The 86,598-nt window shown below is 71.7% G+C and carries 74 protein-coding genes (1 of these 74 cut by a window edge); 37 read left to right on the top strand and 37 right to left on the bottom strand.

Annotated elements, in window-relative coordinates; all coding sequences use genetic code 11:
* Positions 1 to 204: 204 nt before the first annotated feature.
* Positions 205 to 1,095, top strand: a complete 891-nt coding sequence (locus tag ACLQ3B_RS03930; RefSeq protein ID WP_425777380.1) for a hypothetical protein — start codon at positions 205 to 207, stop codon at positions 1,093 to 1,095.
* Between the two features lie 219 nt (positions 1,096 to 1,314).
* On the opposite strand, the gene ACLQ3B_RS03925 is transcribed toward ACLQ3B_RS03930, so the two are convergent.
* Complete coding sequence (locus tag ACLQ3B_RS03925; RefSeq protein ID WP_425777378.1) at positions 1,315 to 4,023, bottom strand: MGH1-like glycoside hydrolase domain-containing protein; 2,709 nt, start codon at positions 4,021 to 4,023, stop codon at positions 1,315 to 1,317.
* Between the two features lie 42 nt (positions 4,024 to 4,065).
* Here ACLQ3B_RS03925 and ACLQ3B_RS03920 point away from each other — a divergent pair, with 42 nt between their 5' ends.
* From ACLQ3B_RS03920 to ACLQ3B_RS03855, 14 genes are all read left to right on the top strand, one after another.
* A complete protein-coding gene (locus ACLQ3B_RS03920) occupies positions 4,066 to 6,009 on the top strand; it encodes an amylo-alpha-1,6-glucosidase (protein WP_425777376.1) in 1,944 nt (647 codons plus the stop codon).
* A gap of 137 nt (positions 6,010 to 6,146) precedes the next feature.
* Positions 6,147 to 7,484: a glycosyltransferase family 4 protein gene (locus tag ACLQ3B_RS03915; RefSeq protein WP_425777375.1), complete on the top strand. Its 1,338-nt coding sequence runs from the start codon at positions 6,147 to 6,149 to the stop codon at positions 7,482 to 7,484.
* A gap of 83 nt (positions 7,485 to 7,567) precedes the next feature.
* The gene (locus ACLQ3B_RS03910; RefSeq protein ID WP_425777373.1) at positions 7,568 to 9,265 is read left to right on the top strand and encodes a serine/threonine-protein kinase; all 1,698 of its coding nucleotides are present in this window, start codon (positions 7,568 to 7,570) and stop codon (positions 9,263 to 9,265) included.
* 119 nt (positions 9,266 to 9,384) lie between these two features.
* Positions 9,385 to 11,010 (top strand): protein kinase domain-containing protein, encoded by a 1,626-nt coding sequence (locus tag ACLQ3B_RS03905; protein WP_425777371.1) that lies wholly within the window; start codon positions 9,385 to 9,387, stop codon positions 11,008 to 11,010.
* Between the two features lie 103 nt (positions 11,011 to 11,113).
* A complete protein-coding gene (locus ACLQ3B_RS03900) occupies positions 11,114 to 11,923 on the top strand; it encodes a metal-dependent hydrolase (RefSeq protein ID WP_425777369.1) in 810 nt (269 codons plus the stop codon).
* The gene (locus ACLQ3B_RS03895; protein WP_425777368.1) at positions 11,920 to 12,828 is read left to right on the top strand and encodes an amidohydrolase family protein; all 909 of its coding nucleotides are present in this window, start codon (positions 11,920 to 11,922) and stop codon (positions 12,826 to 12,828) included. Before ACLQ3B_RS03900 ends, ACLQ3B_RS03895 begins: the two co-directional genes overlap by 4 nt.
* Positions 12,829 to 13,309: 481 nt before the next feature.
* The gene (locus ACLQ3B_RS03890) at positions 13,310 to 14,359 is read left to right on the top strand and encodes a LacI family DNA-binding transcriptional regulator (protein ID WP_425778043.1); all 1,050 of its coding nucleotides are present in this window, start codon (positions 13,310 to 13,312) and stop codon (positions 14,357 to 14,359) included.
* An 84-nt stretch (positions 14,360 to 14,443) separates the two neighbouring features.
* Positions 14,444 to 15,748: an ABC transporter substrate-binding protein gene (locus ACLQ3B_RS03885; RefSeq protein WP_425777366.1), complete on the top strand. Its 1,305-nt coding sequence runs from the start codon at positions 14,444 to 14,446 to the stop codon at positions 15,746 to 15,748.
* A 64-nt stretch (positions 15,749 to 15,812) separates the two neighbouring features.
* Positions 15,813 to 16,781, top strand: a complete 969-nt coding sequence (locus ACLQ3B_RS03880; protein ID WP_425777364.1) for a carbohydrate ABC transporter permease — start codon at positions 15,813 to 15,815, stop codon at positions 16,779 to 16,781.
* Between the two features lies 1 nt (position 16,782).
* Positions 16,783 to 17,655 carry a carbohydrate ABC transporter permease gene (locus ACLQ3B_RS03875; RefSeq protein WP_425777362.1) on the top strand — a complete coding sequence of 291 codons (873 nt, stop codon included), beginning with the start codon at positions 16,783 to 16,785 and terminating at the stop codon, positions 17,653 to 17,655.
* Positions 17,652 to 19,883: an alpha-xylosidase gene (yicI, locus tag ACLQ3B_RS03870; RefSeq protein WP_425777360.1), complete on the top strand. Its 2,232-nt coding sequence runs from the start codon at positions 17,652 to 17,654 to the stop codon at positions 19,881 to 19,883. Before ACLQ3B_RS03875 ends, yicI begins: the two co-directional genes overlap by 4 nt.
* Positions 19,880 to 21,289: a GH1 family beta-glucosidase gene (locus ACLQ3B_RS03865; RefSeq protein ID WP_425777358.1), complete on the top strand. Its 1,410-nt coding sequence runs from the start codon at positions 19,880 to 19,882 to the stop codon at positions 21,287 to 21,289. The genes yicI and ACLQ3B_RS03865 overlap by 4 nt, the downstream gene beginning before the upstream one ends.
* A 156-nt stretch (positions 21,290 to 21,445) precedes the next feature.
* Entirely contained in the window at positions 21,446 to 22,402 is a 957-nt protein-coding gene (locus tag ACLQ3B_RS03860; protein ID WP_425777356.1) for a GlxA family transcriptional regulator, read from the top strand.
* Between the two features lie 32 nt (positions 22,403 to 22,434).
* Positions 22,435 to 23,082 carry a DJ-1/PfpI family protein gene (locus tag ACLQ3B_RS03855; protein WP_425777354.1) on the top strand — a complete coding sequence of 216 codons (648 nt, stop codon included), beginning with the start codon at positions 22,435 to 22,437 and terminating at the stop codon, positions 23,080 to 23,082.
* A gap of 129 nt (positions 23,083 to 23,211) precedes the next feature.
* Here ACLQ3B_RS03855 and ACLQ3B_RS03850 read toward each other — a convergent pair whose 3' ends face one another.
* On the bottom strand, positions 23,212 to 23,805 hold the full coding sequence (locus ACLQ3B_RS03850; RefSeq protein ID WP_425778041.1) for a nucleotidyltransferase family protein: 594 nt from the start codon (positions 23,803 to 23,805) through the stop codon (positions 23,212 to 23,214).
* Between the two features lie 171 nt (positions 23,806 to 23,976).
* Positions 23,977 to 25,686: a bifunctional 3'-5' exonuclease/DNA polymerase gene (locus ACLQ3B_RS03845; protein WP_425778039.1), complete on the bottom strand. Its 1,710-nt coding sequence runs from the start codon at positions 25,684 to 25,686 to the stop codon at positions 23,977 to 23,979.
* 120 nt (positions 25,687 to 25,806) lie between these two features.
* Here ACLQ3B_RS03845 and ACLQ3B_RS03840 point away from each other — a divergent pair, with 120 nt between their 5' ends.
* Both ACLQ3B_RS03840 and ACLQ3B_RS03835 read left to right on the top strand, forming a co-directional pair.
* Positions 25,807 to 27,600 (top strand): ABC transporter ATP-binding protein, encoded by a 1,794-nt coding sequence (locus ACLQ3B_RS03840; RefSeq protein ID WP_425778037.1) that lies wholly within the window; start codon positions 25,807 to 25,809, stop codon positions 27,598 to 27,600.
* Positions 27,601 to 27,650: 50 nt separating this feature from the next.
* Positions 27,651 to 29,345, top strand: coding sequence for an ABC transporter ATP-binding protein (locus tag ACLQ3B_RS03835; RefSeq protein ID WP_425778035.1), 1,695 nt, complete (start codon positions 27,651 to 27,653; stop codon positions 29,343 to 29,345).
* A 6-nt stretch (positions 29,346 to 29,351) separates the two neighbouring features.
* On the opposite strand, the gene ACLQ3B_RS03830 is transcribed toward ACLQ3B_RS03835, so the two are convergent.
* From ACLQ3B_RS03830 to ACLQ3B_RS03810, 5 genes are read right to left on the bottom strand one after another with little or no spacing between them, the layout of a single operon-like run.
* Positions 29,352 to 30,281 carry a carbohydrate ABC transporter permease gene (locus ACLQ3B_RS03830; RefSeq protein WP_425777352.1) on the bottom strand — a complete coding sequence of 310 codons (930 nt, stop codon included), beginning with the start codon at positions 30,279 to 30,281 and terminating at the stop codon, positions 29,352 to 29,354.
* Positions 30,281 to 31,189, bottom strand: a complete 909-nt coding sequence (locus ACLQ3B_RS03825; protein WP_124821807.1) for a carbohydrate ABC transporter permease — start codon at positions 31,187 to 31,189, stop codon at positions 30,281 to 30,283. Before ACLQ3B_RS03825 ends, ACLQ3B_RS03830 begins: the two co-directional genes overlap by 1 nt.
* Before the next feature lie 18 nt (positions 31,190 to 31,207).
* Complete coding sequence (ngcE, locus tag ACLQ3B_RS03820; protein ID WP_425777350.1) at positions 31,208 to 32,644, bottom strand: N-acetylglucosamine/diacetylchitobiose ABC transporter substrate-binding protein; 1,437 nt, start codon at positions 32,642 to 32,644, stop codon at positions 31,208 to 31,210.
* 26 nt (positions 32,645 to 32,670) lie between these two features.
* Positions 32,671 to 33,420: a sugar isomerase domain-containing protein gene (locus ACLQ3B_RS03815; protein ID WP_091403970.1), complete on the bottom strand. Its 750-nt coding sequence runs from the start codon at positions 33,418 to 33,420 to the stop codon at positions 32,671 to 32,673.
* A complete protein-coding gene (locus ACLQ3B_RS03810) occupies positions 33,417 to 34,367 on the bottom strand; it encodes a MurR/RpiR family transcriptional regulator (RefSeq protein ID WP_425777348.1) in 951 nt (316 codons plus the stop codon). The genes ACLQ3B_RS03815 and ACLQ3B_RS03810 overlap by 4 nt, the downstream gene beginning before the upstream one ends.
* Before the next feature lie 206 nt (positions 34,368 to 34,573).
* On the opposite strand from ACLQ3B_RS03810, the gene ACLQ3B_RS03805 reads away from it, so the two are divergent.
* Positions 34,574 to 35,560 carry an N-acetylglucosamine kinase gene (locus ACLQ3B_RS03805; RefSeq protein ID WP_425777346.1) on the top strand — a complete coding sequence of 329 codons (987 nt, stop codon included), beginning with the start codon at positions 34,574 to 34,576 and terminating at the stop codon, positions 35,558 to 35,560.
* A gap of 332 nt (positions 35,561 to 35,892) precedes the next feature.
* On the opposite strand, the gene ACLQ3B_RS03800 is transcribed toward ACLQ3B_RS03805, so the two are convergent.
* The 5 genes from ACLQ3B_RS03800 to ACLQ3B_RS03780 all read right to left on the bottom strand — a co-directional run bounded on the left by ACLQ3B_RS03800 (position 35,893) and on the right by ACLQ3B_RS03780 (position 42,149).
* Entirely contained in the window at positions 35,893 to 36,783 is an 891-nt protein-coding gene (locus tag ACLQ3B_RS03800) for a carbohydrate ABC transporter permease (RefSeq protein ID WP_425777344.1), read from the bottom strand.
* The gene (locus ACLQ3B_RS03795) at positions 36,780 to 37,688 is read right to left on the bottom strand and encodes a carbohydrate ABC transporter permease (RefSeq protein ID WP_425777342.1); all 909 of its coding nucleotides are present in this window, start codon (positions 37,686 to 37,688) and stop codon (positions 36,780 to 36,782) included. Before ACLQ3B_RS03795 ends, ACLQ3B_RS03800 begins: the two co-directional genes overlap by 4 nt.
* A gap of 65 nt (positions 37,689 to 37,753) precedes the next feature.
* Entirely contained in the window at positions 37,754 to 39,169 is a 1,416-nt protein-coding gene (gene ngcE / locus ACLQ3B_RS03790) for an N-acetylglucosamine/diacetylchitobiose ABC transporter substrate-binding protein (protein ID WP_425777340.1), read from the bottom strand.
* A 197-nt stretch (positions 39,170 to 39,366) separates the two neighbouring features.
* Positions 39,367 to 40,854 (bottom strand): CoA-acylating methylmalonate-semialdehyde dehydrogenase, encoded by a 1,488-nt coding sequence (locus tag ACLQ3B_RS03785; protein WP_425777338.1) that lies wholly within the window; start codon positions 40,852 to 40,854, stop codon positions 39,367 to 39,369.
* Entirely contained in the window at positions 40,851 to 42,149 is a 1,299-nt protein-coding gene (locus ACLQ3B_RS03780) for an aspartate aminotransferase family protein (RefSeq protein ID WP_425777336.1), read from the bottom strand. Before ACLQ3B_RS03780 ends, ACLQ3B_RS03785 begins: the two co-directional genes overlap by 4 nt.
* Before the next feature lie 205 nt (positions 42,150 to 42,354).
* Here ACLQ3B_RS03780 and ACLQ3B_RS03775 point away from each other — a divergent pair, with 205 nt between their 5' ends.
* Positions 42,355 to 42,834 carry a glutamate cyclase domain-containing protein gene (locus tag ACLQ3B_RS03775; protein ID WP_425778033.1) on the top strand — a complete coding sequence of 160 codons (480 nt, stop codon included), beginning with the start codon at positions 42,355 to 42,357 and terminating at the stop codon, positions 42,832 to 42,834.
* Here the strand turns inward: ACLQ3B_RS03775 and ACLQ3B_RS03770 are convergent.
* Together ACLQ3B_RS03770 and ACLQ3B_RS03765 are read right to left on the bottom strand one after the other, a co-directional pair.
* The gene (locus tag ACLQ3B_RS03770) at positions 42,818 to 43,654 is read right to left on the bottom strand and encodes a hypothetical protein (protein ID WP_425777334.1); all 837 of its coding nucleotides are present in this window, start codon (positions 43,652 to 43,654) and stop codon (positions 42,818 to 42,820) included. The genes ACLQ3B_RS03775 and ACLQ3B_RS03770 overlap by 17 nt on opposite strands.
* Before the next feature lie 32 nt (positions 43,655 to 43,686).
* Entirely contained in the window at positions 43,687 to 44,559 is an 873-nt protein-coding gene (locus tag ACLQ3B_RS03765; protein WP_425777332.1) for a hypothetical protein, read from the bottom strand.
* 87 nt (positions 44,560 to 44,646) lie between these two features.
* Between ACLQ3B_RS03765 and ACLQ3B_RS03760 the strand changes: the two genes are divergently transcribed.
* Positions 44,647 to 45,615: a hypothetical protein gene (locus ACLQ3B_RS03760; RefSeq protein ID WP_425777330.1), complete on the top strand. Its 969-nt coding sequence runs from the start codon at positions 44,647 to 44,649 to the stop codon at positions 45,613 to 45,615.
* A 61-nt stretch (positions 45,616 to 45,676) separates the two neighbouring features.
* On the opposite strand, the gene murD is transcribed toward ACLQ3B_RS03760, so the two are convergent.
* Complete coding sequence (gene murD, locus ACLQ3B_RS03755) at positions 45,677 to 47,023, bottom strand: UDP-N-acetylmuramoyl-L-alanine--D-glutamate ligase (RefSeq protein ID WP_425777328.1); 1,347 nt, start codon at positions 47,021 to 47,023, stop codon at positions 45,677 to 45,679.
* A gap of 82 nt (positions 47,024 to 47,105) precedes the next feature.
* Between murD and ACLQ3B_RS03750 the strand changes: the two genes are divergently transcribed.
* Positions 47,106 to 48,455, top strand: a complete 1,350-nt coding sequence (locus ACLQ3B_RS03750; protein ID WP_425777326.1) for a hypothetical protein — start codon at positions 47,106 to 47,108, stop codon at positions 48,453 to 48,455.
* Between the two features lie 132 nt (positions 48,456 to 48,587).
* Here the strand turns inward: ACLQ3B_RS03750 and ACLQ3B_RS03745 are convergent, their stop codons facing one another.
* The 3 genes from ACLQ3B_RS03745 to ACLQ3B_RS03735 form a co-directional block, all read right to left on the bottom strand.
* A complete protein-coding gene (locus ACLQ3B_RS03745) occupies positions 48,588 to 50,495 on the bottom strand; it encodes a PucR family transcriptional regulator (RefSeq protein ID WP_425777324.1) in 1,908 nt (635 codons plus the stop codon).
* Positions 50,496 to 50,586: 91 nt separating this feature from the next.
* Positions 50,587 to 52,038 (bottom strand): argininosuccinate synthase, encoded by a 1,452-nt coding sequence (gene argG, locus ACLQ3B_RS03740; RefSeq protein WP_425777323.1) that lies wholly within the window; start codon positions 52,036 to 52,038, stop codon positions 50,587 to 50,589.
* A 47-nt stretch (positions 52,039 to 52,085) separates the two neighbouring features.
* Positions 52,086 to 52,934, bottom strand: coding sequence for a TrmH family RNA methyltransferase (locus ACLQ3B_RS03735; RefSeq protein ID WP_425778031.1), 849 nt, complete (start codon positions 52,932 to 52,934; stop codon positions 52,086 to 52,088).
* Between the two features lie 91 nt (positions 52,935 to 53,025).
* On the opposite strand from ACLQ3B_RS03735, the gene ACLQ3B_RS03730 reads away from it, so the two are divergent.
* Positions 53,026 to 54,873: a thiamine pyrophosphate-requiring protein gene (locus tag ACLQ3B_RS03730; RefSeq protein WP_425777321.1), complete on the top strand. Its 1,848-nt coding sequence runs from the start codon at positions 53,026 to 53,028 to the stop codon at positions 54,871 to 54,873.
* Positions 54,874 to 55,446: 573 nt separating this feature from the next.
* On the opposite strand, the gene ACLQ3B_RS03725 is transcribed toward ACLQ3B_RS03730, so the two are convergent.
* Both ACLQ3B_RS03725 and ACLQ3B_RS03720 read right to left on the bottom strand, forming a co-directional pair.
* Positions 55,447 to 56,112, bottom strand: coding sequence for a response regulator (locus ACLQ3B_RS03725; protein WP_425777319.1), 666 nt, complete (start codon positions 56,110 to 56,112; stop codon positions 55,447 to 55,449).
* On the bottom strand, positions 56,109 to 57,407 hold the full coding sequence (locus tag ACLQ3B_RS03720; protein ID WP_425777317.1) for a sensor histidine kinase: 1,299 nt from the start codon (positions 57,405 to 57,407) through the stop codon (positions 56,109 to 56,111). Before ACLQ3B_RS03720 ends, ACLQ3B_RS03725 begins: the two co-directional genes overlap by 4 nt.
* A 142-nt stretch (positions 57,408 to 57,549) precedes the next feature.
* Here ACLQ3B_RS03720 and ACLQ3B_RS03715 point away from each other — a divergent pair, with 142 nt between their 5' ends.
* A complete protein-coding gene (locus tag ACLQ3B_RS03715) occupies positions 57,550 to 58,776 on the top strand; it encodes a serine hydrolase domain-containing protein (RefSeq protein ID WP_425777315.1) in 1,227 nt (408 codons plus the stop codon).
* 162 nt (positions 58,777 to 58,938) lie between these two features.
* Here ACLQ3B_RS03715 and ACLQ3B_RS03710 read toward each other — a convergent pair whose 3' ends face one another.
* Together ACLQ3B_RS03710 and ACLQ3B_RS03705 are read right to left on the bottom strand one after the other, a co-directional pair.
* On the bottom strand, positions 58,939 to 59,250 hold the full coding sequence (locus ACLQ3B_RS03710) for a hypothetical protein (protein ID WP_425777313.1): 312 nt from the start codon (positions 59,248 to 59,250) through the stop codon (positions 58,939 to 58,941).
* A gap of 67 nt (positions 59,251 to 59,317) precedes the next feature.
* Positions 59,318 to 59,725, bottom strand: a complete 408-nt coding sequence (locus tag ACLQ3B_RS03705) for a hypothetical protein (RefSeq protein WP_425777311.1) — start codon at positions 59,723 to 59,725, stop codon at positions 59,318 to 59,320.
* On the opposite strand from ACLQ3B_RS03705, the gene ACLQ3B_RS03700 reads away from it, so the two are divergent.
* Entirely contained in the window at positions 59,714 to 60,313 is a 600-nt protein-coding gene (locus ACLQ3B_RS03700; RefSeq protein ID WP_425777310.1) for a sensor histidine kinase, read from the top strand. The genes ACLQ3B_RS03705 and ACLQ3B_RS03700 overlap by 12 nt on opposite strands.
* A 125-nt stretch (positions 60,314 to 60,438) precedes the next feature.
* Here the strand turns inward: ACLQ3B_RS03700 and ACLQ3B_RS03695 are convergent, their stop codons facing one another.
* The 4 genes from ACLQ3B_RS03695 to ACLQ3B_RS03680 all read right to left on the bottom strand — a co-directional run bounded on the left by ACLQ3B_RS03695 (position 60,439) and on the right by ACLQ3B_RS03680 (position 65,291).
* Positions 60,439 to 62,643 carry a transglycosylase domain-containing protein gene (locus ACLQ3B_RS03695; RefSeq protein WP_425777308.1) on the bottom strand — a complete coding sequence of 735 codons (2,205 nt, stop codon included), beginning with the start codon at positions 62,641 to 62,643 and terminating at the stop codon, positions 60,439 to 60,441.
* A gap of 161 nt (positions 62,644 to 62,804) precedes the next feature.
* Complete coding sequence (locus tag ACLQ3B_RS03690) at positions 62,805 to 63,572, bottom strand: hypothetical protein (protein WP_425777306.1); 768 nt, start codon at positions 63,570 to 63,572, stop codon at positions 62,805 to 62,807.
* Between the two features lie 133 nt (positions 63,573 to 63,705).
* Positions 63,706 to 64,812 carry an SPFH domain-containing protein gene (locus tag ACLQ3B_RS03685; RefSeq protein WP_425777304.1) on the bottom strand — a complete coding sequence of 369 codons (1,107 nt, stop codon included), beginning with the start codon at positions 64,810 to 64,812 and terminating at the stop codon, positions 63,706 to 63,708.
* 5 nt (positions 64,813 to 64,817) lie between these two features.
* Positions 64,818 to 65,291 carry an NfeD family protein gene (locus tag ACLQ3B_RS03680; protein ID WP_425777302.1) on the bottom strand — a complete coding sequence of 158 codons (474 nt, stop codon included), beginning with the start codon at positions 65,289 to 65,291 and terminating at the stop codon, positions 64,818 to 64,820.
* A gap of 120 nt (positions 65,292 to 65,411) precedes the next feature.
* On the opposite strand from ACLQ3B_RS03680, the gene ACLQ3B_RS03675 reads away from it, so the two are divergent.
* Positions 65,412 to 66,713 carry a serine hydrolase domain-containing protein gene (locus ACLQ3B_RS03675; protein WP_425777300.1) on the top strand — a complete coding sequence of 434 codons (1,302 nt, stop codon included), beginning with the start codon at positions 65,412 to 65,414 and terminating at the stop codon, positions 66,711 to 66,713.
* Positions 66,714 to 66,737: 24 nt separating this feature from the next.
* Here ACLQ3B_RS03675 and ACLQ3B_RS03670 read toward each other — a convergent pair whose 3' ends face one another.
* Positions 66,738 to 67,550: a DUF3097 domain-containing protein gene (locus tag ACLQ3B_RS03670; RefSeq protein ID WP_425777298.1), complete on the bottom strand. Its 813-nt coding sequence runs from the start codon at positions 67,548 to 67,550 to the stop codon at positions 66,738 to 66,740.
* A gap of 173 nt (positions 67,551 to 67,723) precedes the next feature.
* Here ACLQ3B_RS03670 and ACLQ3B_RS03665 point away from each other — a divergent pair, with 173 nt between their 5' ends.
* Positions 67,724 to 68,518 carry a hypothetical protein gene (locus ACLQ3B_RS03665; RefSeq protein WP_425777297.1) on the top strand — a complete coding sequence of 265 codons (795 nt, stop codon included), beginning with the start codon at positions 67,724 to 67,726 and terminating at the stop codon, positions 68,516 to 68,518.
* Between the two features lie 48 nt (positions 68,519 to 68,566).
* Here the strand turns inward: ACLQ3B_RS03665 and ACLQ3B_RS03660 are convergent, their stop codons facing one another.
* From ACLQ3B_RS03660 to fabG, 4 genes are all read right to left on the bottom strand, one after another.
* Complete coding sequence (locus ACLQ3B_RS03660; RefSeq protein WP_425777295.1) at positions 68,567 to 69,346, bottom strand: HAD-IIA family hydrolase; 780 nt, start codon at positions 69,344 to 69,346, stop codon at positions 68,567 to 68,569.
* A gap of 15 nt (positions 69,347 to 69,361) precedes the next feature.
* Positions 69,362 to 70,390: a ferrochelatase gene (locus ACLQ3B_RS03655; RefSeq protein ID WP_425777294.1), complete on the bottom strand. Its 1,029-nt coding sequence runs from the start codon at positions 70,388 to 70,390 to the stop codon at positions 69,362 to 69,364.
* A gap of 100 nt (positions 70,391 to 70,490) precedes the next feature.
* On the bottom strand, positions 70,491 to 71,258 hold the full coding sequence (fabI, locus tag ACLQ3B_RS03650; RefSeq protein ID WP_425777292.1) for an enoyl-ACP reductase FabI: 768 nt from the start codon (positions 71,256 to 71,258) through the stop codon (positions 70,491 to 70,493).
* 27 nt (positions 71,259 to 71,285) lie between these two features.
* Positions 71,286 to 71,990, bottom strand: a complete 705-nt coding sequence (gene fabG / locus ACLQ3B_RS03645; protein ID WP_124823314.1) for a 3-oxoacyl-ACP reductase FabG — start codon at positions 71,988 to 71,990, stop codon at positions 71,286 to 71,288.
* 155 nt (positions 71,991 to 72,145) lie between these two features.
* Here fabG and ACLQ3B_RS03640 point away from each other — a divergent pair, with 155 nt between their 5' ends.
* From ACLQ3B_RS03640 to ACLQ3B_RS03625, 4 genes are all read left to right on the top strand, one after another.
* Positions 72,146 to 73,375: a sensor histidine kinase gene (locus ACLQ3B_RS03640; RefSeq protein WP_425777290.1), complete on the top strand. Its 1,230-nt coding sequence runs from the start codon at positions 72,146 to 72,148 to the stop codon at positions 73,373 to 73,375.
* Complete coding sequence (locus ACLQ3B_RS03635) at positions 73,372 to 74,034, top strand: response regulator (RefSeq protein ID WP_425777288.1); 663 nt, start codon at positions 73,372 to 73,374, stop codon at positions 74,032 to 74,034. The genes ACLQ3B_RS03640 and ACLQ3B_RS03635 overlap by 4 nt, the downstream gene beginning before the upstream one ends.
* Before the next feature lie 99 nt (positions 74,035 to 74,133).
* Complete coding sequence (locus ACLQ3B_RS03630) at positions 74,134 to 75,039, top strand: alpha/beta hydrolase (protein ID WP_425777286.1); 906 nt, start codon at positions 74,134 to 74,136, stop codon at positions 75,037 to 75,039.
* A complete protein-coding gene (locus tag ACLQ3B_RS03625) occupies positions 75,036 to 76,268 on the top strand; it encodes an acyltransferase family protein (RefSeq protein ID WP_425777285.1) in 1,233 nt (410 codons plus the stop codon). The genes ACLQ3B_RS03630 and ACLQ3B_RS03625 overlap by 4 nt, the downstream gene beginning before the upstream one ends.
* Before the next feature lie 298 nt (positions 76,269 to 76,566).
* Here ACLQ3B_RS03625 and ACLQ3B_RS03620 read toward each other — a convergent pair whose 3' ends face one another.
* From ACLQ3B_RS03620 to ACLQ3B_RS03610, 3 genes are read right to left on the bottom strand one after another with little or no spacing between them, the layout of a single operon-like run.
* A complete protein-coding gene (locus ACLQ3B_RS03620; RefSeq protein WP_210821612.1) occupies positions 76,567 to 77,517 on the bottom strand; it encodes a VWA domain-containing protein in 951 nt (316 codons plus the stop codon).
* Positions 77,514 to 78,515, bottom strand: a complete 1,002-nt coding sequence (locus ACLQ3B_RS03615) for a DUF58 domain-containing protein (protein ID WP_425778029.1) — start codon at positions 78,513 to 78,515, stop codon at positions 77,514 to 77,516. The genes ACLQ3B_RS03620 and ACLQ3B_RS03615 overlap by 4 nt, the downstream gene beginning before the upstream one ends.
* On the bottom strand, positions 78,494 to 79,591 hold the full coding sequence (locus ACLQ3B_RS03610; protein WP_425777282.1) for an AAA family ATPase: 1,098 nt from the start codon (positions 79,589 to 79,591) through the stop codon (positions 78,494 to 78,496). Before ACLQ3B_RS03610 ends, ACLQ3B_RS03615 begins: the two co-directional genes overlap by 22 nt.
* 241 nt (positions 79,592 to 79,832) lie before the next feature.
* Between ACLQ3B_RS03610 and ACLQ3B_RS03605 the strand changes: the two genes are divergently transcribed.
* The 5 genes from ACLQ3B_RS03605 (at position 79,833) to ACLQ3B_RS03585 (ending at position 83,988) form a co-directional block, all read left to right on the top strand.
* The gene (locus ACLQ3B_RS03605; RefSeq protein WP_238682140.1) at positions 79,833 to 80,063 is read left to right on the top strand and encodes a hypothetical protein; all 231 of its coding nucleotides are present in this window, start codon (positions 79,833 to 79,835) and stop codon (positions 80,061 to 80,063) included.
* 281 nt (positions 80,064 to 80,344) lie between these two features.
* Entirely contained in the window at positions 80,345 to 80,857 is a 513-nt protein-coding gene (locus ACLQ3B_RS03600) for a PH domain-containing protein (RefSeq protein ID WP_425778027.1), read from the top strand.
* Between the two features lie 223 nt (positions 80,858 to 81,080).
* Entirely contained in the window at positions 81,081 to 82,568 is a 1,488-nt protein-coding gene (locus ACLQ3B_RS03595) for a PH domain-containing protein (protein ID WP_425777280.1), read from the top strand.
* Positions 82,569 to 82,669: 101 nt separating this feature from the next.
* Positions 82,670 to 83,017, top strand: coding sequence for a PadR family transcriptional regulator (locus ACLQ3B_RS03590; RefSeq protein ID WP_425777278.1), 348 nt, complete (start codon positions 82,670 to 82,672; stop codon positions 83,015 to 83,017).
* 8 nt (positions 83,018 to 83,025) lie between these two features.
* On the top strand, positions 83,026 to 83,988 hold the full coding sequence (locus ACLQ3B_RS03585; protein WP_425777276.1) for a hypothetical protein: 963 nt from the start codon (positions 83,026 to 83,028) through the stop codon (positions 83,986 to 83,988).
* 51 nt (positions 83,989 to 84,039) lie between these two features.
* On the opposite strand, the gene ACLQ3B_RS03580 is transcribed toward ACLQ3B_RS03585, so the two are convergent.
* A complete protein-coding gene (locus tag ACLQ3B_RS03580) occupies positions 84,040 to 85,119 on the bottom strand; it encodes a phosphatase PAP2 family protein (RefSeq protein ID WP_425777274.1) in 1,080 nt (359 codons plus the stop codon).
* 127 nt (positions 85,120 to 85,246) lie between these two features.
* On the opposite strand from ACLQ3B_RS03580, the gene ACLQ3B_RS03575 reads away from it, so the two are divergent.
* Positions 85,247 to 85,651: a thioesterase family protein gene (locus ACLQ3B_RS03575; RefSeq protein ID WP_425777272.1), complete on the top strand. Its 405-nt coding sequence runs from the start codon at positions 85,247 to 85,249 to the stop codon at positions 85,649 to 85,651.
* Positions 85,648 to 86,478 carry an MBL fold metallo-hydrolase gene (locus tag ACLQ3B_RS03570; protein WP_425777270.1) on the top strand — a complete coding sequence of 277 codons (831 nt, stop codon included), beginning with the start codon at positions 85,648 to 85,650 and terminating at the stop codon, positions 86,476 to 86,478. Before ACLQ3B_RS03575 ends, ACLQ3B_RS03570 begins: the two co-directional genes overlap by 4 nt.
* 9 nt (positions 86,479 to 86,487) lie before the next feature.
* Here the strand turns inward: ACLQ3B_RS03570 and ACLQ3B_RS03565 are convergent, their stop codons facing one another.
* A protein-coding gene (locus tag ACLQ3B_RS03565) for an alpha-galactosidase (protein ID WP_425777269.1) crosses the window boundary here: on the bottom strand, positions 86,488 to 86,598 show its end. The gene runs 1,716 nt beyond the window's last position; 111 of the gene's 1,827 nt are visible here — the last part of the coding sequence; its start codon lies off the right edge, out of view — the gene reads right to left on this strand; the stop codon is at positions 86,488 to 86,490.

Below are 86,598 nucleotides of genomic sequence, written 5' to 3'. Positions count from 1 at the left end.
CCCCCGGCGGCCGGCGGGGCCGGCGCTGCGGGGGGGCCTCGCTGGGGGGGCGGCCCCCCCGGGGGGCCCCCCACCTCCGTCGGTCAGCAGGACCCGGCGACAGGCGCGCGAACCGCGGCCCGCTACCGCGACAAGGGCGACATAGACAGGTCGACATCGACTGATACCCTCCTCTCGCCTTACCCCCAGAGGAGAGACACCGAATTGAAGAAGCTATCGACCGTCGCGGCCATGCTCGCACTCTCAGTTGGAATCGCTATTGCCCCGGCGGCAGCTGCCTACGCCGCTACGGACAGGAGCGGGGCGGAACGGCTGAACATCCCGAACAGCAGCGCGTGCAAGGCGGGTCGCACCGTCATGCAAGGCATGGCGGCAGGGCCAGGCGGCCAGCTTTACATCATTTTCACCAAGGCGGCCGGCGCGGAGCCCGTCCTGTCCAGGTGGTTGCGCGACGGCTCAACCTGGGACGGCGCCAGTTGGGTCTGCGCCGGGGCACCAACGTCCATACCCACACTCGGCCACGGTAACGACCTCGCCTACAACGCGAACTATCTGGGTCAGGGCCCGGCCCTGATTGCCACCCAGGGGAGCCAATCCGCGTTTCTGAGCGACACGGTGACAGTCGTTCGCCTGAACGGCGACGGATCTGTCGGCACGACCGGGGAAGTGCGTCTACCGATAGGCAACATCAGCGGCCTCTGCTTCAGCGTGACCGCTGCCGGCGGAGCCGGCAAATATGCTGCCCGACGATTGGGTAGCCTCTGGACCCATCCCGGCGCCGGCGCTCTGACGAGTGGATGGACGCTGGTGAAGAGCAATCTGACGAGTCACGATAATCGTTCCGACCAAGGCATCGACTGCTCGGAGAACTATATCTGGAACACCAGGTCGATCAACACCTCCACGCCCGCCACCGGGTGGAACTGGGTGTACCAGTACAACTGGTCTGGCGGCGACGTGGAGAGTGACATCGGAATTCCGGGGAACAACTTGGTCGATGAGATCGAAGACGTCACCCATGTGGGGAGCGAATTCTTCGTCGGCATCAACCGGAACGACGGGCTGGCCGACACCGTGAAGGTGCTCACCGAGTAGTTCGAGCAGCGGTACAACTCCCCCACATCATCCCCGCATCAACCCAGCCCATCCGCTCGATCTCATCCCAGGCGTACGAACGCCGCAAGCCTCCGCGATGACCTGACCTGATCGAAGCCCGCAAGATCCGCGCACTTTCCCTGATGTTGCTGCCTCCGACGGCCCCGAAGCAGCAACATCAGGGACGTTGCCGGGCGAGCGTGGGCGGGGGGCAGGCGGTCAGCGGCGGAGGGTGAGGATCAGGTCGGCGACCAGGGCCGTCCAGCCGGTCTGGTGCCAGGCGCCCAGGCCGGCCCCGTTGTCGCCGTGGAAGTACTCGGGGAACGCGATCAGGTCCCGCCAGTCCGGATGGGTCTGGAACATCTGAGCGGCACCGTAGATCGGCCGGCGGCCCCAGTCGTCCTGGGTGAAGAGTGAGATCAGCCGAGCGGAGAGGTCGTCGGCGATCTCATCCAGCGAACGCTTCACCCCGGAGCGGGTCGGGTACTCCACCTGGAGGTCGTCGCCGAAGAACGCCGCGTAGTCACGCAACGCACTGATCAGCAGGAAGTTCGTCGGCATCCAGATCGGGCCCCGCCAGTTCGAGTTGCCCCCGAATAGTCCGCTTGTCGACTCGGCCGGCTCGTAGCCGACGGAGAACTCCTGCCCGCCGAGGGTGACCGAGAACGGCTTGTCCAGATGAGCGCGGGACAGCGTACGGAGACCGAAGTCGGAGAGGAACTCGTCGGGGTCGAGCATCCGGGCGAGCAGGCGGACGACCTGCTCCGGGCCGACCATGGACAGCAGTCGCTGCTGCCGACCGTCGGGGCCGAGCCGGCGGGTGCCGATCACCTGGGCGTACTCCGGGCGGTTGGTCAGGAACCAGCGCAGCCGGGCCCCCAACTCTGGTAGGTGGTGCAGGGTCCTGGCGGTGAGCCGGGTGGTGGCGGCCAACGGCAGCAGCCCGACGACGGAGCGGACCTTCAGCGGCACCTTCGTGCCGTCGGCGAGGCGCAGCACGTCGTAGAAGAAGGCGTCCTCCTCGTCCCACAACCCCTGCTCGTACGCGGCGGCGGCGATGTAGGCGAAGTGCTCGAAGAACTTGGTGGCGGTGTCCACCCAGGTCCGGTCGTGTTCGGCGAGCACGATCGCCATGTCCAGCAGGTTGAGCGCGTACATGCCCATCCAGCCGGTGCCGTCGGACTGCTCCAGCACACCGGCGACCGGCAGCGCCGCCGAGCGGTCGAACGGCCCGACGTTGTCCAGGCCCAGGAAGCCGCCCTCGAAGACGTTGTTGCCGCCGGTGTCCTTGCGGTTGACCCACCAGGTGAAGTTGAGCAGCAGCTTGTGCATCACCCGGGCCAGGAACTCGTAGTCCCGGCCGCCGTCGATCTCGAACACCTTCAGCGCCGCCCACGCGTGCACCGGCGGGTTCACGTCACCGAACGCCCACTCGTACGCCGGGATCTGCCCGTTGGGGTGCAGGTACCACTCGCGGAGCAGGAGCAGCAGTTGCTCCTTGGCGAAGCCCGGGTCGACCCGGGCGATGCTCACGCAGTGGAAGGCCAGGTCCCAGGCCGCGTACCAGGGGTATTCCCACGGGTCGGGCATGGAGATGACGTCGAAGCTGGTCATGTGCCACCAGGCGCTGTTGCGCCCGTGCCGACGCCCGGCCGGCGGCGACGTCGAACCCGGGTCGCCTTCGAGCCACCGTTTGACGTCGAAGTGGTAGAACTGCTTGCCCCACATCAGCCCGGCGATGGCCTGCCGGGCGACAAGCGCCTCGTCGGGTGTGGCGGCCGGCGGGATCACTCCGGCGAAGAACCGGTTCGCCTCGGCCCGACGCGCCCACACCACGGCCTCGAAGCCGTCGCTGAGGTCGGCCGGGGGCGGCGGCGCGGCGGCCGGCGGCGACGCGGTACGGGTGAGCCGCAGCCGGATCTGGCGCTGCCCGCCGGCCGGCACGTCGAGCACGTAGTGCAGCGCGCCCTTGGTGCCCTCCCGGGCCGGGTTGACAGTGGCCGCGCCGTTGACGACGTGGTCGTTGATGCCGTCCTTCGGGTACGGGGAGCGGCCGGGCAGGCCCCAGAGCCGTTCGGCGTTGGTGTCGTTGTCGCAGAGCAGCGGCACCGGGCCGCCGTCGCCCTCCAGCAGTAGTTGGCCGAGCACCCGGTGCTCGCCGACGAGCCGGGTGCCCTGGCCGGTCAGCCGGGGGATCCGGTCGCCGCCGGGCAGGCCCCAGGACCAGGTGTTACGGAACCACAGGGTGGGCAGGACGTGCAGGGTCGCCGCCCGGTCGCCCCGATTGGCGACGGTCACCACCATGCAGAGGTCGGTCGGGGACGCCTTGGCGTAGTCGACGGTCACCGCCCAGTACCTGTCGTCGTCGAAGATCCCGGTGTCCACCAACTCGTACTCGGTGTCGTCGCGGCCGCGCAACGCGTTCACCGCGACGAGTTCGTCGTACGGGAAGGCGGCCTGCGGGTAGTGGTAGCGCCAGCGCATCCAGGAGTGGGTGGGCGTGGAGTCCTCGTACCACCAGTACTCCTTGACGTCCTCGCCGTGGTTGCCGCCGTCGCCGCCGAGGCCGAACATCCGCTCCTTGAGGATCGGATCCTTGCCGTTCCAGAGGGCCAGGGCGAACGCGAAGGTCTGTCGTTCGTCGCAGACGCCGGCCATCCCGTCTTCATTCCACCGGTAGGCTCTGGACCGCGCGTGGTCATGCGGGAAGTAGTCCCAGGCCGTACCGTGCTCGCTGTAGTCCTCCCGTACCGTCCCCCACGCCCGTTCGGACAGATAGGGACCCCATGCACGCCAGTCCTGCTCCCCCGAGTCGGCCTGGGCGAGCCGGAGCCGCTCAGCGTCGGGTGGCGAGGCGTCGGAGGACGATCGGTCAGTGATCACGTGCACATCTTTGACGTCGCCGCGGTACTTGACCACAGCGGCCATTCTCGTCGTGGCGTGTTACACCCCGCCGCCGCTGGAGGAAAATTGATCGACATTCACTTCGGCCCGCAGATCTGCGGCGACCTGAGCAGCGCATCCAGCCGGGAGTGGCTGGTCCCCGACGGCCTCGGCGGCTATGCGATGGGCACGGTCGGCGGGCTGCGGACACGTCGCTACCACGGCCTGTTGGTGGTTCCCGGTGAAACGCCGGCGTCCCGCCAAGTGGGACTGGTCAGTCTCGATCCGGCGGTCACCCTGCCGTCCGGAGCGCGGGTGCGCCTCGGCGCGCACGAATGGGCCTCCGGCGACGTGGACCCGCGCGGCTTCGAGCTGTTGGAGCGTTTCGACCTGGTCGACGGGCTGCCCCGGTGGCGGTGGCGGATCGGCGCGGTGGTGATCGAACGGGAGTTGGCCATGCTGCCCGGGCGCTCCTGCGTCGCGGTGGTGCACCGGCTGGTCGCCGGTGGTCCCGTCCGGCTGGAGCTGTCGGCCGCCTGCACCTGGCGGGACGCGCACGGCGAACGGCGGGCCGACGGCCCGATCCCGCAGGTCGAGGCGGTGGCCGACGGCGCGGTCGTCGAGGGCGCGTACCGGCTCGCCGGGCCGGGCTGGGCGCCCGAGGGGCAGTGGTGGCTGGGCGTGCACCACCGCGAGGAGGCCAATCGTGGTCTCAACGCCGACGAGGACCTCTGGTACGCGGGCCGCTTCTCCGGCGAGTTGGAACGCCCCGGCGACACGGTGTCGGTGCGGGCCTGGGCCGGTCGACTCGACGAGGAGCCGCCGCCGGCAACGGAGATCGTGGCGGCGGCGCGACGGCGCAACCGGCGGGTGGTGGCGACGGCGAAGCCGGCCGACGACGTGGACGCCACCCTGGCGCTGGCCGCCGACGCGTTCGTGGTGCGCACCGGCCAGGCGGCGGTGGACGTGGTCGCCGGGTACCCGTGGTTCGGGGCCTGGTCGCGGGACACGATGATCTCGTACGAGGGGTTGTTCCTCTGCACGGGTCGCGCCGACGAGGGTCGGGAGCTGCTGCGGGCGTACGCGGCGACGCTGTCGGAGGGGATGCTCGCCAACACGGCCGACACCGGTCGGGTGGAGTACAACACCGTCGACGGAACGCTGTGGTTCCTGCACGCGGTGAGTCGGCACGTCACCGTCACCGGCGACACCGACCTCGGCGACGAGCTGCTGCCCGCGCTGCGCGCCGTGATCGACGCCCACCTGGCCGGCACCCGGTACGGGATCCGCGTCGACCCGGCCGACGGGCTGCTCACCCAGGGTGCCGCCGGCACGGCGCTGACCTGGATGGACGCCCGGGTGTACGGGGTGCCGGTCACCCCGCGTACCGGCAAGCCGGTCGAGGTCAACGCGTTGTGGATCAACGGGCTGGCCGGGGTCGCGGAGCTGGCCGAGTTGGCCGGGCAGGACGCGGACGAGCTGTGGCGACGTCACGCTCAGGCCACCGCCTCGTTCCGGGAGCGGTTCCCGGCCCCGACCGGCTGGCTGCACGATGTGCTGGACGCGCCGGCGCCGGCGTACCCGCTGGGTGGCGCCGCCCTGCACGACGACGACGCGTTGCGCCCCAACCAGCTGTTGGCCTGGTCGCTGCCGTACGCGCCGATGGAGCCGGACGAGGCGACGCTGCGGCGGATCGCGGACGGGCTGCTCACCCCGCTCGGGCCGCGCAGTCTCGCCCCGGACTCCACCGAGTTCGTGGGCCGGCACCGGGGTGGCCCGGCCGACCGGGACGGGGGCTATCACCAGGGCACGGTCTGGCCGTGGCTGCTCGGCCCGTACGTGGACGCCGCGCGTCGTGGAAAGATATCCGTCGATGACGCATTCATTGGCATTGAGTCCCATTTGATGGAGTTCGGGTTAGGCTCGGTGAGCGAGACGGCCGATGGCCTCGCGCCGCACACCGCTACCGGCTGCCCGTTCCAGGCATGGTCGGTGGCCGAGCTGCTGCGGGTGCGGCGAAAGAGCCAGTAGCGCTTTACACGACCGCAACGGTGGTGTTGCCGCTGGTTATCGCGATCCCGGCAGGATTGGCCTCGATCCAGACGCGACGGCGACATCGATTCCGGTGTCGGTCGGCGCGCGCCCGGGGACAACTCAAAGGGGGCCGCATGTCACTCGATGCCCACGTGATCGACATCAACCCCGCCCGACAGCTGCGGGTGCTGATGCTCTCCTGGGAGTACCCGCCGGTGCTCGTCGGCGGTCTCGGCCGACACGTGCACGCCCTCTCCGTCGCCCTCGCCGCCGCCGGCCACGAGGTCACCGTCGTCACCCGCCACTCCGACGGCGCACCCCTAGAGGAATACGCCGACGGCGTCCGCATCCTGCGCGCCCCCGAAGACCCGGTCACCTTCCCCCTCGCCACCGGCTCACTGCTGGCCTGGACCATGGCCTTCAACCACACCCTCACCCGCACCGCCCTACGCGCCACCCAGGCCGGCTCCTACGACGTCATCCACGCCCACGACTGGCTCGTCGCCCACACGGCCGTCACGCTCGCCGAGCACCTGGACCTCCCCCTGGTCACCACCATGCACGCCACCGAGGCCGGCCGGCACCAGGGCTGGCTGCCGGAGGAGATGAACCGCACCATCCACGGCGTCGAACACTGGCTCAGCAGTTCCTCCATTCGGGTGATCGCCTGCTCCGGGTACATGCGCGACCAGGTGACCGCGCTGTTCGACACACCGGCCGCCCAGGTCGACGTGGTGCCCAACGGGGTCGACGACCGAGCCTGGCGGGCCCGTCCCCGAGCGGTCGCGTCAGCCCGGGCACGGTTCGCCGGGGACGGCCCGTTGGTCGGGTACGCCGGGCGGCTGGTCTACGAGAAGGGCGTCCAGCACCTGGTGCACGCCATACCCCGGCTCCGCGAACGGCACCCGGGGCTGCGCGTGGTGATCGCCGGCGACGGCCCGTACCGCACCGAGTTGGAGGCGGAGGCCCGCCGGCTGGCGCTCAGCTCGACCATCCGGTTCACCGGGTTCCTCGACTCCACCCAACTGCCGGCGATGCTCGGCGCCACCGACGCGACTGTGGTCCCCAGCCTCTACGAGCCGTTCGGCATGGTGGCGCTGGAGGCGGCGGCCGCCGGAGCACCCCTGGCGGTGGCCCGGACCGGCGGCCTCGCCGAGATCGTCGAACCCGGCGTGACCGGGGTGACGTTCCCGCACAGCGACCCGGACGCGCTCGCCGGCGCGGTCGGCCAACTGCTCGGCGACGAGGTCTTCGCCCGGCGGCTCGCTCGCCGGGCCCGCACGATGGTCGGCGAGCGGTACGGCTGGGCCACCATCGCGGCCCGTACCGCCGCCAGCTACGCCACCGCCCGACGCGAACACGGCCCGGTGCAGGCCCGCCGCGCCGCCGCCCGACTTGCCGGCGGGCGGACCAGGATCGCCATCCCGGAGGGGAACCTGTTCGCCGCCGCCGCCGAGCACGCCGCATGCTGAGCTGAGTCGGACGACCGATAGGTGACTTCCGATCCGCTGGTTAGGGTGTAGCCCGGACAGCGGCTGAGGAGGAGCGTGCACAGGTGCTGATCGCCGGTCGGTACCGGCTGCTCGACCTGGTGGGTCGCGGGGGCATGGGTCGGGTGTGGCGCGCCCGCGACGAGATGCTGCACCGCGAGGTAGCCGTCAAGGAGATCGTTCCACCGAGTTGGTTGGACGATCGCGAACGGGCCGAGGTGCGCTCGCGCACCTTGCGGGAGGCGCGCGCCGCGGCCCGACTCAACCACCCGGCGGTGGTCCGGCTCTACGACGTCGTCGCGGTCGACGGCAGCCCCTGGATCGTCATGGAGTACGTCCCGTCCCGCACCCTCCAGGACGTCGTGGACGCCGAGGGCCCCCTGGAGCCGGCCCGCGCGGCCCGGATCGGCCTGGCCGTCCTGGACGCGCTGCAGGCCGCGCACACCGCCGGGGTGCTGCACCGCGACATCAAACCGCAGAACGTGCTCGTGGCGCACGACGGGCGGGTGATGCTCACCGACTTCGGGCTGGCCACCTTCGACGGTGGCGACGGCGCGATGACCCGCCCCGGCATGGTCCTCGGCTCCCCGCAGTACGTGGCCCCGGAGCGGGCCGCCGAGGGGGTGTCCACGGTGGCCGCCGATCTGTGGTCGCTCGGTGCGACCCTGCACGCGGCCGTGGAGGGTCAGTCCCCGTACGCCCGCAGCACCGCGATGGCCACCCTGAGCGCGCTGGCCGCCGGCCCACCGGATCCGGCCCCGCACGCCGGGACGCTCGCGCCGGTGCTTGACGGGCTGCTGCGCCGCGACCCGCGCGACCGCCTCGATCACGACACGGCCCGTCGGTTGCTCACCACGGCCGCGACCGGTCGTGCCGACGGGCCGTCGGCGACCGACCGGTCCTCGGCCGACGCGCCAAGCCCAGGGCCGGTCGGCCAGCCCGCTACGGCCGACGACCCCGACGACCAGGACCCCACCCTTCCGCTGCCCGACCCCGACGCCCCGGCCGCAGCCGGCGCCTCCCCCACGCCGGCCCCGGATCCGGCCGCCGCCGGGCGTACCGCGCGTCGGGTGGCGATGGTCGCCGTGGCGCTGCTGGTCGCCGTCGTGGCCGGCGTCGGCACCGCGCTGACCGTCACCGGTGACAAGCCCGCCGACACCACCGGATGGTCCTCCCCGCCGCCGAACCGTCCGCCCAACGGCGGGCCGTTCGGGCCCGGCCCGCCACCCGGCCCGCCGCCGAATGGGCGCGACGTCCCCCCGCCCCCGTTCGCCTGTGTCCGTCCGGACATCGCCGGTACGGCCGTGCAGGCCAGCACGCCGGCCTCGGGCGAGGAGTTCCGGCCGCCGCCCGGCTGGGTCTGGCACGCCGACACCGCCGGCTTCCGGGTCTCGGTACCGGCGACGTGGCTGACCTCCCGCGACGGCACGGTGGCCTGCTTCCAGGACCCGGCTACCGGCCGGGCGTTCAGCGTCGCCGAGGGCGGCGCCGTCGATCCCCTGGAGCGGCTGCGGACCGCCCGCGAGGCGGCAGCCGGCGCCGGCTCCCTGCCGGGGTACGACGAGATCCGGCTCGCCGCGGGCGAGGGTGGCGCCGAGTGGGAACTTCGCTGGCAGACACCACACGGGCCATGGCTGCGCGCCCGGCAACAGATCCTCGGCGCCAACCGCTGGACGTTGGGTTGGATCACCCGGGACGAGGACTGGGCCGGCGCCGCGGCCGACTGGAATCTGGTGCGAGAGAGTTTCCGACCACCCCGCTGACCTGCACCGTATGGCCATGATCCGGACCACCGTCCGGCGTGGATCGAGGCCGCTCAGTGGATGGGAAAGCCGACATCGGTGGCTATCGTGGATCCCGGGGTGACCGAGGGGGAGCGACCGTGCATCAGTTGCTGATCGCGGGTCGGTACCGGCTGCTCGACCTGGTCGGCACCGGCGGAATGGGCCGGGTGTGGCTTGCACGCGACGAGATGTTGCATCGCGACGTGGCGGTGAAGGAAGTAGTGCCGCCGTCCTGGCTGGCCGAGACCGAGCGCGAGGAGTTGCGGCTACGAACCCTGCGCGAGGCACGCACCGCCGCCCGGCTCAACCATCCCAACGTGGTCCGCCTCTACGACGTGGTCCACGACCGGGACAGCCCCTGGATCGTGATGGAGTACGTGCCCTCGCGATCGGTGCAGCAGATCATCAGCGCCGAGGGGCCGCTGAGCCCGCAGCGCACCGCCCGGATCGGGCTGGCGGTGCTCGCCGCGTTGCGGGCCGCGCACGCCGCCGGAGTGCTGCATCGCGACGTGAAGCCGCACAACGTGCTGGTGGCCGACGACGGACGGGTGGTGCTCACCGACTTCGGGCTGGCCACCTTCGACGGCGGTGAGGGTGTGATGACCGGGCCTGGCACGGTGCTCGGCTCACCACAGTTCGTCGCCCCCGAGCGGGCCCGCGAAGGGGTGTCCGACGCGCGTACCGACATGTGGTCGCTGGGCGCGACGCTCTACGCGACGGTCGAGGGTCAGTCACCGTACGCACGGTCGAGCGCGATGGCGACGCTCAGCGCGCTGGCCACCGAACCACCGGATCCGATGCGTCGGGCCGGTCCGCTGCGTCCCGTCCTCACCGGCCTGTTGCAGCGCGACCCCTGGCGGCGGCTGACCGCCGTCGAGGCCGAGCCGCTGCTGCGCAGCGCCGCGGCGAGCCAGGACGAGCCCGCCGGGTCTGCCCGGTCCTCGGCGGTCGCGGCGGTCCGCAGCGCCGGCCGGGCCATCGCGCCCCACCCGGTCGAACCGGTGGCCCTGTCGGACGAGCCGGCGACGCCGAGCCGTCGCCCACCGCGCCGACCCGGCCGGCGACGACGCCTGATCGCCCTCGGTGGTGCGGCCACCGCCCTGCTCGTCGCGGGAGGCGTCACGCTGGCGTTGGTCAACCGACCCGACGACCGGACCCCACCGTCCGGCTCGGGCGGTGGCGCGCCGACCGCCCGGCCGGCGGCGTTCGCCTGCGCGTCGTCCCCGCCGCCGTCGGCGACCCCGGTGGTGGCGGTGTCACCGCCGGCCGACGTGAAGTACGGGCTGCGCGAGGGCTGGACCTGGTACGACGACCCGACCGGTTTCCGGATCGCCGCGCCGGTGGAATGGTCACGCTGGACCGAAGGCTCGGTGACCTGCTTCCGGAAAACCGGCGGGTCTCGGGTGCTCAGCGTCGAGGCCGGGCCGACCCGCCGGGATCCGGTGGCCTACTGGAAGGCCGAGGAGACTCGGCTGACCGTGGCCAAGGCGCTGCCGGACTATCGCAAGGTGGACATCTCCGCGATGGACATCTTCGAGGGTGGCGCGGTGTGGGAGTGCGGCTGGCGCAACGCCGTCGGCGTTCCGGTGCACAGCTTCCGGCTGCTGGTCAACACCTCCGCCGACCGCTCCTACACCGTCTCGTGGTTGACAGAAGAGTTCGACTGGCAGGTCAACGCGGCATACTTGCCGATGATCCGGCAGAGCTTCACCCCCAACCTGTGACACGGTCCGATGTGGATTCCCCGGGTGATGCCCCTGCGGCGCCGACGCTGACTACAGTGGCGTAGTTTTGGGCGCTCAAGATCCCTGGGGAGGGTGAGCCGAGATGATGGGACCGCAACACGCGCTGTCCGGCGCGGCGGTGTGGCTGGCTGGCTCCTGGGCGCTGGAGCAGTTCGCCGACTACCACCAGTCGCCGCTCGCGTTGGCGGTGGGCACCGCGGTGTGCGCCGGTGGCGCGCTCTTTCCCGACCTCGACATGTCGGGCAAGGTGACCAAGAACCAGGGCGGGGCCACAGTGGCCCGCACCTTCGGGGTCTTCTCGCTCTTCGCCGCCGAGGTGATGGAGAAGATCTCCCTCGGGGTCTACTACGCCACGAAGCTCAGCAGGGACCCGCGCCGCAACAACGGGCACCGGACGCTGACCCACACGCTGCCGTTCACCGTGCTCGTCGGTTGGGGCACCACCGCGCTCTGCGCCGCGTACGGCAAGTGGGCGGTCATCACCATCCTGTTCTTCATGTTCGGCCTGGCGCTGCGCGGGCTGTTCGACGAGTGGGCCGAGCGGGCCGGCTGGGTGATCATCACTCTCGCCTCGGCCGGTGCGGCCTGGTTCACCTTCGCGAACCTGCCGGGCGGACGCGGCTATCCGCTGATCGGCACCGCGTTGGGCGTCGGCTGCTTCGTGCACATCCTCGGCGACATGATCACCCGGGCCGGTGTGCCGATCCTCTGGCCGATCCCGATCAAGCGCCGCATGTGGATGATGATCGGCCTGCCGAACAAAATCGCCCTGCGCGTCGGCAGCAAGGCCGAAGTGGTCGGGATGCGCATCGCGCTGACCGTCGTCTCGGCGCTCGCGACCGTCGGCCTGATCGCGCCCTCGGTGCTGAGCCGATTCGACATCGACATATGACCGATCCGGCGCCGGCGGTCCCGCCGGTCGCGGACGAGCGCGTACCGGAGTTCATCCGCGCGCTGGGGCTACCCGGCCTCGCCGACGTACACGTGCACTTCCTGCCGCCGCGACTGCTGCGTCGGGTGTGGGCCTACTTCGACGCCGCCGGACCGCTGGTGGGCACCGAGTGGCCGATCCTCTACCGGTGGAGCGACGCCGACCGGGTCGCGCACCTGCGCCGGCTCGGAGTGCGGGCGTTCAGCGCGTTGGCGTACGCGCACCGGCCGGGCATGGCTGCGGAACTCAACCGCTGGACGCTGGACTTCGCCCGCGACACCCCGGGGTGCCTGGCCTCGGCCACGTTCTACCCCGAGCCGGACGCCCCCGGGTACGTCGAGTCGGCCCTCGCGCAGGGCGCCCGGCTGTTCAAGCTGCACCTGCAGGTCGGCGGGTTCGCGCCGACCGATCCGGCGCTGGACCAGGTATGGGGCATGTTGTCGGACGCGGGGACGCCGGTGGTGGTGCACGCCGGGCACGCGCCGGTGGGGACCGCCCACACCGGCCCGGACCCGTTCGCCGCCCTGCTCGCCCGCCACCCTCGGCTGACCGCCGTAGTGGCGCACATGGGCGCCCCGGACTACCGAGCCTTCCTGGACCTCGCCGAGACGTACGAGCGGGTCCGGCTGGACACCACCATGGCGTTCACACCCTTCTTCGATCGGTTCGTCCCCTTCCCCGCCGACGAGATGCCCCGGTTGCGCGAGTTGGGGCTGGCCGGCAAGGTGCTGCTGGGCAGCGACTTCCCGAACATTCCGTACCCGTACGCCGAGCAGGTGACCGGGCTGGCCCGGCTGGACCTGGGCGACGACTGGCTGCGCGCGATCTGCTGGACCAACGCCGCCACCCTGTTCAACCTGCCCTGACCCCCGCGCCCCGCGCCCCGCGCCCCGCGCCCCGCGCCCCGCGCCCCGCGCCCCGCGCCCCGCGCCCCGCGCCCCGCGCCAAGATCGTGCCCGATCCTTGATGTAGTGGCCTCCGCGACGTCCCGAGGGAACTACATCCAGGATCGAGCACGATCTTGCCGTCGCACCCGTTGACCGGCGGCAAAGATCCGCGCAACTTCCCGGATGTTGCTGCCTCTGGCGGGCGGAAGGGCGCAGGATCCCCGATGTTGCGCAGATCTTGGCCGCGACCGACCGACCGACCGACCGCGACCGACCGACCGACCGCGGACGGCGCGGGCTGGACGAGGCCCCCGCGCGCCCCCTGAATTCTTTTCGACATCGGCTATTGACGTCGCCGTAACAGGTGGCCTAGCGTCCTGTCGAACCGCTTCGTCGAAACGCTTCGACGAAGATCGGGAGCGGTCCCACCCCAGGCCAGAGGAGGTGCGCGGTGGCCACCATGCACGACGTCGCCCGCCTCGCACAGGTCTCGGTCAGCACCGTCTCGTACGTGCTCACCGGCACCCGGCCGATCTCGCAGGCGACCCGCAACAAGGTGCTCGCCGCGATGGCGCAGCTCGACTACCAGCCCAACGCGATGGCCCGAGGGCTGGCCAGTCGCCGCAGCCGGATCCTCGGCCTGCTGATGCCGATGGACGAACGCGGCCTCGGCGCCACCGAGACCGCCTTCGTCACCGGCGCCGCCGCCGCGGCCAGCGTCGCCGGCTACCACCTGGTGCTCTCGCCGGTCGGCGGGGGCAACCTCGACGACCTGCGTCGGCTGGCCAGCCAGCGGATGCTCGACGGGGTCGTGCTGATGGAGGTCCAACTCGCCGACGAGCGGGTCACCGTGCTCCAGGAGGCCGGGGTGCCGCTGGTGCTCATCGGCCGTACCGGCGACACGAGCACGCTCTCCTACGTCGACATCGACTTCGACCAGACCGTCCGGGAGGCCGTCGCGCACCTGGTCGGCCTCGGGCACCGGCGGATCGTCTACGTCAACCACTCGGCCGCCACGCTGGCCAGCGGTTACGGGCCCGCGCTGCGTACCCGTGACGCCTTCACCGCGGCGATGACCGGGCACGGCCTGGAGCCGGTGATGATCGCGGCCGAGGACAGCGCCGCGGGCGGGCGGGCCGCCCTGGCCGCCGCGTTCGTGCGGGCCCCGGAACTGACCGCGGTGTTGGCCATGAACGAGACGGCGATCTTCGGCATCCTCGGCGAGTTGACCGGCCGCGGCTTGTCGGTGCCCGACGACGTCTCCGTCGTCTCGATGGTCACCTCGCCGCAGGTCGCCGAGCTGGCCACCCCGGCGCTGACCGCGATGACGTCACCCGGCTCGGCGCTCGGCCGGATCGCGATCGAGGCGCTGACGCGCCACCTGGATGGCCCCGCCGACCTTCGTCACCAGCAACTGCTGCCGTGCGCGTTGGAGGTCCGCGGGTCGACCGCCGCACCCCGGCGGGTGGCATTGGCGACCTCTGGTCCACCGTCGAAGGACGGCGGCTGACCAGCGAAAACGGCCCGCCATCGCGCTGCAACGCGACGACGGGCCCCGTGAAGTACCGGCTAGTACTCAACGAGGAGGATAGTAATGCAGCGATTCCACCGGCTTGTCGCCGCGATCGCCCTGGCAGCGACCGCGACGACCACTGTGGCCGCCTGCGGCGGTGGTGACAACGGGGACAACAGCGACGCCAAGGTTCTGAAGCTCTGGCACTACGAGAGCGAGAACAGCGCCATGGGGATCGGCTGGAACCGGGCGATCGAGCTCTTCAAGTCCGAGCACCCGGGCGTCGAGGTGCGCTTCGAGCGCAAGGCGTTCGAGCAGATCCAGCAGAACGCCGGCATGATCATCAACTCGTCCGAGGGCCCGGACATCATGGAGTACAACAAGGGCAACGCGACCGCCGGGCTGCTCTCCTCCCAGGGCCTGCTGGCCGACCTGAGCAGCGAGGCCGACAAGCGCGGCTGGGCCGACAAGCTCAGCCCCAGCCTGCAGACCACCGCCCGGTACAGCGACAAGGGCGTGATGGGCTCCGGCAAGTGGTTCGGTGTGCCGAACTACGGCGAGTACGTCACTGTCTACTACAACAAGGACCTGTTCCAGCGGAACGGCGTCAAGGTCCCCACCACCATGGCCGAGATGACCGCCGCGATGGACACCTTCGTCGGCAAGGGCATCACCCCGCTGGGCATGGCCGGCGCCGAGTACCCGGCCGGGCAGCTCTTCTACCAGCTCGCCCTGTCCAAGGGCGACAGGCAGTTCGTCGACAACTACCAGCTCTACAAGAACCCTGTCGACTTCAAGGCCGACCCGCTCAAGTACGGCGCGGACACCTTCGCCCAGTGGGTCCAGAAGGGCTACGTCGCGAAGAACTCGGCAAGCCTCAAGGCCGAGGACATGGGCACCGCCTTCATCGGCGGCAAGGTTCCGATGATCGTCTCGGGTAGCTGGTGGTACGGCCGGTTCAAGACCGAGATGAAGGCCAACTGGGACACCTTCCTCTTCCCCGGCAACACCCTGCAGGCCGGCTCCTCCGGCAACCTCTGGGTGGTCCCGGAGAACAGCAAGGCCAAGAGCCTGGCGTACGACTTCATCGACATCACCCTTCGTCCGGAGATCCAGGACCTGATCGGCAACAACGGTGGCGTTCCGGTCGCCGCCGACGCGTCGAAGATCAGTGACCCGAAGGACCGCAAGCTGATCGAGGACTTCAACACGGTCAGCAAGTCCGACGGGCTCGCCTTCTACCCGGACTGGCCGGTCCCCGGCTACTACGACGTGCTGGTCTCCGGCTTCCAGGGCCTGATCAACGGCTCGAAGTCGCCCGACCAGGTCCTCGACACGATCGCCAAGCCGTACGCCGATGGCGTCAAGGAGATCACCGGCAAGTGACACGGCGAGCGGCGGGCGCGACCGGCACGACCGGCGCGCCCGCCCGCGCCGGGAAGGATCTTCCATGGCAGTCTCCGAGACGGTCGCCGCCACACCGCCGGCCGCGACCCCCACCCCGCCCGCGCCCAGCCGCAGACGCCGCGGCCGCAACGCGGCGTACTGGCTCTACCTGCTCCCCGGAGCGGTGCTCTTCCTCCTGGTCATCGGCGCACCCCTGCTCGGCACCCTCTACCTGTCGCTGACCAAGTGGTCCGGCGTCGGCGACCCCCGGTGGGTCGGCCTGGACAACTACCAGCAGTTGCTGCAGGACGACGTGTTCTGGGCGTCGTTCCGCAACACCATCTGGATGCTCGTCGCGATGGTGGTGGTGCCCACATTGCTCGGGCTGCTGCTCGCCGCGGTGCTCTTCGACGTCATCGGCCGCCGGTTCAAGCCCCGCACCGCCGCCGCGCTGCGGGCCGCGTTCTACCTCCCGCAGGTGCTGCCCGTCGTGGTGGCCGGCATCGTCTGGGGCTGGATCCTCCGCCCCGACGGCGCGTTCAACAGCCTCCTCGACGCGGTCGGTCTCGGCGCGCTCCGCCACGACTGGCTCGGCGACCCGGGCACCGCCCTGCCGGCCGTGATGGCCGTGATGATCTGGGTGCAGATCGGCTACCCGGTGGTCGTCTTCATGGCGGCGTTGCAGCGGGTCGACCCCGAGCTGTACGAGGCGGCCGAGGTCGACGGCGCGAACTGGCTGCACCGGTTCCGGGCGATCACCCTCCCGCAGATCCGGCCGGAGACCTTCGTGGTGGCCCTGACCTGCACCATCGCCGCGTTGAAGGTGTTCGGGCCGATCTTCGCCCTGACCCGGGGCGGCCCGGACAACGCCACAAACGTGCCGTCGTACTTCGCCTACTACACGTTCTTCAAGAAGCTGCAGGTCGGCTACGGCTCCGCGATCTCCACGGTGCTGACGCTGATCATCGTGGTGGTGGCCGGCGTCTTCATCTGGATGCAGGCCCGCAGCGAACGCCGGGACCGGGGGTTCTGAGATGGCAGTCATCACTCCGGCGCCGGTCCGCGCGCCCGTCCGCGATCGACACCACCGCGGCGTCAGCCGCTGGGTGGTGCTCGCCCTGGTCACCCTCGGCGCGCTCGTCATGCTTGTGCCGTTCGCGTTCATGCTGCTCAACGCGTTCAAGTCGCCCGGTGACTACTCGTCGGGCGGCCCGCTGAGCTGGCCGACCGAGTTCTACACCAAGGGTCTGCGCACGTACTGGACCACTGTGAACTTCCCGCTCAAGTTCTGGAACTCGGCGATCATCGCCGGCTCGGTGGCCGTGCTCGGCGTCGCCGTGTCACTGCTCAACGCGTACGCGCTGGGCATCGGCCGGGTCCGTGGCCGGCTGTGGATCGTCGGTCTCTTCCTGCTGGCCAACATGCTGCCGCAGGAGGCGCTGATCTACCCGCTGTACTACGTGGCGAAGCAGGTCGGCCTCTACAACACCCAACTCTCGGTGATCATCATCTTCACCGTGATCCAGAGCGCGTTCGGCACCTACCTGCTCGCCTCGGTGATGGGCACGTTCCCGCGCTCGCTGCTGGAGGCCGCCGCGCTGGACGGCGCCGGCAAGTGGACGGTGCTGTGGCGGGTGGTCTTCCCCAACCTGCGGCCCACCCTCGCGGTGCTGCTCATCTTCTTCTTCATCTGGACGTGGAACGAGTTCCTCATCCCGCTGGTCATGCTGATCGACAACCAGACGCAGACCATTCCGGTCGCGCTCGCGTCGTTGCAGGGCGACCGGCTGATGGACGCGCCGACCACAAACGCCGGCGCGCTGATCAGTCTGGTGCCGGCCATCCTCTTCTTCCTCATCTTCCAGCGCACCCTGGCGCGCGGCATCACGGCAGGAGCCGAGAAGTGAAGTTCACCGACGGGTACTGGCAGCTGCGCCCCGGCGTCAGCGTCCTGCGCCCTGGCACCGTGGAGTCGGTCGAGCCGGACGAGCGCGGCTTCACCGTCTTCGCCCCGACCGGTCAGATCACCGGACGCGGCGACACCCTCAACCGTCCCCTGGTCACCGTCCGGTTCTTCTCCCCCGCCCCCGGCGTCATCGGGGTGACCATCGCCCACCACACCGGAGGGCTGCCCCGCGAGCCGCACTTCGAGCTGAGCACCGACGAGACGCACCCGGTCACCGTCGACGTCACCGGGCTCAGCGCGACGCTGACCACCGGCGAGCTGACCGCGCGGGTCGCGCTCATCGACGGGTGGCGGGTCGACTTCCTGCACGGCGACCGGCTGGTCACCGCGTCCACCGCCCGCAGCATCGGCGTCGTCACCGACGCCGAGGGCCGCCGGCACGTGCACGAACGGCTCGCGCTGGGCGTCGGTGAGACGGTGTACGGGCTGGGTGAGCGCTTCGGCCCGTTCGTCAAGAACGGGCAGACCGTCGACATCTGGAACGCCGACGGCGGCACCGCCAGCGAGCAGGCGTACAAGAACGTGCCGTTCTACCTCAGCAGCGCCGGCTACGGGGTCTTCGTGGACCACCCGGAGCACGTGTCGTTCGAGGTCGGCTCCGAGGTCGTCACGCAGACCCAGTTCAGCGTCGAGGGCCAGTCGCTCACCTACTACGTCATCGACGGGCCGTACCCGAAGGACGTGCTGCGCCGGTACACCGCGCTCACCGGCCGGCCGGCCCGGATCCCCGCCTGGTCGTACGGCCTGTGGCTGTCCACGTCGTTCACCACCTCGTACGACGAGAAGACCGTGACCGAGTTCGTCGACGGGATGGCCGAGCGCGGGCTGCCGCTGTCGGTGTTCCACTTCGACTGCTTCTGGATGCGTCAGTTCCACTGGGTCGACTTCGTCTGGGACCCGGCGACCTTCCCCGACCCGGAGGGGATGCTGCGTCGGCTGCACGAGCGCGACCTGAAGGTGTGCGTCTGGATCAACCCGTACATCGCGCAGCGTTCGTACCTCTTCGAGGAGGGCCGCGAGGCCGGTTACCTGGTGCGCAACCCGGACGGCTCGGTCTGGCAGTGGGACAAGTGGCAGGCCGGCATGGCGCTTGTCGACTTCACCAACCCGGACGCGGTGCGCTGGTTCACCGGCAAACTCAAGGCGCTGCTGGACATGGGCGTCGACTGCTTCAAGACCGACTTCGGCGAGCGCATCCCGACCGACGTGGTGTGGCACGACGGCTCGGACCCGCAGCGGATGCACAACTACTACTCGTACCTCTACAACAAGGCGGTCTTCGAGCTGCTGGAGACCGAGCGCGGCGAGGGCGAGGCGGTGCTGTTCGCCCGCTCGGCCACCGCCGGCGGGCAGCAGTTCCCGGTGCACTGGGGCGGCGACTGCGAGTCGACGTTCGTCGCGATGGCCGAGTCGCTGCGCGGCGGGTTGTCCCTGGCGGCGTCCGGCTTCGGCTACTGGAGCCACGACATCGGCGGCTTCGAGGGCACTCCCGACCCGGCGGTGTTCAAGCGGTGGGTCGCCTTCGGGCTGCTCTCCTCGCACTCCCGGCTGCACGGGTCCGGCTCGTACCGGGTGCCGTGGGCGTACGACGAGGAGGCCGTGGACGTGCTGCGGCACTTCACCCACCTCAAGCTCGGCCTGATGCCGTACCTGGCGGCCGCCGCCCAGGAGGCACACCGCGACGGGACGCCTGTGATGCGGCCGATGTTCCTGGAGTTCCCGGACGACCCGGCGACGGCGCACCTGGACCGGCAGTACATGCTCGGCCCGGACGTGCTTGTCGCTCCGGTGCTCAGCGCCGACGGCGACGTCACGTACTACGTGCCCGCCGGCACCTGGACGCACCTGGTCACCGGCGCGCAGGTCACCGGCCCGGCCTGGCTGACCGAGAAGCACGACTTCGACAGCCTGCCGGTGCTGGCCCGACCGGGCGCGGTCATCCCGTTCGGCTCCCGCACCGACCGACCGGACTACGAGTGGGCCGACGACGTGCGGCTGCGGGTGTACGCACCGACCGAGGGGCAGCGCACCCGGGTACGGGTACCGTCACCCGGCAACGGGCCGGGTGCCGAGTTCGACGTGCGCTACGAGGGTGGGACGGCCAGCGCCGAACTGGTCGCCGGCACCTCGACGGGCTACATCTGCGAGATCCAGGGGACGGAACGATGACGCAACACCACTTCCCGGAGAGCTTCGTCTGGGGGTCGGCGACGGCCGCGTATCAGATCGAGGGCGCGGCGACCGAGGACGGACGCGGACCGTCCATCTGGGACACCTACAGCCACACCCCCGGTCGGACCCTCAACGGTGACACCGGTGACGTGGCCGCCGACCACTACCACAGGTGGGCCGACGACCTCGGGCACATCGCCGACCTCGGGCTCGGCGCGTACCGGTTCTCCATCTCCTGGCCCCGGGTGCAGCCGGGCGGCTCGGGCCGGTTCAACCAGGCGGGCATCGACTTCTACTCGCGGCTGGTGGACGGGCTGTTGGAGCGGGGCGTCCGCCCGGTGGCCACCATGTACCACTGGGACCTGCCGCAGGAGTTGGAGGACGCCGGCGGATGGGTTGCGCGGGAGACCGCGTTGCGCTTCCAGGAGTACGCGGCGGGCATCGTCGGCGCGCTGGGCGACCGGGTGCACACCTGGACGACGCTCAACGAGCCGTGGTGCTCCGCGTACCTGGGCTACGCCTCCGGGGTGCACGCACCGGGTCGGACCGAGCCGGCGGCGGCGCTGGCCGCGGTGCACCACCTCAACCTGGCGCACGGCCTGGCCGGTCGGGTGGTCCGGGAGCTGGCCCCGTCCGCCGAGCTGTCGGTGACGCTGAACCTGCACGTCGTCCGGGGCGCGTCCGACTCGGCCGCCGACCAGGACGCGGTCCGGCGGATCGACGCGTTGGCGAACCGGGCGTTCCTCGGCCCGATGCTGGACGGTGCGTACCCGGCCGACCTGCTGGCCGACACCGCCTCCGTCACCGACTGGTCGTTCGTCCGCGAGGGCGACGAGAAGCTGATCGCGGTGCCGCTGGACGTGCTCGGGGTCAACTACTACTCCAGCACCCTGGTCCGGGCCTGGGACGGGGTGTCGGCCCGCTCCGACGCCGACGGGCACGGCGCGTCGACCTCCACGCCGTGGGTCGCCGCGGACAACGTCGACTTCCTGCCGCAGCCCGGCCCGTACACGGCGATGGGTTGGAACATCGACCCGCCGGCGCTGACCGAGCTGCTGCTGCGCCTCCAGCGCGAGTACCCGAGCCAGCCCATGATGATCACCGAGAACGGCGCGGCGTTCGACGACGTGGTGTCGGCCGACGGTCGCATCCACGACGACCGGCGGATCGACTACCTGCGTCGGCACATCGGCGCGATGGCCGACGCCCGCGCGCAGGGCGCGGACGTGCGCGGCTACTTCGTCTGGTCGCTGCTGGACAACTTCGAGTGGGGCTACGGCTACGACCGTCGCTTCGGGATCATCCGGGTCGACTACGACACCCAGGTACGCACCTGGAAGGACAGCGCCCACTGGTACCAGCGCCTCGCCAGCACCGGCGAGTTGGACCAGGCACAGGACTGACCCCTGACCTGGCGATGGTGGGTCCGGGCCTTGCCCCGGACCCACCAACGCCGACGTGGGCGATCCGCTACGTCGCAGTCTTGAGCGGGCGCAGTGTCACTTTCCGTGGGTACGGCGTCATTGCGCCACGGCGACTCCGGCCGGCAGGCTCGGGGCATGGTCGAGCCCGTCACCGTCGTCGCCTTCGCGGGCATGCAGTCCCTCGACGTGACCGGTCCGTGGGAGGTCCTGGCGGGAGCGAACCGGTACCGGGCGGCCCGTGGTGAGCGCCCCGCGTACGACCTGAGGCTGGCGGGCGCGGAGGCCGGGGTGGTGTCCGAGAGCGGCCTGGCCATGGTGGCCGCCGCGCTCGGAGAACCGGTCCGGGCCGGCACCCTCGTCGTCCCCGGCGGCCGTGCGGCGACGGCCGAGGATGGGCACGCCGACCTCGTCGCCTGGTTGCGGGAGTGCCGCCCCACGCGGTTGTTGTCGATCTGTTCCGGCGCGTTCCTCTGCGCACGCGCTGGGTTGCTCAGCGGTCGCCGGGTCGCCACCCACTGGTCCGTGTCCAGGGACCTCGGTCGGCGATTCTCCGATCTCACAGTCGACCACGACGCCCTCTACGTGCACGACGGTCCGGTCTGGACATCCGGTGGGGTGACGGCAGGAATCGACCTGGCACTGGCTGTCGTGGCGGCCGACCACGGCGCACGAGTCGCCCAGGAGATCGCCCGCTGGCTCGTGATGTTCCTGCATCGGCCGGGACAGCAGGCCCAGTTCTCCGGCCCGGTGTGGTTGGAACGCGCCAGGGAGAAGCGGGTGGCCGCCGTTCAGCGCGCCATCGAGGCCGACCCGACGGCACCACACCGTGTCGACGACCTTGCCGCGCAGCTCGCCATGTCGCCCCGGCACTTTCAACGTCTCTTCGCCCGTGAGACGGGGCTCACCGTCGGGCGCTACCTCACCGAACTTCGCCTGGAGAGCGCCAAACGCCTTCTGGTGCAGTCCGACCTCGGCCTCGACGCGGTGGCGGCCAGATCGGGCTTCGGGTCCGCCGAGTCGCTGCGACGTGTCTTCGGCGAACGGCTCGGCACCACCCCGGGCGCGTTTCGCGCACGCTTCTCGACCCTCTGACCGCAGCCCACGCCCGGCCGAAAGGACTCTTGGTGACCCACGTCGTCATCCCACTGTACGAGCGCTTCACCGCGCTGGACGTCATAGGCGTCTACCAGCCACTGGCCCTCACTCCGGGCATCGACGTGGTCCTGGTCGCCGAGCGCTCCGGGCCCGTCCGGGACGACTGCGCGATGGTCTCCTTCGTTGCCGAAACCGCGCTCGCCGACGTGGAATCGGCCGACGTTCTCGTCGTACCGGGAGGACCGGGGACGATTCAGGCTCTCAGCGGGCCGCTGCCGAACTGGATCAGGAGGATCCACGACACGACGACGCTCACGACCTCCGTGTGCTCCGGCTCGCTCCTGCTGGGAGCCGCCGGGCTGCTCCGGGGGCGGCGGGCCACCAGCCACTACCTAGCCGCGCAGGAGTTGGTCCGCTTCGGCGCCGAGCCGACGGACCAGCGAGTCGTCGAAGAACCGGACGCCCGCATCATCACGGCCGCCGGGGTGTCCAGCGGCATCGACATGGGACTGAGACTCGTCGAACTCCTCACCGACCGGACGACCGCCGAGGCCGTCCAGCTCTGGATGGAGTACGACCCACAACCGCCATTCGACAGCGGTCACCCCTCCCGTGCGACCCCCGAGGTGGTCGCCCGAGCGGCGGCGTACGACAGCGCGGCCAGAATGGCCGGGTGAGCTGTCGGGCGCGCGGGTCGTCGGCGCGGCCCATCGCTCAATACCGTGTCCGCCCCGCCGGAGGCGGCCGACGGTCACCGCCGACCGCCGGGCTGCGCCCACAGCCCCAGCCAGGCCAGGCCTACTCGTCTAGACCCCGACCCGCTGCGGCGGCACCGTGAGCCCGTAGAGCTCCATCAGCTCCGGCGTGTCGATCCGGCTGCCGTCGGCCACCGAGTCGCAGGCGATGTCGACGATCTGGTCCTTGTGCGCCAGCAGGTACGGCCGAGCGCCCACATCGGCGCTGGCCAGGGTGGCGATGCCGGGCCAGTGCCGGCGGCCGAACAGCATCGGGTAGCCGCGCAGCCCGTCGTACGTGGCGCAGACCAGCACGTCCGGGTACGGCAGCGCGGCCACCCGGCTGACCGCCGTGGCGCTCAGGCCCGGCATGTCGACCGGGACCACCACCACCGCCTCGATCCCCTCGTCGTCCATGGCGGCCAAGCCGGCCCGGATGGACGAGCCGACGCCGGTGCCCCACGCCTTGTTGATCACCACTATGGCCTTGCCCAGGTCGGCGGTCTCCTGGACCTGCTCGGCGGCGGCGCCCAGTACGACCACGATCTGCTCGCAGCCCGCCTCGGTCATCGTGTCGATCATCTGATTGACCAGGGGTCTGTCTCCCTGGTGCAGCAGCGCCTCGGGACCACCGATCCGTCGTCCCCCGCCTGCGGCGATGATCATTCCTGCGATCCGGTTCAGCTGCGCCCCCTCCAGCACGGGACGGACCGTGACCGATCCGTCCCCTCCTACGGACACTGCAACGAGGACGGCCAGCCGAGGGTGGCGGGGCGAAAAGGAGAAATAGCACAACCGTTACACGACCGGCATCGCCCGACCCGGCCACGCCATCGGTCAAGCCGCGTCGGCGTAGCAGTCGACGATGGACAGGTCCAGCGGAAACCGGACCGGCGTCGCACCGAAGAGCAGCGCGGAGGCTCGTTCGCCGGACCTGTTGACCGCCTCGGCGACCGCCTCCGCCTGACCCGCGGGCGCGTGCACGACCACCTCGTCGTGCTGGAAGAAGACCAGCTCGGCGTCCGTGCCGGACAACTCCGTCCGCAGCGTGGCCAGCAACGTGGACGCCCACTCCGCGGCGGTGGCCTGGATGACGAAGTTGCGGGTGAAACGCCCCCGGGACCGCGCGGCACGCGCCCGCGGACTGTGCGGATCGGCCGCCACCTCCGGGTCGGAGGGCTCGTCGTCCAGATCACCGAACCCGGCCGAGCCGGGCGGGCACGTCCGCCCCAACCACGACCGCACCAAGCCACCCGTCTCACCGGTACGCGCGGCCGCCTCGACGTAACCGAACGCCGTCGGGTAGCTGCGCTTCAGCACCGCCAACGCGGGCACCGCGGCCCCGCCGGTCTGCCCGTACATCGCGCCGAGCAGGGCCACCTTGGCCTTGGCCCGGTCGCCGCCGAACGAGTCCCGGGCCAGCGCGGCGTAGAGGTCGCCAGCACCGCCCGCCGCCGCCAGCCGCGCGTCGCCGGACACCGCGGCCAGCACCCGAGGCTCCAACTGGCCGGCGTCGGCGACCACCAACCGCCAGCCCGGATCGGCCACCACCGCCCGCCGGATCACCTTCGGGATCTGCAACGCGCCACCGCCCCGGGTGGCCCACCGGCCGGAGACGACACCACCCGGCACATACTCCGGTTGGAACCGGCCGCCCCGCACCCACTGATCGAGCCAGGCCCAGCCGTGCGCCGTCCAGATCCGGTAGAGCTCCTTGTATTCCAGCACCAGCGGCACCGCCGGATGGTCCACCCCGCGCAGCACCCAGGCCCTGGTGTTGGGCAGCTCCACCCCGACCCGGGCGAACGCCTTCAGCAGCTCGGCTGGGGAGTCGGTGTGCAGGCGGCGTACGCCGAGCGCGTCGGCGATCTGGGCCGCCAACTCGGCGAGTCGGCGTGGCGGCCCGCCGACCGGGGACACCTCACCGAGCAGCTCGTGCAGGATCTCGTCGTGCACGTCGGCACGCCAGGGCAGCCCGGCGACGCCCATCTCCACCGCGATCAGCGCGCCGGCCGACTCGGCGGCCACCAGCAACCGGAACCGGCCGGGGTGCTCGGTCGCGGCGACGCGGGTGAGCTGGTCGGCGTACACCCGGGTCAGTGTCTCGATGCCCGGGCCCGGCGGACCGGGCAGGGTGTCGAAGAGCGCGCCCTGGCCGTGGCCGGGCGGCGCGGCGGCACGCGGCGGCGGGTCGGGCGGCACCGCCGCGCCGGTCAGCCGGGCCCAGGCGGCGGCCAGCGAGCGGGGCTCGCCCCAGCGGCCCGCGTGCCCGAGCAGCAACGCCTCGGTCAACTCCACGTCGTGACAGCGATCGACCCGGACGCCGGCGCGCAGCAGCGTCGGATAGACCGCCGCGGCGGTCGACCAGACCCAGCGCGGGTGCCCGGCGGCCTCGCGCGCGGCGACCGCGGCGACCAGGTCGGTGACGACCTCGGGCGGGCCGGTCGGCCGGCCGGCGGCGTCCAGCGGGCACAGCACTCCCCCACCCCGCTCGTCGGACACCACCGCCACCAGCACGAACGTGATTCTGCCTCTCCCCTGCGACAGAAACGGAGGCGCACCTCACCATGATCGGGTCGGTGCGGTGTCGGAGCCGGTCGGTAGCGTGACCAGGTGCCTCCGCAGATCCCGCATTCCGATCCTGGCACCCCCGACAGCCGCGGTCCGATGCGCTACCTCTGGTGGCTGGTCCGCTGCCAACCGTGGCGGGTGCTGCGCGGCAGCCTGATCGGCACGGCCTGGATGATCGGGCTCTCGGCCCGGCCCTACCTGATCTACCGTGCCGTCGACGACGGGCTGCGCGCCGGCGACACCCGGGCCCTGGCGCTCTGGGTCGCGGCGATCGTCGTCGCGGGCGTGGCCCTGTCCTACCTGGGCATCATGCGGCACCGCACGATGACCTTCATCCGGGAGGACGCCAAGGCCCGCTCGGCGGAGGTCCTGCTGCGTCACCTGTCCCGGATCGGCGCGGTGCTGCCCCGCCGGGTCGGTGCGGGCGAGGTGTCCACCATCGGTGGCTCCGACATCGACTGGACGGCGCAGGTGTTGACGCTGACCGGGCCGGGCGTCGGCGCGATCATCGCGTACGGGGTGATCGCCGTGGTGCTCTGGTCGATCTCCCCGATGCTCGCGCTCTGCGTGCTGGTGGGGGTGCCGGTCGTCGGTCTGGTCGTGGGGCCGCTGCTGCGCCGCCTGGAGCGCGCCGAATCGGTCTACCGCCGGCAACAGGGCGCGCTCACGGCCCGATCCGGTGACATCGTGGCCGGGCTGCGGGTGCTCGCCGGGGTGGGCGGCCGGGACCTGTTCGCCCGGCGGTACGCCGCCCGGTCCCAGGAGCTGCGCGCCGAGGGTTACCGGGTCGGCGCGGTCAACAGCTGGATCGACGCCGCGACGGTCGCCATCCCCGGGTTGTTCCTGGCGGCGGTGGTGTGGTTGACGGCCCGGATGGCGGTGACCGGTGACGTCACGATCGGCGAGTTGGTCGCCGTCTACGGCTACGTGGCGACCCTGATCGTGCCGGTCTGGTTTCTGCTGGAGGGCAGCCACCAGCTCATCCGGGGTCGGGTCGCCGCCCGGCGGATCGCCGACCTGCTCACCGTGACACCTGACGACGTCGGTGGCCCGGGTCGCCGGTGGCCGGGCCCCGTGCCGGAGGCACACCAGCCGGGCCCAGTGCCGGAGGCACGCCGGCCGGGCCCAGTGCCGGAGGCACGCCGGCCGGATGCCCTGGCCGCGCCGGACGGCCCGGCCGACCTGCACGACCCGGTGACCGGCCTGACCGTGCGCGCCGGCCAGTTGACAGGCGTGGCGGCGGACGATCCGGCGGCGGCCGTGGCGTTGGCCGACCGGCTCGGCCGGTACGTCGTCAGCGGCGTCACCTGGGGCGGCGTGCCGCTGCACGAGGTCGCCCTGGACGAGGTCCGCGTGCGGATCCTCGTCGCCGACCACGACTCGTACCTCTTCGCCGGTACGCTGCGCGACATCCTGCGCGCCGGGGCCGACGACGGTGACGAGCGCATCGGCGCGGCCCTGCGGACCGCATCGGCGCAGGACGTCGTCGACGCCCTGCCGGCCGGGCTGGACACTCCGATCGATGCCCGGGCCCGGACGCTCTCCGGCGGTCAGCGCCAACGGGTCCGCCTGGCCCGGGCCCTGAGCGGCGAGCCGGAGGTGCTGATCCTCGTCGACCCGACGTCGGCGGTGGACGCGCACACCGAGGCGCGGATCGCCGAGCGGCTGCGGGCCGCGCGGGCCGGGCGGACCACAGTGGTGATCGCCACGTCACCGCTGCTGCTCGGGCGGGCCGACCTGGTCGCGCACCTGAGCGCCGGCCGGATCACCGCCATCGGCGACCACGCCGAACTGCTCGACCGCGACCCGGCCTACCGGCACCTGGTGGCCCGTGGCAGCGAAGACCGCGACCCGACGCAGCCCGCCGCCACCGAGGAGGCGTACCGGTGAGCCGGCTACCGGTGGCCGACCGCGGCACCGTACGCCGGGCCCTGCGCGACATGATCAGCCGGCACCGGCGCGCGGTCGGGGTCGTGCTGGCGTTGCACAGCGCCGCCGCGATCGCCGGGCTCGCCCCGCCGTGGCTGCTGGGCACCATCGTCGACCGGGTCACCGCGGGCGCGGGCGTGGCCACGGTGGACCGGCTGGCGCTGGCCATCGCCGGCTGCGTCCTGGTCAGTGCCCTGCTCTCCCGGTACGCCCAGTACGCGGGCCACCGCTTCGGCGAACGGGCCATCGCCGAGCTGCGCGAGGAGTTCGTCTCCCGGACCCTCGGGCTGCCCGTCTCGGTCGTCGAGCGGGCCGGCTCCGGTGACCTGGCCACCCGCAGCTCGGTCGACGTGTCGACGGTCGGCACCACCGTCCGGGACGTGGTGCCCACAATCGTCATCGCCACTGTGCAGTTGACGTTGCTGTTCGGGGCGGTCTTCCTGCTGCACCCGCTGCTCGGGCTGGCCGCGCTGGCCGGGCTCCCGTCGATCGTGGCGGTGACCCGCTGGTACCTGCGCCGGGCCAGCTCCGCGTACCTCACCGAGGGCGCAGCGGCGGCCGAGCTGACCGAGACGCTGACCACCACCGCCGAGGGCGCGCGCACGGTGGAGGCGCTGCGCCTGGCCGACGACCGGATCCGGTACGGCACCACTCGCATCACACTGGTGTGGCGGGCCCGGCGGGCGACCCTCGCGCTGCGTACCGTGTTCTTCTCGGTCGTCGAGGCCAGCTATCCGCTGCCGGTCGCCGTCGTCCTGCTCGTCGGTGGCTACCTGCTCTCCCGGGACCTGGTGTCACTCGGCGCGGTGGTCGCCGCCGCGCTCTACCTGCAACAGGCGATCGACCCGTTGGACCGGCTGTTGCTGTGGACGGAGCAGGCACAACGCGGCTTCGCGTCGTACGCCCGGGTGCTCGGCGTCGGCATGGTCCCGCCGGAACCCCCCGGGACGGCAGCCGCGTCGCGCGGTGAGCGGCTCGTCGTCCGAGGGGCGCGGTTCTCCTACTCCGACGACGGGCCGGACGTGCTGCACGGCATCGACCTGGAGGTGCAGCCCGGTGAGCGGCTGGCCGTCGTCGGCCCGTCCGGCGCCGGCAAGTCCACACTGGCCCGGCTGCTGGCCGGGATCGACGCGCCCCGGCACGGCGTGGTCAGCATCGGCGGCTGCCCGGTCACCGACCTCGACCCGGCCGAACGACGCCGCCGGATCGCCCTGGTCACCCAGGAGCACCACGTCTTCATCGGCTCGGTCCGCGACAACCTCTCCTTCGCCGCGCCCGACGCCTCCGACGAGCAGATGCGCGCCGCGCTGCTCACAGTGGGCGCCGAGTGGTTCGCCGAGCTGCCCGACGACCTGGACACCCAGCTCGGCGACGGTGCCCGTCAGCTCGGTGCGGCCGAGGCCCAGCAGCTGGCGTTGGCCCGGTTGGTGCTCGCCGACCCGCACACGTTGATCCTGGACGAGGCGACCGCCGCGCTCGATCCGTCCACCGCCCGACGGACCGAGCGCGCGTTGGCCGCCGTGCTGGTCGGGCGCACCGTCATCGCGATCGCGCACCGGCTCAACACCGCGCACGACGCCGACCGGGTCGCCGTGCTCGCGGACGGCCGGATCACCGAGATCGGCAGCCACGACGAGCTGGTCGCGGCCGGTGGCGCGTACGCCGCCCTGTGGCGCTCCTGGCACACCCGGGTCGACGAGCGGTGAGGCGTCCTACTTCACCGCTCCGGAGGTGAGGCCGGCCTGGATCTGACGCTGGAAGACCGCGTACACGATGATCATCGGGAGGATGGCGATGGTCAGCGCCGCGAACAACCCGGACCAGTCAGCCTCGTAGCCGGCGTTGACCGAGATGTCGGCGATGCCCTGGGTGAGCACCCACTTGTCCTTGGCGTTGGAGAGCAGCACCAACGGGAGCTGGTACTGCGCCCACTGACCGATGATGTTGAAGATCGCGACGCTGATCAGGCCCGGCTTCGCCATCGGCATCATCACCTGGAAGAACAGCCGGCTGTGCCCGCAGCCGTCGATCATCCCCGCCTCGGCCACCGACGACGGCAGCGTCTTGAAGAACGCGGCCAGGAAGAACACAGTGAACGGCAGGGAGTACGCGCTGTAGACCAGCACCACACCGGTGTGGGTGTCCAACAGACCCAGGTTCTTCACCACGAAGAAGAGCGGCACCAGCGCCAGGAAGACCGGGAAGGCCAACCCCGAGACGAAGAGGAAGTAGACCGCCCGGTTGCCCCAGAACTTGTAGCGGGCCAGCACGTACGCGGCCATCGAGCCGAGCAGCATGGTGAGGAACGTGCTGCACGACACCACGATCACGCTGTTGAGGAAGTACCGCCCGACGTGCGCCTTGGTCCAGGCCCGCCCGAAGTTCTCCCACCGCAGCTCGGCCGGGAGCGTCCACGGGCTGCTGAAGATCTCGCCGGTGTTCTTGAACGCGGCGAGGAAGGTCCAGAGGATCGGCACGATCACGATCACCGCCCACACGGCGAGCGCGACGTGCCCCAGGCTGGAGAAGAACCGTACCTCCGAGCGGGGGCCCTTGCCTCCCGGCCCGGCGGGGGCGGACGGGTCACCGGTCTTCGGCGGAAGCGCCGCCGGGGTCGGCGGCAGCGTCGACTGCGGATTCATCAGTACTCCACGCTTTCCCGCTTGGTGAGCCGCAGCGTCAGCGCCGCGAACGTGAGGGTGAGGAAGAACAGCGCCACGCCCATCGCCGAGGCGTAGCCGTACTTCGAGTAGACGAACGCGTTGCGGTAGATCTCCATGGCCAGCACTGTGGTGGCGCCGTCCGGGCCGCCACCGTCCACCGAGAGCACCGCCACGATGGCGAACGCGTCGAACGCCGCGATCCCGAGGTACACCCAGGCCACCTGGAGGGTGTCCCACAGCAGCGGCAGGGTGACCCGGAAGAACAGGGTCACCTTCGTCGCGCCGTCCATCTCGGCGGCCTCGTAGATCTCACCGGGGATGGAGGCCATCCCGGCCGAGAAGAGCACCACGTAGAAGCCGACCGCCTGCCAGACCAGCACCGCGATGATCGACCACAGGGCCAGGTTCGGCTTCACCAGGAAGAGGACCGGCTCCAGGCCGAACTTCATCAGCACGCCGTTGATCAGGCCGGACTCGTTCGGCCGGTACACCATCTGGAACAACACCGCGATGATGGCCACCGCCAGGACCTGGGGGAAGAAGAACACCACCCGGTAGAACTTCGCCCCCCAGACCCCCTGGCGTTGCCCGCCGCTGCTCTTGCCGCCCACGTTGAGCAGGAAGGCGAAGAACAGGGCGATGGCAATGGTGATCAGCGGCAGGGCAAGCAGCAGTACGCCGTGGTGCTGGACCGCCTTCCAGAAGGCGCCGTCGTCGAGCAGCCTCCGGTAGTTGTCGAAGCCCACCCACTGCGGGGCGGACAGCCCCCGCCAGTTGGTCATCGAGATCTGGAACGCCTGCGCATACGGCCAGATCACGAATGTCACGTACAGCGCGACCGGGGCGAACAGGAACCCGATCACGAATGGATACTTGCCGTGCCGCATGACCCTAGCTCCGATCGATCAGCGCTTGAACTTGGTGACGGAGCTGTCCTTCTTGATGGCGTCGGCGCGCTTCTGGATCCGCTCCACGAAGGCGTCCGCGTTGATCCGGCCGAACATCAGCTCGTTGGTGGCGGTACGCGCCTCCGTGTCGAGCTCCTTGTACCAGCCGTCGAAGTACAGGTTGAACACGTCCTGACCGGCCGCCTTGAGCGCGGCCTGCGAGCTGGCCACACCCGGCGGGAAGGCGAAGCCCTCCGAACCGGCGGTGACCACGGTCGGAGCCTTGACCACCTCGGTGAAGCCCTTCGCGCCCGCCGTCGACAACATCTGCCGCATGTATTCCAGCCCGCCCTTGGGGTTCTTGCTCTTCGCCGAGACAAAGTAGCCCTCACCGGCGGTGGCGCGCAGCGCGGTGGCCGGCAGCTTGTCCGAGGCGGTCAGGCCCGGCACCGGCATGAGCTGGTAGTCGAAGCCGGCCGGGGTGTCCTTCTTCTGCTCGCCCTCCAGCCAGTCACCGCTGGGGTACAGGGCCACCTTGTACTGGTTCTGCCGCAGCTGCACGTCGGTGTGCTTGAGGCCCTCGAAGCTCTTGTCGCTGAACTTCGCCCCGACCTCGGCCCACGCGGCAGCCGCCTGCTTCACGGCGTCCTGCTTCCAGGCGCCGTCCTCCAGGTTGTCGATGTTCTTCAGCACGTCCGTGCCGCCGATCTTGGCGGCCTGGGTGAGGATCACGTTCCACTGGTAGTAGGCCGCGTTCGCACCGGCGTAGCCGTACGGGGTGATGCCCTTGGCCTTGATGTTCGTGAGCAGGGTGATGAACTCGTCCCAGCTCTTCGCCGGCGCCCAGCCGTTGTCCTTGAACAGCTTGCCCGAGTACCAGATGCCGAAGACGGTCGAGACGTAGTACAGGACGAACGGCTTGCCGTTGAACGAACCTGCCTCGATGGTGCCGGGCACCACCGTGTCGCGGACCTTCTTGGCCGGGTCGTCGACCGACGGCGCGTCCCACAGCTCGGTGAGGTCCTGGAGCTGACCGTCGGCGACGAGCGCGCCGAAGTCCATCAGCTTCTCGCCCGAGTTGTTCACGAACTCCGGCGGGTTACCGGAGGCGAACCGCGGCTGGAGCACCGTGGAGACGGCCTGGGTGGCCTGGTGCTTGACCTCCGCCTTGGGGAACGCCTTCTTGTACAGCGGCTCGTGCACGTCGGTGGCGTACTTCTCGCCGTAGCCACCGTTGAAGATGACCACCTCGATCGCGGCGTCCTCCTTGACGCCCAGCGGGTTCTTCTCGCTCTTCGTGCCGCCGGCGACCTGCTCGTTGTCACCGTCGCTGCCGCTGGTGGCGCAGGCGCCGAGCAGGCCGATGGCCGGAGTGGCGAGCATGCCCACGGCGGCGGCGCGACGCAGCACCGTGCGACGGTCGAGTGCGGCCGGGTGTTCGGGGGTAATCGACATCGTCGTCTCTCCTTGTGGAATTCGGGTCATGCGGTACGCCGGAGACGTCCGGCGTACCGCGACTCGAGGGCGAGGTTGTGCTCGTCCCCGCCGGGGACGTTGGCGGAGAGGTAGATAGGGGGTACCTCCCCGGCCTGGTGGAACCGTCGTACGACCTCCGCGGTCAGCAGCTGCGCCAGCAGCGCCGTGGTGACCGAGGAGACCGCACAGACCGCGCCGCCGCCCTCGAGCGGCAGCAGTGCATCGCCGTACGGCGCGCCGTTGTCCAGCACGACGTCGGCGAGGTCGGCGAGCCGATGCCCGGACGGGTGCCGTGGCGCCACCCGTGCGGTGTGCTCGACCGAGGTGACCGCGATCAACGGGTGACCGCGCTCGGTGACCAGCGCCGCCAGCTCGACCACCGAGCCGTTGATGCCGGATTGGGACGCCACCACGAACACGTCGCGCGGCTGGGGCGCCGCGAGCGCGTAGATCTGGTGGGCGATGGAGGGATCACGTTCCAGCTTGGGGTCGGCGAGCACGTCGCGCGGGGCGTCACCGTGCATCACCAGGTCCCGTACCGAGAGCCGGTTGGTGGGAACCAACCCGCCGGCCCGGGCGACCAGCTCGGCGGCGAACGCCTCCGAGTGCCCGGCGCCGAACGCCTGGAGCACGCCGCCGTCGCGCAGGCTGTCGGCGATCAGGTCGGCGGCCCGGGTGATGCCGTCGGCCTCCGAGTCGAGCAGCCGGTCGAGCACCGGGCGGACGGCGTCCGCGTACCCCTGGGCGCTGATCATGAAGGGACCCCTTTCGCTGCCTTGTGCCCGTCGACGGCCTGCGCGGTCCGCCGGAAGGCCGCGTGCGCGCGGTCGTGCGTGCGTTGGGCGACGGCGATGTAGAGCAGGTCGAGCACCACCAGCTGGGGGTGCCGGGCGGAGAGGGCGTCCGGCCGGAAGGTGGTCGCCTGGCTGGCCGTGAGCAGCACGATGTCGGCCAGCTCGGCCAACGGTGAGCGGGGGAAGCCGGTGAGCGCGAGCGTGGTGGCGCCCCGGCTGCCCGCCTCGGCGAGCATCTCGATCGTCTCCCGGGTCTGGCCGGTGTGCGAGATGCCGAGCGCCACGTCCCCCGATCGCAGCAACGCGGCGCTGGCCAGCCCCTCGTGCACGTCGTTCCACGCCCATGCCGCCACACCGATGCGATGCAGGCTGAACTGCATCTCCTCGCCGACCAGGGCGCTGCCGCTGGCGCCGAAGATGTTGACCCGGTTGGCGCCGGCGATCGCCACCGCGGCCCGCTCCACCTCGGTGAGGTCGAGCAGGGTGGCGGTGTCGTGCATGGCCCGGGTGTCGGCGGCCATGATCTGGTCGAGCACCCGGGCGAGCGGGTCGCTCGGCTGGATCTCCCGGCCGATGTCGACGGTCCAACCGGCCGAGCGCGCCCGGCCGGTTTCGGAGGCGATGCCCAGCCGCAGGTCGGCGTACCCCTCGAAGCCCATCGCCCGGCAGAAGCGGGTGATGGTCGCCGGTGAGGTGCCGCTGCGCTCGGCCAGCTCGACGATTGTCGAGCGGGCGGCGGCCTCCGGGTCGCTGAGCACGTGCTCGGCGACCCGGCGCAGGGCGCCGGTCAACTCGCCGAGCCCGTTGCGGACCCGAGCCAGCACCCCGTCGGAGGCTGTCCGCCGGTCGGTCACGTCGGCGTCGACCACCGCGGTCCCCGCGGCGGTGTCCACCTCGTGATCAACCATGGGTCGCCTCAGCTTTCCGAAAAGACTGTTAACTGTTAGTGGTAAAAGTTCTTACTGAACGGCCCTCTGTGTCAAGACTGTGGGCGAAGTTTTCAAACTGTTACCTGGTGCACAGCCCCTCGCGCCCGCCCCAACTTGCCCCGCACGACGCCGCCGACCAGCATGAACACGCCAGATCGTCGTTTCACGCAAGGAGACCCGTGCCGATGTCCGACACCGTCGTGGTGGGTCTCGATGTCGGCGGTACGTCCACCCGGGCGACCGTCCTCACCCTCACCGGGCAACGCGTCGGCGCCGGCCGCGCCGGCGGCGGCAACCCCACAAGTCACGGCGCCGAACGGGCCGCCGCCGAACTGCTGACCGCGCTGCGCGAAGCGCTCGCCGACGTCGACCCGACACGGGTGGCCGCCGGCACCATCGGGCTCGCCGGAGCCGGCCGACTGCTCGCCGACCCGGCCGGGCGGGCCGCCTTCGACCAGGCCTGGCACGACGCCGGCCTGCGCTGCCCGTACGAGGTGCACGGCGACGCCCTGGTCGCCTACGCCTCCGGCACCGCCGCCCCGGACGGAACCATCCTCATCGCCGGCACCGGGGCGATCACCGCCCAGGTCCACGAGCTGCGACTCGACCGGATCGCCGATGGCCACGGCTGGCTCCTCGGCGACGCCGGCTCCGGCTTCTGGCTCGGTCGCGAAGCGGTGCGCCGACTGCTCGCCGACCTCGACGCCGGCCGCGGGCTTGGCGCGCTGACCACGACCGTGCTCACCGAACTCCTGGGCAGCGCCGACATCGCCCCCCGCCCCCGAGACACCGTCGACGCCACCATCCAGACGGTGACCCGACGACCCCCCATCGAACTGGCCCGGCTCGCACCGCTTGTCGTCGACGCCGCCACCCACGGCGACCCGGTCGCCACCGCGCTGATCACCGAAGCCGCCGAGCACCTCACCGAGAGCATGAGCCGCATCCGCACCCCCGGGGCGGTGACACCGATCGTGCTCGGCGGCGGCCTGCTCACCGCGGACACCCCGCTCGCCGCCGCCGTCCGGGCCGAGATCGGCCGGCACTGGCCGGACGCGCCACTGCGTACCGCAGGCGACGGGGCCGCCGCCGCAGCCTGGCTCGCCGCCCGCGGCCTACCCGAGGTGACCGACCCGGCCGCCCTGCACGCCCGCCTCTTCCCGACCCCCTGACCCACCACCAACCCACACCCGCCGCAGCACCCGCCGAGCCGCCGGGACAAGATCGTGCTCGAACCAGGATGTAGTGGCCTCACGCCGCGAGGAGGGGACTACATCCAGGATCGAGCACGATCAAGGCGCCGGCTCCCGTTCCACACCCGCTCCGACGCACCCCAGCGCGCCTCAACCGCCCCGCGCCGTCGCGGCATGGCCAAGATCCGCGCACTTGCGGTGAAACTGCTGCCTCACGACGCGCCCGAGACAGCAGTTTCACCGAAGTTGCGCGGATCTTGGGGCGGCCCGGGCGGGGGGCGGTGATCGGTATCGGTCAGGGACGGTTGGTGCTACTTGAGTTGGCCTGCGGTCAGGCCGGCCTGCACCTGGCGCTGGAACGCCACGTAGACGGCGAGCACCGGGAGCACCGCGATGCTCAGCCCGGCGAAGAGTCGGGCATAGTCACCGGCGTAGCCCTGGCTGACCGAGAGCGCGAACAGCCCCTGCGCCAGCATCCACTTGGACTCGTCGCCCTGCAACAGCACCTGGGGCAGCAGGAACTGGTTCCAGTGGCTGAGGAAATTGAAGATCGCGACGCTGATCAGTCCCGGACGCGCCATCGGCAGCATCACCCGGAAGAAGAGTCGGAAGTGACCGCAGCCGTCGACAAGTGCGGCCTCCGCCACCGAGGTCGGCAGGGTGCGGAAGAAGGCGGTCAGGAAGAACACCGTGAACGGCAGCGAGTAGGCCGCGTACACGAGGATCAGCCCGAGCCAGGTGTTGAAGAGGCCGGCGTTGCGGACCACGAAGAACAGCGGCACCAGGGCGAGGAACACCGGGAACATCAGGCCGCCGACGAACAGGTAGTAGACGACCTGGCGGCCCCGGAACTCGTACCTGGCGAAGACGTACGCGGCGGTGGCGCCCATCAGCATGGTGAGGCTGACCGAGCCGGTCACCACCACCAGGCTGTTGAGGAAGTACCTGCCGATGTGCGCGCCGGTCCAGGCCCGCGCCCAGTTGTCCAGGTGCAGCGCCCCGGGGAGCCCCCAGGGGTCGGCGAGGATCTCACCGTTGGTCTTGAACGAGCTGATGAACATCCACAGCAGTGGCAGTACGGTGAGCAGGCCCCAGAGCAGCAGGAAGCCGTGCGAGAGGGTGTTGGCGACGCCGAGTTCCCGGCGCACCGGGCGGTCCCGACTGGTAACCAGGGTCGCGGTGGGTTGGTCCAGAGTGGTCACGAGTATTCAATCCGTTCGCGCCGGCCGACCCGCAGCGACAGGACCGCCACCGAGAGGGTCAGGAAGAACATCACCACGCCGATCGCCGAGGCGTAGCCGAACTTGGTCTCGCTGCCGAAGGCGGTGTCGTACATGCGCACGCCGATCACGTCGGTGGAGAAGTTCGGCCCGCCGTTGGTCATCAACTGCACGAGGATGAACCCGTCCAGGGCGAAGATGGCCAGGTAGACCCAGGCGACCTGGACGGTGTCCCAGAGCAGCGGCAGGGTGACCCGGCGCAGGGTGGTGTACCGGGACGCGCCGTCGAGCAGCACCGCCTCGTAGATTTCCTTCGGCACGGCCGACATCGCCGCGCCGAACAGCACCACGTAGAAGCCGACGTTGCTCCAGACCATCACCGCCAGCACGCACCAGAAGGCGGTCGCCGGGTCGCCGAGCCAGGTCGGCGCGGGCAGGTCGACCGCGTGTGCGGCGCTGGTGAGCAGCCCCTGGTTGGGGTGGTACACCTCCTTCCAGAGCAGCGCGATGATCACCACGGAGAGCACCTGGGGGAAGAAGTAGACCGTGCGGTAGAGCGCGCCGCCGCGTACGCCGGTCACGCCGGCACTGCCCTTGCGCCCGCCCATGGCGAGCATGGTGGCGAAGAACAGCCCGAGCACGATGGTCAGCACCGGCACGAGAGCCAGCAGGATCACGTTGTTCTTCAGCGCGTTCCACACGTAGTCGTCGTGCCAGAGGGTCTTGAAGTTGGCCAGGCCGACCGGGTTGGCGTCCGCCGAGTAGCCGAGCCAGTCGGTGGTGGAGATCTGGAACGCCTGGAGGTACGGCGAGACGACGAAGAACACGTACAGCAGTACCGGCGGCACGAGGAACGTGACGATCAGCGGCCACTTGCCATGTTTCACGAGAAGGACCTCTCCGAGGGGGATCGGCCGGTGGGGGCGAGTGCTCTCCCCCACCGGCCGGGCGGTCAGGCCGCTCGCTTGTACTTTTTGATCGAGCTGTCCTGGGCGATCGAGTCGGCGCCCTTCTGGCACTGTTCGAGGAACTCCGCGGGGCCGATCCGGCCGCTGAAGAACTCGCCGCAGGCGGCGTCGACGAGGTTGCGCTCCAACTTGCGGTAGAAGTTGTTGTAGACCCAGTTGAAGCCGTTGGCGCCGGACGCGTCGAGGGCCTTGACCACGGTGCTCAGCCCGTACGGCAGCTCGACGCCCTCGGTGGAGCCGGCGACCACGGTGAGGCTGGCGACCTTCTTCGTGAAGTCCTGGGCGCCCTTCTTGGAGAGCATGGTCCGGAAGTACTCCAGGCCGCCGGCGACGTTGCGGGCCTTGGCCGGCACCATGAACGGCTCCCCGGCGGTGCCCCGGATCGCCTCGAACGGCAGTTTGTCGCCGCTGCCCAGGCTCGGCGTCGGCGCGATGGTCATGTTGAACCCGGCGGGGGTGACGTCCTTCTGCTCGCTCTCCAACCAGGAGCCGCAGGAGATGAAGGCGGCCTTGCCCTGGCACCAGGCGGTCTGCGACTGCTTGTGGTCCAGTCCGGGGGAGCCGTCCAGGATGTACTTGTCCTTGACGATCTGGTGCCAGGCGTCGGCGGCGGTCCGCATCGAGTCGGACTTCCAGGCGTTCGGCTCCAGGTTGTCGATGGCGGTTGCCACCGACGGGCCGCCGAGCTTGATCGCCGTGGAGATCAGGGGCCAGCTCATGTAGCGCGGGTGCAGGCCGGCGTACGTCCAGGGGGCGATGCCGGCGGCCTTGATCTGCTTGCAGAGCGCGATGTGCTCGTCCCAGGTCTTCGCGTACGACCAGCCGCGGTCGGCGAAGAGCTTGGCGGAGTGCCAGATGCCGTAGGCGGTGTAGGTGTAGTTGAGCACCAGGAACTTGCCGTCGTAGGAGCCGACCTCGACCGCGCCGGGCAGCAGGGTGTCCTTGACCGTCTTGCCGGGGATGTCGACGCTCGGGGCGGCGAGCAGTTCGTCGAGGCCGGCGAGGGCGTTCTGGCTGACCAGGCCGTTGAAGTCGATCTGACCGGAGCCGGAGTTGTTGACCACGTCCGGTGGGGTGCCGTCGACGAAGCGGGGCTGGAGGGTCTTGCTGATCTCCTGGGTGGAGGAGTGCTTGATCTTCGCCTTCGGGTACTTCTCGGTGTACATGGCCTCGTGGGCCTTCGCGTACTCCTCTCCGAACCCGCCGCCGAAGATCACCACCTCGAGTGGGGCGTCCTCCTGCACGCCGAGCGGGTTCTGTGCGCTCTTGGTGCCCTGGTAGGTCTTGGCATCGTTCTTGTCACCGCCACCGCCTGTGGCGCAGCCGGACAGCAGGCCGGCGGCGGGGGTGGCCAGGAGGCCGGCGGCGGCGCTGCGCCGCAGGATGTCACGCCTGTTCATGGGTTCTCCTCGGGTCGGGTCGGGCGGATCACCGGTAGGTGGGGGGAGGCGTCCGCCGCGCGAGGCGCGGTAGTTCTCTTCAGTTCATGCTCTGTTGCTGAAGAATTTCTACGACAGCCGGGCCCGGACTTCAAGTCCTGAGGGTCGAACCGTTATCACCACCAGCCGCCGCCGGGTGGCGGGCGTGCGGTGACTGCTCAGGTCTGGGTGGGGAACCCGAGGTTGACCCCGCCGTGCCGCGGATCCAACCAGCGGCTGGTGACGACCTTGCCCCGGGTGAAGAAGCGCACCCCGTCCTCGCCGTGGGCGTGCAGGTCACCGAAGAGGGACGACTTCCACCCACCGAACGAGTGGTACGCCATCGGCACCGGGATGGGCACGTTGATCCCGACCATGCCCACCTCCACCTCGTGCTGGTAGCGCCGGGCCGCACCCCCGTCGTTTGTGAAGATCGCCGTGCCGTTGCCGTACGGGCTGGCGTTGACCAGGTCCACCGCCTCGTCGTACGAGCCGACCCGGACCACGCTCAGCACCGGCCCGAAGATCTCGTCGGTGTAGATCGACATGTCCGGGGTCACCCGGTCGAACAGCGTCGGGCCGAGCCAGAAACCGTCCGGGTCGCCGTCCGGCGTCACGTCCCGCCCGTCCACCACCGGCACCGCGCCGTCGGCGACACCGGCATCCACGTAGGAGCGCACCTTCGCCGCGTGCGCGGCGGTGACCAGCGGGCCCATGTCGCAGCCCCGTCGGCCGTCGCCGGTGCGCAGACCGGTGACCCGCGCGGCGATCCGCTCGACAAGCGCGTCCGCCACCGGCTCCACCGCCACCAGCACCGAGATGGCCATGCACCGCTCCCCCGCCGAGCCGAACCCGGCGTTGACCGCAGCGTCGGCGGCCAGGTCCAGGTCGGCGTCCGGGAGCACCACCATGTGGTTCTTCGCCCCACCGAGCGCCTGCACCCGCTTACCGGCGGCCGTCGCGCGCTGGTAGACGTACCTGGCGATCGGGGTGGAGCCGACGAACGACACCGCCCGCACCTCCGGGTGCTCCAGCAACGCGTTGACGGCCTCGGAGTCGCCGTTGACCACGTTGAGCACCCCGTCGGGCAGGCCCGCCTCGGCGAACCACTCGGCCAGCAGCAGCGCCGCGCTCGGGTCCTTCTCGCTCGGCTTGAGCACCACCGCGTTGCCGCAGGCCACCGCCACCGGCACGAACCACAGCGGCACCATCACCGGGAAGTTGAACGGGGAGATCACCGCGACCACCCCGACCGGCTGCCGGATGGTGTACGAGTCGACCTCGGTGGACACGTTCTCGCTGAACGCGCCGCGCAGCGCCGACGGCAGCCCACACGCGTACTCGATGACCTCCAGGCCGCGCTGCACCTCGCCGGCGGCATCGGCGAGCACCTTGCCGTGCTCGGCGGTGATCACCTCGGCGAGCCGGTCCCGACGGGCGTGCACCAACTCCCGGAAGGCGAACAGCACCGCGGACCGCCGCGCCAGCGACGCGTCCCGCCAGGCCCGCACGGCCCGGGCGGCGGCCCGCACCGCGACGTCGACGTCCGCGGTCGAGGCCAGCTCGACCTCGGTGGTACGCCGACCGGTCGCCGGGTCGAACACGTCGCCGCGCCGCTGCGACGTGCCGCCGACCCGCTTGCCGTCGATGAAGTGACCGATGCTCATGCCGCCACTCCCGCAGCCGAACGGATCGCGTCGACGAGGATCGCCAGGCCCTCGCGGGCCTCCTCCTCGGTCAGCGTCAACGGTGGGCCCATCCGCAGCACGTTGCCGTAGAGCCCGCCCTTGCCGACCAGCACGCCACCGTCCCGAGCCGCTTCGAAGACCCGGTTGGTCAGCGCCGGGTCCGGCTCGCTGCTGCCCGGCCGGACGAACTCGACGCCGAGCATCAGCCCCTTTCCGCGTACCTCGGCGACGCAGTCGAGCCCGCCCACGGCGGACCGCAGGCCGTCGGCGAGGATCGCGCCGACGCGGGCCGCGTTCGCCTGTAGGTCGTGCTCCAGGAGGTAGTCGAGCACCGCGTTGCCGGCCGCCGTCGAGATGGGGTTGCCGCCGAAGGTGGAGAAGCTGACGGCCGGCACCGACTCCAGCACCTCGGCCCGGCCGACGACCCCGGCCAGGGCGAACCCGTTGCCGATGCCCTTGGCGAAGGTGAGCAGGTCCGGGGTGACGCCGTGCGCCTGGTAACCCCAGAAGTGCTCCCCGGTACGCCCCCAGCCGGTCTGCACCTCGTCGGCGATGAACAGGATGCCGTGCTCGTCGAGGACCTTCTTCCAGCCGGCGAAGAGCCCGTCCGGCGGGTGCACGAAACCGCCCACGCCCTGGATCGGCTCGGCGATCAGCGCGGCCACGTCACCGGCGGTCTGGGTGGCCAACACCTCGCGCAGGTCCTCCACGGCCGCGTCGACCTGCTCGTCGGCGCTGAGCCGGGCCAGCAGGCCGCGCACCCGGTCGCCGGAGTGCAGCCAGGCCACCTGGAGCGGGTTGAGGCCGCTGGCCGACCAGTTGCGGTTGCCGGTGACACCCATCGCCGCGTACGACCGGCCGTGGTAGCTGTTGCGCACGGCCAGGATCTGGTGCGAGCGGCGGTGGTTGGTGGCGACCAGCAGCGCGGCCTCGTTCGCCTCGGTGCCGGAGTTGGTGAAGAAGACCCGGGCGTCGGGGATGCCGGAGCGCTGGGCGATCTTCTCGGCCAGCTCCACCTGCTGGCGGATCAGGTAGAGCGTCGAGGTGTGCACGATGCCGGTGGCAAGCTGGCGCTCGACGGCCTCCCGGATGTCCGGGATGTCGTACCCGATCATGTTGGTCAGCACGCCGCCGAAGAAGTCCAGGTAGCTGCGCCCCTGCGCGTCGGTGACCCGGCGGCCCGAGCCGGACACCAACTCGATCGGCTCGGCGTAGTAGATCGGCATCCAGGACGGGAGCACGGCCCGGTGCCGGGCCAGCAGGTCGTCGGTCATCGTGGCAACCCTTCAGCGGCGTTCGCGGATACCGCACGCTCCCACCACCTGTCGATGCGAACAACTGTCAGCCTGTAGCGCAAGGACGTCCCGACCTGACAGCACGTCAACGGTTTCCAGGGTTGTGATCGCACTTGACTGCCGATTTCCGCAGCGTTCGTGAGCTGCCTCCACTGGATCCGCAGTTTGGTCGCCCACCGCTACCCTGGGTCGGTCCACTGTCGCCGGGGAGGCCACACGGTGCGCATCCACGAGAAGATCGCCGAGCTGGAGCGCGTCGCCGCGCGCGAGGTGGGCCGGGGCAGCGAGGCGCTCGCCGAACCCGCGGCGGGCGGACTGCTGGCCGCCGCCCGGTCGCTCGCCGCCGCCGGGGCGCCGGACGCCGCGGTGTTCACCGGGTTCTTCATCCCCGGCGCCGAGCCACCCGCCGCGGAGACCGACGGCCCGCTCGGCGCGGGCCGCCGCCGCCCTCGTCGGCGCGCTGGCGCTGCTCCGCCCCGAGGCGCCCGGGCTGCGTACGCTCCTGGAACCCGCCTGGTCGTACGACCTGCTGACCGCGATCGTGCGCGCGGGCGCGGTCGACGGCGTACGTCGCCGCCCCACGCTCAGCGTCGACGGCCTCGACTGGCCCGCGTACGCCGAACCGCTCACCCGGATCGCCGAGCTGGTCAGGGCAGGCCGGTAGGTGTCTGTGGCTCGGTCGCCGACCGCAACGCCCTCGACGGACGGCTCACCGCCCGCGCCTGCGCGACCCGGCGGGGGCGCAACGGCAGGTGCAGGACGACGGCGACCACCGCGAACGCCGCCCAGCCGGCGCCCAGCGCCACGCCCGACGAGACGTCCTGAAGGTAGTGGTACGCGGTCAGGAAGCCCACCAGCGCGAGGCTGTTGCGGGCGAAGTGCCCACTGAACTCGGCCAACTGCCGGCGGGCCTCGACAGCGACCAGCACCCCCGAGTACGGGAACGTCACCACCATGCCGCGCAGCACGGCGCCGAGCAGCGCGGTGAGGACCGCCCCAACGAAGATCACCACCAGTTTGAGCAACACCGGCAGCCCGTCCGGGCGAGCCTCCGCGACGGCGACCGCCTCCGCAGCGGGAGCGCCGCGCGGGCCGGCGCTGTGGCTGGCACCGCGGCGGGCGCGACGGCGCAACCACAGAACGGTCGCCAACCAGAGCGCGAGTGTGCCGGCGAGGGCCACCTCGAACGGGATGTCGACGGCCAACAGGCCGGCGCTCAGCGCCACGTACACGGCGATCCCCGCGACGTCGGCGAGCAGGATCGGCCAACGCCACAGCTGGTGGGTGACCGCCACGGTGACGAAGAAGAGGTTGAGCCCGACCACGCCGAGCACCTGCGCGCCGCCCACCGGGTAGTCGGTGCTGAGCAGGGCCAGCGTCATCGGCAGTGGCAGGCTGTAGACAAGCGCGCGGAGTCGGACGGAGCGGATCACGCTGACCGCCCAGACCACGGCCGTCACCAGCAGGACCGCGCTCCACGTCATGGCTCTCCCATTCCCGCCCCGGCCGGGGGCCGTCAGTCCTGGAAGGTCGCGGCGTTCGCGCAGGTGTCGAACACGCGGGTGAGCCGGGCGACGTCCGTGCGGTTGACCGAGAACTGATTCTCGCCGATCTCGCCGTGCGCGGTCATGTGGGCCTCCCAACAGCTCGACCCGTCCCACAGTGTCAGGTTGACGTGCAGGTTCGGACTGACCACACCGAGGGGCAGCAGACCCACCCGCGCCCCGGCCGCGCGCTGCCGTTGCACCAATGCGGACAGCTCGTCGGTCAGCGTGGCGTAGACGAAGACCCGGGTGATCTGGACGCCCCGTCGCAGGGCCTCCTCGTTGGCCTCCCAGTAGCGCCGGCCGATCTCGCTGCGCCACCAACTCAACTCCCCGCTCACCCGGGGCATCACATTGGTCAACGCGTCCAGCCGGCGCACACAGGTGCGGGTCGCGCCGACCAGGTCCTCGTCCTCGTCACCGCGCCGGATGATCCGACCGTCCGCGAGCTGCTCGGCCTCCAACCGGAACTGCTCGTAGCGCCGCTGCGCCTCCACCGCGACCCGGGTGCCCGCGTGCTGCTCGGCCGCCTCCCGCATGGCCCCGGCCAGCTCCGTGGTGGTGCGGACCAGCCAGGGCGGGCCGTCCAGCAGGGTGCGCAGGTGAAAGCGGCGCTCCGCGCGGGCCAGCGAGTCGACCAACAGCGAGATCGTGACGCCCATCAGGCCGGCCAACAGCGACTCCACCCCGGAAGCGGCGTTGGTGAGGTCGAGCGCGACACTCAGGGTGATCGACAGCGTGATGCCGACCAACGCCACCGGGTCGGTGTGCGCCACCAGCCGGACGAAGCCGGCGGTGGAGCTGCCGCCCTCCCGTAACCGCTGACGGGCCACGTCACGGGTCATCGAGATCCCCCAATCAGCCGTTCCCGCCAGCGTAGACAGCAACCACAACCGCCGGCCCCACCATGCCGGGCCGGTAACATCCGGCAGGTGCACAGAGCGGACGCGGGGCCGTCGACCGGAACCGACCACGAGCGGATCACGGCGGAGGTTCGGGCCTGGGTCTGCTCCGCCCCGCTCCGCGGCCTGGTCGCCCACTTCGGCGGCACCTGGCCCTCCGGCGACCTCACCGAGGTGCTCCGTTTCCTCGACGACTTCTCCGCCCACCACTGGGACTTCCGGGGCGGCCGGGAACGGCCCGACGCCCGGGAGCCCGACCTCGACCCGACCACCGGGCAACTGGTGCTCGACGCGGCTGCCGCGCTCGGGCTGATCCAACCGGTGCCACCGGCCCGGTCGGCGTACGCCCACCTGGTGGTGCTCGGCGGCCTGGCGCCCGCCTGCGTACGCCGCGTCGGCTACGCCGCGCACCTGCTCCGCGCCGGCCTACCGGTGAGCGGCGAGGTCGCCGTCCTGGGCAGCTTCCGGCCGCTGTCGGACTGGGAACGCCGCACGCTGGCCGACGCGGGCCTGCCGGCCGACGAGACCGAGGTGGATGTGTTGGACACGGCCGTCCGCCGGGTCTTCGAGGTGGCCGCCCCGGCCGAGCAGGACGGCGTCGACGCCGGCCACCCGCACCACTCCTGGTCGTCGCGGACCTACCGACCGGACGGGTTGCCGCCGATCCGGGTGCTGGCCGCGCCATCCAGCGAACCGGACCAACGGCGGGCGCACACCGCCGACACCCAGCGGTTCTGGGCCGGCCACGTCCGGCTCGCCCCGGGCGACGAGGTCCTGATGGTCACCGCGCCGATCTACGTGCCGTTCCAGCACTGCGACGCGCTGCGCACGCTGGCCCTGCCCTACGGGTGCGCCATCGACACGGTCGGGGTGGACCCGACGCTTGCCGACCTGGCGGTGCTCCCCGAGCAGACCCTCACGCCCGGGCGCTACCTCCAGGAGATCCGGTCGGCGATCCGCTCGATGCGCGCCCTGCACGCCGGGCTTCACCCGCGCTGACGTCAGCGGCCCGGACCCACTGCCGAGCCGGGCTCAGCCGGCGGTGTCGGCTGCACCCGGCTCAGCCGGCGGTGTCGGTGACGGCCTGGGCGAAGACCTCGGAGCGGTGCTCGAAGTTGCGGAACCGGCCGTAGCTGGGCGCGGCCGGGGACAACAGCACCACCCCGCCGGCCGGAGTCAGCTCACGGGACAGCCGGACCGCGTCCACCAGGTCGTCGACCAGTTCGGTACGCACCTTCGGCAGACCGGCGAGCACCTCGACGATGCGGGCGCCGCTGTCCGGGATCCCGATCACGGTCAGCTCACGCTCGGCCAGGTGCTCGGCCAACGGCGTGTAGTCCAGACCTCGGTCGTTACCCCCGACGATCACCGTCAGCGGCCGCCCGTCGTACGCGTCGATGGCGTGCATCGCCGCGTACGGGCTGGTGGCCAGGGTGTCGTCGACGAACGTCAGCCCGGACGGGTCGGTGATCTCGGTGAGTCGGTGGGCCAGCCCCTGGAACTCGGCGACCGCGACGGCGAGGTGGTCCTTGTCGGCCACCACGTCCACGCCGAGCGCGTCGAGGACGGCGAGCGCGACGCAGAGGTTGCCCTCGTTGTGCCGGCCGACCAGCGGCAGCACCGCGCGGGGGAAGAGCGGCTGGTCACCGACGTGGAACCACGGTGTGCCGTCGACGCCGGTGGCGACGTGTGTGGTGTCGGGGCGGCCGGCCCGGATCGCCGGCAGCTCACCCAGCTCCGCGGCGAGCCGGGGGTCGCCCCCGTTGACCACGATCGTCTGCGGGTCGTGGGCGAGCAGGTTGAGCTTGTCCCGGTAGTACTCGCGTTCCCCGCCGTGCGCGTCCAGGTGCTCGGGGAAGAGCGCGGTGACCACCGCCACCCGGGGCGAGTCGGCGAGGTCGCTGCACTGGTAGCTGGACAGCTCCAGCACGTACAGCTCCGCCTCCGGCAGGTCCAGCGTCGGCACCCCGATGTTGCCGCCGAAGACGTTCGGTCGGCCCATCGCGGTGAGCAGGTGACTGATCAGGCTGGAGGTGGTGCTCTTGCCCTTGCTGCCGGTGACCCCGACGGTGCGCGCGGCGTGGTCGGCCATCCACAACGCGGTGCCCTGGGTCACCATGATCCCGCGGCGGCGCAGCTCGACCAGCCACGGGTGGGTCTGCGGCACGCCCGGGGACCGGACCACCACGTCCGCGGCGGCCAGCCGCTCGAAGCCCGCCTCACCGGTGACCAGCGGCGCCGCCTCGGCCAGCGGGCCGTCCCAGGGCAGCGACAGGAAGTTCGCGCTGTCGTCGACGGCCACCAGCTCGGCCGGGCCGTGCGCGGCGATGGCGGTCACAGCGGCCCGGCCCTCCCGACCGGTGCCCCAGACGGCGACGGTACGTCCGCGCAGGTCAGAAAGGCGCACGGGGCTCTCCTCGTGGGTCACGGCGGCGGCAGGGCGGGCCCGGTCCGGACACGCCCGGACGAACCAGGGCCTAGTATGGCGTGTGCCCAACGAGCAGCTCCGGCGGATGGACGCCTTCACCTTCCCGTCCTACTCGATCGACTTCGCCACCGGCGAGGTGTTGTTCGACTACGCCCTGACCGGCCCGGCCGGTGAGCAGCGGTTCACCGAGGTGATCACACTTCCACTGCCGGCGGAGCCACCCTCCGACGAGACGGTGGCGACCCTCAACCGGGTGCTGGAGGTGCTGCACCTCGTCGCCGGGGTCAGCTACTACAAGGCCGCCGCGCCGCCCCGACTCGTGCTGCCGGCGCCGCTGGGCGCGGCCACCGTCGATTACGTGACGGCCGTCTACACCAAGGGCCTCGCGGAGTACGCGTACCGCAACCAGCTGCCGCACGTGCTCCAGCTGCGCCCGGAGGTGCCGGCCGGCTCACCGGAGCCCCCGCGCGTGTACGACGACTCCGACCGTCGCCCCCTCTCGGCGGTCGGCGGCGGCAAGGACTCGATCGTCAGCCTGGAGGCGCTGCGCCGCGCCGAGCTGGACCCGGTGCCGTTCTCGGTCAACCCGAACCACGTGATCGTCGCGGTCAACGAGGCGTCCGGGCTTGTCCCGCTGGCCGCCCGGCGGCGCATCGACCCGGTGCTGTTCGACCTGAACGCGGCCGGCGCGCTGAACGGGCACATCCCGGTCACCGCCATCAACTCCCTGATCGCGGTGGCCACCGCCGTCCTGCACGGGCTGGGGCCGGTGGTGATGTCCAACGAACGTTCGGCGTCCGACCCGAACCTGGTCTGGAACGGCCACGAGATCAACCACCAGTGGTCCAAGGGCGTCGAGGCGGAGGGGCTGCTGCGGGCGTCGCTGGGCGAGCACGCCGGCCTGACCGACCCGTACTTCTCCCTGCTGCGTTCGCTGTCCGAGCTGCACATCGCCCGGCTGTTCGCCGAGTTCACCCGGTACGACGACGTGGTGACCAGCTGCAACCAGGCGTTCAAACTGCGCGACGCGAGTGAGCGCTGGTGCCGTGACTGCCCGAAGTGCCGGTTCGTGTTCCTGGCCATGGCGCCGTTCATGCCCCGGGAGCGGGTGGTGGGCATCTTCGGCGGCGACCTGCTGGCCGACGAGTCGCAGATCCCCGGCTACCGGGAGCTGCTGGGTGTGGACGGCCACAAGCCGTTCGAGTGCGTGGGCGAGGTCGAGGAGTCGGTGGTGGCCCTCGGCCTGCTCGGCGAGCAGGACCAGTGGCGCGACGCCCCGGTGATCCAAGCCCTGGTCGACGCCGTCCCGGAGACGGCCTGGTCCGCAGTGGCCAACTCGGACGTCTTCACCCCCGGCGGCCCCAACCACATCCCCCCCACCTACGCCAAAGCCCTAACCACCCTCACCTAACCCAGCCCCCACCGCCCCCGGCCTCCCCGGCCCCCGGTTTCCTCGGTTGATCATGAAGTTATTGCCACTCTCACCGGCGTGTCATGGCAATAACTTCATGATCAACGCGGGAAAGGGTGGGGTGGGGTGGGGTTAGGGGGTTCGGACTGCTTCTAGGGCTAGTAGGGCTACGTGTAGGGACAGGCTGGCCTCTACCGAGTCCAGGTCCACGTCGAGGATGCGGGCGATGCGGGCCAGGCGTTCGTAGAAGGCCGGCCGGGACAGGTGGGCGGCGGCGGCGCCCGCGGACTTGTTGCGGCCCTGCTCCAGGTAGGCGCGCAGGGTGTCGAGCAGCCGTTCCCGGGGGTGCCGGGCGTCGTACTCCAGCAGTGCGCCGAGTTCGCGCTCCACGAACGTCTGCAGGCGGGGCTCGTCGCGCAGCAGGTGCAGCAGCCCGGCCAGGCCGACGTGTGGCAGCCGGAAGATCGGCAGGTCACGCCGGTCCCGCCGGGCCGCCTCGGCGATCTGCCGCGCCTCGACCAGGGACCGTCGAGCCTCCCGCAGGGTGCTCACCCCGGACCCGGCGGCAACGATCACGGCACCCGGGCCGGCACCCCGGAACGGATCGGCACCGACCCTCGACCGAGCGGCCTCGACTCCGATGCCCGCACGGGACGGATCCACGCCGAACGCCGCGCGGGACGGATCGACACCGAAGCCGTTGCGGGCCGGATCGGCGCCGACCGCCGCACGGGAAGCGTCGGAAGCGGGACGGGACCCGTCGACGGCGGAGGCGGCCCGAGCCGGTTCGACACCGGGCCCCGGCCGGCCCGCGCCGGCGTCGAGGCGTACCCGACGGAGTGCGCTGGCGAACGCGGACAGCGCGCGGTCCTCGGCGGCCGGGTCGGGTAGGGCCAGGAGCGCGCCCACCGAGTTGTCGTCGACGGCGCTGGTCAGCGCGGTCAGCTTCGCCTCCCGCAGGGCTTGGCCGACCGCCTCGGAGAGATCCCGCAGCCGGGCCTGGCTGACCTCGGGGCCGACCTCCCCGGCGGGGTCGTCGGCGCGGTGCCGGACCATCACGCCGACCAGGTGCCGCCGGTCGAGCACCACGCCGAGCGCCTTGGCCCGTAGTCCCACCTCGTCCACCGGGCGGGAGTGGTCGAGCAGCGCGGTGAGCAGGGTGCGGTGGATCTGCCGTTCCAGGCCCTCGGCGTCGCGGCGGATCAGCCGGCCCAGCGCGAGGGTGGACGCGGCCCGCTCGATCAGGATGGTGAGCCGGGTGGGCGAGGCGGCTGTCGGTTCGATGGCCCGGGCGCTGGGTACGTCCCCGCTGGCCGGCCAGCGCAGCAGCAGCCGACCCCAGTCCTGCCCCCGGGCGCCGACGGTGGTCACCAGCCAGCCGCTGTCCGCGTCGTACGCGGTCCGCCCGGCCGGACGGATCCGCCGGGAGTGCTGCTCCCAGCCGTCGAGCAGCAGCTCGGCACTCTCGCCCGCCGGGTCGTACCCGAGCACCTGCCGGGACAGGTTCTCCAGCACCACGGGGCAACCGGACAGCTCGGCAGCCTGTCGGATCACCTCGGCGGCGTCGGCGCCCTCCACGGAGAGGTCGTTGAACCGCTGGTGGATCTCCTCGGTGGCGCGCAGCTCGGTGAGCTGCGCGTCGACGATCAGCGCGTGCACCGCCTCGGTGATCCGGACGAACGGGGTGGCCCGGCGCAGCTCCACCAGGGGCAGCCCGCGCCGCTCGGCGGCGGCGGTCATCACCCGGGGCACCCCGCTGACGTACCGGCGGCCCAGCTCGACGACGAGTCCGGAGACTCCGACGTCGGCGAGGTCGCCGATGAACGCGCGCAATCCGGCGTCGTCCCCGGGCAGGCCGATGCCTGTGGTGAGCACCAGCTCGCCACCGCCGAGCAGGGTGGCGATGTCGGGCACCTCGGCGACGTGCACCCAGCGGACGGGTCGGTCCAGCCCTTCGTCGCCGGCGACGACGCGAGGCGCGCCGTGGCGGACCGGGTCCAGGGCGAGGACCTCACGGACGGTAGGGAACACGGCCGTCACGCTACCGTCCGTGACGCCGGAACTCGACTTGCCACCGCCTGCCGGCCAGCCGGCACCGATAGCTGGCACCGGCGGCCCGGGTCAGTGGGGCTCAGTCGACGCCGAACTCCATCGCGGCGCGGTCGAGTGCCGCGTCCTCCGCCGAGGCGACGCCCCGGGAGGCGATGGCTTCCGCGCCGCCCTCGGGCATCGCGCCGATCAGGCCGGTCGAGGCGGCCTGCGCGGCGCCGATCATCCGCTGCGGGTTTCCGCCGCCGACCAGGCCGAGGGAGGCGTACTGCTCCAGCTTCGACCGCGAGTCGGCGATGTCCAGGTTGCGCATGGTGAGCTGGCCGATCCGGTCCGACGGCCCGAACGCCGAGTCCTCGGTACGCTCCATCGACAGCTTGTCCGGGTGGTAGCTGAACGACGGGCCGGTGGTGTCCAGGATCGAGTAGTCCTCGCCCCGGCGCAGCCGCAACGTCACCTCACCGGTGACCGCCGTGCCGACCCACCGCTGCAACGACTCGCGCAGCATCAGCGCCTGCGGGTCCAGCCAGCGGCCCTCGTACATCAGCCGACCGAGGCGGCGGCCCTCGCTGTGGTAGTTGGCCAGGGTGTCCTCGTTGTGGATGGCGTTGACCAGCCGCTCGTACGCGGCGTGCAGCAGCGCCATCCCGGGCGCCTCGTAGATGCCGCGGCTCTTGGCCTCGATGATGCGGTTCTCGATCTGGTCCGACATGCCGAGGCCGTGCCGGCCGCCGATGGCGTTGGCCTCCAGCACCAGGTCGACGGCGCTGCCGAACTCCTTGCCGTTGATCGTGACCGGCCGGCCCTGGTCGAAGCCGATGGTGACGTCCTCGGTGGGGATCTCCACCGACGGGTCCCAGAACCGGACGCCCATGATCGGGTTGACCGTCTCGATGCCGGTGTCGAGGTGTTCCAGGGTCTTCGCCTCGTGCGTGGCGCCCCAGATGTTGGCGTCGGTCGAGTACGCCTTCTCGGTGCTGTCCCGGTAGGGCAGGCCGCGTTCGAGCAGCCACTCCGACATTTCCTTGCGCCCACCGAGCTCGGTGACGAAGGCGGTGTCGAGCCACGGCTTGTAGATCCGCAGCATCGGGTTGGCCAGCAGGCCGTACCTGTAGAACCGCTCGATGTCGTTGCCCTTGAAGGTCGAGCCGTCGCCCCAGATCTGGACGTCGTCGGCGACCATCGCCCGCACCAGCAGGGTGCCGGTCACGGCGCGGCCCAGCGGCGTGGTGTTGAAGTACGCCCGTCCGCCGGTGCGGATGTGGAAGGCGCCGCAGGTCAACGCGGCGAGGCCCTCCTCGACCAGGGCGGCGCGGCAGTCGACCAGGCGGGCGACCTCGGCGCCGTAGCTGAGCGCGCGACCGGGCACCGAGGCGATGTCGGGCTCGTCGTACTGGCCGATGTCGGCGGTGTAGGCGCAGGGAATCGCGCCCTTGTCGCGCATCCACGCGACCGCGACCGAGGTGTCGAGGCCGCCGGAGAAGGCGATGCCGACACGTTCGCCGGTGGGCAGGGAGGTGAGAACCTTGGACACGGGGAAAATTATGCAATAGAACGCATGGCCATGCAAGCCGAAGGGGTCTACTCGCCGCCGAACGGCGGATCCTCGCGGCTCAGCTCCCAGAACGCCACCGCCGCCGCGGCGGCGACGTTCAACGAGTCGACGCCACGCCGCATCGGAAGGACCACCCGCACGTCGCTGGCGGCCTGGGCCGCCGCGGTGAGGCCGGGCCCCTCGGCTCCGAGCAGCAGCGCCGCCCGCTCGCGCTGGGCCGGGGTCAACCGCTGGATCGGTACGGCGTCCGGCGCGGGCGTCATGGCGAGCACCGTGAAGCCGGCCTCCCGTACCTGGTCCAGGCCCTCGGGCCAGCGGTCGAGCTTCGCGTACGGCATCGCGAAGACCTCACCCATGCTGACCCGGACACTGCGCCGGTACAGCGGGTCGGCGCAGGACGGCGACAGCAGCACCGCGTCGATGCCGAGCGCGGCGGCGCCCCGGAAGATCGCACCGAGGTTTGTGTGGTTGTTCACGTCCTCCAGCAGCACGACCCGGCGCGCGGCGGCGAGCACCTCGGCCGCCGTCGGCAGCGGCCGGCGGTGGAACGACGCCAGCACCCCCCGGTGTACGTGGAAGCCGGTGGCCCGTTGCAGCACGTCAGGCGTCGCGGCGTAGACCGGCGCGTCGCCGGTGTCCAGGTCGGCGAGCTGGTCGACCCGCTTGGCGTCGACCAGGTACGACCGGGCCGGGTAGCCGGCGCGCAGCGCCCGGCGCAGCACCAGCTCCCCCTCGGCGATGAACAGGCCGTGCGGCGGCTCCCAGCGGGTGCGCAGCTCGACGTCGGTGAGCGCCCGATAGTCGGCGATCCGGTCGTCGTCGGGGTCGGTGATCTGGTGGACGGGCACCCGACGATTCTGCCGGACGCGGAGTATCGCGCCTCGACGCCCGTCCGGCGGGGTGTTTTGTCCGGAGAAGAACGGGAATGACCGGCGAGCATCGGACGCTACCGGAAGGACCAGCCAGGTGAGCGCAGACGACACCACGGCGGGCGAAGCGGGCACTCTGCCCCGGCGTCCGACCGTCGCGGACCACATCGTGTCGCGACTGTTCAGCTGGGGCGTACACCGCTACTTCGGCTATCCCGGCGACGGCATCAACGGCCTCACCTCAGCGCTGCAACGCACCAACGGGCGGGCCCAGTTCATTCAGGTCCGCCACGAGGAGACCGCCGGCTTCGCCGCCTCCGCACACGTCAAGTACGGCGGCGGCCCGCTGGGCTGCGCGCTGGTCACCAGCGGGCCGGGCGCCATCCACCTGCTCAACGGCCTGTACGACGCGAAGCTCGACCACCAACCGGTGATCGCCCTGGTCGGGCACACCGCGACCACCGCCGAGGGCGGCGGCTACTACCAGGAGGTCGACCTGCTCGCCCTCTACAAGGACGTGGCCGCGGCGTTCCTGGCCCAGCTCGACAACCCGGCGCAGGTACGCCACCTGGTCGACCGGGCGTGCCGGACGGCGCTGGCTCGGCGTACCGTCACCGCCCTGATCCTGCCCCTGGACATCCAGGACGAGCCGGCCGTGCCGAACCCGCCGCACGCGCACGGCTACTACCAGACCAGCAACGCGCCGAGCAGCACGCCGACGGTTCCGCCGGAGGCCGACGTACGCCGAGCGGCCGAGGTGCTGCGCGGCGGGCAGCGGGTGGCCATGCTTGTCGGCCAGGGCGCCCTCGGCGCGCGCGACGAGGTCCGCGAGATCGCCGATCGGCTCGGTGCCGGCGTGGCCACCGCGCTGCTCGGCTTCACCGCCGTCGACCACCGTGAACCGTGGGTGACCGGGGCGATCGGGCTGCTCGGCACCCGACCGAGCTGGCAGCTGATGAGCGGCTGCGACCGGCTGCTGATCGTGGGCAGCAACATGCCGTACTCGGAGTTCTACCCGCCGCCCGGGCAGGCCCGCGCGGTGCAGATCGACCTGGACGGCACCCAGCTCGGGCTGCGGTACCCGACCGAGGTGAACCTGACCGGCGACGCCCGCCCCACGTTGCGGGCACTGCTGAACGAGCTGGGCCCCGGTCCCGGGCCGACCGCCTGGCGGGCGGAGGTCACCGAGGCCACCTCGGCGTGGCGCCGCGTGCAACACGACCTGGCCGAGCAGACCGCCGACCCGGTCAACCCGCAGTTGCTCTTCCACACCCTGAACGAGCGGCTGCCCGACGACGTGCTGCTCGCTGTCGACTGCGGCACCACCACCGCCTGGTACGCCCGACACATCCAGGTACGCCCCGGGATGCTGGCCAGCCTCTCCGGCACGCTGCTGTCCATGGGCGGCGCCATGCCGTACGCGCTCAGTGCCAAGTTCGCCCACCCGGACCGTCCGCTGGTCGCGTTGATCGGCGACGGCGCCATGCAGATGAACGGCGTCAACGAGCTGATCACCGTGGCCAAGTACTGGCACAGCTGGGCGGACCCACGGTTCGTGGTGCTGGTGCTCAACAACCGGGATCTGGCGTTCGTCAGCTGGGAACAGCGTTCCAGCGAGGGAACGCCGATGTTCCCGGACAGCCAGCAGTTGCCGGACATCGCCTACCACAAGTGGGCGGAGGTGCTCGGGCTGCACGGCGAGTTGATCGACTCGCCGGATCAGGTGCGGGACGTCTGGGACCGGGCGCTCACCGCCGACCGGCCGGTGGTGATCAACGCCCTGGTCGACCCGGCCGAACTGATGCTGCCACCGCACTTCACCGCCGAGCAGGCCCGCAAGACCGCCGCGGCGGTGCTGCGCGGCGACACCGACTGGGCCGGAATCATCCGCCGCGGCCTACCGGCGACGCTTGCCAGCTACCGTCCCCGTCGCCGAGACCGCTAGGTTCTGTCTCGTAGATCTTGGTGGTCGGGGACGGCGCGTAGCCGGTCAAGGGTTTCGACCAGGTCAAGGGTGGCCTGGAAGTGAGAGCCGAGCTTGTCGTAACGGGTGGCGAGGTCGCGCCAGTGTTGCGTCGGTTGAAGCCGCGCTCGACCTGGTTGCGGCGCTTATCGGCGGCGGGATCGAAGGTCGGCGGTCGGCCGCTACGTCGTCCTCGCCGCTTCCCGTTGGCAATCTGATCGTTGGGCCCGGGGATGACGGCGGTGATGCAGCCGACTGGACCGCCTACCTCAACAGCCGCTTGATTCTGACGGCCATAGGCGGCCCCACCTCATGGTCACAATCTCAAGCGCGGCGTCACTCAGGGTAGCTGATAGACGCCGAGCGCCACCTCGGTCACCTGCCCGCTTCTGCCGAATACAGTGCACCTGATCTTGCGGGTGGCTGTCGCTTGCTGCTCGCGCGCGCGTTGTGAAAGTCCATCCGGCTGGAGCCCACGGGCCTGGGCTGGACGGCTATTCGGCGCGGATCGCCTCGGCGAGCTGGTCGAACGTGCGCTCCAGGACCGCTGGCCGCTCAATGGTCGGCGGCTCCCGCGCGGACGACGCCGGATTCGTACGCGTACACCACGGCCTGGACCCGGTCGCGCAGGTTGAGCTTGGCCAGCACGCGACTGACATGGGTCTTCACGGTGCCCTCGGACAGGTGGAGCCGGTCGGCGATCTCGACGTTGGACAGGCCCCGGGCGACGCGCGTGAGCACCTCGCGTTCCCGCTCGGTCAGCACACCGGGGTCGGTGACGGCGGCCTGCGGTGCTCCCGCCGGTACGTATCGTTCGAGCAGCCGGCGGGTCGCGCTGGGCGCCACTACCGCGTCGCCGGTGGCCACGACGCGGATCGCGGAGAGCAGGTCGGCGGCGAGGGTGTCCTTGAGGAGGAAGCCGCTGGCGCCGGCCCGCAGCGCGGCGTAGACGTACTCGTCGAGGTCGAAGGTGGTCAGGATCAGGACCCGGGTCGGGCCCGCCCCGCCGGCCCGGATCAGGCGGGTGGCCTCGACCCCGTCGACGGATGGCATCCGGACGTCCATCAGCACGACGTCCGGCCGCAACTCGCGAGTCATGGCGGCGGCCTGCTCCCCGTCGGCGGCCTCGCCGACCAGCGCCATGTCGGGCGCCTGCGTCAGGATCAGCCGGAATCCGGTACGGACCAGTGCCTGGTCGTCGGCGAGCAGCACTCGGATCATGCTCGCCTGTTTCCGATCGGCAGGTTGGCCCACACCTGGAACCCGCCGTCGGGCCGGGGGCCGGCGGTGAACCGTCCCCCCAAGAGGTGGACCCGTTCCCGCATGCCGGACAGGCCGTTGCCGTCGGCCACCACCACGCCACCTCCTTTGCCGCCGCCATCGGCCCCGCCTCCGACGGTACCGTTGCGGATCTCGATGTCGAGCTCGGTCTCCCGGTAGCACAGAACGATGTCAGCGGACGAACCCGCGCCGGCGTGCTTCATCACGTTGGTCAGCGCTTCCTGCACGATGCGGTACGCCGACAGGTCCAGCGGCGCGGGCAGCGGCGCGGCCACGCCATCGATGCGCAGCCGTACCCCGGTGCCGGCACGGCGTACCTGGTCGACCAGGGTAGGCAGCTGCGCCAGTCCGGGTGGCGGGTGCCACGCGTCCTCGCCCTCGCCCAGTGCGTCGAGGACCCGGCGCATGTCGGTGAGGGACGCGCGGCCGGTGCGCACGATCGCATCGAGCGCGACCCGGGTCTCAGCCGGCTGGTCGTCCAGGGCCGCCGCGCCGCCCTGCGCCTGGATCACGATGAGGGACAGGCCGTGCGCGACGACGTCGTGCAGCTCCCGGCTGATCCGGTCGCGCTCGGCGGCCATGGCGAGGGCGGCCCGCTGGTCCTGTTCGCGCTGCAGGTCCCGTGCCCGGGCGGCGAGCTGGTCGAGGTAGGCGCGGCGGCTGCGGCTGCCGGAGCCGATCGCCCACGCCGCGACCAGCGCGCCGCCCAGCACGGCCGGGCCACTCCACCGGGCCGCCCCGCCGGTGTTGTCGCCGGCGATCAACTCGGTACGTTCGAACGCCGGGCCCGCGCCCTGTTCGACGTTGTTGACCTGGAAGGCCATCGATGGAATGCCCGGTGCCGACCGTCCGCGCAGGGCGAAGTATCCGTTCCAGCAGAGCAGGACCAGCAGGACGCCGGCGAGCGTGGCCAGGGACGTCGCCGGCGATCGGCGGGCGGCGACCGTGTACACGAGGATCAGCACGGCGGCGTCGGACCCGCCGATGAGCGAGCCCTGCGCCACGTGTGCCGCGACGCATACCGTGCTGACCACCAGCATCGCGAGCGGCCAGCGGTTGCGCAGCCCCACCGCGATCACGGCGACGCCGGTCGCGATCCACCAGAGCACCACGGCGCGCTGGTGCGGGGGGCCCAGCAGCGCGACCGCGGCGAGCAGGCCGGCCGCGAGCGAGGCGTCGCGTAGCGCCGCCCGACCGGCCAACCGGCGTGCCGCGGTGAGGACCTGTCCTGCCACCGGGCAAGCCTACGGTCCGCCGCCGGGCCGCCGCGTCTGTCGTACGACGGACCCCGGCGTGGCGCACATCCCTCGCGCGACAGAACGCGATGACGACTCCGGCCGGATGCGGGTAGCGCAGCCGGGACCGGAGGCTGGTGGCATGACCACACTGCGACCCTCTCGACGCTCCGTGCTGGGCCTGCTCGGAGCAGTGCCGCTGGCCACCGGCGGGCTGCTGGCGGTACCCGCCTCCGCCCACGCCGGTGCCGAGTCCGACCACCGCGGGTCCGATCCCGTCCCGGCGGACCTGCGGCCCGGCGGAGCGCTGGATCAGCTCATCGCCCAGTCCGCCGCCACCGACCGGTACTCCGGCACGTTGTTGTTGCTGCACAACGGTCGCCCGGTGCTGTCGCGCACGTACGGCATGGCCGACAAGGAGCAGTCCATCCCCAACCGGCCGGACACCATCTTCGCGCTCGGCTCGATCACCAAGATCTTCACCGGTATCGCGATCGGCCAGCTCGTACAGCAGGGCAAGGTCGCCTACCACGAGAAGCTGAGCGCCTACCTGACCGGCTTCCCTGCGGCAATCGGCGAAACGGTGACCGTGCATCAACTGCTGACGCACACCTCGGGCCTGGCGGACGTGGCACGCGATAGCGGCGACGTCCTCAGGTCCTGGACCAGCGAGGCAGAGGTGACCCGCGAGCTGTTGAAGCTCGTCCAGGCGGCACCGTTGCTGTTTCCGCCCGGCACCGGCTACACATACAGCAACGACGGCTACATCACCCTGGCCTACATCGTCGCCGCCGTCTCCGGCCAGAGCTTCTACGACTACGTCCGCAAGCACATCTTCCGGCCGGCCGGGATGATCAGCTCCGACTTCTACAACCGCGATCAGTGGGACACCAACCGCCGCATCGCCCACCCGTACGCCCCGCCGCCGTCCGGCGGCGCGCGCGTCGACAACCACCTGCTCGACACGTACATCGGCCACGGGGCCAGCGGCGCCTTCTCCACAACCCCCGACCTGACCGCGTTCGTCACCGCGCTGACCGGCGGCAAGTTGCTCGACACCGCGTACACCTGGCTGGCGACCACCCCCAAGTTCCCGGCGCCGCCGCTGCCGCCCAAGCCCGGCCTACCCGCGCAGTCCCTGTTCGAGTGCTACGGCCTCAGCGCGGTTCTGGTCAACGACCACTGGGGCCTCGGCCACAAGGGCGGCACCACCATGGGCATCTCGACCGCCCTGGAGTGGTACCCCGCCAACGGGTACGTCTACGTGAACCTCTGCAACTACGAGGCCGGCAGCACCACACCCATCGACACCCAGGCTCGACTGCTGATCACCGGGGCCGGAGAACACCGGCCCCATCCCCGTCACTAGGGCGACTTCTCTGGCCAGCCAGCCAAGAGCTGTGGCCCCGGCGCAGAACCGAGGCCACAGCGGAAGTTCTATGCCAGCCGACGAGCACCCCGATGGCCCGCAGACGGAGGGCCTCCGGCCCGGAGCAACACACACATCTGCCGCGAAGTGTTCACGACCAGGTCAGACGAACCAGTTGAACAGCAGGTCACCAAGCCGGCCCGGACGGTGGTAGGTGACATCGCGGCGTTCTTCGTCGGTAAGCAGCCGGAGGGACCGATCCTCGATCGGTTGCTCCAGCTCCGCGGTAGCTCGACGGTTCTCCACAATTGCCCACCGGATGCTCAAGGTCATCTCGAGCGACGTAGTCACCGACCTCGCCTCCGTCCACCCGGCCTGCTCGGTGCCATCCGCACCTTCATCGACGCCTACAACCAGCGCTGCGAACCGTTCCTCTGAACCAAGACCGCCGACCAGATCCTCACCGAAACCCACCGTCGAAAGAACTCCGACACGCGACACTGGGCAACGCGTCGGAGTCCCATCTCCTCGCCCCGGTGTGTCAGGTCCCGAATTCCAATGCGCCTGACTCGAGTTCGCGTCGGAAGAACGTTTCTGGGTGCATGAGGCCGCCGGGGGGATCCGCTACGGCGGTGGCTCGTCGCCGGAGTTCCGTGATGTACTTCGTGTCCAGGACGGTGGAGGCGGCGATCTGTTGCCGCAGGATGAGGGCTCGGGGGCCGGTGTAGAGGTAGGCGTCTGCGCCGGGGTAGCCGTTGGCCGCGGGCGGCTGCCCGGGCCGGGACTCGAAGTAGGACGCGTCGAGTTGGCCCAGCCAGGTTCCTGCGAACGGGACGACCGACGGCACCGGCCAGCCGGCCATCCGCTTTTCCAGCTTCTTGTTGTCCTTCTGGAAGCCGAAGTGCGGGGCGACGGTGTACGTGACGCCAGGGAACTCTTGCTCGTACATCGCGACCCCGACGCCACCACCGAGACGCTACGGTCAGCGTGCCACGAGGTCCTCACGCTCAGCGACCAACAGGAACGCCTCATCGAGGCGCTGCTCACCCTGGCGCACGGCGAACAGGGCCTCCAACTGCACACCCCACTCGACGTCGCCGACACCGCCGCCGAGGTAACCGCCGCCTGCCATCAGGACGCCGCAAGGCGGGGCATCCGGATACACACCTCCCTCGAACAGGCGCCGGCAACCGGCGACCCCGACCTGATCGAGCGCCTGATTGTCAACCTGGTCGACAACGCCGTGAGGCACAACGCGCCGGGCGGGTGGGTCGAGATCAGCACGATGACCACCGCGACCGGCAGCGCCATCCGGGTCAGCAACTCCGGCCCGGTGGTGCCGCCCGGTGAACTCGACGCGCTGTTCCAGCCGTTCCGGCAGGTCGGCAACCGCCGGACCAGGCACCCAGACGGACACGGGCACGGACTCGGTCTGGCCATCGTCCGCACGATCGCCAAGGCGCACGGGGCGACCCTCGACGCCCGGACCCGGACCTCCGGTGGTCTCGACATCGAGATCAGGTTCTCGGATGAATGAGCTGCGGTCAGCCGGCACGCACCTGGTCGGTGCGAGCCGAGCAAGATCAGGTGGGCGCTCATCGGCATTACCCGGACACTGTCAAAGGGCGGGACGGGTCGGCGTGCGGGGGTGGGGGTGGATGGTCAGCCTCGGCGGTCGAGCCAGCGTTGGAGGGCCGAGCGGGGGTCGTCGTCGGTGGTGGGGTCCTGTCGACGGTTCGGGACCGTCGGGCGGTCCACCGGGCGGTGCGGGTCGCCGGCCAGCTCGTGGCTGGGCGCGGCGAACGCCTTCTCCGGTTGGCCCTTGACTGCGGTGGCGAGGACCCGGGCGACCGCGTCGATCACCTTGGTCTGCACCGCCGACCCCACCGAGTCGGCCGGGTCGTCCGGGTTGGCGGCGATACCGGCCACCGCGACCTGCGGGGTGAAGCCGACGAACGTCTCGGTGGAGTTCTCCTCCGAGCTACCCGTCTTACCGGCGACCGGTCGGCCGTCGAGGATGTCGTTCACACCGGTGGCGGTGCCGCCGTTGCACTGCCCGAACGCCGACTGCTGGCCCACCGGGCAGCGCGCCGCGTCGGTCGCGGCACGGGCGACGTCGGCGTCGAGCACCCGCTTGCAGGAGGGCTGCCCGACCGGCACCTTCGCGCCATCCGGGCCGGTCACCGAGACCACCGGCACCGGCGTGCAGTAGGTGCCCTCGGCGGCCACCGTGGCGTACGCGTTGGCCAGGTCCAGCGGGGTGGTGGCCGCCACACCGAGGGTGAACGAACCCCAGTCGGCGGCGTTGTTCTTCGCGAAGCTGGCGTCCGAGTCGGCGCGGAACGTGATGCCGAGCCGCTGCGCCATCTCGACCACCTTGTCCTGGCCGACCTGCTCGGCCAGCCAGACGAAGTAGGTGTTCACCGAGCGGCCGAAGCCGTCCCACATCATCCGGTACCCGTCCATCCAGTCCGGGTTGGCGTTCGCCGGGCACCAGTGGCCGTCACAGCTGCCCGGCCCCTCGGCGGCGTACCGGGTGGGCAGCTTGGCGGGCGCGTCGAAACCGGTGGAGAGGGTACGGCCCGACTCCAGCGCGGCGAGCATGGTGAACAGCTTGAACGTCGAACCCGCCTGGTACCCGTCGACGCTGGCCCCGCCGGAGATCAACGGGTTGACGGTGTTCGGGTAGTTCGCCTGCCCGGCCGGGTTGTCGGCCAGGCTGTAGTGCCGGTTGACAGCCATCGCCAACACCCGCCCGGTGCCCGGCTGGACCGCCGCGATCGGCAGGGCGCGCTTGTTGTCGTAGGAGTAGACCTTGGTGGCCTGCTGCTGCGCGGTGGCCTGGATCTTCGGGTCCAGCGAGGTGACCACGGTGTAGCCACCCGAACGCAGCGCCTGCTCGCGCTCCGCGACCGTGGCCCCGAAGGCCGGCTGGGTCAGCCACCACTGACGCAGGTAGTCGCAGAAGTAACCCCAGTCGTCGTGGCCCTGGGAGACGGCGGTGCAGCCGTTGGGCTGGGCGGTGGGGTGCAGGGCCAGCGGCTCGGCCTTGGCCTGGGCGGCCTGTGCGGCGGTGATCGCGTTGGTGGCGACCATCGAGTCCAGCACGTACGACCGGCGGGCCAGCGCCTCGTCCTTGTCCCCGTTGATCGGGCTGTACGCGTCCGGGGACTGCACCAGACCGGCCAGCAGGGCCGACTCGCCGAGGGTCAGCTTCGCCGGAGGTTTGCCGAAGTACCGCTGGCTGGCCGCCGCGACCCCGTACGCGCCGGAGCCGAAGTAGGCGATGTTCAGGTACCGGTCGAGGATCTCGTCCTTGCCGAGGCTCTTGTCCAGCGCGCTCGCGTACCGGATCTCCTGGATCTTGCGGCCGACTGTGGGGTCGGTCGCCGCAGCCCGCTCCTCGGCGGTGCGGGTGGGGTCGGTCTTGAGCACGTTACGGACGTACTGCATGGTCAGCGTCGAGCCGCCCTGCTCGGTGCCGCCGCCCTTGACGTTGGCCACCACCGCCCGGGCCAGGCCGCGCAGGTCCGCGCCACCGTGGTCGTAGAAGCGCCGGTCCTCGGCCGCCACGATCGCCTGCCGCATCACCGGGGCGATCTCCGACAACGGGACGTCGGTGCGGTTCACGTCGTAGAACGTGGTGATCAGCGTCTTGCCGTCGTTGGCGTAGAGGTACGAGCGCTGCGGTGTGGCCGGGGTCTTCAGCGAGGCCGGCAACGCGGCGTACGACCCGAGCGCGGAGCGGGCGGTGAGCCCGAGCAGCAGGTTGCCCGGCAGCGCGGCGACGGCCAGGACGAGCCCGGCCAACACGCCGGTGAGCAGCACGGTGAGCAGCCGCGACAGCGGCGAGCGGGGGGCGGCCATGCTCCCCAGGATTGCCACGAAAACCGCCAACCGACCACCCCCACCCGCCAATTGTCACCAACTTCACGCCCCCTCCCCCACCCCGCCCAGCCGCGTTGATCATGAAGTTATTGCCATCCGCGTCGGCGTGTCGTGGCAATAACTTCATGATCGACGGAGGATTAGGGGTTGGGGGTGCTCAGGCTGGCGGCGGCGGCGTCGCGGGCGGTTTCGCGGGGCATCAGGCGGCCGGAGCGGTAGCCGATGCCGATGCCGGCGATCAGTACGAAGATCGCGCCGAACGTCTGCAACGAGCCGATCAGGGCGCCACCGAGGCCGAGCAGCGGCGCGGCGATGATCAGCATGACGCCGTCGCCGAGGCTGAAGGTGCCCGAGCGGGCCACCGCCCACCCGGTGAGGAACCAGCCCGCGCTGTAGAACGTCGCGCCGAGCAGGACCAGCGACCGCGCGGTGGTGCCGAAGACCGGCGTCTGCTCTTCGAGCCCGGCGAACGGCAGCATGAGCACGGTGCCGGCGATGCTGACCAGCAGCCCGGCGGCGGCCATCCGGCGGCTGCGGGTCGCGGCCAGCAGCCCGGTGAGGGCCAGCAGCGCGAGCAGGCCGAGCCAGACCGCGGCCACCCAACCGATCAGGTACACCGCACGGCCGTCGGCCGGATAGGGGTCGTTGCCCACCCCTCCGTCGCTGGCCATCGCCACCGCGCCGTAGAGGATGGCGTACGCGGGCAGCAGCCAGACCGCCGCCCGTGCGAACCGACGCACCGACCAGGCCCAACTGGCGTTCGTGGCGGGAGCGCCCGGGGTCGGCTCGCCGACGAAGGGCAGTACGCCGAACCCGCCACCGCTGCGCCGGGAGCCCAGTGGGCCGACCGGGTCGTGCGCGCCGGGCACCGGGGCCGAGGACCACATCCGATTCGCCGGATCCTTCATGCGTCACCTCGCTCGTCGTCGAGCGGTGCACCGACGCGCCGGGGCGCCCCGATTGCCTGGTCACCACCCGTCCTAGGACCGATCGTGGCAGGCGTCGGAGCGCCCCATGAGTCTTTCTCGTATTAAGCCGTGATCAGCCGCGCTCGCGCTTGTCGGCCGGCTCCTCCGCGAGGCTGGCCGGCGACACCGGCTCCGGCGCGGGCAGCCCCTGCCTCCCCTTGCCGCCGGTGGCCTGCGCCTCGGCGACGCGTACCTCGTCGTGGATCTGCTGGGCGGCGTCCGCCGCGGCCTGCGCCGCCGCGGCGGCCTCGCGCTCGACCTGGCTCGCGTGTTCGGCGGCCTCCGGTGCGGGCAGGTCCCCGACCATCTGGCTCAACCCACCGAGGGCGCCACCCATCCCCTCCAGGGCCTTGGTCAGCTCGGCCGGGATGATCCAGACCTTGTTGGCGCTGCCCTGGGCGATCTGCGGCAGAGCCTGCAGGTACTGGTAGGCGAGCACCTTCTGGCTCGGGTTGGCCTGGTGGATCGCGTCGAAGACCGTCCGGATCGCCTTCGCCTGACCCTCGGCCTGCAGGATGCGGGCCTGCCGGTCACCGTCGGCCCGCAGCACCGCCGACTGCTTGTCACCCTCGGCGGTGAGGATCACCGACTGCTTGTGCCCCTCGGCGGTCAGGATCGCCGCACGACGGTCCCGTTCGGCGCGCATCTGCTTCTCCATCGAGTCGCGGATGCTGGCCGGCGGCTCGATCGCCTTGATCTCGACCCGGGTCACCTTGATGCCCCAGCGGCCGGTGGTCTCGTCCAGCACACCCGAGAGGTGCCTGTTGATCTCGTCGCGGCTGGTCAGCGCCCGCTCCAGATCGAGCGAGCCGATCACGTTACGCAACGTGGTGACGGTCAGCTGCTCGATGGCCTGGAGGAAGCTGGAGATCTCGTAGGTGGCCCGGACCGAGTCGACCACCTTGAAGTAGAGGACCGTGTCGATCGAGACCACCAGGTTGTCCGAGGTGATCACCGGCTGCGGCGGGAAGCTGACCACCTGCTCCCGCATGTCGACCTTGGTACGGACCGCGTCGATGAACGGCACCAGCAGGTTGAGACCGGGGCTGAGGGTGCGCTTGTACTTGCCGAGCCGTTCCACCACGTCCTGGCGTTGCTGCGGCACGATCCGCACCGCCTTGGCCAGCGTTATCACGGCGATCAACGCCACCGCGATCACCACCACCCCGATTAAGGTCATTCCGTTCACCCTCTCGATTCCGGCAGCTCGCCGGCGGAAGAAACATCGTCCTGCCACACCAGGGCGGTCGCGCCCCGGACCTTTATCACCCGAACCCGTTGACCGGGGTCGTAAACCTGCGTCGTGTCGTACGACCGGGCGCTCCACAACTCGCCGTCGATCTTGACGAGACCCTGTTCGGCGTCAACCCGTTCCAGCACCAGCGCGGTGGAGCCCTCGATCGCCTCCACACCGAACGGCTGCTCGCCGTTCTCCAGCGCGGAGCGGCTGTGCCGCCGGATGACCGGTCGGACCACCACCAGGCTCAACGCCGACACCACCGCGAAGACCAGCGCCTGCACGGCGACCGGCGCGCCCAGGGCGGCCGCACCGGCGGCGGCGAACGCCCCGGCCCCGAACATGATCAGAAACAGCGTCGTCGTGAAGATCTCCGCGACGGCCAGCAGCACACCCAAAACGATCCACACCACGGCGTCCACACCCCGATCGTGACACGCAAATGCACGCGCGGCCTCCCCACGAAGATCAGTAGGCTCGGCGAGGCCCCTTTCGGACCCCCAAAACACCATGAATCGGCGGCCCGACCCGAGGAGATCCCGTTGACCCTGCTACCCGAGACCGTCCGACAGATCGACACCCAGGTCACCCAGGCGCAGGCCGACGGTCACGCCCCGTCGCTGGTGCTGGGCGTGGTCCGCGACGGCACGCTGGCGCACCTGGCCGTCGCCGGCGAACACCCCCGCCCGGATGTCGACAGGCAGTACCGGTTGGGCTCGATCAGCAAGACGATGACCGCCACCCTGATCATGCAGTTGCGCGACGCCGGCCGGTTGGCCGTCGACGACCAGTTGGAGCAGCACCTGCCGGGCACCGGCGTGGGCGCGCTCACCCTGCGCCAACTGCTCAGCCACGCCAGCGGCATGCAACGCGAACCCGAGGGCGACTGGTGGGAGCGGGCGGCGGGGGTCGATCTGACCACCCTGCTCGCCGAGGTCGACGCCGCCAAGATCGCCTACCCGGCGCACCGCACGTACCACTACTCCAACCTGGCGTACGGGCTGCTCGGCGGACTGCTCGAACGGCTCACCGGGACACCCTGGGCCGAACTGCTCGACGAACGGATCCTCACCCCGCTGGGCCTGCGCCGCACCACCTACGCGGCCACCGAGCCGTACGCCCGCGGCTACGTCGTCCACCCCTGGCACGGCACCCTGCGCGAGGAACCCCGTACCGACACCGGGGCCATGGCCCCCGCCGGACAGCTCTGGTCGACGATCGAGGACCTGGGCCGCTGGGCCGCGTTCCTGGCCGAGCCCGACCCGTCGGTGCTGGCCGCCGAGACCCTGACCGAGATGTGCTCCCCCGTGGCGATCAGCGACCCCGACTCCTGGACCGGCGGGCACGGCCTGGGGCTGGAGCTCTACCGGGACGGTGAACGCGTGTACGTCGGGCACGGCGGGTCGATGCCCGGGTACGTGGCCACCCTCATGGTGCACCGGCCCACCCGCACCGCAGTGGTCGGCTTCGCCAACTCGTACGGCTTCCCGATCACCGGGCTCGGCCGCCGGCTGCTGACCACCGTGCTGGACGCCGAGCCGGCGCTCCCGCAGCCGTGGCGGCCGGCCACCGCCGCGCCCGACGCCGAGGTGTCCGAGCTGATCGGTCGCTGGTGGTGGATGGGCACGTCACTGGACCTGCGCTGGGACGCGGGTGACCTGGTGGCCCATGTACGCGGTGAGAGGGTCAGCCGGTTCGTCGCCGAGGGGACGGACCGCTGGCGGGGACGTTCCGGCCCGGAGAACGGCGAGATCCTGTCGGTGCTGCGCGACGACAGCGGACGGGTGCGGGCGATCGACATCGCCACGTTCGTCTTCACCCGCAGCCCGGACGAGGTTCCCTGACCCGACGCTGGTCGGACCAGGCGGTCAGGCTGGCTCGGTGACGAAGTCGATGAGGCGTTCCATGGCGTTGATCAGGGGCGTCTCCACCTCGGCGAAGCTGTTCACCCGGGACAGGATGTGCCGCCACATGTCGGCCGGCTCGGCCACGCCGAGGGCCGCGCAGACCCCCTCCTTCCACGGCCGCCCCGGCGGCACCACAGGCCAGGCCGCGATGCCCAACGCCGACGGCTTGACCGCCTGCCACACGTCCACGTAGGGGTGCCCGGTCACCAGCACGTGCGGCGAGTTCACCCGGGCGACGATCCGGCTCTCCTTGCTGCCCGGCACCAGGTGGTCGACGAGCACGCCGAGTCGTCGGGTCGGGCCGGGGCCGAAGTCGCGTACCTCGGCGTCGAGGGCGTCGATGCCGTCCAACGGCTCGACCACCACGCCCTCGATCCGTAGGTCGTCGCCCCAGATCCGCTCGACGAGCGCGGCGTCATGGATGCCCTCCACCCAGATTCGGCTGGCCTTCGCCACCTGGGCCCGGACGTTGTCCACGGCGACCGAGCCGGACGCGGTCCGCCGACGGGCCGCCGGCACCGTCGTGCGGGTCGGTCGGCGCAGCGTCACCGGGCTGCCGTCGAGCAGGAAGGCGGCCGGCAGCAGCGGAAAGTTGCGCCGTTTACCGTGCCGGTCCTCCAACACCACCGCGCCAGCCTCGAAGCCCACCACCGCTCCGCAGAACCCGGAGTCGGCATCCTCGACCACGAGATCCACTTCGGCGTCCACCTCGGGGGTGACCCTGCGCCGTCGCCAGTCGCCCGCCAACACATCCTCGCCGTATCGCCCCGCCATGTCGATCACGCTAAACCCAGCCCGCGCCCACCCCGGCCCCCGACACACCGCCCCGCCCCCTGACCGCCGACCAGAGGGGGCGGGGATTAGGGCGAACAGGGCAGTTGGGGGCAGGCCGGGCGACCGGAGCGGCAGCCGAGACAGGGCCGGTCGTGACCACGTACCCTTTCGGCATGTCCACCCCCGCAACGGGCGCGGCCACACTCGCGCCGCGCCGGTCCAGCCGGTTCGTTGCCTGGGTGCGCGCGTGGCGCGCCGGCTTGGTGCCGTACGACGAGGTCGCCGACGCCATCGCCGGCGACGAGGAGCACCTCGTGGCGGACGCCCCCGGCACCTGGACCGACGTCCCGCTGGGTGCCGCGCTGCCCACCCTGGCCAAGCTCTCCCCGGACGACATCCGCCTGGTGCTGCCCGCGCCGGGCGACCCGCGGGGGCTGCCCGGCCCCGGCGACTTCGCCGGAGCGGCGCTGGTCACCGGCGAGGCGGTGGTCGCCGGCGGGCTCGGTTTGATCCCCCAGGTGCGGCTGCACACCTCCGGCTCCGGAGACTGCTTCGAGACGGTGCTCTGGCGGGTCTATCCGCTGCCGGCCAACGCCGCCGCCGCGTCCCTCTCGTTGCCCGGCGCCGCCGAGGCGGAGGCCGAGTTGGCCACCGCGCTGGCCGAGACGACAGCCGTGCTGACCCGCCTCGACGTCGCCCAGTGGCGGCCCGAGCTGGCCGGTGCGCTGGCCGCGCTCCGCCGCCCGGACGGCACCACCGACCTCCCACCGGGCTTCGACCCGCGGGCCCGCCGGCTCTTCGCCCGGGCCGCGGTGCTCGACCGGGTGCTGGCGTTGGCCGGGCACGCCGCCCCGGGCGGCGCGATCAACAACTACGAGGCGCAGCAACGGGACGCGGCCCTGCGGCCACTCACCGCGGCCTGCCGGCAGGCCCTGGTGGCCGCCTGCAACGCCCCCCTGCGCCCCTGACCGGACCGCGTCACAGCACCGCCACGAGCATCGCGGCACCGCGACTGGTCAGATCTCGTCGAGCAGGTCCGCGACCGAGTTGATGATCCGGGAGGGCCGGTACGGGTAACGCTCCGCCTCGGTGCGGCTGCTGATCCCGGTGAGCACCAGGATGGTCTCCAGCCCAGCCTCCAGGCCGCACAGGATGTCGGTGTCCATCCGGTCACCGATCATCGCGGTGCTCTCCGAGTGCGCGTTGATGGTGTTGAGCGCCGAGCGCATCATCATCGGGTTGGGCTTGCCGACGAAGTACGGCTCCACGCCGGTCGCCTTGGAGATCATGGCGGCCACCGAGCCGGCGGCGGGCAGCGCGCCCTCCACGGACGGGCCGGTCACGTCGGGGTTGGTGCAGATGAACCGGGCACCGTCGTTGATCAGGCGGACGGCCTTGGTGATCGCCTCGAAGCTGTAGGTGCGGGTTTCGCCGAGCACCACGTAGTCGGGCGCGAAGTCGGTAAGCACGTAGCCGACGGCGTGCAGCGCCGTGGTCAGCCCGGCCTCACCGATGACGTACGCGGTGCCACCCGGCCGCTGGTCGGCGAGGAACTGGCCGGTGGCCAGGGCGGAGGACCAGATCGCCTCCTCCGGCACGTCCAGGCCCATCCGGCTGAGCCGGGCCGTCAGGTCACGCGGGGTGTAGATCGAGTTGTTGGTCAGCACCAGAAACGGCTTCCCGGAGGCGCGCATCCGGTTGATGAACTCGGGTGCGCCGGGCACCGGCTGGCCCTCGTGCACCAGCACGCCGTCCATGTCGGTCAGCCAACTCTGCACGGGCTTGCGGTCATGCATGATGATCCTCAGAGGTCAGGGGCGACGGGTCGGCACGCAACAAACGGTGGGGCAGGTGTCCCACCTGGGCAGCTCACCCAGGCAGCGGCGCAGCTGCGCGCCGTCCGGGTCGGTCCGCTCGGTGACGAGCTCACGCACCATGCTCACGAAGCGCGGGTCGATGCCCGGCGTGGCGGCCCGCACGAAGTCCAGGCCGAGCTGCTTCGCCGTCTCCGACGCCTCGGTGTCCAGGTCCCACACGACCTCCAGGTGGTCGGAGACGAACCCGATCGGGCTGACCACCACACCTGTGGTGCCGCCCTGCGCGAGGGTGGCCAGGTGGTCGTTGATGTCCGGTTCCAGCCACGGCACCTGCGGCGGGCCGGAGCGGCTCTGCCACACCAGGTCGTACGCCAGGTCGGGGGCGGCGGCCGCAGCGACGAGCCGGGCGGTCTCGTGCAGCTGCGCCTCGTACCGGCCGCCGTGCGGGCCGGCGTTTGCCGCCATCGAGCTGGGGATGGAGTGGGCGGTGAAGACCAGCCGGGTGGTGTCCCGCAACGCCTGGTCGAGCTGGCCCAGGGCCGCCCGGACCGCGTCGACGTGCGGCTCGACGAAACCGGGGTGGTCCCAGAACTGGCGCAGCTTCTCGATCACCGGGGCGTCCGAACCGACGGCGGCGCGGGCGGCGGCGATGTCCTCCTGGTACTGCCGGCAGGACGAGTAGCCGCCGTACGCGCTGGTGACGAAGGCCAGCGCCCGGGTGACCCCGTCGTCGCGCATCTGGGTCACGGTGTCGGCGAGCATCGGGTCCCAGTTGCGGTTGCCCCAGTAGACGGGCAGGTCGACACCGTGCACGGCGAAGTCGGCGCGGACGGCGGCCAGCAGGTCTCGGCACTGCTGGTTGATCGGGGACACCCCACCGAAGTGCTGGTAGTGCTCGGCGACCTCGGCCAGCCGCTCGGGCGGCACGCCTCGGCCCCGGGTCACGTTCTGCAGGAACGGCATCACGTCCTCGGGCCGTTCGGGCCCGCCGAAGGACACCAGCACCACCGCGTCGTACGACATGGGGTCATTCTCGCCCCTCGGCCGGGACGTCCTGGCGACGCCCCCTGGTCCGGACGCGTGGGTCACGCGGACGGCGGCCAGGGAGCGTCGCGGTGCAGCGTCAGGAACCGATGGCGTGGTAGCCGCCGTCGACGTGGACGATCTCGCCGGTGGTGGCCGGGAACCAGTCGGAGAGCAGCGCCAGGCAGGCCTTGGCGGCGGGTTCCTGGTCGGTGAGGCTCCAGCCCAGCGGGGCCCGCCCGGCCCAGGCCTCCTCGAACTGGTCGAAGCCGGGGATCGACTTCGCGGCGATGGTGCGCAGCGGCCCGGCGGCCACCAGGTTGCTGCGGATGCCCTGCTTGCCCAGGTGCATCGCCAGGTAGCGGGACGCGGACTCCAGGCCGGCCTTGGCCACGCCCATCCAGTCGTAGACCGGCCACGCCTTCGTCGCGTCGAAGGTCAGGCCGACCACCGCGCCGCCGGGCGACATCAGCGGCAGCGCCGCCATGGCCAGCGACTTGTACGAGAAGGTGGAGACGTGCAGGGCGGTCGCCACGTCCTCCCAGGGCGCGTCGAGGAAGCCGCCGCCCAGGCAGCTCTGCGGGGCGAAGCCGATCGAGTGCACGACACCGTCGAGGCCGTCGACGTGCTCGCGTACCCGGTCGGCGAGGCCGGCCAGGTGCTCGGTGTTGGTGACGTCCACCTCGATGATCGGCGCCGGCTCGGGCAGCCGCTTGGCGATCCGCTCGACCAGGGAGAGCCGGCCGTAGCCGGTGAGCACGACCTGCGCGCCGTTCTCCTGGGCGAGCTTCGCCACCGAGAAGGCGATCGAGGCGTCGGTGATGACACCGGTGACGAGCAGCCGCTTACCGGCGAGCAGTCCGGACATCGCAGATTTCCTCCGTAGTCAAAAGGGTTAGTGGCCCATGCCGAGGCCGCCGTCGACCGGGATGACGGCGCCGGAGACGTACCCGGCGCTGTCGGAGGCCAGCCAGGTGACCACGGCGGCGACCTCGTCCGGGCTGGCCATCCGGCCGGCCGGGATGGACTTGAGGATCTCCGCCTTGCGGTCGCCGGAGAGACCGGCGGTCATGTCGGTGTCGATGAAGCCGGGCGCCACCACGTTCGCGGTGATGTTGCGGCTGCCCAGCTCCCGGGTGATCGAGCGGGCGACGCCGACGAGGCCGGCCTTGCTGGCGGCGTAGTTGACCTGCCCGGCGCCGCCGGCCAGGCCGACCACCGAGGAGATGAAGATCATGCGGCCCCACTTGGCGCGCAGCATCTTGCCGGAGGCCCGCTTCGCGACCCGGAACGCGCCTGTGAGGTTGGTGTCCACCACGTCGGTGAACTGCTCCTCGGACATCCGCAGCAGCAGCGTGTCGGCGGTCATGCCGGCGTTGGCGACAAGCACCTCGACCGGCCCCAGCTCGGCCTCGACGGCGGTGAACGCGGCGTCGATCGAGGCGGCGTCGGTGACGTCGGCGCGTACGCCGAACAGCCCGTCAGGTGCCTCGCCGCTGCGATGGGTGACCGCCACCCGGTCGCCCTGCTTGGCGAAGGCCTGCGCGATGGCCAGGCCGATCCCCCGGTTGCCCCCGGTCACCAGCACGGTACGGGCCACTGTTCCCCCTTGCGAATGGTCAGCACGGACGCGTCGGAGCCTAGGCGTTACCCGCAAGTAAGCGCTAACGGGAGTCGCGTCACACTGGGGTACGACACCGGGATCAACCCCTGGTGGCACGCCTCGTGGCGGGGTCGGCCCGTAGCCTCCGGGTGGTGAACCGGCATCCGATCGCCGTCGCCCTGCGGGCCCTGCGACAGACCCTGCTGGGCCCGGACTCCCGGCCCGAACGGCCGCTGCTGGCCCGTTGGCCCGGCCCGGCCCGTTACGCCGCCCCGGTCGGCCTGCTCGCCGCGCTCGGCGTCTTCCTGATCACGCTCACCGTGGAGACCGACTGGGGCCTGCCGCCGCCGATCGCGCTCCTGTTCGCGGCGATGACGGTGGCGCCGCTGCTGGCGCTGCCCCGGCGTCCGCTGCTGGCCTGGCGGCTGGCGGTGCTGGCCCTGCTGATCTGCACGTTCAACGCGCCGGCCGACCAGGCCTGGCCGTGGACCCCGCCGCTGGCGCTCGGGTCGATCGCGGTGCTCGCGGTGGTCGTGGCACGTGTCGACCGGCCGGTGCTGGCCTGGGTGGTGACGATCAGCACGGTGCCGGTGCTCACCCTCGTGAACCCCGACAACCGGGTTCCGGTCCTGCTGCTGCTCGGCGCGCTGGCGATCGTCGGCGACCTGATCCGCCGCAACCGACTGTCCCGGCACGCGCTGGCGGCGCAGGCCGAGCTGAGCGAGCGGGAGCAGGAACGCCGCGCGGTGCTGGAGGAACGCACCCGCATCGCCCGGGAGCTGCACGACGTGGTGGCCCACCACATGTCGCTGATCGCGGTGCAGGCGGAGACCGCCCCGTACCGGCTGACCGACGTGCCGGCCCCGGCGGCCGCGGAGTTCGTCGCCATCGCCGCGTCGGCCCGCGACGCGCTCACCGACATGCGGCGGCTGTTGGGGGTGCTGCGCAGCGAGACGACCGGGCCGCAGACCGCACCGCAGCCGGACCTGACCGACCTGGGCGCGATGGTGGACGCGGCACGCCGGGCCGGGCTGCCGGTGACCCTGGACACCGAGCTGACGGACGACGACCGGGTGCCCGCGCCGGTCGGGCTGGCCGCGTACCGCATCGTGCAGGAGAGCCTGGCCAACGCGGCCCGCCACGCGGCCGGCGCCGCGGTGCGGGTCACCGTCCGTGCCGGTCGGTCCGGTCTGGAGGTACGCGTCGAAAACTCCCCGGCCGACGTCCGACCGACCGCCGACGGCGGCTCCGGGCACGGGCTGACCGGCATGCGGGAGCGGGCCACCTCGCTGGGCGGTACGTTCACCGCCGGACCGCTGCCCGACGGGGGTTACGCGGTGGCGGCCGAGTTGCCGTACGACGCGGAGGGCGGGGTCCGATGATCCGGGTGTTGATCGCCGACGACCAGGCGATGGTCCGGCAGGGTTTCGGCGCGCTGCTCGCCGCCCAACCGGATCTGCTGGTGGTGGGGGACGCCGCCGACGGGGAGCAGGCCGTGGCCGCCGCCCGTCACCTCGACCCGGACGTGGTGCTGATGGACGTGCGGATGCCGGTCATGGACGGGCTGGAGGCCACCCGCAAGCTGCTCGGTGACCGGTCGGCGCAGCGACCTCGGATACTCATCCTCACCACCTTCGACCTGGACGACTACGTGTACGAGGCACTGCGCGCCGGGGCCAGCGGCTTCCTGCTCAAGGACGCCCCGGCGGCCGATCTGGTGCAGGCGGTGCGGGTGGTGGCGGCCGGTGACGCGCTGCTCGCCCCGGCCGTCACCCGCCGGCTGATCGCCGAGTTCGCGGCCCGTCCGGACCGCCGCCGCCCGCGCCCCACCGACCTGGCCGGGCTCACTCCACGCGAGACCGAGGTGCTGCGGTTGATCGCCCGGGGCCGCAACAACGCGGAGATCGCGGGCGACCTGGTGGTGGCCGAGCAGACCGTGAAGACGCACGTCGGGCGGATCCTGGCCAAGCTGGGTCTGCGCGACCGGGCCCAGGCCGTGGTGCTGGCGTACGAGACGGGCCTGGTCGCCGCCGGCGAGTAGCCCCGTGGAGCCAGCCCGGGAACGGCTCTCCGGCACGACGACCGGGCCCCGCCCCGGGGCGCACTCTCCCTCCGGACGACATTCCGGAGGGAGAACATGATGCGACGACGAGGTGCCAGCCGGGTGGCGATGGCCGCGCTGCTCGGCGTGAACCTGGTCCTGCCGACCCGACCCGAGCCGGCCACGGCGGCGGGGTTCGTCGAGGCGTACCCGGTGACGGCGGCGGCGATGCGCGCGGCCGGCCCCCCGTACGCGGACTGGGCGGCCGACGGACGCCGGTTCCTGCTGTTCGACCAGCGCGGTGACGGCCGCGCGGTCGAGGTGCTCGGCGACCTTGCCGACGCGGACCGGATCGCGGTGCTGGTGCCGGGCGTCGGCACCACGCTCGCCGACTTCGACAGGGGGTTGGGCGGGGTGGCCCGGCGGGCGCCGTCGGTGCAGGCCGGGCAGCTCTACCGGGAGCTGCGGGCGACCGACCCGGCGGCGCGGGTCGCGGTGCTGGCCTGGCTCGGCTACGACCCGCCCGACGGGGTGTTGACCGCCGCCGGTGGCGTCAGCGCCCGGCGCGGCGCGGCCGGGCTGGTCACGCTGCTGCGGGAGCTGGCCCGGCGGCGTCCGGCGGCGACGGTCACGCTGATCGGGCACAGCTACGGGGCGTTGGTGGTGGCACTGGCGGCGGCGAAGGCCCCGACGCAGGTCACCGACGTGGTCAGCCTCGGTGGCGTCGGCGCCGGAGTGCAGCGCGCCGACGACCTGCCCGGCGGGCGGCGGTTCTGGGCGGCCGAGGCGCCGAGCGACTGGATCCGTCGGGTACCCCCGGTGCGGCTGCCCGGCCTGGGCTTCGGCCGGCGACCCGGCGACCCGGCGTTCGGCGCCCGCCCCCTGCCGGTAGGCGGGGTGGCGGGGCACGACGGTTACCTCGCGCCGGGCAGCGCCGCGCTTGTCGCGGTGGCGGCGGTCGTGTCGGGCAGCGTCGACGCCGACCGGATCGGGGACGCCAGGTGAACCGGGACCGCGCGGTCGACGCGCTGCGGGCGTACGCCATCGGCGGGGTGGTGCTGGGGCACTGGCTGGTCACCGGGTTGGTGCTGAGCGGCGACGGCGGGCTGCACCAGGCCAGTCCCCTGACCGCCCTGCCCGACCTGGCCCCGCTGACCTGGGTGTTGCAGACGCTCGGGTTGTTCTTCTTCACCGCCGGGTTCGGCTCGACCCGGTCACTGGCCCGCTACCGGGGCGGTGCGGGCGGTTGGGTGGCCGGTCGGCTGCGTCGGCTGCTGCTGCCCACGGTGGCGCTGCTCGGCGTGGGGGCCGCCGTCCTGCTCGCCGCCACCGTTTTCGGCACCTCGGACGACACGCTCGCCGTCGCGCTGCGGCTCGCCGTCAGCCCGCTGTGGTTCCTGCTTCCGCTGGTGATCCTGGTCGCGGTGACCGGCCCGCTGCGCGCCGCCGTACGCCGCTGGGGGGTGGCGCGGTGCGGGACACCTGCGGTGGCTCTGGTCGCCGTGGCCGACCTGGCCGTCCGGCTGCTGCCGGCGGGCACCGACCTGCCCCCGGTCACCGTGCTGGTGGCCTGGTCGGTGCCGTACCTGCTGGGTGTGGCGCACGCCGACGGGCGGCTGGACGGCCGGCGGGCGGGTGGCGCGTTGGCGGCCGGTGGGGCGGTCGCGCTGGCGGCGCTGCTGGCGCTGGGCTATCCGGTGAGCGCGGTCGGCGTGCCCGGGGCCGGGGTGTCCAACCTGAACCCGCCGTCGTTGCTGGTCGTGGCGTTGGCGGTCACCCAGGTCGGGCTGGGTCTGTTGGCGCGGCCGGCGCTGCACCGGCTGCTGACCCGGCCGCTGCCGGCCCGGGCGGTGACCGCTGTGAACCGCTCCGCGGTGCGGATCTACCTGTGGCACCAGCCGGTCCTGGTGGCGGTGACCGCGCTCACCGCCCGCAGCGGGCTGACCCTGCCCGGGTTGCACACCACCCCGGACGACCTGGGCTGGGTGCTGGCACGCTGCTGCTGGCTGCCGCTGCTCGCTGCGGTGCTGGTCACGGTCGTGCGGATCGGTCAGCCGGGACCGCGTCGCCGACCGCGCGGTGGAGGGGTCGCCGACCGGTCGGCCGAGTGCGTTCCGTCGACACCGCAGGTGTACGATCATCGACGTTCCGGCCGGCCCGACTTGCAGGAGGTGATCGCTGTGCGAGATAGCGATCCTCCCAGTCGTGGCCGGGCCGATGGTCAGTCCCGCTGAGCCACGACTCAGTCTGGTGAGCTGACCCCGCTCCGCTCCCCACCACGTCGGCACCTGCCGAGGTGAGTGTGCCGCGCCGCCCGATCCCGGGCGGTCGCCGGGAGCCGCCCGGTCACGACTTCGTGTGCGCGTCCCCACCCCCTGCGGTCCGCCCCCGCACGCGGACCGTCCAGCCGCCACCCGGAGCCGTCCATGAGCCGCTACGTCGCCCCGCTGGGCTTCACCCTCGCCGCCGTCTGGGTGGCCATCGTCTTCGTGCTCGCCGGCGGCGGTCACTGACCGCCGCCGGCACAACGGCTCACAACATCCGGGACGACCAGAGCAGACTGAACGCGCCCGCGCAGAGCGCCAGCAGCAACGCCACCCCGGCATACCACTGGGTCACCTCACGCGGCTCGGTGCGGAACCCGATCGAGCTGCCCATGTCCTGGTAGACCTGCTTCAGCTCGCTCACCGACGCCGCCTCGTAGAAGTAGCCCTCGGTGGTCTCGGCCAGCTCGGCGAGCGCCGACCGGTCGACCGGCACCCGCTGCAACTGCCCGCCGATGTCGACCTGACCGGTGTCGGTGCCGAAGGCGATTGTGGAGACCGGAACGTTGGCGGCCTGCGCGGCAGCAGCCGCCTCCTCCACCGCCCGGCCGGACGTCCGGAAACCGTCGGAGAGCAGCACGATCCGGGCCGGCGGGATGCCCGCCGCGCCGTCGGCCGGCACCGACCGGATCGCCTCCAGGCAGGTGAACACCGCCTCGCCGGTCGCGGTCGCCTCGGCCAGCACCAGCCCGTCGATGGCGCTGGTCACCGCGTCCCGGTCCTTGCCCGGCGGCACCAGCACGTTGGCCGCCTTGGCGAACGACACGAGGCCCAGGTTGTAGCTCTCCGGCAGCTCACTGACGAACTGCTTGGCCGCCTCCTGCGCCGCCTCCAACCGGTTCGGCGCCACGTCGTCGGCCTGCATCGACAGCGACACGTCGATGGCGAGCATCACGGTGGCCCGCTCCAACGGCTCCTTGGTGTCCACCGCGGGACGGGCCAACGCGGTGGCCAGCACCAGCAGGCAGAGCAGGAACGCGGTCGCCGGGACGTGCCGACGCCAGCCCAGGCCCTTCGGTGCCACCGTACGCAGCAGGTCCACATTGGTGAACCGCATCGCGTACGCCCGGCGGTGCAGCTGCCGCCAGACGTAGAACGCGGCGAGGGCGAACACCGGCAGCACGGCCAGCAGCCACCACGGTTGCAGAAAACGGATCATCGTGTCGTCCCCCTGGTGCGCGCGTGCCGCTGCGCGGCCACGAATCGCACCATGTCCAGCAGCCAGTCTCGGTCGGTACGCAGACGCAGGTGGGCCGCGCCGGCGCCGCGCAGGGCGGCGGCGATCGTGGCCCGTTGGGCGGTGGCGGCCTCGGCGTAGCGCTGCCGCAGCCGCGGGTCGGCGGTCTGCACCTCGTGCAGCTCGCCGCTCTCCGGGTCGACCACCGGCAACACGCCCACGTCGGGCAACTCCAGCTCACGCGGGTCGACCACCTCGATCGCCAACACGTCGTGACGGACGCGCAGCTTGCGCATCGGCCGCGCCCACTGCTCGGCAGGCGCGAGGAAGTCCGAGACCACCACGGCCACCCCGCGACGGCGGGGCGGACGGTTGAGCATCTCGATCAGGGCCCCCAGATCACCACGGCCGGGCTGGATGGCGGTGCCGGCGACGGCACGCAGCAGACCCTGCGCCTCCTTGCGCCCGGAGCGGGCCGGCAGCCGGGTGAGCACCCCGGGCCCGACCGGCGGTGGTCCGCCGCGCCACCGTCGGGCCGGAGCGGACGCCCCGCCGCCGGTGCCGATCACGGCGCCGATCCGGTTACCCCCGCGCACGGTCAGGTGGGTGATGGCGGCTGCGGCGGCCACCACGACCTCCCGCTTGAGCCACTGCCCCGTCCCGAAGTCCAGGCTGGCGGAGAGGTCCAGTGCGAGCCAGGTCTCCAGCTCCCGGTCGGCCACCGTACGCCGCACGTGCGGCGTGGTGGTCCGCGCCGTGACCGGCCAGTCCATCCGGCGCACGTCGTCGCCGGGGCGGTACTCCCGGGACTCCCCCGCCTCACTGCCCGGTCCGGGCAGCAGGCCGGCGTAGTCGCCCTGGAGCAGACCGTCGAGCTTGCGGGTGACGAGCAGTTGAAGCCGGGACAGGACGGCTTCGCTGCGGTCGGCGAGAGGGGCCGGACGAGGGGTGGGTGAGGTCACGGCCGCTGCCCGGGCCAGCCGGCGCCGGGCGGCGGCGCGATCGACGGCGGGGTGGCCTGCTGCCGGGGAGCGACCGCCGGGAGCGGGATCGTCGACATCACCCGCTGCACGATGTGGTCGGCGGGCACGTCGTCGGCGAGCGCGTCGTAGCTGAGCACCAACCGGTGCCGCAGGATGTCCGGTGCGATGTCCTGCACGTCCTGCGGCAGCGCGTAGTCACGCCCGCGCAGCAGCGCCAGGGCCCGGGTCGCCCGGACCAGACCCAGCGAGGCACGCGGGCTGGCACCGTACTGGATCAGCTGCGCCACGTCGGGCATGCCGTGCTCGGCCGGGGCACGGGTGGCCAGCACCAACCGGACCGCGTAGTCGACCAGGGCGTTGTGGACGAATACCTGGTCCGCCTTGCGTTGCAGGGCGATCAGCTCCGGGGTGTCGAACACCGCGCTCGGCTCGGGCGCGGTCACGCCCATCCGGTAGACGATCTCCCGTTCCTCCGCGTCGGTCGGGTAGCCCACCACGATCTTCATGAGGAACCGGTCCCGCTGCGCCTCCGGCAGCGGGTAGACGCCCTCCTGCTCGATCGGGTTCTGGGTGGCCATCACCAGGAACGGGTCGGGCACCCGGTGACTCTCCCCGCCGATGGACACCTGCCGCTCGCTCATCACCTCCAGCAGCGCGGACTGCACCTTCGCCGGCGCGCGGTTGATCTCGTCGGCGAGCAGGAAGTTGACGAACACCGGGCCCAGCTCGACGTCGAACTTCTCGCTCGACTGCCGGTAGATCCGGGTGCCCATGATGTCGGCGGGCACCAGATCCGGGGTGAACTGCACCCGGGCGAAGGACCCGCCGACGACCTTGGCGAGGGTCTCCACCGCCAGCGTCTTGGCCACCCCGGGCACGCCTTCGAGCAGGCAGTGACCGCGGGCGAGCAGCGCGACGAACATCCGCTCCACCATCCGGTCCTGCCCGACGATCACACGTTTGATCTCGAACAGCGCCTTCTCCAGCAGGGTGGCGTCCTGGGCCGGTGTGGTCACCGGCGCAGGTGCCGCTCCGTTCGGCGTCGGGGCGTCGGGCATGGTCGGCTGGGCCACCGGTCCTCCACAGCGTTTCTCGGTCGTCGCGGCTCGTGCGGTATCAAGACTCGCACGCCTTGCTGAGTGTCGAGGTGGGGAGAAGCCGATTTTGGCCGCGCCGTCCCCAGCAGCCGAATCGCGCATCGCGGGTATGCGCGGACCGGCCCGTCGCGTGTACGATTCACCCCGTCGCCGGGCGGCTCCCCCCGTGGTCGCCCGGCGCTCAACCTCTCCATCCCGCGGCCCTAGACTGGCCGGGATGAGCATCCCCTCCCCCGCCGACGAGGCCCTGGTCTGTTCGGCCCGGGGCTGCCGGTCCGCCGCCGTCTGGGCGCTGGAGTGGAACAATCCCCGTCTGCACGACGCCGATCGGCGCAAGACCTGGTTGGCGTGCGCCCAGCACCGGGGCAGCCTCGGTGACTTCCTGGACGCTCGAGGCTTCCTGCGTGCCGTCACTCCGGTGCCCGGATCGCCTACGCTCGACCTGTGAGCGGCGACCCTCCGGCTTCCCCCGGCCCCACCTCCCCGTCCTGGCCGCCCACCCCGGCCACCCCACCACCGGGCGTCGAGCCGCCGCCCGGGGCGTTCCCGGCACCCGGCACGCTCGGCCCGGAACCCGCCGCGCCGGACGTCTCGACGCCCGCCCCGCTGCCACCGGGCGCACTGCCGCCCGGTCAGCCGCCGCCCGCCGCCGACCAGCGGGCACCCGACCTACCGGCCCCCGGCCTCCTGCCTCCCGACCCCGGGCCCGGGGCGTCCGACCCCGGCGCTCTGTTGACGGCCGCGCCGGGTGGCCGGGGTCCGCTGGAGCCCTGGCCCGACACGGTCACCTGGCAGCCGATCTCCACCGACCTGATCTGGGTGGAGCTGATCCGGCTGGCGATCGTGGTCGCCATCGGGCTGGCGGTGACGGGGGTCGGCTGGGCGTTCAGCGGCCACTGGCTGTTCGGGCTCGCCGTCGCCGTCGTGCTGGTGCTCGGCGCGTGGCGGGCCGTCGCGATCGTCCGTGCGGTGCACGCCTGGGGGTACGCCGAGCGGGAGAACGACCTGCTGGTCCGCCACGGGCTGCTGGTCCGCCGGCTCTCCATCGTGCCGTACTCGCGGATGCAGTTCGTCGACGTGAGCGCCGGGCCGTTGGAGCGTGCCTTCGACCTGGCCACCGTGCAGTTGCACACCGCTGCGGCGGCGAGCGACGCCCGGGTGCCCGGGCTGCGTCCGGCGGAGGCGTCCCGGCTGCGCGATCGGCTCACCGCGCTCGGCGAGGACCGGGCGGAGGGCCTGTGAGCGCGAGGAGTGAGCCGGGGTCGCGAGCCCCGCAGTCGCGAACGAAAAGCGGCCCTGTGAGCGCGAGGAGTGAGCCGGGGTCGCGAGCCCCGCAGTCGCGAACGAAAAGCGGGCCTGTGAGCGCGAGGAGTGAGCCGGGGTCGCGAGCCCCGCAGTCGCGAACGAAAGGCTGCCCTGTGAGCGCCCGCGCGGGCAGCCGTCGACCGCGCCGAGGGCCGCTCCGATGAGCGACGGGCCCGCCGAGCCGAGCACCGTGCCACCCACCGGTCCGACACCACCGGGTCCGGCGTCGCCCGTCGGCCAGGCACCTGCCGGCGCGGCACCGCCTGGGCCGGTGCCGCCGGGAGCGCCCGCGCCGTGGGTGGCACCACCGGGCGGCGGCGAGGGCGAGCCCCGCCAGCGACTGCATCCGCTCAGCCCGGTGCTGCACGGCGCCAAGTCCCTGGTCGTGGTGATCGCCGGGCTGTCCTGGTCGACGCTGTCTCGGGTGGGCTTCGGCTGGTTCGCCGCCATGGTGGCGGTGCTGGCGCTCGGCGCGACAGTGCTGTCGGTGATCAGCTGGTACAACACCGGCTACCACGTCGTGGGCCGGGAACTGCGGGTGTACGAAGGGCTGCTCTGGCGGCGCACCCGGGCCATCCCGTTGGAACGGTTGCAGGCCGTGGAGGTGGTCCGACCCCTGCTCGCCCAACTCACCGGTCTGGCCGAGCTGCGCCTGGAGGTGGTCGGCGGAGGCAAGACCGAGGCGCCGCTGGCGTACCTCGGGGTGGCCGACGCGGCTCTGCTGCGCGGGCGTCTGCTGGCGCTGGCCGGGCGGGTGGCGCAGCTGCCCGCGCCCGGCGACGCGGCCCCGGTGGCCCCGGGTGCGACGGCGCCGTCGGCGGCCGTGCCGGGCCGGCCACTGCACGCGGTACGCAACCAGAACCTGCTGATCAGCCAACTGCTCACCCCGCAGGCGTTCCTGCTCCCGTTCGGTGTGGCGTTCGTCGTGGTGCAGTTCCTCACCGCCGGGTCGTGGTCGTTCGTCGCGGTGGCGAGCACTTTGACCGCGATGGCGGGTGTGCTGCTGCAACCGATCCGCCGGGTCCTCGACGACTGGAACTTCCGGCTGGCCCGCGACGGCGGCACGCTGCGGGTGCACAACGGCCTGTTGGAGACACGGGCGCAGACCGTGCCGCTGGAGCGGGTGCAGACCGTGCGGGCCACCTGGCCGTTGCTGTGGCGGATGAAGGGTTGGCTGCGGCTGCGGCTGGAGGTGGCCGGCTACTCCGTCGCGGAGGCCGACGACCGCAACCGGCCCGACCGGCTGCTGCCGGTCGGCGACCTGCCGACGGCGACGATGATCGTCGCCGAGGTGCTTCCGGGGGTACGCCTCGACGCGCTCGCGCTGAGCCCGCCACCGCGCCGGACCCGTTGGCTGCACCCACTGGGCCGTGCCGCGTTCGGCGCGGGGCTGTTCGAGCGGGTGTTCGCGACCCGGTCTGGGCGGCTCACCCGGCAGTTGGTGATCGTGCCGTACGCCCGGATCCAGAGCGTGCGAGTGGTCCAGGGGCCCGTCCAGCGCCGTCTGGGTTTGGCGACCGTCTACGCGGACACCGCGGGTGGCTCCGGCGCCACCGCCCAGGACCGCGACCTGGCCGAGGCCTGGGCCCTGGCAGCCGACCTGACCACAAGAGCGCAGAACGCCCGCACCCCCCACCCCCCTCGTTGATCATGAAGTTATTGCCCTCCCGCGCGGCGTGTCGGGGCAATAACTTCATGATCAACGCTTGAAACCTTGCGGTATGTATCGTGGGGCGATATATATAGGGCATGGGCATTAGTGAGCAGACTCTTCTGATCCTCTCCGCCCTCGCCGACCAACCACGGCACGGCTACGCCGTGGTGACGGAGGTCGCCGAGATGACCAACGGCCGGATCCAGTTACGCGCGGGCACCCTCTACGGGGCCCTCGACCGCCTCGTCACCCAAGGGCTCATCGCCCCCGACCACGACGAGGTGGAGAACGGCAGGCTGCGCCGTTTCTACAAGTTGACCGACTCGGGGGCGGACGCCATCCGCGCGGAGAGCCTGCGGATGGCCACCGCGGTCCGGCTCGCCGAGGAGCGCCTCAACAAGCGGGCCGCCCGCAACGCCCCGCGTCTCGGGGCCATCGGATGAGCCCGGACATGAGCCCGCTGGAACGACGGTATCGACGGCTGCTGCGCCTGCTGCCAGCCACGCACCGCGCCGCCCGCGGCGAGGAACTGCTCGGACTGCTGCTGGACCTCGACCACGGCCGCCAACACCCGAGCCGGCACGAGACACTGAACATCATCGCCCTGGCGATCCGGCTGCGACTCACCACGCCCGTCACCGCCACGGCGCTCACCACCGGGCTCAGTGCACTGCTCGTCGCCGCCGGCACCCAGCCCGCCGGTCACACCCTGGACCTGTTCACCGGCGCCGTCCTCGCCACCGACATGCCGGCCATCATCGCCAGCTGGCCGCAGCTGGCCCTCCTCGGCCTGCTGCCCCTCGCACCGCTGATCGCCTGGCTGTGCGGCGCACCCCGGACCGCCCTGACCCTGCACGCAATGTTCCTGACGCTCACCCTGGGTTGGCTCGTCGTCGACGTGCTCAACGGCGCCGGCATGGGAATCAGCCCCGGCCAACAACTGTTCTCGTACGCCCCACCGGTCCTCACCCTCGTCCTGCTCGTGGTCGCCGCCCGCGAGCGGTGGACCGCGCCCCGACCGCGCCTGTTCTGGTGGGCCCTCGTCCCGCTCGGGATCCTCGCCTGGAAAGGCACCGGAGAGTGGGGACGCCATGGCGTCTCCATTCCCGAGGCCGTGCCGACGGTCATCGGGATCCTCACCGCCAGCACCGTCGCTGTCGGAGCCGCCTGCGCGGTCCGCCGCCACCGGCCCGCCGTCATCATCGGCGTCGGGCTCGCCGGCTTCGTCGCCGGATGGCTCATCCCCGACCCGCTGCTCTCCAACACGGCGATGCGGCACTTCGACGGTCAGCCGCTGCCACTGGCAATCCTCATCACGGTGCTCGCTGCCACCGTGACCGGCATCATTCACCTCGCCCGTCGCCACAAGCCCGAGGCGCGGTCGCTACCACCCGACGGCCCCGTGCTGCGCTGACCACCAGCTTCGGGTCAGCACGAGCGACCCGCATGATCCGCGAGGCGAAACCTAGCGGTCGGCGGGGATCGCGGGGTGGGTGGTGGTGTCCGGTTCCCGTGGTGTCGGGGGCTCGCCGGGCGCGGGGTCGGTGGGCTTCGGTGGGGGTTCCGTGGCCTGTCCCGACTTCGCGCTCGGGTGGCGGGCCCGCCACTTCACCCAGCCGCGCTCGGCCAGACCGACCACCAGGAACGTCAGCCCCACGTACGCCCACCCGACCAGCACGTCGATCACGTAGTGCTCGCCCGAGTAGACCAGGGTGAAGGTCATCGCCAGCGGGTACGCGAGCAGCAGGGGCCACCACCGACGACGCGTGGCGGTCAGGAAGAACAGCACCACGAACAGCGCCCACGCGGTGTGCAGCGACGGCATCGCGGCGACCGGGTTGGAGGCGATCTGGCCGGCGTTGAGGACGTTGCCGGCGCCGTGCATGCCGAACGCCTTCCAACCCCGGGTCGAGATCCGGGCGACCTCGGTGAGCAGGCCGTTCTGCGCCGCCCACCAGGGCGGGGCGGCCGGGTAGATGAAGTAGGTGACCAGACCGGCCGCGCAGAGGAAACCCCAGCGCCGCATGTACGCGGCCCAGCGGTGCCTGTCGCGCAGCCAGAGCACCGCGGCGGCGGTCAGCGCCACCACGAAGTGGGAGAAGTACACCCAGCTCGCCGCGACATCCCACCAGTGCACCTGCGGGCGGTAGAGGTGCTGCTGCAACCAGACGGTGGGCACCTCACCGCCGGTGGCCCAGCCGAACATGAACCGGTCGGCGACGATCAGCTCCATCGCGTGCGGCGTGGCCCCGTTGTCGGCGAACCCCCGCGAGAGGTTGTAGACCACGAAGAGCAGCACCACAGGCACCCAGTCCCGGGCGAAGCGCAGGTGGCTGCGCCACGGCCGTTCGCTGTTCCACGCGATGGTCGCGAGCCAGATCCAGACGAAGGCGTACGCCGGGTCGGTGGGCAACCCGATGGCCAGCCACGCGGCGACGAAGGCGACCGCCCAGACGGCCATGGCGACGACGCGCCGACGACCCCCGTCCGGGGACGCGGGCGGGTCGGTCCGGGCGGGGGGCTGGGGGTCAGTCACGACGGCCATCGGGGTCAAGGTTAACGACGGGGACGGCATCGACGGACGGGGACCACCCGTTGGTCGTCGGGGCCGGGTGCGCCCGGATCGTCGGGCGCGTGCTCGACGCGTCCGGCGAGCACCTAGGCTGACGACCATGCAGGAGCAGCCCGAGCCGGCCTTCGCGCCGGGCCTGACCGCCCAGGTCGAGTTGACCGTCACCGACGCGGACACCGCCCAGGCGGTCGGTTCCGGGGACGTACCGGTGCTGGGCACTCCCCGGGTGCTGGCGCTCGTCGAGGCGGCCACCGTCGCGGCGACGGCGACCGGGATGCCGCCCGGTTCGACGACCGTGGGCACCCGGGTCGAGTTGGAGCACCTGGCGCCGACCGTGGTCGGCCGGACGGTCCGCGCGCAGGCGCTGCTGGCGACCGTCGACGGTCGCCGGCTGTCGTTCGAGGTCACGGTCAGCGACGGCGACCAGACGGTGGCCCGGGGCCGGGTGGACCGGATCATGGTCGACCGCGGACGCTTCGTCGAGCGCGCCGGGCGGGTGTCGTGAACGCCGGTTTCGTCGAGGTGGCCGACCGGGTGCACGTGCTGGCCGAGCCGCTGCTGCGGGTCAACGTCACACTTGTCGTCGGTGACGACGAGGCGCTACTGGTGGACACGCTCTCGTCGGCCGCCCAGGCCACCGAGCTGGCCGCGGCCGTCCGGGCGCTCACCGACCGTCCGTTGACGCTCGTCAACACCCACCACCACTACGACCACTGCTTCGGCAACGCAGTCCTGGCCGGCGACCCACCCCGCCCGGTGTACGCGCACGAGCTGGCCGCCGCCGCCCTGCGCGAGGAGCCGGAGCGGCTGCGCCGGGAGGCGTACGAGGAGTTGCGCACCGAGCACCCGGCGCTCGCCGCCGAGCTGGCCGACACCCCGCTGCTCGCCCCGACGCACACCGTGCACGTCGAGACGGTCCTCGACCTGGGCGGTCGACGGGTGCTGCTGCGACACCCCGGGCGGGGGCACACCGAGGCCGACCTGGTGGTGCACGTGCCGGACGTCGACGTGTTGGTCGCCGGGGACCTGGTGGAGCAGAGCGGCCCGCCCGCCTTCGAGGACTCGTACCCTCTGCGGTGGCCGGACGCGGTCGCGGACCTGCTGCGACTGACCACCGCGCGCACGGTGGTCATCCCGGGCCACGGCGACCCGGTGGACGTCGACTTCGTCCGGGCCCAGCACGCGGAGCTGGCGAAGCTGGCCTGGCTGATCCGGGCCGGGCACACCGGCAGCGCCCCGCCGGAGCGGGTGGCCGCCGAGGCTCCCTTCGGCGCCCGTCCCGCCCTGGTCGCCGCCCACCGCGGCTACCTCGAACTCAACGGCGAGGGCTGAGCCGGTCGTCTACGCCGAGGCACGCCGCCACTGCTGGTGGGTGCCGGTGCCACACGTCCACTGCGCGAGGCGGGCGCCGTCGGTGGTGGCGGCGTTGAGCACCTCCAGGCATTTGCCGGA

The organism is Micromonospora sp. DT53 (assembly GCF_049841535.1).
Taxonomy (GTDB): domain Bacteria; phylum Actinomycetota; class Actinomycetes; order Mycobacteriales; family Micromonosporaceae; genus Micromonospora.
Note: the sequence above shows the minus strand (reverse complement) of the source record. Positions and strands in the feature narration are given on the sequence as shown.

What these genes read in the sequence shown, in the direction of transcription:
- ACLQ3B_RS03780 (WP_425777336.1), bottom strand. Translation starts at nt 42,149, where the DNA reads ATGACCGACGACCTGCTGGCCCGGCACCGGGCCGTGCTCCCGTCCTGG.
- ACLQ3B_RS03895 (WP_425777368.1), top strand. Translation starts at nt 11,920, where the DNA reads ATGACCGATCCGGCGCCGGCGGTCCCGCCGGTCGCGGACGAGCGCGTA.
- ACLQ3B_RS03830 (WP_425777352.1), bottom strand. Translation starts at nt 30,281, where the DNA reads ATGAATCCGCAGTCGACGCTGCCGCCGACCCCGGCGGCGCTTCCGCCG.
- ngcE (WP_425777350.1), bottom strand. Translation starts at nt 32,644, where the DNA reads ATGTCGATTACCCCCGAACACCCGGCCGCACTCGACCGTCGCACGGTG.
- ACLQ3B_RS03690 (WP_425777306.1), bottom strand. Translation starts at nt 63,572, where the DNA reads ATGAAGGATCCGGCGAATCGGATGTGGTCCTCGGCCCCGGTGCCCGGC.
- ACLQ3B_RS03670 (WP_425777298.1), bottom strand. Translation starts at nt 67,550, where the DNA reads ATGGCGGGGCGATACGGCGAGGATGTGTTGGCGGGCGACTGGCGACGG.
- fabI (WP_425777292.1), bottom strand. Translation starts at nt 71,258, where the DNA reads ATGTCCGGACTGCTCGCCGGTAAGCGGCTGCTCGTCACCGGTGTCATC.
- ACLQ3B_RS03585 (WP_425777276.1), top strand. Translation starts at nt 83,026, where the DNA reads ATGAGCCCGCTGGAACGACGGTATCGACGGCTGCTGCGCCTGCTGCCA.
- ACLQ3B_RS03660 (WP_425777295.1), bottom strand. Translation starts at nt 69,346, where the DNA reads ATGCATGACCGCAAGCCCGTGCAGAGTTGGCTGACCGACATGGACGGC.
- ACLQ3B_RS03810 (WP_425777348.1), bottom strand. Translation starts at nt 34,367, where the DNA reads ATGGTTGATCACGAGGTGGACACCGCCGCGGGGACCGCGGTGGTCGAC.
- ACLQ3B_RS03630 (WP_425777286.1), top strand. Translation starts at nt 74,134, where the DNA reads ATGCGACGACGAGGTGCCAGCCGGGTGGCGATGGCCGCGCTGCTCGGC.
- ACLQ3B_RS03840 (WP_425778037.1), top strand. Translation starts at nt 25,807, where the DNA reads ATGCGCTACCTCTGGTGGCTGGTCCGCTGCCAACCGTGGCGGGTGCTG.
- ACLQ3B_RS03890 (WP_425778043.1), top strand. Translation starts at nt 13,310, where the DNA reads ATGCACGACGTCGCCCGCCTCGCACAGGTCTCGGTCAGCACCGTCTCG.
- ACLQ3B_RS03915 (WP_425777375.1), top strand. Translation starts at nt 6,147, where the DNA reads ATGTCACTCGATGCCCACGTGATCGACATCAACCCCGCCCGACAGCTG.
- ACLQ3B_RS03635 (WP_425777288.1), top strand. Translation starts at nt 73,372, where the DNA reads ATGATCCGGGTGTTGATCGCCGACGACCAGGCGATGGTCCGGCAGGGT.
- ACLQ3B_RS03860 (WP_425777356.1), top strand. Translation starts at nt 21,446, where the DNA reads ATGGTCGAGCCCGTCACCGTCGTCGCCTTCGCGGGCATGCAGTCCCTC.
- ACLQ3B_RS03875 (WP_425777362.1), top strand. Translation starts at nt 16,783, where the DNA reads ATGGCAGTCATCACTCCGGCGCCGGTCCGCGCGCCCGTCCGCGATCGA.
- ACLQ3B_RS03725 (WP_425777319.1), bottom strand. Translation starts at nt 56,112, where the DNA reads ATGATCCGAGTGCTGCTCGCCGACGACCAGGCACTGGTCCGTACCGGA.
- ACLQ3B_RS03805 (WP_425777346.1), top strand. Translation starts at nt 34,574, where the DNA reads ATGTCCGACACCGTCGTGGTGGGTCTCGATGTCGGCGGTACGTCCACC.
- ACLQ3B_RS03705 (WP_425777311.1), bottom strand. Translation starts at nt 59,725, where the DNA reads ATGTACGAGCAAGAGTTCCCTGGCGTCACGTACACCGTCGCCCCGCAC.
- ACLQ3B_RS03665 (WP_425777297.1), top strand. Translation starts at nt 67,724, where the DNA reads ATGTCCACCCCCGCAACGGGCGCGGCCACACTCGCGCCGCGCCGGTCC.
- ACLQ3B_RS03925 (WP_425777378.1), bottom strand. Translation starts at nt 4,023, where the DNA reads ATGGCCGCTGTGGTCAAGTACCGCGGCGACGTCAAAGATGTGCACGTG.
- ACLQ3B_RS03835 (WP_425778035.1), top strand. Translation starts at nt 27,651, where the DNA reads ATGATCAGCCGGCACCGGCGCGCGGTCGGGGTCGTGCTGGCGTTGCAC.
- ACLQ3B_RS03575 (WP_425777272.1), top strand. Translation starts at nt 85,247, where the DNA reads ATGCAGGAGCAGCCCGAGCCGGCCTTCGCGCCGGGCCTGACCGCCCAG.
- ACLQ3B_RS03825 (WP_124821807.1), bottom strand. Translation starts at nt 31,189, where the DNA reads ATGCGGCACGGCAAGTATCCATTCGTGATCGGGTTCCTGTTCGCCCCG.
- ACLQ3B_RS03605 (WP_238682140.1), top strand. Translation starts at nt 79,833, where the DNA reads ATGAGCATCCCCTCCCCCGCCGACGAGGCCCTGGTCTGTTCGGCCCGG.
- ngcE (WP_425777340.1), bottom strand. Translation starts at nt 39,169, where the DNA reads ATGAACAGGCGTGACATCCTGCGGCGCAGCGCCGCCGCCGGCCTCCTG.
- ACLQ3B_RS03765 (WP_425777332.1), bottom strand. Translation starts at nt 44,559, where the DNA reads ATGACCCGTGACGTGGCCCGTCAGCGGTTACGGGAGGGCGGCAGCTCC.
- ACLQ3B_RS03685 (WP_425777304.1), bottom strand. Translation starts at nt 64,812, where the DNA reads ATGACCTTAATCGGGGTGGTGGTGATCGCGGTGGCGTTGATCGCCGTG.
- ACLQ3B_RS03850 (WP_425778041.1), bottom strand. Translation starts at nt 23,805, where the DNA reads ATGATCATCGCCGCAGGCGGGGGACGACGGATCGGTGGTCCCGAGGCG.
- ACLQ3B_RS03880 (WP_425777364.1), top strand. Translation starts at nt 15,813, where the DNA reads ATGGCAGTCTCCGAGACGGTCGCCGCCACACCGCCGGCCGCGACCCCC.
- ACLQ3B_RS03590 (WP_425777278.1), top strand. Translation starts at nt 82,670, where the DNA reads ATGGGCATTAGTGAGCAGACTCTTCTGATCCTCTCCGCCCTCGCCGAC.
- ACLQ3B_RS03885 (WP_425777366.1), top strand. Translation starts at nt 14,444, where the DNA reads ATGCAGCGATTCCACCGGCTTGTCGCCGCGATCGCCCTGGCAGCGACC.
- ACLQ3B_RS03770 (WP_425777334.1), bottom strand. Translation starts at nt 43,654, where the DNA reads ATGACGTGGAGCGCGGTCCTGCTGGTGACGGCCGTGGTCTGGGCGGTC.
- ACLQ3B_RS03865 (WP_425777358.1), top strand. Translation starts at nt 19,880, where the DNA reads ATGACGCAACACCACTTCCCGGAGAGCTTCGTCTGGGGGTCGGCGACG.
- ACLQ3B_RS03655 (WP_425777294.1), bottom strand. Translation starts at nt 70,390, where the DNA reads ATGTCGTACGACGCGGTGGTGCTGGTGTCCTTCGGCGGGCCCGAACGG.
- ACLQ3B_RS03785 (WP_425777338.1), bottom strand. Translation starts at nt 40,854, where the DNA reads ATGAGCATCGGTCACTTCATCGACGGCAAGCGGGTCGGCGGCACGTCG.
- ACLQ3B_RS03715 (WP_425777315.1), top strand. Translation starts at nt 57,550, where the DNA reads ATGACCACACTGCGACCCTCTCGACGCTCCGTGCTGGGCCTGCTCGGA.
- ACLQ3B_RS03900 (WP_425777369.1), top strand. Translation starts at nt 11,114, where the DNA reads ATGATGGGACCGCAACACGCGCTGTCCGGCGCGGCGGTGTGGCTGGCT.
- ACLQ3B_RS03815 (WP_091403970.1), bottom strand. Translation starts at nt 33,420, where the DNA reads ATGATCAGCGCCCAGGGGTACGCGGACGCCGTCCGCCCGGTGCTCGAC.
- ACLQ3B_RS03620 (WP_210821612.1), bottom strand. Translation starts at nt 77,517, where the DNA reads ATGATCCGTTTTCTGCAACCGTGGTGGCTGCTGGCCGTGCTGCCGGTG.
- ACLQ3B_RS03580 (WP_425777274.1), bottom strand. Translation starts at nt 85,119, where the DNA reads ATGGCCGTCGTGACTGACCCCCAGCCCCCCGCCCGGACCGACCCGCCC.
- ACLQ3B_RS03595 (WP_425777280.1), top strand. Translation starts at nt 81,081, where the DNA reads ATGAGCGACGGGCCCGCCGAGCCGAGCACCGTGCCACCCACCGGTCCG.
- ACLQ3B_RS03695 (WP_425777308.1), bottom strand. Translation starts at nt 62,643, where the DNA reads ATGGCCGCCCCCCGCTCGCCGCTGTCGCGGCTGCTCACCGTGCTGCTC.